The organism is Klenkia terrae (genome assembly GCF_037083865.1).
GTDB classification, from domain to species: domain Bacteria; phylum Actinomycetota; class Actinomycetes; order Mycobacteriales; family Geodermatophilaceae; genus Klenkia; species Klenkia terrae.
In genome coordinates this window covers 56,080-139,514 of sequence record NZ_JBAPLV010000012.1, presented here as the reverse complement: position 1 = coordinate 139,514, position 83,435 = coordinate 56,080, and the positions used below count along the sequence as shown (strand labels likewise).

At 75.0% G+C, this 83,435-nt stretch carries 80 protein-coding genes, 4 pseudogenes and 1 riboswitch (1 of these 85 running past the window's edge); of the genes and pseudogenes, 46 read left to right on the top strand and 38 right to left on the bottom strand.

Annotation, left to right across the window (positions count from 1 at the left end; genetic code table 11):
* Window positions 1-39: 39 nt before the first annotated feature.
* Together UXQ13_RS12615 and UXQ13_RS12610 are read left to right on the top strand one after the other, a co-directional pair.
* Window positions 40-1,305: an AAA family ATPase gene (locus UXQ13_RS12615; protein ID WP_336392408.1), complete on the top strand. Its 1,266-nt coding sequence runs from the start codon at window positions 40-42 to the stop codon at window positions 1,303-1,305.
* A 12-nt stretch (window positions 1,306-1,317) separates the two neighbouring features.
* Complete coding sequence (locus UXQ13_RS12610; RefSeq protein WP_225235666.1) at window positions 1,318-2,820, top strand: VWA domain-containing protein; 1,503 nt, start codon at window positions 1,318-1,320, stop codon at window positions 2,818-2,820.
* A 33-nt stretch (window positions 2,821-2,853) separates the two neighbouring features.
* On the opposite strand, the gene UXQ13_RS12605 is transcribed toward UXQ13_RS12610, so the two are convergent.
* The 5 genes and pseudogenes from UXQ13_RS12605 to UXQ13_RS12590 all read right to left on the bottom strand — a co-directional run bounded on the left by UXQ13_RS12605 (window position 2,854) and on the right by UXQ13_RS12590 (window position 7,361).
* Window positions 2,854-3,501 (bottom strand): MadR family response regulator transcription factor, encoded by a 648-nt coding sequence (locus UXQ13_RS12605; protein WP_225235665.1) that lies wholly within the window; start codon window positions 3,499-3,501, stop codon window positions 2,854-2,856.
* On the bottom strand, window positions 3,494-4,858 hold the full coding sequence (locus UXQ13_RS12600) for a GAF domain-containing sensor histidine kinase (RefSeq protein WP_225235664.1): 1,365 nt from the start codon (window positions 4,856-4,858) through the stop codon (window positions 3,494-3,496). Before UXQ13_RS12600 ends, UXQ13_RS12605 begins: the two co-directional genes overlap by 8 nt.
* A complete protein-coding gene (locus UXQ13_RS12595; protein ID WP_225235663.1) occupies window positions 4,855-6,066 on the bottom strand; it encodes an iron-containing alcohol dehydrogenase in 1,212 nt (403 codons plus the stop codon). The genes UXQ13_RS12600 and UXQ13_RS12595 overlap by 4 nt, the downstream gene beginning before the upstream one ends.
* Window positions 6,067-6,776: 710 nt before the next feature.
* Window positions 6,777-6,857 (bottom strand): annotated as a pseudogene (locus UXQ13_RS23670) (Lsr2 family DNA-binding protein); the annotation flags it as partial.
* A gap of 30 nt (window positions 6,858-6,887) precedes the next feature.
* A complete protein-coding gene (locus UXQ13_RS12590) occupies window positions 6,888-7,361 on the bottom strand; it encodes a hypothetical protein (protein WP_225235662.1) in 474 nt (157 codons plus the stop codon).
* Between the two features lie 109 nt (window positions 7,362-7,470).
* Here UXQ13_RS12590 and UXQ13_RS12585 point away from each other — a divergent pair, with 109 nt between their 5' ends.
* Entirely contained in the window at window positions 7,471-8,187 is a 717-nt protein-coding gene (locus UXQ13_RS12585; protein WP_225235661.1) for a polyamine aminopropyltransferase, read from the top strand.
* Window positions 8,188-8,312: 125 nt separating this feature from the next.
* Here the strand turns inward: UXQ13_RS12585 and UXQ13_RS12580 are convergent, their stop codons facing one another.
* Both UXQ13_RS12580 and UXQ13_RS12575 read right to left on the bottom strand, forming a co-directional pair.
* Window positions 8,313-9,158, bottom strand: coding sequence for an SDR family NAD(P)-dependent oxidoreductase (locus UXQ13_RS12580; protein WP_225235660.1), 846 nt, complete (start codon window positions 9,156-9,158; stop codon window positions 8,313-8,315).
* On the bottom strand, window positions 9,155-10,714 hold the full coding sequence (locus UXQ13_RS12575) for a flavin-containing monooxygenase (protein ID WP_225235659.1): 1,560 nt from the start codon (window positions 10,712-10,714) through the stop codon (window positions 9,155-9,157). The genes UXQ13_RS12580 and UXQ13_RS12575 overlap by 4 nt, the downstream gene beginning before the upstream one ends.
* An 83-nt stretch (window positions 10,715-10,797) precedes the next feature.
* On the opposite strand from UXQ13_RS12575, the gene UXQ13_RS12570 reads away from it, so the two are divergent.
* The 6 genes from UXQ13_RS12570 to recD all read left to right on the top strand — a co-directional run bounded on the left by UXQ13_RS12570 (window position 10,798) and on the right by recD (window position 22,413).
* On the top strand, window positions 10,798-12,021 hold the full coding sequence (locus UXQ13_RS12570) for a PucR family transcriptional regulator (RefSeq protein WP_225235658.1): 1,224 nt from the start codon (window positions 10,798-10,800) through the stop codon (window positions 12,019-12,021).
* Between the two features lie 71 nt (window positions 12,022-12,092).
* Window positions 12,093-13,115 carry an iron-siderophore ABC transporter substrate-binding protein gene (locus UXQ13_RS12565; RefSeq protein WP_225235657.1) on the top strand — a complete coding sequence of 341 codons (1,023 nt, stop codon included), beginning with the start codon at window positions 12,093-12,095 and terminating at the stop codon, window positions 13,113-13,115.
* Window positions 13,116-13,146: 31 nt separating this feature from the next.
* On the top strand, window positions 13,147-14,022 hold the full coding sequence (locus tag UXQ13_RS12560; protein WP_225235656.1) for a serine hydrolase domain-containing protein: 876 nt from the start codon (window positions 13,147-13,149) through the stop codon (window positions 14,020-14,022).
* A 44-nt stretch (window positions 14,023-14,066) separates the two neighbouring features.
* Complete coding sequence (gene recC / locus UXQ13_RS12555) at window positions 14,067-17,303, top strand: exodeoxyribonuclease V subunit gamma (protein WP_225235655.1); 3,237 nt, start codon at window positions 14,067-14,069, stop codon at window positions 17,301-17,303.
* On the top strand, window positions 17,300-20,593 hold the full coding sequence (locus UXQ13_RS12550) for a UvrD-helicase domain-containing protein (RefSeq protein ID WP_336392407.1): 3,294 nt from the start codon (window positions 17,300-17,302) through the stop codon (window positions 20,591-20,593). The genes recC and UXQ13_RS12550 overlap by 4 nt, the downstream gene beginning before the upstream one ends.
* Window positions 20,590-22,413: an exodeoxyribonuclease V subunit alpha gene (gene recD / locus UXQ13_RS12545; RefSeq protein ID WP_225235653.1), complete on the top strand. Its 1,824-nt coding sequence runs from the start codon at window positions 20,590-20,592 to the stop codon at window positions 22,411-22,413. Before UXQ13_RS12550 ends, recD begins: the two co-directional genes overlap by 4 nt.
* Window positions 22,414-22,429: 16 nt before the next feature.
* Here the strand turns inward: recD and UXQ13_RS12540 are convergent, their stop codons facing one another.
* Window positions 22,430-23,320, bottom strand: coding sequence for an NAD-dependent epimerase/dehydratase family protein (locus UXQ13_RS12540; protein ID WP_225235652.1), 891 nt, complete (start codon window positions 23,318-23,320; stop codon window positions 22,430-22,432).
* Between the two features lie 74 nt (window positions 23,321-23,394).
* On the opposite strand from UXQ13_RS12540, the gene UXQ13_RS12535 reads away from it, so the two are divergent.
* On the top strand, window positions 23,395-24,549 hold the full coding sequence (locus UXQ13_RS12535) for a lycopene cyclase family protein (RefSeq protein ID WP_225235651.1): 1,155 nt from the start codon (window positions 23,395-23,397) through the stop codon (window positions 24,547-24,549).
* On the opposite strand, the gene UXQ13_RS12530 is transcribed toward UXQ13_RS12535, so the two are convergent.
* From UXQ13_RS12530 to UXQ13_RS12520, 3 genes are all read right to left on the bottom strand, one after another.
* Complete coding sequence (locus tag UXQ13_RS12530) at window positions 24,531-25,001, bottom strand: group II truncated hemoglobin (protein ID WP_225235650.1); 471 nt, start codon at window positions 24,999-25,001, stop codon at window positions 24,531-24,533. The genes UXQ13_RS12535 and UXQ13_RS12530 overlap by 19 nt on opposite strands.
* Before the next feature lie 62 nt (window positions 25,002-25,063).
* Complete coding sequence (locus UXQ13_RS12525) at window positions 25,064-25,798, bottom strand: HpcH/HpaI aldolase family protein (RefSeq protein ID WP_225235649.1); 735 nt, start codon at window positions 25,796-25,798, stop codon at window positions 25,064-25,066.
* Between the two features lie 44 nt (window positions 25,799-25,842).
* Window positions 25,843-27,027 (bottom strand): NADP-dependent oxidoreductase, encoded by a 1,185-nt coding sequence (locus tag UXQ13_RS12520; RefSeq protein ID WP_225235648.1) that lies wholly within the window; start codon window positions 27,025-27,027, stop codon window positions 25,843-25,845.
* An 89-nt stretch (window positions 27,028-27,116) separates the two neighbouring features.
* On the opposite strand from UXQ13_RS12520, the gene UXQ13_RS12515 reads away from it, so the two are divergent.
* On the top strand, window positions 27,117-27,974 hold the full coding sequence (locus UXQ13_RS12515; RefSeq protein ID WP_225235647.1) for an alpha/beta fold hydrolase: 858 nt from the start codon (window positions 27,117-27,119) through the stop codon (window positions 27,972-27,974).
* A gap of 103 nt (window positions 27,975-28,077) precedes the next feature.
* The gene (locus UXQ13_RS12510; protein ID WP_225235646.1) at window positions 28,078-28,662 is read left to right on the top strand and encodes a TetR/AcrR family transcriptional regulator; all 585 of its coding nucleotides are present in this window, start codon (window positions 28,078-28,080) and stop codon (window positions 28,660-28,662) included.
* 24 nt (window positions 28,663-28,686) lie between these two features.
* On the opposite strand, the gene UXQ13_RS12505 is transcribed toward UXQ13_RS12510, so the two are convergent.
* From UXQ13_RS12505 to UXQ13_RS12485, 5 genes are read right to left on the bottom strand one after another with little or no spacing between them, the layout of a single operon-like run.
* Window positions 28,687-29,313, bottom strand: coding sequence for an isochorismatase family protein (locus UXQ13_RS12505; RefSeq protein ID WP_225235645.1), 627 nt, complete (start codon window positions 29,311-29,313; stop codon window positions 28,687-28,689).
* A 42-nt stretch (window positions 29,314-29,355) separates the two neighbouring features.
* On the bottom strand, window positions 29,356-30,138 hold the full coding sequence (locus tag UXQ13_RS12500) for a dienelactone hydrolase family protein (protein WP_336392406.1): 783 nt from the start codon (window positions 30,136-30,138) through the stop codon (window positions 29,356-29,358).
* A 58-nt stretch (window positions 30,139-30,196) separates the two neighbouring features.
* The gene (locus tag UXQ13_RS12495) at window positions 30,197-30,655 is read right to left on the bottom strand and encodes a universal stress protein (RefSeq protein ID WP_225235643.1); all 459 of its coding nucleotides are present in this window, start codon (window positions 30,653-30,655) and stop codon (window positions 30,197-30,199) included.
* Between the two features lie 2 nt (window positions 30,656-30,657).
* A complete protein-coding gene (locus tag UXQ13_RS12490; protein WP_225235642.1) occupies window positions 30,658-32,070 on the bottom strand; it encodes an APC family permease in 1,413 nt (470 codons plus the stop codon).
* Window positions 32,071-32,116: 46 nt separating this feature from the next.
* Complete coding sequence (locus UXQ13_RS12485; RefSeq protein ID WP_225235641.1) at window positions 32,117-32,725, bottom strand: TetR/AcrR family transcriptional regulator; 609 nt, start codon at window positions 32,723-32,725, stop codon at window positions 32,117-32,119.
* A gap of 54 nt (window positions 32,726-32,779) precedes the next feature.
* Between UXQ13_RS12485 and UXQ13_RS12480 the strand changes: the two genes are divergently transcribed.
* From UXQ13_RS12480 to UXQ13_RS12465, 4 genes are all read left to right on the top strand, one after another.
* Complete coding sequence (locus tag UXQ13_RS12480) at window positions 32,780-33,577, top strand: SDR family NAD(P)-dependent oxidoreductase (RefSeq protein WP_225235640.1); 798 nt, start codon at window positions 32,780-32,782, stop codon at window positions 33,575-33,577.
* Window positions 33,578-33,581: 4 nt separating this feature from the next.
* Window positions 33,582-34,616, top strand: a complete 1,035-nt coding sequence (locus tag UXQ13_RS12475) for an aldo/keto reductase (RefSeq protein ID WP_225235639.1) — start codon at window positions 33,582-33,584, stop codon at window positions 34,614-34,616.
* A 91-nt stretch (window positions 34,617-34,707) separates the two neighbouring features.
* Window positions 34,708-35,736 carry an aldo/keto reductase gene (locus tag UXQ13_RS12470; protein ID WP_318250048.1) on the top strand — a complete coding sequence of 343 codons (1,029 nt, stop codon included), beginning with the start codon at window positions 34,708-34,710 and terminating at the stop codon, window positions 35,734-35,736.
* 116 nt (window positions 35,737-35,852) lie between these two features.
* Window positions 35,853-37,067, top strand: coding sequence for an MFS transporter (locus UXQ13_RS12465; protein ID WP_225235638.1), 1,215 nt, complete (start codon window positions 35,853-35,855; stop codon window positions 37,065-37,067).
* On the opposite strand, the gene UXQ13_RS12460 is transcribed toward UXQ13_RS12465, so the two are convergent.
* From UXQ13_RS12460 to UXQ13_RS12445, 4 genes are all read right to left on the bottom strand, one after another.
* Window positions 37,024-38,265: an MFS transporter gene (locus tag UXQ13_RS12460; RefSeq protein WP_225235637.1), complete on the bottom strand. Its 1,242-nt coding sequence runs from the start codon at window positions 38,263-38,265 to the stop codon at window positions 37,024-37,026. The two genes, UXQ13_RS12465 and UXQ13_RS12460, sit on opposite strands and share 44 nt — an antisense overlap.
* A 95-nt stretch (window positions 38,266-38,360) precedes the next feature.
* Complete coding sequence (locus tag UXQ13_RS12455) at window positions 38,361-39,395, bottom strand: zinc-binding dehydrogenase (protein ID WP_225235636.1); 1,035 nt, start codon at window positions 39,393-39,395, stop codon at window positions 38,361-38,363.
* 38 nt (window positions 39,396-39,433) lie between these two features.
* Entirely contained in the window at window positions 39,434-39,820 is a 387-nt protein-coding gene (locus tag UXQ13_RS12450) for a (R)-mandelonitrile lyase (RefSeq protein WP_225235635.1), read from the bottom strand.
* Window positions 39,821-39,911: 91 nt separating this feature from the next.
* Window positions 39,912-40,796 (bottom strand): helix-turn-helix transcriptional regulator, encoded by an 885-nt coding sequence (locus tag UXQ13_RS12445; RefSeq protein ID WP_225235634.1) that lies wholly within the window; start codon window positions 40,794-40,796, stop codon window positions 39,912-39,914.
* Window positions 40,797-40,934: 138 nt separating this feature from the next.
* On the opposite strand from UXQ13_RS12445, the gene UXQ13_RS12440 reads away from it, so the two are divergent.
* The 3 genes from UXQ13_RS12440 to UXQ13_RS12430 all read left to right on the top strand — a co-directional run bounded on the left by UXQ13_RS12440 (window position 40,935) and on the right by UXQ13_RS12430 (window position 42,793).
* Window positions 40,935-41,285 (top strand): UBP-type zinc finger domain-containing protein, encoded by a 351-nt coding sequence (locus UXQ13_RS12440; protein WP_225235633.1) that lies wholly within the window; start codon window positions 40,935-40,937, stop codon window positions 41,283-41,285.
* A 519-nt stretch (window positions 41,286-41,804) separates the two neighbouring features.
* Window positions 41,805-42,056: an ANTAR domain-containing response regulator gene (locus UXQ13_RS12435; RefSeq protein ID WP_225235632.1), complete on the top strand. Its 252-nt coding sequence runs from the start codon at window positions 41,805-41,807 to the stop codon at window positions 42,054-42,056.
* Window positions 42,053-42,793 carry an ANTAR domain-containing protein gene (locus UXQ13_RS12430; RefSeq protein WP_225235631.1) on the top strand — a complete coding sequence of 247 codons (741 nt, stop codon included), beginning with the start codon at window positions 42,053-42,055 and terminating at the stop codon, window positions 42,791-42,793. The genes UXQ13_RS12435 and UXQ13_RS12430 overlap by 4 nt, the downstream gene beginning before the upstream one ends.
* Before the next feature lie 15 nt (window positions 42,794-42,808).
* Here UXQ13_RS12430 and UXQ13_RS12425 read toward each other — a convergent pair whose 3' ends face one another.
* The 6 genes and pseudogenes from UXQ13_RS12425 to UXQ13_RS12405 all read right to left on the bottom strand — a co-directional run bounded on the left by UXQ13_RS12425 (window position 42,809) and on the right by UXQ13_RS12405 (window position 47,094).
* Complete coding sequence (locus UXQ13_RS12425; protein ID WP_336392405.1) at window positions 42,809-44,587, bottom strand: GAF domain-containing SpoIIE family protein phosphatase; 1,779 nt, start codon at window positions 44,585-44,587, stop codon at window positions 42,809-42,811.
* Window positions 44,588-44,725: 138 nt separating this feature from the next.
* Entirely contained in the window at window positions 44,726-45,319 is a 594-nt protein-coding gene (locus tag UXQ13_RS12420; protein ID WP_263639406.1) for a chromate transporter, read from the bottom strand.
* Window positions 45,320-45,605: 286 nt separating this feature from the next.
* A pseudogene (locus tag UXQ13_RS12415) lies at window positions 45,606-46,121 on the bottom strand (chromate transporter); the annotation flags it as partial.
* 114 nt (window positions 46,122-46,235) lie between these two features.
* The gene (locus UXQ13_RS23665; RefSeq protein WP_404820980.1) at window positions 46,236-46,409 is read right to left on the bottom strand and encodes a chromate resistance protein ChrB domain-containing protein; all 174 of its coding nucleotides are present in this window, start codon (window positions 46,407-46,409) and stop codon (window positions 46,236-46,238) included.
* A 23-nt stretch (window positions 46,410-46,432) separates the two neighbouring features.
* Window positions 46,433-46,594: pseudogene (locus tag UXQ13_RS23660) on the bottom strand (chromate resistance protein ChrB domain-containing protein); the annotation flags it as partial.
* Window positions 46,591-47,094, bottom strand: a complete 504-nt coding sequence (locus UXQ13_RS12405; RefSeq protein ID WP_225235629.1) for a Chromate resistance protein ChrB — start codon at window positions 47,092-47,094, stop codon at window positions 46,591-46,593. The gene UXQ13_RS12405 and the pseudogene UXQ13_RS23660, both read right to left, overlap by 4 nt.
* Window positions 47,095-47,155: 61 nt before the next feature.
* Between UXQ13_RS12405 and UXQ13_RS12400 the strand changes: the two genes are divergently transcribed.
* Both UXQ13_RS12400 and UXQ13_RS12395 read left to right on the top strand, forming a co-directional pair.
* Window positions 47,156-47,551, top strand: coding sequence for an ArsR/SmtB family transcription factor (locus UXQ13_RS12400; protein ID WP_225235628.1), 396 nt, complete (start codon window positions 47,156-47,158; stop codon window positions 47,549-47,551).
* Window positions 47,548-48,624 carry a cation diffusion facilitator family transporter gene (locus tag UXQ13_RS12395; RefSeq protein WP_225235627.1) on the top strand — a complete coding sequence of 359 codons (1,077 nt, stop codon included), beginning with the start codon at window positions 47,548-47,550 and terminating at the stop codon, window positions 48,622-48,624. Before UXQ13_RS12400 ends, UXQ13_RS12395 begins: the two co-directional genes overlap by 4 nt.
* On the opposite strand, the gene UXQ13_RS12390 is transcribed toward UXQ13_RS12395, so the two are convergent.
* Window positions 48,621-49,136: a MarR family winged helix-turn-helix transcriptional regulator gene (locus UXQ13_RS12390; RefSeq protein WP_336392404.1), complete on the bottom strand. Its 516-nt coding sequence runs from the start codon at window positions 49,134-49,136 to the stop codon at window positions 48,621-48,623. The two genes, UXQ13_RS12395 and UXQ13_RS12390, sit on opposite strands and share 4 nt — an antisense overlap.
* Window positions 49,137-49,239: 103 nt before the next feature.
* Here UXQ13_RS12390 and UXQ13_RS12385 point away from each other — a divergent pair, with 103 nt between their 5' ends.
* The 8 genes from UXQ13_RS12385 (at window position 49,240) to UXQ13_RS12350 (ending at window position 55,952) form a co-directional block, all read left to right on the top strand.
* Window positions 49,240-49,605 (top strand): nuclear transport factor 2 family protein, encoded by a 366-nt coding sequence (locus UXQ13_RS12385; protein ID WP_225235625.1) that lies wholly within the window; start codon window positions 49,240-49,242, stop codon window positions 49,603-49,605.
* Window positions 49,606-49,727: 122 nt separating this feature from the next.
* Complete coding sequence (locus UXQ13_RS12380; protein WP_336392403.1) at window positions 49,728-50,708, top strand: cyclase family protein; 981 nt, start codon at window positions 49,728-49,730, stop codon at window positions 50,706-50,708.
* Window positions 50,709-50,719: 11 nt separating this feature from the next.
* The gene (locus UXQ13_RS12375; protein ID WP_225235623.1) at window positions 50,720-51,850 is read left to right on the top strand and encodes an FAD-dependent monooxygenase; all 1,131 of its coding nucleotides are present in this window, start codon (window positions 50,720-50,722) and stop codon (window positions 51,848-51,850) included.
* A gap of 26 nt (window positions 51,851-51,876) precedes the next feature.
* A complete protein-coding gene (locus UXQ13_RS12370) occupies window positions 51,877-52,827 on the top strand; it encodes a VOC family protein (RefSeq protein ID WP_225235622.1) in 951 nt (316 codons plus the stop codon).
* Entirely contained in the window at window positions 52,827-53,789 is a 963-nt protein-coding gene (locus UXQ13_RS12365; RefSeq protein WP_225235621.1) for a fumarylacetoacetate hydrolase family protein, read from the top strand. The genes UXQ13_RS12370 and UXQ13_RS12365 overlap by 1 nt, the downstream gene beginning before the upstream one ends.
* Window positions 53,790-53,818: 29 nt before the next feature.
* Window positions 53,819-55,000, top strand: a complete 1,182-nt coding sequence (locus tag UXQ13_RS12360; RefSeq protein WP_336392402.1) for an alpha/beta hydrolase family protein — start codon at window positions 53,819-53,821, stop codon at window positions 54,998-55,000.
* Entirely contained in the window at window positions 54,997-55,413 is a 417-nt protein-coding gene (locus UXQ13_RS12355) for a VOC family protein (RefSeq protein ID WP_336392401.1), read from the top strand. Before UXQ13_RS12360 ends, UXQ13_RS12355 begins: the two co-directional genes overlap by 4 nt.
* Before the next feature lie 98 nt (window positions 55,414-55,511).
* On the top strand, window positions 55,512-55,952 hold the full coding sequence (locus UXQ13_RS12350) for an ATP-binding protein (protein ID WP_225235618.1): 441 nt from the start codon (window positions 55,512-55,514) through the stop codon (window positions 55,950-55,952).
* Here the strand turns inward: UXQ13_RS12350 and UXQ13_RS12345 are convergent.
* The 5 genes from UXQ13_RS12345 to UXQ13_RS12325 all read right to left on the bottom strand — a co-directional run bounded on the left by UXQ13_RS12345 (window position 55,939) and on the right by UXQ13_RS12325 (window position 63,429).
* Window positions 55,939-58,122 (bottom strand): SpoIIE family protein phosphatase, encoded by a 2,184-nt coding sequence (locus UXQ13_RS12345; RefSeq protein WP_336392400.1) that lies wholly within the window; start codon window positions 58,120-58,122, stop codon window positions 55,939-55,941. The two genes, UXQ13_RS12350 and UXQ13_RS12345, sit on opposite strands and share 14 nt — an antisense overlap.
* Window positions 58,123-58,323: 201 nt before the next feature.
* The gene (locus UXQ13_RS12340; RefSeq protein ID WP_336392399.1) at window positions 58,324-60,192 is read right to left on the bottom strand and encodes a cation:proton antiporter domain-containing protein; all 1,869 of its coding nucleotides are present in this window, start codon (window positions 60,190-60,192) and stop codon (window positions 58,324-58,326) included.
* Window positions 60,193-60,254: 62 nt separating this feature from the next.
* Window positions 60,255-60,431 (bottom strand): STAS domain-containing protein, encoded by a 177-nt coding sequence (locus UXQ13_RS12335; protein WP_225235615.1) that lies wholly within the window; start codon window positions 60,429-60,431, stop codon window positions 60,255-60,257.
* A gap of 145 nt (window positions 60,432-60,576) precedes the next feature.
* Window positions 60,577-62,820 (bottom strand): diguanylate cyclase domain-containing protein, encoded by a 2,244-nt coding sequence (locus UXQ13_RS12330; RefSeq protein WP_225235614.1) that lies wholly within the window; start codon window positions 62,818-62,820, stop codon window positions 60,577-60,579.
* 153 nt (window positions 62,821-62,973) lie between these two features.
* On the bottom strand, window positions 62,974-63,429 hold the full coding sequence (locus tag UXQ13_RS12325; protein ID WP_225235613.1) for a DUF5313 family protein: 456 nt from the start codon (window positions 63,427-63,429) through the stop codon (window positions 62,974-62,976).
* A 47-nt stretch (window positions 63,430-63,476) separates the two neighbouring features.
* On the opposite strand from UXQ13_RS12325, the gene UXQ13_RS12320 reads away from it, so the two are divergent.
* From UXQ13_RS12320 to UXQ13_RS12305, 4 genes are all read left to right on the top strand, one after another.
* Window positions 63,477-63,854: a helix-turn-helix domain-containing protein gene (locus UXQ13_RS12320; RefSeq protein ID WP_225235612.1), complete on the top strand. Its 378-nt coding sequence runs from the start codon at window positions 63,477-63,479 to the stop codon at window positions 63,852-63,854.
* Entirely contained in the window at window positions 63,851-64,081 is a 231-nt protein-coding gene (locus tag UXQ13_RS12315) for a VOC family protein (RefSeq protein WP_263639404.1), read from the top strand. The genes UXQ13_RS12320 and UXQ13_RS12315 overlap by 4 nt, the downstream gene beginning before the upstream one ends.
* Window positions 64,078-64,341 (top strand): DUF1905 domain-containing protein, encoded by a 264-nt coding sequence (locus UXQ13_RS12310; protein ID WP_225235611.1) that lies wholly within the window; start codon window positions 64,078-64,080, stop codon window positions 64,339-64,341. The genes UXQ13_RS12315 and UXQ13_RS12310 overlap by 4 nt, the downstream gene beginning before the upstream one ends.
* Window positions 64,342-64,471: 130 nt before the next feature.
* Window positions 64,472-65,458 (top strand): IS481 family transposase, encoded by a 987-nt coding sequence (locus tag UXQ13_RS12305; protein ID WP_336392398.1) that lies wholly within the window; start codon window positions 64,472-64,474, stop codon window positions 65,456-65,458.
* Here the strand turns inward: UXQ13_RS12305 and UXQ13_RS12300 are convergent.
* Complete coding sequence (locus tag UXQ13_RS12300; RefSeq protein ID WP_225235610.1) at window positions 65,455-66,747, bottom strand: aspartate aminotransferase family protein; 1,293 nt, start codon at window positions 66,745-66,747, stop codon at window positions 65,455-65,457. The two genes, UXQ13_RS12305 and UXQ13_RS12300, sit on opposite strands and share 4 nt — an antisense overlap.
* An 80-nt stretch (window positions 66,748-66,827) precedes the next feature.
* Here UXQ13_RS12300 and UXQ13_RS12295 point away from each other — a divergent pair, with 80 nt between their 5' ends.
* The 7 genes and pseudogenes from UXQ13_RS12295 to UXQ13_RS12270 all read left to right on the top strand — a co-directional run bounded on the left by UXQ13_RS12295 (window position 66,828) and on the right by UXQ13_RS12270 (window position 71,968).
* Window positions 66,828-67,718 carry a LysR family transcriptional regulator gene (locus tag UXQ13_RS12295; protein ID WP_225235609.1) on the top strand — a complete coding sequence of 297 codons (891 nt, stop codon included), beginning with the start codon at window positions 66,828-66,830 and terminating at the stop codon, window positions 67,716-67,718.
* 93 nt (window positions 67,719-67,811) lie between these two features.
* A complete protein-coding gene (locus UXQ13_RS12290) occupies window positions 67,812-68,195 on the top strand; it encodes a DNA alkylation repair protein (RefSeq protein ID WP_336392397.1) in 384 nt (127 codons plus the stop codon).
* Window positions 68,141-68,473 (top strand): DNA alkylation repair protein, encoded by a 333-nt coding sequence (locus UXQ13_RS12285; RefSeq protein ID WP_336392396.1) that lies wholly within the window; start codon window positions 68,141-68,143, stop codon window positions 68,471-68,473. Before UXQ13_RS12290 ends, UXQ13_RS12285 begins: the two co-directional genes overlap by 55 nt.
* On the top strand, window positions 68,470-68,919 hold the full coding sequence (arr, locus tag UXQ13_RS12280) for an NAD(+)--rifampin ADP-ribosyltransferase (RefSeq protein WP_336392395.1): 450 nt from the start codon (window positions 68,470-68,472) through the stop codon (window positions 68,917-68,919). The genes UXQ13_RS12285 and arr overlap by 4 nt, the downstream gene beginning before the upstream one ends.
* 17 nt (window positions 68,920-68,936) lie before the next feature.
* Window positions 68,937-69,584 (top strand): annotated as a pseudogene (locus tag UXQ13_RS23655) (carboxylesterase family protein); the annotation flags it as partial.
* 163 nt (window positions 69,585-69,747) lie between these two features.
* Window positions 69,748-70,299 carry a hypothetical protein gene (locus UXQ13_RS12275; protein ID WP_336392394.1) on the top strand — a complete coding sequence of 184 codons (552 nt, stop codon included), beginning with the start codon at window positions 69,748-69,750 and terminating at the stop codon, window positions 70,297-70,299.
* Window positions 70,300-70,546: 247 nt separating this feature from the next.
* The gene (locus tag UXQ13_RS12270) at window positions 70,547-71,968 is read left to right on the top strand and encodes an HNH endonuclease signature motif containing protein (RefSeq protein WP_336392393.1); all 1,422 of its coding nucleotides are present in this window, start codon (window positions 70,547-70,549) and stop codon (window positions 71,966-71,968) included.
* A 60-nt stretch (window positions 71,969-72,028) separates the two neighbouring features.
* Here UXQ13_RS12270 and UXQ13_RS12265 read toward each other — a convergent pair whose 3' ends face one another.
* Both UXQ13_RS12265 and UXQ13_RS12260 read right to left on the bottom strand, forming a co-directional pair.
* Complete coding sequence (locus tag UXQ13_RS12265) at window positions 72,029-72,559, bottom strand: GNAT family N-acetyltransferase (RefSeq protein WP_336392392.1); 531 nt, start codon at window positions 72,557-72,559, stop codon at window positions 72,029-72,031.
* Window positions 72,560-72,644: 85 nt separating this feature from the next.
* Window positions 72,645-74,756 carry a DEAD/DEAH box helicase gene (locus UXQ13_RS12260; RefSeq protein ID WP_336392391.1) on the bottom strand — a complete coding sequence of 704 codons (2,112 nt, stop codon included), beginning with the start codon at window positions 74,754-74,756 and terminating at the stop codon, window positions 72,645-72,647.
* 312 nt (window positions 74,757-75,068) lie between these two features.
* Between UXQ13_RS12260 and UXQ13_RS12255 the strand changes: the two genes are divergently transcribed.
* Window positions 75,069-75,875: an alpha/beta hydrolase family protein gene (locus tag UXQ13_RS12255; RefSeq protein WP_336392390.1), complete on the top strand. Its 807-nt coding sequence runs from the start codon at window positions 75,069-75,071 to the stop codon at window positions 75,873-75,875.
* On the opposite strand, the gene UXQ13_RS12250 is transcribed toward UXQ13_RS12255, so the two are convergent.
* On the bottom strand, window positions 75,872-76,948 hold the full coding sequence (locus UXQ13_RS12250; RefSeq protein ID WP_336392389.1) for a DNA glycosylase AlkZ-like family protein: 1,077 nt from the start codon (window positions 76,946-76,948) through the stop codon (window positions 75,872-75,874). The genes UXQ13_RS12255 and UXQ13_RS12250 overlap by 4 nt on opposite strands.
* A 54-nt stretch (window positions 76,949-77,002) precedes the next feature.
* On the opposite strand from UXQ13_RS12250, the gene UXQ13_RS12245 reads away from it, so the two are divergent.
* Complete coding sequence (locus UXQ13_RS12245; RefSeq protein ID WP_336392388.1) at window positions 77,003-77,380, top strand: hypothetical protein; 378 nt, start codon at window positions 77,003-77,005, stop codon at window positions 77,378-77,380.
* Here the strand turns inward: UXQ13_RS12245 and UXQ13_RS12240 are convergent.
* Window positions 77,377-77,646, bottom strand: coding sequence for a YggT family protein (locus UXQ13_RS12240; RefSeq protein ID WP_336392387.1), 270 nt, complete (start codon window positions 77,644-77,646; stop codon window positions 77,377-77,379). The genes UXQ13_RS12245 and UXQ13_RS12240 overlap by 4 nt on opposite strands.
* Window positions 77,647-77,831: 185 nt before the next feature.
* On the opposite strand from UXQ13_RS12240, the gene UXQ13_RS12235 reads away from it, so the two are divergent.
* Window positions 77,832-79,034: a zinc-dependent alcohol dehydrogenase gene (locus tag UXQ13_RS12235; RefSeq protein WP_336392386.1), complete on the top strand. Its 1,203-nt coding sequence runs from the start codon at window positions 77,832-77,834 to the stop codon at window positions 79,032-79,034.
* Window positions 79,031-80,470, top strand: coding sequence for a protein adenylyltransferase SelO (locus UXQ13_RS12230; protein ID WP_336392385.1), 1,440 nt, complete (start codon window positions 79,031-79,033; stop codon window positions 80,468-80,470). The genes UXQ13_RS12235 and UXQ13_RS12230 overlap by 4 nt, the downstream gene beginning before the upstream one ends.
* A gap of 1 nt (window position 80,471) precedes the next feature.
* Here the strand turns inward: UXQ13_RS12230 and UXQ13_RS12225 are convergent, their stop codons facing one another.
* Window positions 80,472-81,203, bottom strand: coding sequence for a VldE C-terminal domain-containing protein (locus tag UXQ13_RS12225; RefSeq protein WP_336392384.1), 732 nt, complete (start codon window positions 81,201-81,203; stop codon window positions 80,472-80,474).
* Between the two features lie 71 nt (window positions 81,204-81,274).
* A riboswitch (cyclic di-AMP (ydaO/yuaA leader) is annotated at window positions 81,275-81,429 on the bottom strand.
* 101 nt (window positions 81,430-81,530) lie between these two features.
* Here UXQ13_RS12225 and UXQ13_RS12220 point away from each other — a divergent pair.
* Together UXQ13_RS12220 and UXQ13_RS12215 are read left to right on the top strand one after the other, a co-directional pair.
* Window positions 81,531-82,847, top strand: a complete 1,317-nt coding sequence (locus UXQ13_RS12220; RefSeq protein ID WP_336392383.1) for a M20/M25/M40 family metallo-hydrolase — start codon at window positions 81,531-81,533, stop codon at window positions 82,845-82,847.
* Window positions 82,844-83,435 carry the 5' portion of an MFS transporter gene (locus UXQ13_RS12215; protein ID WP_336392382.1) on the top strand. It continues 854 nt past the right edge of the window, so the window shows 592 of its 1,446 coding nt (coding positions 1-592); the start codon lies at window positions 82,844-82,846; its stop codon lies off the right edge, out of view. The genes UXQ13_RS12220 and UXQ13_RS12215 overlap by 4 nt, the downstream gene beginning before the upstream one ends.

Here is an 83,435-nt window from a genome sequence, read left to right as displayed (position 1 = left end):
CCCGCGGCCCCCCCCCCCGCCCCACCCGTGAGGACGACGATGACCTCCCCGGCCGGCTCCCCCGAGACCACCGCCACCCCCCGCCCCGACGACTTCACCGACGTCGACGACGTCGCCCGCGCCTTCGCCGAGCACGGCTACGTCACCGACCGCCGACTGGCGACCACGACGTTCGTGATGAGCCGGCTGGGCAAGCCGCTGCTGCTGGAGGGACCGGCCGGGGTCGGCAAGACCGAGCTCGCCAAGACCCTCGCCCGCGCCACCGGCCGCAGGCTGCTGCGGTTGCAGTGCTACGAGGGCCAGGACGAGACCAAGGCGCTCTACGAGTGGGACTACGGCAAGCAGCTGCTCTACACCCAGATCCTGCGGGACAAGGCGGCCGAGCTGCTCACCGACACCACCTCGATGGCCGAGGCCGTGGACCGGGTGGCCGAGCAGGACAGCGCCTTCTTCTCCGAGCGGTTCCTCGCCGCCCGCCCGCTGCTGGAGGCCGTCCGCTCCCCCGAGCCCGTCGTGCTGCTCATCGACGAGGTCGACCGGGCCGACGAGGCCCTGGAGGCGGTGCTGCTGGAGATGCTCGCCGAGTACCAGGTCTCCGTCCCCGAGATCGGCACCTTCGTCGCCGAGCACGCCCCCTACGTGATCCTGACCAGCAACAACACCCGGGACCTGTCCGCTGCGCTGAAGCGGCGCTGCCTGCACCTGTTCCTGGAGTACCCCGACGCCGAGCGCGAGCTGGAGATCCTGCGCTCGAAGAAGACCGGTCTGGACGACGCTGCCGCCAGCCAGCTCGTCGACATCGTGCGCGGGCTGCGCGGGCTGGACCTCCGGAAGTCCCCGTCGATCTCGGAGACGATCGACTGGGCGCGCGTCCTGGCCGTCCTGGGCGTCACCGACCTGGACGCGGCGATCCTCGCCGACACCGTCTCGGTGGTCGCCAAGTACGAGCGCGACGTCGAGCGCTCCCGGGCGGCCCTCCCCCGGCTGGTGGACCCCAACGCCACGGTCCCCCACCCGCACGACCACGACCACGGGCATGACCACGGGCACGTCCACGACCACGGGCCGGGCACCCACCGGCACGACGAGGACACCGGAGGCAAGCAGGTCCGTGCTGCCAAGGACGTGCCCGGCCGCCACGACGAGGAGTACTACGGCCAGCGGAGCAGCGGATCCGGGGAGGGCACCGCCGGCGGTGCGCGGGAGATCCCGGCGACCACCCGGTCGGTGACCGCAGCCCAGGGCGCCCGCTCCTTCGCCAACCGCGGCGGGCCCAAGAACTCCGCCCGCCGCCGTCCGGTCTGAGCGGGCCGGCCGATGGAGGGCGCACTGCACCGGTTCATCCGGCTGCTCCGGTTGCGCGGCATGCGGATCTCGACCGCCGAGGCCGTCGACGCCTTCGCCGCAGCCGCGGCGGTCCGGGTCGGTGACCGGGACGCCCTCCGGGCGGCGCTGGGGGCCGCGCTGCTCAAGGACCGGCGGGACATCGACGTCTTCACCGACACCTACACGAAGTTCTTCGGGCTGGTCGCGGTCACCCCGGAGGACCCCGAGCACGGGCACGCCCACGACGAGCTGGTCGACGAGGGCGAGCTGACGAAGATGACCTGGTCCCAGGAGCCCGGGGCCGAACCCGAGCAGGGTCACAGCCACGGCAAGCCGATGGACATCCGGGAGTTCTTCAGGCCCGAGGACCTCACCCAGCAGTACAACCTGCACCAGGAGGCCAACAAGGTCGACCTGGCCAGCCTGACCCAGCAGATCGTGCTGTCCAGCGAGCCGGTCGGGAACCCCGACGGCCAGGAGAACGTCCAGGTCGAGGTCGGCCGCCTGCACGACCCGGGGCTCCCCGGCGACCTGGTGCGCGCCGGTGGCACCCAGCTCGACGTGGAGCTGTCGGTGGCCCAGCAGCAGGCCCTGCGGGACTGGCTGGCCAACCCCGTCGACGACCTGGACCCCGAGGTCGCCGAGGCGCTGCGCCGGCAGCTGGCCGGGATGATCGACGACCTGCCCGAGCTGCTGCAGGCGCACCTGCAGAAGCTGGCGGAGATGACCGACCTGGCCATCGAGGAACGTGAGCTGCGCAGCGCCCCGGTGCAGCGGGTCACCGAGGCCGAGCGGGCCCGCATCGAGGAGTCCCTGCGGCGGCTGGCCACCTCCCTGCACGGCGGGCTGACCCACAAGAAGCAGCGCTCCAGCCGGGGGCGGATCAACGTCAGCCGCACCATGCGGTCCAACATGAGGTACGACGGCATCCCCTTCCGCCCGGTCACCACCCGGCTGGCCGAGGACAAGCCCCGGCTCGTCGTCGTCGCCGACGTCTCGCTGTCGGTGCGGACCACCGCGCGCTTCACCCTGCACGTGGTCCACGCCCTGCAGGACCTCTTCGCCCAGGTCCGCACCTTCGCCTTCGTCGACGACGTCGTGGAGATCACCGACCTCTTCGACGAGCACCCCCTCGAGCACGCACTGGGTCTGGTGTTCGGCGGCGACGTCATCGACGTGGACGCCACCAGCGACTACGGCACCGTGTTCGCGAAGCTGGCCGCCGACCACTCCGGCGCGTTCACCCGGCGCAGCACGCTGCTGGTCCTGGGCGACGGCCGGGGCAACGGCAATGCCCCCCGGGTCGACGTCTTCGGGGACCTGGCCCGCCGGGTGCGGGAGACGATCTGGCTGACCCCCGAGCCGCGGTACTCCTGGGCGCTGGGTGGCTGCGACCTACCTGCCTACGCCGACCACTGCGACCGGGTGGAGGTCATCAGGGACATGTCCGCCCTGGAGGGGTTCGCCACCGACGTCACCACCCGGGTCGTCTGAGACAGCGGGACCCGGACCGGCGCCGCAGCCGGCTCAGATGAGGCCGAGCTTGGAGCCGGCGTAGACGGCCTCGGCGCGCCGGGAGACCGACAGCTTGCGCATCAGGTTCCCGACGTGGAACTTGGCCGTGGTGGCCGAGATGTACAGCTCCCGGCCGATGGCCGCGTTCGACAGGCCCCGGGCCAGCAGCGTCAGCACCGCCTGCTCCCGGCTGGTCAGGCCCGGGCCCGGCGACGGCGCGGTGCCCCCGGCCAGGGACCGGACCACCATGGCGGCGCTGTGGCTGTCGAAGGCCGACTCACCGCCACGCACGGCCCGGATCGCGGCGACCAGGGCCACGGCGTCGACGTCCTTGAGCACGTAGCCCCGCGCCCCGGCCTGGATGGCGCTGAGCACCAGCTGCTCGTCCAGGAAGGTCGTCACGACCAGCACGCCCGGGGCCGCCGGCTGCCGGGTCAGCTCACCGCACAGCGCCAGCCCTGCCGTGTCGGACCCGGCCGACAGCTTGAGGTCCAGCAGCACGATGTGCGGGCGTTCGAGGGCGACCAGGTCCAGCGCCTGGGCCGCGGTGGCGGCCTCCCCGACCACCTGGATGTCGCTCTCCCGCTCGAGGATCGACCGCAGGCCCTGCCGGACGATCGCGTGGTCGTCGACGACGACCAACCGGATGGGCTCAGCCATCCTGCTGCCCCGGGGGCGCTGCACGCCGCGGGATCCCGGGGCCGGCCGGGTCCGCGGGCAACCTGACCTCGACGCGGACGCCGCCCATCCGGGCGCGGGTGAACCGCAGCACGGCACCCACCTCCTGCGCCCGGGACGCCATGTTGCCCAGGCCCCGGTGCGCACCCTCGCGGGCGCCGGCCCGCAACGAGCGGCGCAGCAGCTCGGGGTCCCCGGTGCCGTCGTCGGAGACCGACAGCCGCACGCCGTCCACGCGGTAGGCCAACCGGACCGTGCACCGGGAGGCACCCGCGTGCCGGGTCACGTTGAACAGGCACTCCGCGGCGATCTTCACCAGTGCTTCCTCGGCCTGGGCCGGCACGGGGGCGGGCCGGCCCTCGACCCGGACCGCGACGGTCAGGCCGGGGACCCGGTGCTGCTCGGGCAACCTGCCCAGCAGCTCGGGCAGCCTGGACGACGCCTCGTCCAGGTGGTCGCTGGACAGGGTGTGGATGGCGGCCCGCAGTCGCTCCACGGCTTCCCGGGTCAGCGCCTTGGCGTGGCCGAGGCGCTGGTGGACCTCGCCGTGGTGCTCGACCTCGGGGCGGCACCACTCGATGGCCATCCCGGCCGACAGCACGTGCTGGGCGACGCTGTCGTGCAGCTCCCGCGCGATCCGGTGACGCTCGAGGTCCACGGCCTCGCGCCGGGCGGCGTCGTCGAGTCGTCGCTCGGCGGCGGCCAGCTCGCGGTGCCGGTCGGCCAGGTCCCGGGCCCGCTGCTCGGCCTCGGCGTAGAGCTCCTCGGTGTGCTGGCGCAGCGCCTCGGAGCCGGCCAGCAGGGAGTCGCTGAGCAGCGCGACGGCGGACTGGTTGGCCACGATCCGCAGGATGGACAGGTCCCCCGCGGTGACCGCCGGCGACGGTCCGACCCAGGCCACCAGCGCCCCGGCCTGCTCGCCGTCGATGACCAACGGCACGACCACCGCGCCGTCGTCGTCGCGGCCAGGTTCGACCCTGGGGTGGGCCAGCGCGGCCGCGACCGAGCGGCGCACCCCTCCGGGCAGGTCGTCCAGGGTCCGCACCGGAGCCCCGGCCGGGCCGCGGGCGACCAGCCGCGGAGAGGCCAGGGGCAGCGCGTCCTCGGCGAGCACGAGCACCACCCAGGCGGCGGCCAGGTGCTCGGCGGTCGCGTCGACCACGGCCTGGCACAGCGCACCGGCTCCGCGGCCGGTGGCCGACAGCACCTGGGCGATGTGGTCCAGGGACCCCAGTGCGCGGGTCAGGCTGTCGGCGCTGTGCCGGTACTCGGCGTACCAGGTGGGTTTGGACGACCGCAGCCCGGTCAGCTCGTCCAGCCCGGGCGCGACGGCGCTCACATCGCGGCCCGGAAGAGGTCGGCCACCTCGGCCTGGCTGGCGTCGCGGGGGTTGGTCGACAGGCACGCGTCGGCCAGCGCGGTCACCGACAAGGTCTCCACGTCGCTGAGCCGGACACCCAGCTGGGCCAGCCCGGACGGGCAGCCGAGGTCGGCGGCGAGGTCGGTGACCGCGTCGGCGGCGGCCTCGGCGGCCGCCGAGGCGGTCATGCCCGTGGTGTCGATGCCGAGGGCACGGGCAACGGCGGCGAACCGGTCCGGGGCGGTGCGGGCGTTGAACCGGATGACGTGCGGGAGCAGGACCCCGTTCACCACGCCGTGCGGCAGGTCCAGCAGGCCCCCGACCTGGTGGCTCATCGCGTGGGTCGCACCCAGGATGGCGTTGGTGAACGCCAGCCCGGCCTCCAGGCTGGCCTGGGCCATGGCGGTGCGGGCGGCCGTGTCGTCGCGGTGGGTGAGGGTCCGTCGCAGGGAGCCGGCGATGAGCTCGACGGCGTGCAGGGCGTGCACGTCGGTCAACGGCCCGGAGGCCCGGGACACGTAGGCCTCGACCGCGTGGGTGAGGGCGTCCAGCCCGGTCGCGGCGGCCAGGTCGTCCGGCATCGTGGTGAGCAGGCGGGGGTCGGTGAGGGAGATGTCGGGCACCAGTGCCCGGCCGATGAGGGTGGCCTTGACCCGTCGGGCGGTGTCGGTGATGACCGCGAACTGGGACACGTCGGCGCCGGTGCCGGCCGTGGTCGGGCACATCACGGTCGGCGGGATGGCCGCGGTGACCCGGTCGACGCCCTCGTAGTCCAGGATCCGCCCCCCGTTGCTGGCGACCACGGCGATGGCCTTGGCGGCGTCGATCACCGAGCCGCCGCCCAGGCCGATGATGACGTCGCAGCCGCCGTGCAGGTAGGCCTCGACCCCCTCGGCCACCTCGTGATCCTTGGGGTTGGGGGTCATGTCCTGCCACCCGGTGGCCGTGAGACCGACACCGGCCAGGTGCTCGGTCAGCTCCCGTGCCCAGCCGGCCCGGGCCACGCCCTCGTCGGTCACCACGAAGGGCCGCCGTGCACCCAGCCGGCGGGCCGCGAACCCCGCCTCGGACAAGGCACCCCACCCGAAGACCACCTCGGGCACCAGGTACTTCGTGAACGCGCCCCGTGCCGACGCCGGCACCCCGCGCCCACCGACTGGTCCCCGGGCCCGCTCGGCATCGACCACCCCGGGAGCACCGCTCGCCGGGGACGCGGCTGGATCGACCACGATGCCGTGCACCCGTCACCTCCAGGCCGACGTCTGCGGAGCCCGACCGTAGCTGCCCGGACCGCCCCCGTGGTGATCGGCGTCACGATGGTGCAACGGTCCCGGTGACGCGCGGACCTCGCGGCTGTGCGTCGACGCCGACGGCGCGCGGACGACGCTCGAGCAGCTGTCGGCCCTCGTGGAGCGGTTCACCCCGGCCGACGCCGCCCTCGACGCTCGGGCGCTGTTCCGGCGTCCTCACCGCGACCTGGACGTCGGCGACCCGCCCGACGTGCCGCGGCCCGCACGGGACGGTTCGAGCTGGTCGACCACGAGAAGGCCGTCTGCTCGGAGCCCGCCATCGACATCGTCACCGGTCGCGGCATCGATGCCGCCGGTCGCTCGGTGCTCGTCCGGACGGACCCGCACGTCAGCACCGTGCTGCCGCCGGACGCGGTGGGCTGAGCTGCTGGCCGGTTGCCTCCGAGCTGCGACGGACGTCGAAGCCGCGCGCCTCCCTCACGAGGCACCATCAGGAGGGGCGGTTCGGGCTTCGCGGTGCCCGATCCCCGACCGGCCACAGACCGACCCCTGCGGTTCGCGAGCCGGGGTGTTGCTGCGACCGGCTCGTCAGGGACTCCCACAGGATCAGGGGGTGCGCCTGTTCGTCTGGGATGCGGAGTGGGCGCTCAGGCATGTTGCTGCAGGTAGGCGCGGAACACGTCTGCGGACAACCGCCCCCGATCGCTGACTTCCCATCCCTGGGTTCGAGCCCAGGTATCCCGCCGGTATCCCGCTGGTCAGCCCCTGCGGCCGGGCCCTTCAGCTCGTGCCGTGGCCCTGCCCGACAGCCACAGGCGGTCCAGGCGCCCGGTCGAACGGACGAGGTCGGCCAGGGCCTTCTCCAGCTCGGCCTTCTTCGGCTTCTCGGCCAGCAGGGTCTGCACGTCCTCGATCGAGCACCGCAGCTGGAACAGCCGGTCCTGCAAGCCATCCATCTCGGACTCGGTGACCAGGACGGTGCCCGGCGGCAGGTCCAGCTCCGCCGTGGTCGACCGGTGCTCGTAGGCGCTCTGCCGGCAGGACTGCCCGCAGTACAGCCTGGGCCGGCCGGCCGTGGTGTGCGGCGGGAGGACGGTGCGGCACCAGCCGCAGCGCCGTTCCTGCCCACCGACCCGGACCTGCTGCCGGGCGCGCTGGTCCCGGGCGCGAGCACCCCGCGCCCCGGACAGGTCCTCGGGTCCCATCCCGGGCACCGTCAGCTGGTCGGCCATCGCCTGGAACGTAGTCAGCGCGCGGCGGCCCCGCGGCGCCGGGTGGCGGTGAGGGTCAGGCCGCCAGCCGCGACCAGCAGCACCGACGTCCACGGAGGACAGTGCCCCCATGAGCGTGCGGTTCGAGGAGCTGGCCTGGAGTCCCACGCCGATCGGCGAGGTCTCCCTCCGGCGCCGCCGTGACCCGGCGACCGGGATCGACGTCTACGAGGTCAAGCTCGGCGACGAGTACCTGATGTCGTCGATGTTCACGGTGGCCGAGATCGAGGTGGCCCGGCTCGCGCTGGCCCGCGTCGACGGTCCGGCGCTCGACGTGGCGGTGGGCGGGCTGGGTCTGGGCTTCACCGCCCAGGCGGTGCTGGCCGACCAGCGGGTGCGGGAGCTGCTGGTCGTGGACCTGCTCGAGCCGGTCATCAGCTGGCACCAGCGCGGCCTGGTCCCGGTCGGGCCGGTGCTGACCGCCGATCCGCGCTGCCGGCTGGTGCACGGCGACTTCTTCGCGATGGCCGACGGCGCCGGCTTCGACCCAGACCGGCCTGGCCGCACCTACGACGCGGTGGTCGTCGACATCGACCACTCCCCCCGGCACGTGCTGGCCGACGACAACGCCTCCTTCTACGGTGCAGCCGGCGTCCAGTGGCTGGCCGCGCACCTGCGACCGGGCGGCGTCTTCTCGCTGTGGTCGAACGATCCCCCCGACGAGGCGTACCTGGCCGTCCTGTCGGGCGCCTTCGTCGACGTCGTCGCCGAGGTCGTCAGCTTCGCCAACCCGCTGCAGGACCGCCCGGCCACCAACACCGTCTACCTGGCCACCAACGCGACCTGACGCCCCGGGCCGACACCCGACCACCGGGCCTGGCGAGCGTCCGGCACGACCGCGGACGGCGCCGCTGACCCCGACGGCACGGTGCCGGCCCACCTGGAGCCGGGAGCCCCCTGCGGGTGACCGGGTCAGGGCTTGGCGTACCGCCCTGCGGCCCGGGCGACCAGCGCCGGGTAGCGCCCCGGCAGCAGCCGGACCAGCAGGTCCACGGCCTTGGCGTCCCGCCCGACCAGCATCCGCGACCGGTTGGCCTCCACGCCGTCCACGACGATGCGTGCTGCCTGCTCGGGCGGCATGCGCAGCAGCTTGTCGTTGTAGGCCCGGCGGGTGGCCTCCTCGGCCGGCGTGACCACAGCGCCCTGGGCCTGCGCGTGGTCGAACGCGGCGTTCGCGATGTTGGTCTTGACCCCGCCGGGGTGGACGACGGAGACCTGCACCGGGTGGCCACCGGTGATCATCTCGACCCGGAGGCTCTCGGTGAACCCGCGGACGGCGAACTTGCTGGCCGCGTAGGCGCTCATCCCGCCCTGCCCCATGAACCCGTTCAGGCTGGACAGGTTGACCACGTGGCCGTCGCCGGAGGCGATCAGGTGCGGCAGGAACGCCTTGGTGCCGTGGATGACGTCGAACAGGTTGATCCCCAGCACCCGGTCGTAGTCGACGAGGTCGTTGTCCAGCACGGCGCCGGACCCGGCCACCCCGGCGTTGTTGTACAGCTGGTGGACCACGCCGTGCTGCGCGACCACCTCGGCAGCGTAGGCCGCGACGGCGTCGCGGTCGGCGACGTCCAGCCGGGCGGTGTGCGCCTGCCCGCCGAGGGCCCGGACGCGCTCCGCGGTCTCCGCCAGCCCGGTCTCGGCGACGTCGGACAGGGCCAACCGGGCACCCCGCCCGGCAAGCTCGAGGGCCAGGGCGCGGCCGATGCCCGACCCCGCGCCGGTGACGACGGCGACCTTGCCGCGGACGTTGCTCATCGTGTCTCCTCCGTCGAGGTGGGGCCTGCACCACGGCCGGTGGAGGCGGTGACCAGGTCGTGCAGCGCGGCCGAGGACGTCAGCCGCAGCTCGGGGTCGGTGACGTCGGCGTCCCGCAGCAGCGCGACGTCGTCGGCGTAGTCCATCGACGTCAGCCACGGCTTGCGGTCGCCCTGGCGCGGGAGACCACCGATCGCGCGCTGCACGTAGCCCGCGCCGAAGTCCAGGAACGACCGGGTGGGCATGTCCGGGTCGGCCGGCACCGGGACGGCGGTGTCCTGGCCGGTGGCCTCCATGTGGGCCAGCAACCGGGTGAAGTGCTCGCAGAGCAGCCCGACCTTCAGCGTCCAGGAGGAGTTGGTGTAGCCGATCGCGTAGGCGAAGTTCGGCACCCCGGACAGCATCATGCCCTTGAACGCGAGGGTGTCGGACAGGTCCACCGGCTCGCCGTCGACGGTGATCGCGATGCCGCCGAAGACCAGCACGTTCAACCCGGTGGCGGTGACGACGACGTCGGCGTCCAGGTGCCGCCCGGACTCCAGCGCGATGCCCGTCGGGTCCACGGTGGCGATGCGGTCGGTGACCATCTCGACGTCCCCGGCGCGGATGGCGCGGAACAGGTCCCCGTTCGGGACGGCGCACAGCCGCTGGTCCCACGGGTCGTAGGGCGGGTTGAAGTGCGTGTCGACGTCGTAGCCCTCGGGCAGCTGCTTGACGTTGATCGAGCGGATCACCTTGCGGGCCCTGGCCGGGAACCGCTGGCAGAACGTGTAGATCAGGCGCTGCTGGGCGATGTTCTTGCGCCGGGTGAGGGCGTAGCCACGCTCGTCGCCGAACCAGCGCCTCAGCTTGGCACCCAGCGCGTCCTCCCGCGGCACCGGCAGCACGTAGGTGGGGGTGCGCTGCAGGATCGTCACGGAGGCTGCGTCGGCGGCGATCGAGGGCGCGATGGTGACGGCGGTGGCGCCGCTGCCGATGACGACCACCCGCTTGCCGGTGACGTCGAGGTCGGCCGGCCAGTGCTGGGGGTGCACGACCTGCCCGGCGAAGTCCACGAGGCCCGGCAGGTCGGGGGTGTAGCCGGCGTCGTAGCGGTAGTAGCCGCCGGCGCAGAAGACCCAGCCGGCGGTGAGCTGGTGGACCTCGCCGGTGTCGGTGTGCTCGACGTCGACGGTCCAGCGGGCATCCGCGCTGGACCAGGCGACGGCGACGACCTTGCGGCGGTACCGGATGTGCGCGTCCAGGCCGTTCTCGGTCGCCGTCTCCCGCAGGTAGGCCAGGATCTTCGGGGCGTCGGCGATGGACTGCCGGTCCCGCCACGGCTTGAACTCGTAGCCGAACGTCGACAGGTCCGAGTCCGAGCGGATGCCGGGGTACCGGAACAGGTCCCAGGTGCCCCCGGAGGCGTCCCGGGCCTCGAGGATCGCGAACGTCGTCCCGGGGCGCTCGGTGGTCAGGTACCGGCCGGCGCCGATCCCGGACAGGCCGGCGCCCAGGACCAGGACGTCGAGGTGCTCGAGGGGTGTGCCGGTCGCGTCGTCGCCGTCGGTGCTCACCGGTCCATCCTGCGGTGCCGCGCGACGCCGGGCACAGCGCAGCACGCACCACATCGGCGCCGGGGATGGTGCACGCTGCTGCGGTGACCACCCGGGAGACGTTGTCCGGACCGGCCCGCGAGCTGATGCGCCGGGCCGCCGAGCAGCTGCTGGACCCGGCGGCGACCTGGGCGGAGGACCTGCACGCCGCGGCCCTGTCCGGGGAGCTCATGCGCCCGATCACCGAGGACCCGGTGCTGGCCGCGGGCACCCGGCGGGCGAACCTGTCCAACCTCCGGCACTGGGCGGCCGCCACCGTCGCCGACCCGGGCGGCCGCGTGCCGCCCAACACCGGGGCCGAGATGCTGGAGACCAGCCGGGACATGGTGCGCCGCGGTCTGGACGCCCGCGGGCTGGATGCGTTCCGGCGCGGGCAGGACGTGGCCTGGCGCCGCTGGATGGACGTCTGCTTCGGCCTCACCGACGACCCGCAGCTGCTGCGCGAGGTGCTCGAGGTCTCCGCGGTGTCGGTGACCGCGTTCGTCGAGGACACCCTGGCCGCGGTGATGGCCCAGATGGCCCGCGAGCACGTCGAGCTCACCCACGGCGCCTCGGCCGACCGGCGGGCCACGGTCACGCTGCTGCTGGAGGGCGCGCCGATCCCGCTCGCCCGGGCCGAGGCACGGTTGGGCTACGGCCTGTCCGGGGCGCACACCGCGGCGGTGGTCTGGGCGGTCGGCGCCGACGCCCGACCCGCGCAGGTCGAGGCCGTCGCCGAGGCCGTCGCGCGGGCGGCGGGCGTTACCCGACGACTCACCGTCGTGGCCAGCGCCGCGTCCTCGTGGCTGTGGCTGCCGACCGACGTACTCCCCCGGGCCACCGACCTGGCCCCGGCGCTGGCGGCCGCCCCCGGCGTCCAGGTCGCCCTGGGCCGGCCGGGCCGCGGGGTCGAGGGCTTCCGGCGCAGCCATCTGGACGCCGCCACGACGCAGCGGATGCTGGCCCGGCCGGGCGTGGGGCAGCAGCTGGCCTCCTACGACGACGTCCAGCTCGCCGCCCTGCTCACCGGGGAGGGGGCGCAGGTCGAGGAATTCCTCACCGACACCCTGGGCGGGCTGCTGCACGCCGACGAGGACACCCAGGCCACCGTGCTGACCTACGTCCGCTCGCTGGGCAGCACGACCGCCACCGCCCACGCCCTGTTCACCCACCGCAACACCGTGCTGCGGCGGCTGTCCCGGGCCGACGAGCTGCTGCCCCGTCCCCTCGCCGAGCACGCGGTGGCCGTCGCGGCCGCGTTGGACCTGCTGCGCTGGCGCCGCCCCTGACCGGTGCGGGGGTGATCGCCGGCACATGGATAGTCTCCCAGAGTCAGGTAAGCCTTACCTCAGGAGATCCCGTGTCACCTTCGCCCCAGCGCGCCCTCGTGCTCGCCGCCGCCTCTGCCCTGGTGCTCGCCGGCTGCGGCGCCTCCGACGAGCCGGCCGCGACCGCGGGCTCGGACTCCTCGTCCGCGTCGTCCTTCCCGTTGACCATCGAGCACGCGCTCGGCGAGACCGTGATCGAGGAGGAGCCGACCCGGGTGGTCACCTGGGGCTTCAGCGACGCGGACGCCGTCCTGGCCCTCGGCGTGGTCCCGGTGGCCATGCCCACCGTCACCTACGGCGCGAACGCCGACGGGGTGCTGCCCTGGATCCAGGACGCCGTCGACGAAGCGGTGGCCGGTGGCGCCGAGCCGCCCGTGCTGCTGCCCGACAGCGCCGAGGTCCCCTTCGAGGCGATCGCCGCAGCAGCGCCGGACGTCATCCTGGCCACCTACTCCGGCCTCACGCAGGAGGAGTACGACACCCTCGCCGACATCGCCCCGACGGTCGCCTACGCCGACCAGCCGTGGACGACGCCGTGGCGCGACGTCGTCACCGGCGTGGGTGCGGCCCTGGGACGCGAGGAGCAGGCGGCCGAGCTGGTGGCCGACACCGACCAGCTGATCGCCGACGCCGCCGCCGCCCACCCCGAGCTGGCCGGCGCCACCGTGGCCGCCGTCTCGGACTTCGGCGGCACGTTCTACGTCTACGAGGGCGCCGACCCGCGGGTCGAGTTCCTCACCGACCTGGGCCTGCAGGTCGCCCCCAGCGTCGGGGAGCTGTCCACCGGCCAGTCCAGCTTCTACTACGAGCTCAGCTACGAGGCGCTGTCCGACCTGAGCAGCGACGTCCTGCTCACCTACTCCGAGGACCAGGCCGCGCTCGACACCTTCCTGTCCTCGCCCCAGGCCCAGACCATGGCCCAGGTCGTGGAGGGCCGGGTCGCTCCCGTGGTCGGGGCCGACAAGGTGTCCGCGGTCTCCCCGCCGACCGTCCTGTCCCTGACCTACAGCCTGGACGACACCGTCGCGGCGCTGTCCGCCGCGCTGGCTGCGTGACTTCCCCGGTGGCGGGCCACAGGTCCCGGCGGTGACCGACGCCCAGGACGTCCTGGACCAGCTGGTCCAGGACGTCCGGGACGACGGGTTCGGCGCCCACGCGGTGCACGTCCGCACCCGGACCGGCACGGCCGCGCACGCGTGGAGCCCCGACGTCCGCCGGGACGTGCACTCGATCGCCAAGGGCGTGTGCGTCCTGGCGGTCGGGATGGCGTGCGACGAGGGCCTGTTCGACGTCGACGCCCCCGTCGGCGACTTCCTGCCCGACGTGGCGCTGGGGTCAGGCGTCGACGCGGTGACCACCAGGCACCTGCTGACCATGACCAGCGGCATCGACCTGCCGTGGTCGGCGACCCTGCTGACGGACTGGCCCGACCTCGCCCGCGAGTTCCTCGGCCGGCCGACCGCCGGACGGGTCTTCCAGTACTCCAACGCCAGCACCTACACCTCCGTGCGCGCGCTGGCGGCGGTCGTCGGCGACGTCCACACCTGGCTGCAGCCGCGGCTCTTCGGGCCCCTGGGCATCCACGACGCCACCTGGGAACGCTGCCCCCTCGGCCACGTCGCCGGTGGCGGCGGCCTGCACCTGACCACCGCCGAGCTCGCCCGGGTCGGCCAGCTGATCGCCGACGGCGGCACCTGGGGTGGACGCACCCTGGTCTCGCGGCGGTGGACCGATGCGATGCACTCGGACTGGGTCCACCGGGACGCCGGCCCCGGGTACACCCGCTACGCCCTCGCCGGGTGGGGCGGACCCGGCGCCGCCTGGCGGCTGCACGGGGCCCACGGCCAGCTCCTGGTCTTCCACGACCGGGACGTCGTGACCGTCACCGCCGACGACCACGCCGGCGCCGACCGGATGGCCGCCCGCGCCGCCGCCGCCCTGGAGCGCCTGGGCAGCAGCTGAGCGGGCACCGCAGTTCTGTCGGTGGCCTCCGGTAGACAGACCACGTGCTGCATCTCCACCGTGCCGAGCGGACCTCGCAGCTCGCCGCGTCCCTCGCCGGCGTGCTGTCGACGCCGCTGGACGACCCGTTCGCCGAGGAGGTCGTGGCGGTGCCGGCCAAGGGCGTGGAGCGCTGGCTGGCCCAGCGGCTGTCCACCCTCCTGGGCACCGGGGGCCGGCAGGACGGCATCTGCTCCGGCGTCCGCTTCCCGTCGGCCGCGCGGCTGGTCGACGAGGCGGTCGCCGGCGCCTCCGGCACCGACCCCCGGGAGGACGCCTGGGCGCACCCCGTCTGGCCGTTGCTGCAGGTCGTGGACGGCGCGCTCGGCGAGCCGTGGCTGGCGGTGCTGGCCCGCCACCTGGGCCACGGCACCACCGGGGACGACGCCCGGCACGGCCGCCGCTGGGCGGCCGCCGCGCACCTGGCCGACCTGTACCGCTCCTACGCCGACCACCGGCCGACGATGCTCACCGACTGGGCAGCCGGCCGGGACACCGACGGCGAGCAGCCGTTGGCCGAGGACCTGCGGTGGCAGGCCGAGCTGTACCGCCGGCTGCGCGGCGAGCTGGGCCCCGGTCCCGCCGAGCGGCTCGCCGAGGCGTGCGCGGTCCTGCGCGGCGACCCGCGGTGCGTGGACCTCCCCGCGCGGGTCAACCTGTTCGGCCCCACCCGGCTGTCCACGCGGTCCCTCGCGGTCCTCGACGCGCTGGCCGAGCACCGCGACGTGCACCTGTGGCTGCCGCACCCCAGCCCGGCCCTCTGGTCCGAGCTGTCCGGCCGCTCCGCCACCCACCGCCGCAGCGACGACACCGCCACCGTGCCCACCCACCCGCTGCTGCGCAGCCTGGCCCGCGACGTCCGGGAGCTGCAGCTGCGGCTGCCCGCGCACACCGACCAGCACCACCCCGAGCCGGCCGGCGCCCCGGGCACGATGCTGGGCCGCCTGCAGGACGACCTCCGCGCCGACCGCCCGCCGGTCGCCTCCGGCGCCGTCGACGACTCCCTCCGGGTGCACGCCTGCCACGGCCCGGCCCGCCAGGTCGAGGTGCTCCGGGAGGTGCTGCTGCGGCTGTTCCAGGACGACCCGACCCTGGAGCCCCGCGACGTGCTCGTGCTCTGCCCCGACGTCGAGACCTTCGCCCCGCTGGTGTCGGCGACCTTCGGCCTGGGGCCGGACCTGCCGCACCCCGGGAACGCCCTGCGCGTGCGGCTGGCCGACCGCAGCCTGCGGGCCACCAACCCGCTGCTGGACACCGTCGCCGTCATGCTCCAGCTCGCGCACGGCCGGGTGACCGCCAGCCAGGTCCTCGACCTGGCCGCCAGCCCCGGGGTCCGGCGGCTGTTCGCCTTCACCGACGAGGACCTCGAGCGGGTCCGCGACTGGGTGGCCCGCTCCGGCGTCCGCTGGGGCCTGGACACCGGCACCCGCGCCGGGTACGGCCTGGGCGGGGTCCCGCAGAACACCTGGCAGGCCGGGCTGGACCGGGTGCTGCTGGGCGTCACGACGTCGGAGGACCAGCCGGTCTGGCTGGACCGGGCCCTCCCCCTCGACGACGTCGACAGCAGCGACGTGGACCTGACCGGCCGCCTGGCCGAGCTGGTCGACCGCCTGGACCAGGTGCTCGACTCCCTCAGCGGCGAGCACCCCGTGGCGCACTGGCTGAGCTCCCTGCTGGAGGCGCTGGAGCTGCTCACCGCCACCGACCCGGCCGACGCCTGGCAGCTGTCGCAGGCCCGCCGGGAGCTGGCCGAGGCCTTCGAGGGCGGGCACGGCCTGCTGCGCACCGCCGACGTGCGCGCCCTCCTGGCCGGCCGGCTCGCCGGTCGCCCCACCCGGGCCAACTTCCGGACCGGGAACCTCACCGTCTGCACGTTGGTGCCGATGCGGTCGGTGCCGCACCGGGTGGTCGTGCTGCTCGGCATGGACGACGGCGTGTTCCCGCGGGCCGGCGGCATCGACGGCGACGACGTGCTGGCCCGCGACCCCCGGATCGGCGAGCGGGACGTGCGCAGCGAGGACCGCCAGCTGCTGCTGGACGCGCTCTGCTCGGCGCAGGAGCGGGTGCTGGTGTTCTGCACCGGTGCCGACCCGGTGAGCGGCGCCGCCCGCCCACCGGCGGTCCCGGTCGGCGAGCTGCTCGACGTGCTCGGCGTGATGACCGGCGGCGACCGGGAGGAGCTGGTCGTCCGGCACCCGCTCCAGCCCTTCGACCCGCGCTCGTTCACCGGGCCGGTCCCGGCCAGCTTCGACCCCGTCGGCCTGGCCGGCGCTCGCCGGGCCGTGCGCGTCCGGGAGCCCGAACCACCCCGCACGCCCCTGCCCCCGCGGACAGGTCCGGTCGCGTTGGCCGACCTGGTGTCCTTCGTCGAGCACCCGGTCCGCGCCTACCTGCGGCAGCGTCTGCAGATCACCCTGCCCGGCGAGGACGACGAGGTCGACGACGCCCTCGCCGCCTCGCTCGACGCCCTCCAGGAGTGGGCCGTCGGCGACCGGCTGCTGCGGGCCGGGCTGGCCGGTCTGCCCGCGGCCGACGCCGAGCACAGCGAGTGGCTGCGCGGCACCCTCCCCCCGGGTGCGCTGGGCACCGCGGTGCTGACCAAGGTCGGCGGTCAGGTCGCCCCCGTGGTCCGGGCTGCCGGTCCGCTGCTGCAGGTGCCTGCCCGCACCGTCGACGTCCGGCTGTCGGTGGGCGGCCGCGAGCTGGCCGGCACCGTGAACGGCGTCCGCGACGGCGCCGTGGTGTCGGTGACCTACTCGAACCTGGCCGCCAAGCACCGCGCCCGGGCCTGGGTCCACGCCCTGGCGCTGGCCGCCGTCGAGGGCACCGGGCGGGCGGTGACCGTCGGCCGACGGCGGGCGGGGGTGCGGACCTCGCAGCTGACCGCACCGGCCGACCCCGTCGCCGTGCTCGCGGACCTGCTGGACCTCTACGACCTGGGCACCTGCGAGCCGCTGCCGCTGAGCCCCAAGGTGTCCGAGGGCTACGCCGCGCGCCGGGCCGTGGGCGAGGACGTCGATGCCGCGCTCGACGGCGTCGCCCGGGACTGGGACGGCGGGCAGTTCCCCGGGGAGGCCGCCGACCGCCACCACGTGCACGTGTGGGGCGACGCCGTCCCGTTCACCACCTGGAGCGCGGCACCGCCCGGCCCCGACGAGCGATGGCCCGGCGAGACGACCCGGTTCGGCGTCCTGGCCCGCCGCTTCTGGACCCCCCTGCTCAGCGCCGAGGTGATGTCGTGAGCACCGCCCCGTCCCCGTCCGCGGGGTTCGACGTCTGCGGCGACCTGCCCGCCGGGACGACCGTGCTGGAGGCCAGTGCCGGCACCGGCAAGACCTTCACCATCGCCGCGCTGACCACCAGGTTCGTCGCCGAGGGCCACGCCGACCTGTCCGAGATCATGTTGGTCACCTTCGGCAACGCGGCCTCCCGCGAGCTGCGCGACCGGGTCCGCGAACGCATGGTCTCCGCCGAGGCCGGTCTCCGGGACCCCGCCGCCGCACGTGCGTCCGAGGACTCCGTGCTCAGGCTGCTCGCGACCGGCCCCGCCGCCGAGGTCGCCCACCGCCGGGACCGGCTGGTGCGGGCCCTGGCCGGGTTCGACGCGGCCACCATCGCCACCACGCACTCGTTCTGCTCCCAGATGCTCGCCGGGCTCGGCATCGTCGCCGACGCGGACCCCTCGGCCACGTTCACCGAGGACATCGACGACCTGGTGCAGGAGGTCGCGGGCGACCTGTACGTCCGCGGTTTCGCCCCGGCCGGCCAGGGCGCACCGCCGTTCGTCGACCACGCGAAGTTCCTCGAGCTGGGGCGCAGCGCGGTCGGCAGCGACCGGCAGGCCCGGCTGGAACCCGCCGCCGACACCGGCGTCCCCGGCCGGCGACGGGCCGCCGCGCAGGCCGTGCGCGACGAGGTGGAGCGGCGCAAACGGCGGCTGGGCCTGGTCGACTACGACGACTGGCTGACCCTGCTGCGCGACGCCCTCGCCGATCCCGACCACGGGCCGGTCGCCTGCCGACGGGTGCGCGACCGCTACCGCGTGGTCATGGTCGACGAGTTCCAGGACACCGACCCCGTGCAGTGGGAGGTGCTCTCCCGCGCCTTCCACGGGCACACCACGCTGGTCCTCATCGGTGACCCGAAGCAGGCGGTCTACGGCTTCCGCGGCGGGGACGTGACCACCTACCTCACCGCGGCCGGGGTAGCGGACCGCCAGGAGACCCTCGACGTGAACTGGCGCAGCGACCAGCGCCTGGTGAGCGCCCTGGACCGGGTGCTGGGCGGGGTGGCGCTGGGCGACCCGCGGATCGTCGTCCGGCCGGTCGGCTCGGCGCACCCGGACGACCGGCTCACCGACGCCGGTGCCCCCCTGCGGCTGCGCCGCCTGCTGCGCCGGGGCCACGGGCCCACCTTCACGGGCGGGCTGCCCAAGCTCGACCGGCTGCGGACCGCGGTCGCCGCCGACGTCGCCGCCGACGTGGTCGGCATGCTCTCCGGCCCGGCCCGGCTGGAGGGGCGGCCGGTGGCGCCCGGTGACGTGGCGGTGCTCGTGCGCACCAACAAGCAGGGCCACCTGGTGCGGGAGGCCCTCGGGGCCGTCGGGGTGCCCGCGGTGATGGCCGGCGGCGGCAGCGTCTTCGGCACGGCCGCGGCCCGGGCCTGGCTGGTGCTGCTGGAGGCCCTCGAGCAGCCGCACCGCGCCGGCCGGGTGCGGGCCGCCGCGCTGACGGTGTTCCTGCCCGTCGACGAGGCCACCCTCGACGCCCGCGGCGACGCGCTCACCGACGAGCTCGGCCCCCGGCTGCGCCGCTGGGCCGACCTGCTCGCCGACCGGGGTGTGGCCGCGTTCGCCGAGGTGCTCACCGCCGAGCAGGGCCTGCCCGCCCGGGTGCTGGCCCGCCCGGACGGCGAGCGCGTGCTGACCGACCTCCGGCACGTCGGCCAGGTGCTGCACGCTGCAGCGCTGCGGGAGTCCCTCGGCCTGACCGCGCTGGTGGAGTGGCTGCGCCGGCGGATCGCCCGGGCCGACGTCGAGGGCACCGAGGAGCGCAGCCGCCGGCTGGAGTCCGACGCCGCCGCGGTGCAGGTGATGACCGTGCACGTCAGCAAGGGTCTGGAGTTCCCGGTCGTCTACGTCCCGTTCGGCTGGGACCGCTGGGTGCCCCGCTCGCCCGACGTGCTGCGGCTGCACGACGCCGCCGGCGCCCGGGTGCTGCACGTCGGCGGCCCGGCGTCGGCCGACCACGCGTCCGCGCGGGCACAGCACGACGACGAGGAGTTCGGCGAGGACCTCCGGCTGCTCTACGTCGCGCTCACCCGGGCGGCTTGCCAGGTCGTCGCGCACTGGGCACCCAGCGCGAACACCGGGTCCGCCCCGCTGCACCGCCTGCTGCTGGGGGGCGCGCCCGCCGGCGTCCAGCCCGCCACCACCGTCCCGGTGCCCCCCGACGACGTCGTCGCCTCGCGGCTGGACGCCCTCGCCCGGGAGTCCGCCGGTCTGGTGAGCGTCGCCGAGGTGGGCCGTGCGAGCTCGGAGGTCTGGTCGTCGGGCCCTGACCACACCGCCGAGCTGTCGGTCAGCACCTTCACCCGCACGCTGGACGAGGAGTGGCGGCGCACCTCCTACAGCTCGCTGACCCGGGACGCGCACGACGCCGCCCACGAGTCGCAGCTGGCCAGCGAGCCCGAGGTCACCGGCACCGACGACGAGCGCGACGACACCGCAGCGCTCCCGGTGGTCACCGTCCCCGACGGCCTGCCCTCCCCGCTGGGCGCGCTGCCCGGCGGGGCCGCCTTCGGCACGCTGGTGCACGCGGTGCTCGAGCAGCCCGACCACGTCGACCTCGAGCAGCGCTGCGCCGAGGCGGTGGCCCGGTTCCTGGTCCCGGGCGTCGCCGCCGGCCCGCTGGCCGAGGCGCTGCGCCCGGTGCTGGACACCCCGCTGGACGACGCCGGCACCGCCCTGGCCACCGTGCCCGCCGCCGACCGGCTGGCCGAGCTGGACTTCGAGCTGCCGCTGGCCGGCGGCGACCACGCCGTCCCGCACGCCACGCTGGCCGACGTGGTCGAGCTGCTGCGCCGGTACGACCTCGGCCCGGTCCAGGGCTACGCGGAGCTGCTGGCCACCCTGGAGCCGCAGTCGCTGCGCGGGTTCCTGACCGGCAGCATCGACGCCGTGCTCCGGCTGACCGGCCCGGACGGGCCGACGTACACGGTGGTGGACTACAAGACCAACCGGCTCGGCCCCGAACCGCTGACCACCGGGCACTACCGGGAGTCGGCGATGGCCGCGGAGATGCAGTCGACGCACTACGTCCTGCAGGCGTTGCTGTACTCCGCGGCGCTGCACCGCTTCCTGCGCTGGCGGCAGCGGGACTACGACCCCGCCCGCCACCTGGGCCCGGTGCTGTACCTCTTCGTCCGGGGCATGGCCGGGCCGCAGGCCGAGCCGGGCGCCGGCGTGTTCACCTGGCAGCCGCCGACCGCCCTCGTGACCGACCTGTCCGATCTGCTGGCAGGCCGGCCGTGATCCCGGTCCGCGCCACCGGCCTGCTGCACACGTTCGCCGAGGCGGGCGTGCTCGCCGCCGCCGACGTCCACGTCGCCCTGCGCCTGGCCCGCCTCGGCGGCGAGGCCGACGAGACCGTGCTGCTGGCCGCCGCGCTCGCCGTCCGCGGCGTGCGCACCGGATCGGTCTGCGTCGAGCTGGCCACGGTCGCCGACACCGTCGCGCCCGCCGACGACCTCGACGGCGCTCTCGACGGCGATCCCGCCGACGGCGAGCTGGACGGGGTCGGCACGGCCGTCGAGGTGACCGAGCTGCCGTGGCCCGCCGACTGGTCGGCCGTCGGGCGGAGCCCCGTCGTCGCCGTCGGCGTCGACGCGGCCTGGCGCCCGCTGCGGTGGGTCGACGGGCTGCTCTACCTGGACCGGTACTGGCAGCAGGAGCAGCTGGTCCGCCACGAGCTCGACGCGCGGGCAGCCCAGCCACCACCGGCCGTGGACCTGGCGCCGCTGGGCACGCTGTTCGCCGAGCCGGGCTCGGACCGGCAGCGGCTGGCCGCCGCGGTCGCCGCCGGCCGGTGGGTCAGCGTGATCACCGGCGGCCCGGGCACCGGCAAGACCCACACGGTGGCGCGGCTGCTCAAGCTGCTGGTGGACCAGCCCGGCCCTCCCCCGCGGATCGCCCTGGCCGCACCGACGGGCAAGGCCGCGGCCAGGCTGCAGGAGTCCGTCCGGGCCCAGGCCGCCGCCATCGGGCTCCCGGTCGACCTGACGGCCTCCACCCTGCACCGGCTGCTGGGCTGGCGACCGGACAGCCGCAGCCGGTTCCGGCACGACGCCGCCGACCGGCTCCCCTTCGACGTGGTCGTGGTCGACGAGTCCTCGATGGTGCCGCTGACGCTCATGGCCCGGTTGCTGGAGGCGGTACGGCCCAGCGCCCGCCTGGTTCTGGTCGGGGACCCCGACCAGCTCACCCCGGTGGAGGCCGGTGCCGTGCTCAGCGACCTGGTGCACCGCCCGCCGGCCGCCGTGCCGCCGGTGCCCGGGCTCCTGGACTCCAACGTCGACGACCTGGACGACGACGAGCGGCGCCAGCTGGCCAACGGCGTCGTCCGGCTGCGGGACTCGCACCGCTTCGGGGCGGGCATCGGTGCCCTGGCCGAGGCCATCCGCACCGGGGACGCCGACGAGACGGTCCGCCTGCTGGCCGCCGGCGGTGCCCTGGGTCGCGGTGAGGACACCGACGAGCTGGAGGCCGTGGTCCGCAGCAGCGGGGCCGAGATGTTCGCCGCGGCCGCTGACGGGGACCGGGTCACCGCGCTCGGCCTGCTCGGCGGGCACCGCCTGCTGTGCGCGCACCGCCAGGGCCCGTTCGGGGTCGCGGCGTGGAACGAGCAGCTCAGCCGCTGGACCCGGCCGGCCGGTGGCCCGGCATCCGGCGGCTGGTACCCCGGGCAGCCGCTGCTGATCACCGCCAACGACTACGACAACCAGCTCTTCAACGGCGACACCGGCGTCGTGGTGGTCGGCGAGGACGGGCTCGCCGCGGCGTTCGCGCGCGGCCCCTCCACCGAGGCGATCCCGCTGTCCCGGCTCTCGTCGGTCACGACCGCCCACGCGCTGACCGTGCACCGCAGCCAGGGCAGCCAGTACGAGGCGGTGACGGTGCTGCTGCCGCCGCCGTCCTCGCCGCTGCTGACCCGCGAGCTGCTCTACACAGCCGTGACGCGGGCCGTCCACCGCGTGCGCGTGGTGGGGAGCGAGGAGTCGGTGCGGGCAGCGGTCGGGCGGCAGGTCGTCCGGGCCAGCGGCCTGCGCCGACCGGTGGGCGCAGGCCCCGGGTGAGCGAGACCCGCCCGGGTCACCGTTGCGCGGTGAGGCCCTCCCGCAGCTCGGCCAGGGCCGCGTCGAGGCCGACCTGCGGCGTCCATCCCCAGCGTCGGGCCCGGTCGGTGCGCAGCTGCCCGGTCCACACCGGCTCGTCGGTCCACTCCGGCTCGATGCCGGTCGCCTGGCCCACCGCCCCGAGGTACTCGCCCCAGGTGGCCGGCTCACCGGCGACCAGCACCGGGGTGGTGCCGCCGGCGACGGGGCCCTGCTCGGGGTCCTCGCTGGTCGCGACCGCGCCCACGGCGAGATCGGCGAGGAACGCCGCCAGGTCGTCCACGTGCACCCAGGCCCAGCTCTTCGCCGGGTTCACGCTGCGGTCGCCGTCGCGGAAGCTCTGCGGGCGCAGCGTGTTCCAGGTCGACGTCTCGCCGGCCCCCGCGATCGCCGGCGGGCGGACCAGCACCGTCGTCAGGCCACCCACCTGCGCCAGCGCGGTGTCGGCGGCGTTCTTCGTGTCGGGGTAGTCGCCGCTGCCGTCGGGCAGCAGCGCGGCGTCCTCCGCCAGGTCGCCCAGGCCCGCGGAGCGGTCGTAGACCCCCGCGGTCGAGACGTGCACGAGCCGGGCGACGCTGGCGGCGGCCGCCGCCCGGGCCAGGGCCGCGGTGCCCTCGACGCCCACCTCGTGCTGCACCTCCCGGGAGGAGCCCATGGGGTGGACGGTGGTCACGACGGCGTCGGCACCCTCGAGCACGTCCGCGGCGTCCCCGACGTGCTCGGTGACGCCGTCGAGCGACGGCGCCGTGCCGGGACGGCGGACGACGGCGCGCACCGAGGCCGACCGCGCCGCGAGCGCCCGGCACACCGCCGCGCCGACGAGGCCGTTCGCACCGGTGACCACCACGACGGGAGAGGGAGAACTCATGCCCACCACCCTGCGCCGTGCCCGGCCGGTCCGCAGAAGAGGCCGACCGCGCGGCGGCCTGGTTGGCTCACGGCATGACGTCGTCCGCGCGCTGGGACGTCGTCGTCGCGGGGGCCGGGCCGGCCGGGCTCGCCGTCGCGGCCGCCTGCGCGGGCCGGGGACTGTCGGTGGTCGTGGTCGCCCCGGCGCTGCGGCCGTGGACGCAGACCTACGGGCTGTGGGCCGACGAGCTGGCCGAGGCGGAGACCGCGCTCCTCGGCGGCACCCCGGCCGGCACGCGCTACCCGACCACCCTGGTCCGCACCGGCGCCGGCGACCACGACGTCGGCCGGGCCTATGCGCGGCTGGACAACGCCCGGGTGCACGCGACGCTGCTGGACCGGGTGGGCGAGGTCCGCACCGGGACCGTCGAGGAGGTCCGGGCGGGGCGCACCGCCGTCCTCGCCGACGGCACCGAGCTGACCGGCGGGGTCGTCGTGGACGCCCGCGGGAGCGGACCGGGCACCGCCCAGCAGCGCGCCTGGGGGGTGCAGGTCGAGGGACCGGTGCCCGACGTCGTCCCCGGCGACGGCGCGCTGCTCATGGACTGGGCGGCGCTGCGCGACCCGGCCCGCCGACAGGCGCCGGCGTTCCTCTACGGCATGGGCCTGGACGACGGCACCGTGCTGCTGGAAGCCACCTCCCTGGCCGCCCGCCCGCCGGTGCCGCTCCCCCAGCTGCGTGACCGGCTGCACGCCTACCTGGCGCAGCGCGGTCTGCGGACCGTCGGCGACCCCGAGAAGGTGGCCATCGTGCTGGACGCCCCGGCCACCCGCTCCGGCGCGGCACCGGTCGGCGCCGCGGCCGGGCTGGTCCACCCGGCCACCGGCTACAGCGTCGCGACGTCGCTGCGGCTGGGCCCGGTGGTCGCCGACGCCGTCGTCCGCGGTGCGGGTCCGGCCGAGGTGCAGGCCCTGGTGCGCTCCCGTCGCCGCCGGGCCACCCTCGCGCTGCTCGGCCTGGGCCGCGAGGTGCTGCTCGGCCTCGACGAGGCGCAGACCGACGCCTTCTTCGCCGCGTTCTTCACCCTGCCGCAGCGGGCCTGGGCGGCCTACCTGGACGTCGGCAGCTCCCCCACCGCCGTGGCGGCCGCGATGCTCCGGGTCGCCGCCGCGCTGCCGCCGTCGGGCAGGCGCACGCTGCTGGCCGGGGTGGCCCGCTCGCTCCGCCGTCAGACGCCGGGCCGGTAGGGCGGCGCGACGCCCCAGCCCCAGCGGGGCACCGGGGCGTGCTCGACCACGGCGGCGTCCACGGCCGAGTTCTGCACCGCCAGCCGGGTGCCCCACTCGGCGTAGCCCATCAGCGCGGCCCGCAGCTCCGGGTCGTCGGGCAGCTCGGCGTCGGCGGCGCGGGAGAGCAGCGTGACGAACCGCAGCCGCTGCTCCGGGGAGATCTGCAGGCCGCGGTGGTGGGCGAGCATCCGCTCGTACCCGCCCAGGGCGGCGGTGTAGTCGCCCGGTCCGCCCATCACCTCGCACCACCAGGTGGTGACGTCGCGGCGGTGCTGCGCGGAGACCCGCCCGCCGAAGACCGGCGCCAGCAGGTCGTCGTCCTCGACCAGGTCGTAGAAGCGACCGAGCCAGCGCTCGAGGGCGGGACGGCCGCCCGCCCAGTCGTGGATCGTCGGCGGGTCCGTCGCCATGTGCGCACCTCCGGTCGGCGGGGCCGATCGTGGCCCTGCCGACCCCGCCGGTGCAACGGGGTTCAGCGCAGCGCCTGGGCCGCCCCGGTCGCGGTGACCCACAGGTCCGTCGCCACGGCGAGGCAGTCGATGCCGCGGGCGGCGAACCGGGCCGCGGTCGCCGGGTCCCCGCCGTACGCGCCGACGGGGACGCCGGCCGCCCGGCCGGCGGCGGTGATCCGGTCCAGCGCGGAGTCCGCCGTCCGGTCGTCCAGCAGGCCGTCGACCGTGCTGCCCAGGGTCAGCGCGAGGTCGTTGGGGCCGATGAACAGCAGCCCCACGCCCTCGACCGCGGCGATCTCCTCGACCCGGTCCAGGGCGGCGGCGGACTCGATCATCACCGCGCACACGACCTGGTCGTTCGTCGTCCCGAGGTCGGTGGCCGGCTCGCCCCAGGTCGGGGTCAACTGGCCCGCGCTGCGCCGGCCCAGCGGCGGGTAGCTCGCCGCCTCGACGGCCGCGCGGGCCTGCTCGGGGGAGTCGACCTGCGGCACGACGACGGCCGCCGCCCCGGCGTCCAGCGCCAGGCCGATCCCGGTGAACTCCGCCGAGGGCACCCGGACGACGAGGTCGGCCGGCGTCCCGTGCCACAGCCGAGCCACCTCGAGCAGCTCGGCGCGGCCGTAGGTGCCGTGCTGCATGTCCAAGCAGACCCAGTCGAAGCCGGCCTGGCCCAGCCGGCGGACGGTGCCGGGTGAGGCGTCGGAGCACCACACCCCGCGGCCGCCGGGTCCGAAGCCTGCCGGGGTGCTCGTCATGGTCGAACGCTAACGGTCGGAGGTGGGGTCCGGGGTGGCCTGGTTCACTCGCGGTCATGGACGACACCGTGCCCGGACCGCTGCTGGACCCCACCGAGCCCGTCCCCGACGACCCGGGCGAGCTGCTGCCCGACGCCCCGGAGCCGCTGCCCCCGGCGCCGGTCGAGCCGAGCCCCGAGGGCCCGGGCGGGGACCCCGACGGGGTCCCCGAACCCGCCTGACCCGGCGCGTGAGCGCACGCTGACGACCACCTTGCCCTTGGCCCGGCCGGTGGCCAGGTGCGCGTAGGCCTGGTCGGTCTCGGCGAACGGGTAGACCCGGTCGACCACCGGCCGCAGGACGCCGTCGTCCACGAGCGCGGCGATCTGCTCGAGCTGCGCGCCCGAGGAGTGCATGAAGAGAAACGAGTAGCGCACCCCGGCCTTCCTCGCGCGCCGGTTGGTGCGCAGCGAGAGCACGCCCATCACCGTCTGCAGGACCGGGCTGAGGCCGAGGGACTTGGCGAACGCCCGGTCGGGCGGGCCCTTGACGCCGACGACCTGCCCGCCGCGGCGCAGCACGCCGAACGACTTGTCCAGCACCTCCCCGCCCAGGCCGTCCAGGACCAGGTCCTGGTCGTGCACCAGCTCGGCGAAGTCCTGCGTGCGGTGGTCGACGACCTGGTCGGCGCCCAGCGCGCGGACCCACTCGACGTTCGACGTCCCGGTCGTGGTGGCGACGGTCGCGCCCAGGTGCTTGGCGATCTGGACGGCGACGCTGCCCAGCCCCCCGGAACCGGCGTGCACCAGCACCCGCTGGCCCGGCCGGACGTGCGCGCGCTCGACCAGCACCTGCCAGGCGGTGAGCGAGACCAGCGGCAGCGAGGCGGCCTCGACCATCGACAGGCCGGCCGGCGTGCGCGCCAGGTCGGACTCGGCGACGGCGACCCGCTCGGTCATCGTGCCGCCGGGCCGGGCGACGTCCAGGCAGCCGAACACCTCGTCGCCCACGGCGAACCGGGTGACGGCGGGGCCGACGGCGGTCACCACACCGGCCAGGTCCTGGCCGTAGGTCAGCGGCACGGGGGCCGGGAGGAAGGCCTTGAACTCGCCCCGGCCGACCATGAGGTCGGCGACGTTCAGGGCCGCGGCGTGCACCTCGACCAGCACGTCGTGCGGTTCGAGGACGGGCTCGGGGACGTCGGCCAGGTGCAGCGGGCCCCTGTACGCATCGATCTGCCAAGCCTTCACGGGAGTCCTCTCGGTGGCGGCGCCTTGCTCGTTCGCTGAGCGTACTCAACAATGAGTTCACTCAGTAACCGCAATCCTGGAGTGCCCGCATGAGCTCGACCCCGGACGTCGTCACCAGCTACGCCCTCGCCCCGCAGCGCACCGTCACCGCGGACGGCGTGACGTTCGCGTACCGCGAGCTGGGCCCGCGCGGCGGCGTCCCGGTCGTGTTCTTCGTGCACCTGGCCGCCACGCTGGACAACTGGGACCCGCGGATCGTCAATCCCGTCGCCGCCGGCCGGCACGTGATCACCTTCGACAACCGCGGCGTCGGCGGGTCCACCGGCAAGGTGCCCGGCACGGTCGAGGAGATGGCCGCCGACGCGCACACCTTCCTCCGCGCCCTGGGCCACGAGCAGGTCGACGTGTTCGCCTTCTCCCTGGGCGGCATGGTCGCCCAGGACCTCGTCGTCGCCCACCCCGAGCTGGTCCGCCGCCTGGTGCTGACCGGCACCGGCCCACGCGGGGGGAAGGACATGGACAAGGTCGCCCGGACGACGTTCTACGACATCGCCCGGGCCACGCTGACCCGCTCGGACCCCAAGGAGTTCCTCTTCTTCGAGCGCGACGCCGCCGGCAAGGCCGCCGCCAAGGCGTTCGTGCGCCGACTGCAGGAGCGCACCGTCGGCCGGGACGCCAACATCAAGCCACTGGCGTTCCTGACCCAGCTGCAGGCCATCAAGCGCTACGGCCGTTCGGCGCCCTCGAACCTCGCCGCATTCACGCAGCCGACGCTGATCGCCAACGGCGACCACGACCGGATGGTGCCCTCGGTGCTGTCGCAGGACCTGCACCGGCGCATCCCGGGCAGCGAGCTGGTCGTCTACCCCGGCTCCGGCCACGGCGGGATCTTCCAGTTCCACGAGCAGTTCGCGCCCGTCGCCGTCGAGTTCCTGGGCCGGGGCTGAGCCGCACCGGGGGGTGTGCAGACGCGGCACCCCGGGGGGCCACCATGGCCACGGGCGCCGGACCGCACGCGGCGTCCCGAGCAGAGAGGTGCGCGACCCGCCGATGACGACGCCGACAGGCCGCCGCGAGCGCAACAAGCAGGACAAGCTGGCCCGGATCACCGCCGCGGCCCGCGAGCTGTTCGAGGAGCACGGCGCCGACGAGGTCACCACGCAGCAGATCGCCGACCGCGCCGACGTCGCGATCGGCACGCTGTTCTTCCACGCGCGGACCAAGGCCGAGCTGCTGCTGCTGGTGCAGAACTCCCGCTACGTCGAGGCGCTGGAGCGCGGCCGGGCCGCCGCCGAGGCGGCCGCCACCCCGTTGGACGCCGTCATGGCGTTGGTCGGCGAGACGGTCGCCTGCAACCGGAAGCAGGTCGACAACGGCCGCACCTACCTGCGCGAGCTGGTGTTCGGCGACCCGGCGGAGCCACACCACCGGGCCGCGCTGGAGCTTGCCGGGCAGGCCGAGGTCGCGGTGGCCGAGGTGCTCACCCGGGCCGGCGAGGACCCGGACTCCGCTGCGGTCCGGGCCTCGGTCGTCACCGCTGTCCTGTTCCTCGGCATGGCGACGGCCGGCCCGGAGGACAGCACCGCCGACGTCCTCACCGGGATCCGGACCCGGCTGCAGCTGCTGGTCGGCTGACCGCCGCGGCCGGGCCCGACCCGGTCAGCGGGCCGCGCCCTGGGTGGCCGAGACCACCAGGTTCGACCCGGCCAGCGGGGCACCGGACCCCACGGCCTGCACCCAGCCGTCGGTGTCGGTGACCGCGGCCCAGTTCGAGTGCAGCAGCGCCATCAGCGTGGTGTGCAGCGTCCGCGCGTCGACCGAGCCGGCCTCGTTGCTCAGCGCGATCGCGCCGGTGGCGTCGGAGAGCACCTCGACGGCCAGCCCGTGCGTCTCGGCCTCGGCGGCCGAGACGAGCACGCAGTTGTTGGTCATGAAGCCGACCAGCGCGATCGTGTCGACGTCGCGCTCCCGCAGCCAGTCGCGCAGCCCGGTGCCGGCGAAGACGGTGCCGAACTGCTTCTCGGAGCGGAACGCCCCGGCCGGCACCCGCTGCTCGACCTCGGGGTGCAGCTGCCACTCCGGGGTGGTCGGGTCGAACACCGGGGCGCCCTCCCCCGAGGTGTGCTGCAGGACGGCGACCGGGACCCCGGCCGCCGTCGCGGCGTCGATCGCCGCGGCGATGCGCGGCAGCGACTCGGCGTGCGGCGGGTGCTGCACCTCCAGCGGGCCGCCGAAGTACTGCTGCTGGACGTCGATGACGACGAGGGCGCGACGGGGTGCGGGCACGGGGTACCTCCTGGGATCGGGTGGGCTCGGGTGGGCGGTGGGTCAGCCCAGGCGCTCGCGGAGGAAGTCCTGCAGGGCCACCCAGGAGCGCCGGTCGGCGGTCTCCTGGTAGGCCACGCCGTGCTCGGGAGCATCCGCGCCGGGGACGGCGAAGGCGTGCAGCGCGTCGCTGTAGCTGACCACCTGCCAGTCCGGGGCACCGGCGCCGCGCACCTCGTCCTGGAACTCCGCGACCGCGGAGACCGGCACCATCGGGTCGTCGGCCCCGGTGAGCACCAGCACGGACGCGGTCACGCTCCCCGCCTCGGCGGGCGCGCCGGTGCCCAGGCCGCCGTGGAAGGACACCACCCCGCGGACGTCGGCACCGGCCCGGGCGGCCTCCAATGCACCGCTGCCGCCGAAGCAGTAGCCCATGACGGCGATCCGCGCGGTGTCCACCCGCGGGTCGGCGCGCAGGGCGTCCAGGTTGGCCAGCACCCGGGCGCGGAAGAGCTCGACGTCGCCGTAGTACCGGCCGGCCAGGGCGGCCGACTCCTCGGGCGACGCGGGCTGCTCGTCGACGCCGAAGACGTCCCCGGCCAGCGCGACGTAGCCCAGCCGGGCCAGCATCTGCGCCCGCACCCGGACGTGGTCGGTCATCCCGGCCCAGTCGTGCAGCACCAGGACCGCCGGGCGCGGCCCCGCGGCGTCGGCCGGCGCGGCGAGGTAGCCCTCGAGCTCGGCGTCACCGCAGGAGTACCGGAGGGCGTCGGTCGCGACCGGGACAGCCGGGACCGAGTCCAGGATCCGCTCGAGCTCCGGCGTCAGGGTGGGTGCAGAGGTCATGCCCGGAAAGTACGCGCGAACCCGTCCTGCCCGTCCTCCTCGCCGGGCACACCGGCCGTCACCGTCCTCCGGACCCCGCCGTGGGCCGGCACACCAGCACCGGGCACGGCGCCGAGTGCTGGACGCGTGCGGCCGTCGTCCCCAGCAGGATCGTGGCGGTGAGGCCCCGGCTGCCCGAGGCCAGCGAGATCAGGCCGGCGTCGGTGTCCACGGCCGCGCGGATGATCTCGGCTGCCGGGGAGCCGCTGCGCACCTGCGTGTGGATCGTCGGGCCCCAGCCGTCGAAGACCGCGGCGACGTGGTCGACGGCCGCCGCGGCGTCGTCCTGGAAGCTGAAGTCGGTGGGTTCGGCGTTGCGCCGCTCGGTGAGCTCGTTGGCGAACGGCACGGCCGCGTAGGGGCTGACGACGGCCACCACGGTGACGTGGGTGATCTCCCTGGAGTCGGCTATCCACTGGAACTGCCGGGCCGCGGCCAGGGACGCCTGCGACCCGTCGGTGGCGACGATGACGTGCACGGTCAGTGCTCCTTCGGGGTGGACGGGGTGGTCGAGGACCGCTTCCTCGACGCGCGCTGGGCCAGGAGGAGGACCACGCCGAGCGCGAGCAGCCCGGCCACCCACAGCAGGGCACCCGGGTCGTCGTAGAGCGTGTAGACGAGCACGAGGAGGTTGCCGACGACGCCCAGCACGAGCAGGGGCGTGCTCGCCCGGTAGGTGTCCGCGGTCTCGTCGCTGCCACGCAGCTTGAGGCACGCGACGATGACCAGCGCGTAGATGAAGAGCAGGAAGACCACGGTGATCGTGGCCAACCGGTCGACGACGTCGAGGTCGGAGCCGCTGAGCTGCAGCACGGCGCCGATGACCAGCAGCGCGCCGACCACCGCGGCGCCGAACAGCAGCGCGACGTAGGGGCTGCGGCGGGTGGGGTGCACCTTCTCGAACACCGCCGGGACGACGTCCTCCCGGGCCATCCCGTACAGGATCCGGGACTGGGCCACGACGGTGACCAGTGCGGTGTTGCTGATCGCGACCATGGCGATCAGCCCGAACACCACCAGCATGACGCTCGCCGGGATCGGCAGCAGGTCCGCCCGGATCACCTCCAGCAGCGTGTTGCCGGCCAGCACGTCGACCGGCACCGCGAGGGCCGCGGCGATCGACACCAGGACGTAGACACCACCGGCGGTCACCATGCCGCCGATGAGCGCCCGCGGGAAGGACCGGGACGGGTCGATGGTCTCCTCGGCGACGTTGGCGGCGTTCTCGAACCCGGTCATGGCGAAGAAGGCGAGCGAGACCCCGGCGACCACCGCGATGGCCTTGCTGCCCTCGCCGCTGAACTCCACGAGCACCGCGGGGTCCCCGATGCCCTGGAACACCGCGATCACCCCGATGACCACGATGATCAGCAGCCCGCTGAGCTCGATGAACGTCATGACCACGTTGGCCACCACCGACTCGGTGATGCCGATCAGGTTCACCAGCGTGATCACGGCGACGAAGGCCAGCGCGATGAGCAGCGCCGGCACGACGGTGTCCTCGCTCATCCCGACCACCCCGGCGAAGTACCGGACGAAGCCCGCGGCCAGCGAGCCCACCGCGGCCATGTTGGCCGAGAGCATGCAGATCGTGATGAAGAAGGTCAGGACGGGCTTGCCGAAGGCCTTGTTCACGTAGAGCGATGCGCCCGCGGCCTGCGGGTACTTGGTGACCAGCTCGGCGTAGGCGAGGCCGGTCACGGTGGCCACCGTGACGCCGGCCAGGAACGCCATCCAGAACGCCCCGCCGACAGCCGCCGCGACCAGACCGATGAGCACGTAGATGCCCGAGCCGAGGACGTCGCCGACCACGTAGAAGTACAGCTGCTTGGCGGTGATCGAGCGCTTGAGCTCGCTGCGACCCGGGCTCTCCGCGACGTCGGGTGTGGTCATGGGGCGAAGCTAGGCGCGCACAGGTACCGCACAGGTGTCGGTCAGGTCACGATCCGGATCGGGCCGGTGCGTCCAGCGCGTGCAGCGCCTGGTCCAGCGCGGCCTCCAGCGGCCAGGGGTCGTGCAGCGGCTGGCTGAGCACCAGCCCACCCTGGATGGCCGACAGGATCGAGGCCGCGATCCGCCGGGGGTCGGCGTCGGCAGGGACCGAGCCGCCCTCCTGCATCCGCCGCACCCCCGCGGCCAGCAGGTCCGCCCAGGCGCCGAACGCGCCGGCCACGGTGGCCGCCAGCTCGGGGTCCCGCGCCGCGGCCTCGGTGGCCAGCGAGCCGATCGGGCAGGCCCACCGGCCCTGGCCGATGTAGTAGTCGACCAGCGCCGACCGCCAGGCCTCCCAGGAGGCGCGGGTGGACAGGTCGTGCACGTGCGGCTCCTGGGCGGCCAGCAGCTCGGCGCCCTCCCACTCGGCGACCGCCCGCACCAGCTCGGACTTGCCGCCGGGGAAGTAGTGGAACAGCTGGGACTTGCTGGTCAGCGTGGCGGCGCGGACGTCGTCCAGGCTGGTGCCGCCGATGCCCGCGGCCAGGATCTGCCGGCCGGTCTCCTCGACGATGCGCTGCCGGGTGCGCCGGCCCCGCTCGGTCAACTCCGCCATGCGCCCACCGTACCCCGCTGGACCGTTCGGTCCACTCCCTGCTACAACTGGACCATGCGGTCCAATCATGACGTCCTGTCCACCCTCCCCCGCGACGACCGGCTGGCCGGGCGCACCGCCTGGGTCACCGGCTCCACCAGCGGCATCGGCGAGGCCGTCGCCCACGTCCTCGCCGCCTCCGGCGCCACCGTGCTGGTCAGCGGGCGCGACGCCGCCCGCGCCGACGCCGTCACCGCCGCGATCGCCGCCGCCGGCGGCACCGCCCACACCCTCGTGGCCGACCTGGCCGCCCCGCCCGCGCAGCTGCGGGCCACCGCGGCCCGGGCGGTCGAGCTGGCCGGTGGCCGGCTCGACGTGCTGGTGAACAACGCCGGGGTCTACCCGGTCTCGGCCACCGAGGACCTCGCCGACGACGACCTCGAGTCGATGCTGGCGGTCAACGTCCGTGCCCCGCACGTGCTGGTCGGCGCGCTCGCCCCGGCCATGGCCGACCGCGGGGACGGCGTCGTGGTCGACATCGGCTCCTGGATGGCCCGGGTCGGCAGCCCGTTCGGCGCGATGTACACCGCCACCAAGGCGGCGCTGGAGCAGCTGACCCGGTCGTGGGCGGCCGAGTACGGCCCGCGCGGGGTCCGGGTGAACACCGTCGCCCCCGGCGTCACGGCCACCCCCGGCAACGCCGAGGCCGCCGCCGTGCTCGACCAGATGACCGCGTCCACCGTCGCCGGCCGCCCCGTGCGCCCGGTCGACGTCGCGCTCGCCGTCCGGTGGCTGGTCTCCGACGAGGCCGCGTTCGTGCACGGCACCACCGTGGACGTCGACGGCGGCATCTCCACCACCCGGCTGGGCTGACCCGGTGCGCACCCCGCTCCGCACCCTGGGCCGCTCCGGGCTGCTGGTCAGCCCGTTCACCCTCGGCGCCATGACGATCGGCAACGACGCCTGGGGCTCCGACGAGGCCACCTCCGGTGCGGTCCTGGACCGCTACCTGGACGCCGGCGGCACCGCCGTGGACACCGCCGACGTCTACTCCGGCGGCCGCAGCGAGGAGATCCTGGGCAGGTTGATCGCCGCCCGCGGGATCCGCGACCGGGTCGTGCTGGCCACCAAGTACGGCTTCAACACCGGCGGCGGCCCGCTGACCGGCGGCGCCGGCCGGAAGAACGCCGTCCGGTCGCTCGAGGGGTCGCTGCGCCGGCTGGGGACCGACTCGGTCGACCTGTTCTGGCTGCACGTCTGGGACGACGTCACCCCCGCCGAGGAGGTGCTGTCCACCATGGTCGACCTGGTCCGGGCCGGGAAGGTCGCGCACTGGGGCCTGTCCGACGTCCCCTCCTGGTTCGCCACCCAGGTGGCCACCCTGGCCGCCGCGCACGGCGCGCCCGGACCGGTCGCGCTCCAGCTGGAGTACTCCCTGGTGGCCCGGACGATCGAGGTCGAGCACGTCCGCGCGGCCCGGGAGCTCGGCCTGGGCATCGTGCCGTGGAGCCCGCTGGCCGGCGGGCTCCTGTCGGGCAAGTACCGGTCGGGCGCGGCCGGCGGGCGGCTGTCGGGACCGAACCCGTTCGGCAGCAGCAAGGACACCCCCGCCAACCGCGCCGTCGTCGAGGTGGTCCGCGAGGTCGCCGCCGACCTCGGCGCCGCACCGGCCCAGGTCGCCCTGGCCTGGGTGCTGGGCCGGCCCGGCGTCGACTCGGTGCTGGTCGGCGCCCGGACGCCGGAGCAGGTCACCGCCAACCTGGCGGCCGCCGACCTCGACCTGCCCGCCGACGCCCGCGCCCGCCTGGACCGGGCCGGCGCCCCCGACCTGGGACCGGCCGCGCTGTTCGAGCCCGCGACGATGGCGGCGGTGATCACCGGCGGCACGCCCTACGGTCGACGGGAGCGCTGAACCGGTGCAGGCCCGCCGTCCGCACCCGGGCGGTGGGCCTGCACCATCGACAGCCGACGCCCCCGCCGCACGTCCCGAGAGGACACCGCTCGTGATCACCGAGGACCGGACCGACTCCGGCTGGACCCCAGCCGCCGACCGCTACGCCACGACCGACTATCGCCGGGCCGGCCGCAGCGGACTGCTGCTGCCGCCCGTCTCGCTGGGCCTGTGGCAGAACTTCGGCGCCGACCGGCCGCTGGCCACCCCGCGGGCGATCCTGCGCCGGGCATTCGACCTCGGGGTCACCCACATCGACCTGGCCAACAACTACGGCCCGCCCTACGGCGCCGCCGAGACCACCTTCGGCCAGGTCCTGGCCAGCGACCTGCGCCCGTACCGCGACGAGCTGCTGATCTCCAGCAAGGCCGGCTACGACATGTGGCCGGGCCCCTACGGCGACGGCGGCTCCCGCAAGTACCTGGTCGCCAGCCTCGACCAGTCGCTGCGCCGCACCGGCCTGGACTACGTCGACGTCTTCTACTCCCACCGCCGGGACGTCGACACCCCGCTCGAGGAGACGATGGGCGCGCTGGACGCGATCGTCCGCAGCGGCAAGGCGCTCTACGTCGGCATCTCGAACTACTCCCCCGAGGACACCGCCCGGTCCGCCGAGCTGCTGGCCGACCTGGGCACCCCGCTGACGCTGCACCAGCCCCGGTACTCGATCTTCGACCGCAGCCCGGAGGGCGGTGTGCTGGAGGCGGCCGCGACGGCCGGGGCCGGTGTCGCGGTGTTCTCCCCGCTGGCCCAGGGCCGGCTGACCGACCGGTACCTCAACGGCGTCCCGGAGGGCTCGCGGGCCACCCGCAGCGCCTACCTGTCCGCCGACGACGTCACCGACGACCTGACCGCGCGCGCCCGGGCACTGAACGAGGTGGCGGCCGGCCGCGGGCAGACCCTCGCCCAGCTCGCGCTGCGCTGGGTGCTGCGCGACGAGCGGGTCACCACCGCGATCATCGGCGCGAGCTCGGTGGCGCAGTTGGAGGCCAACCTGCAGGCGCTGGCCGGCCCGGACCTGACCGCCGACGAGATCGCCGCGATCGAGCCGCACGCCGCCGCCGCGGGCAGCAGCCTCTGAGCAGAGGGGGGTTGCCGGTCCCCCCATGAACCGACCCTGCCGCCGGGTCGGTCGGGCGGGTTCCGTGGCCGGTGGGCACGTGGTGTGCCCACCGGCCACGAACCACCGGAGGACCCGTGCGCAGCCCGACCGCAGGACCCGTACCCACCGCCGCCCGACCGGGGGTGGACGCCGACCCGGACCACCTGCCCGTCGCCGCGCTGCTGGTGCTGGCCCTCACCGGCTTCCTGCTCATCGCCACCGAGACGATGCCCGCCGGGCTGCTGCCCCAGATCGCCGCGGGCCTGGACGTCGGCGAGGGCGTCGCCGGCCAGTTCGTCAGCGCCTACGCCGTGGGCACCGTCGTCGCGGCCATCCCCGCGGTCACGCTGACCCGCGGACTGCGCCGCAAGCCGTTGCTCCTCGCCGCCGTCCTGGTGTTCGCCCTGGCCACCGCGGTCACCACCGTGTCCGGCGACGTCGTCGTCTCCCTGGTCGCCCGCTTCGTCGCCGGCGCGGTCTCCGGGCTGGTCTGGGGCATGACGGCCGGCTACGCCCGCCGGATCAGCGGGTCCCGGCGGTCCGGCCGGGCGCTGGCGATCGCCTCGGTCGGCACCCCGGTCGGCCTGGCCCTGGGCACGCCGCTGGGCTCGTGGGTGGGCAGCACGCTGGACTGGCGCTGGTCGTTCGGGGCGCTCACCGCGCTGGCGGTGCTCACCGCGCTGCTGGCCCTGGTGCTCGTCCCGGACGCACCGGGCCAGGCGCCGGAGTCCCGGCTGCCGCTGTCCCGGGTGGTGCGGCTGCCGGGCATCGCGCCGGTGCTGGCCGTGATCGTGACCTGGATGCTGGCGCACAACGTCGTCTACACCTACGTCTCGGCCTACCTCCGCGCCGCCGGCTCCGCGCTGTCGGTGGACGTCGTGCTGGTCGTCTTCGGCGTCGCGGCGATCGGCGGCCTGGTCGTCACCGGCGTCCTGCTGGACCGGTGGTTGCGCCCGCTGGTGCTCGCCGGCACCGGGCTGTTCATCCTCGCCGGGGCCGTGCTGCTGGTCGGCCGGGGTTCCACCGCGGTGGTCCTCGTGGCGGTGGTGGTGTGGGGCGTGGCCTTCGGCGGCGCGGCCGCCCAGCTGCAGACGGCCATCGGGATCGCCGGCGGCGCGAACGCCGACGTGGCCAACACCCTGCTCGGGGTGGCCTTCAACGTCGCCATCGCGGCGGCCGGCGTGCTCGGTGCCGTGGTGGTCGGCGCCGCCGGCGGGCTCGCCCTGCCGGTCGTGATGTCCGGGCTCGCCGCCGCGGCGGTCGCGCTCACCCTCGCGGGACGGCGGACCGCGTTCCCGCTGCGGCCGTGAGCCCCGGCGGCGCGGGCACCGGGCGGACCAGGACGACGGCCACCACGACCCCGACCACGACGAGGACGGCGTACCCGCAGGCGATCTGGAAGAGGCTGAACGTGGTGGTCAGCCGGCCGGCGACCAGGCTGGGGACCGCCGCGCAGCTGTAGTTGAGCAGGAAGACCGTGGACAGCAGGCCGGCCCGCTCCCCCGGCGCCGTCCGGGCCAGCAGGGTCTGCATGCCCCCGGTCTGCGCCACCCCCTGGGTCACCCCGGCGACCAGGCTCACGACCAGGAACGCCGCGGTCGCCCCGGCGTGCAGGGCCCAGAGGACGCCGGCCATGCAGACCGCGTAGGCCAGCATCCCGGCCTGCAGCGCCCGGTGCGCCGGCACCCGCGCGGTCAGCGGGCCGCCCAGGAAGGCGAGCACGGTGAAGGAGGCGAACACCGCGCCGGCCGTCAGCGCCGCCGTCGAGCCCAGCTCCACCTCGGCGATCGAGGGGCCGAACGCCTGGTAGAAGCCGCCCACCGACCAGGTCGCCAGGATCAGCCCGGCCATCGCCAGCAGCGGCCGCCGCGCACCGGCGGGCACCAGCACCCGGGGCCGCAGCGACGCCGCGGCACCCCGGGCCCGGCCCGCCCCCGGCGGCACGGTCTCCGGCCCCAGCGCCAGCAGGACGGCGACCACGGCGAGCAGCACCCCGACCACGACGAACGTGAGCTGCCGGGGAGCCGGGCCGTGGTCGACCAGCGCCCCGGACAGCAGCGCCCCCAGCGGGATGCCCAGCATCGGCGACGCCCCGGTCACCACCGCCGGCAGCCACGGCCGCCGCGGCGGCGCGGTGTCCACCACGTAGGCACCCAGGGCACTGGAGGCCAGCCCGGTGGCCAGCCCCTGGAACGCGCGCCCGGCGGCGAGCTCGCCCACCCCGTCGACGTCCAGCAGGAGCACCAGGCCCACGGCCGAGGACACCAGCGCGGCCAGGCCGACCGCCCGCCGGCCCAGGTGGTCGGACAACCGGCCCAGCACCAGCAGGGACACCGCGGCCATCGACAGGTAGACCGCGGTCACCACCGACAGGTCGGCGTCGGTGAGCCCGTCCTGCGCGCGGTAGGTGTTGTAGAGCGGGATCGGCGACCCGGCCGAGACGAACACCAGCACGAGCGCCGCCGACGCGACGGCGAACCCGGCCGCACGGGGCAGGCGCATCGGCATCGGGCGGGACCTCTCGCAGGGTGGGCAGCGCGGAAGGGGCCCGGCCCCGGGGATCATCCCCCCGGGACCGGGCCCCCGCCGTCCGTGCCGGTGGCTCAGGGCCGGATCAGCACCTTCAGGGCCTGGCGCTGGTCCATCAGCCGGTAGCCCTCGGCGATGTCGGCCAGCGGCAGCTCCCGGTCGAACACCCGGCCCGGGTCGATGGTGCCGTCCAGGACCTGCGGCAGCACCGCCTCCAGGTAGGCGCGCACCGTGGCCGGCCCGCCGGTGAGGGTGGCGTTCTTGCCGAACAGGCTGGCGAAGCCGACCGGGGCGTCCTCGTACTGCGGGACGCCGACCCGGCTGATCGTGCCGCCGGGCCGGACGACGCCGTAGGCCTGCTCGTAGGCCGGCAGGTGGCCCACGGCCTCCAGCACCACGTGCGATCCCTCGCCGCCCGTGATCTCGAGGACCTCGGCGATGCCCTCCTCGCCCCGGGCTGCCACGACGTGGGTGGCGCCGAACTCCCGGCCCAGGTCGGTCCGGTCGGTGTGCCGGCCCATCAGGATGATCGTCTCCGCGCCGAGCTGGGCCGAGGCGAGGACGGCGGACAGGCCCACGGCGCCGTCCCCGATGACGGTGACGGTCTTCCCCGGACCCACCCCGCCCTGGTGCGCGGCGTGGTGGCCGGTCAGGTAGACGTCGGACAGGGTCAGCAGCGAGGGCATGAGCGCCTCGTCGGTGCCGGCCGGGACGACGACCGCGGTGCCGTCGGCCTGCGGCACGAGCAGCTTCTCGGCCTGCGTCGCCGACGGCGCACCGTCGAAGAACCCGCCGTGCACGCAGGAGGTGGTGATCCCGTCGCGGCAGAAGGCACAGGTGCCGTCGGACCAGGCGAACGGCACGATGACCGTGTCGCCGACGGACAGGGTGGTCACGGCGGAGCCGACCTCCTCCACGACGCCGATGGCCTCGTGGCCCATCCGCCGCCCCCCGGGGGTGTCCGGCAGGTCGTGGTACGGGTGCAGGTCGGAGCCGCAGACGCAGGCGTGGGTGACCCGGATGACCGCGTCGGTGGGTGCGGTGAGGACCGGGTCGGGGACCTCCTCGACCCGGACGTCGCCGGCTGCGTACATGACGGTGGCGCGCATGGTGGTCCGCTCTCTCTCGGTGTGGGTGGGTTCCCGGCTCAGGCCGGGTAGCCGTACTCGTCGTCGGTGACCTGGTCGCCCCAGGCCGTCTCGTCGCCCTCCCACAGCGCCTGGTGCGCCATGGCGTGGTCGGGGGCCGCGCCGTGCCAGTGCTCCTCGCCCGGCGGGGTCCAGACCACGTCGCCGGGGCGGACGACGGTCACCTCGCCGCCGCGGGCCTGGACCAGGCCGACGCCGTCGGTGACCACCAGGACCTGGCCGCGGGGGTGGGAGTGCCAGGCGGTGCGGGCGCAGGGCATGAACCGGACGAGGTTCATCCGGACGGCCGACGGCTCGGGGTTGCGCACGACGACGTCCATGTAGACGTCGCCGGTGAACCACTCGGCCGGGCCCTTCGCGGTCGGCTGCGGGCGGGAGATCTCCACGGTGCTGCTCCTCGGGGGTCGCTGGACGGGGGCGGCACGGAGGTGCCGCCCCTGGGGGGGGTGGTGGGAGGCCCGCCGGTGCGGGACGCGGTCAGGCGGGCGTGCTGCGGTGCTCGGCCGCCGTCCCGTCCCGGGTGGCCGCCCAGCTGGCCAGCACGGCCAGCGAGTCGGCGGTCGGCGAGCCCGGCGGCGCGGTGTAGGCGGTGAGGTTGAGCCCCCACAGGTCGTCGGAGGGCAGGTCGACGGCGTCGAAGGACAGCTCGAGCTCGCCGACGACCGGGTGCACGAAGGTCTTGACCCCGGCGTGGTGCAGCCGGACGTCGTGCCCGGCCCAGCGGGCGCCGAACTCCTCGCTCCGGGTGGCCAGCTCGCCGACCAGGTCGGTGATCGCCCGGTTGCCCGGGTCGCGCCCGGCGGCCGTGCGCATGATCGCGACGGTGGTGTCGGCGGCGGCCGCCCAGTCGGCGTGGAAGTCCCGCGCCCGCGGGTCCAGGAACTGGAAGCGGGCGATGTTCGCCGGGCCGCCGCGGGCGAACTCGTACACCGGTGAGTACAGCGCCCGGCCCAGGGCGTTGACCGCGACCAGGTCCATGCTGCCGCTGCGGACGATGGCCGGCGCCCCGGTCATCGCGTCGAGCATCCACTGCACGCTGGGCCGGACCTGCCGGCTGGCGCGGCGGCGGGGCACGCGGGTGGGCCGGGCGGCGCGGGCGAGGTCGTCCAGGTGGGAGCGCTCGGCGTCGTCCAGGCGCAGCGCCCGGGCGACGGCGGCCAGCACGTCCTCGGACACCTCGGCGATGTGGCCGCGCTCCAGCCGGATGTACCAGTCGGTGCTGACCCCGGCGAGGACGGCGACCTCCTCCCGGCGCAGCCCGGGGACGCGGCGCCGGCCGGAGGTGGGCAGGCCGACCTCCGCCGGGCTCAACCGCGCGCGGCGGGTGGCCAGGAAGTCTCTGATCTCGGCCCGGTTGTCCACGTCCCAGACGCTAGATCGCCCCCGGGCCGGTCGGTAGCCGGGACGGGGGCTGAGCTGCTCCCCCCATCCGCGCCCCCTGCCTGCGGTCCCGGCGTCCGGGGGGTGGGCCCGGGCTGCCCCGGCTGGCAGGCTGGGCCGGTGACCACACCGACCGGCATCGACCCCTCCGTCCCGCCCAGCGGCCCCGGCTGCGTCGAGTGCGAGGCCAGCTCGTCCTGGTGGTTCCACCTGCGCCGCTGCGCGCAGTGCGGCCACGTGGGCTGCTGCGACGACTCGCTCAACAAGCACGCGACCAAGCACGCCGAGGCCACCGGGCACCCGGTCATCCAGAGCTTCGAGCCGGGCGAGGACTGGTTCTACGACTACCGGACCCAGCAGGGGTACGACGGCCCGGAGCTGGCGGCGCCGTCCAGCCACCCGGAGGAGCAGTCCGTGCCCGGGCCCGCCGACCGCCTCCCCGCCGACTGGGTGCGCCAGCTCGGCGGCTGAGCACCCGCGCGGGGAGCGGCCCGCGACGGTAGGTTCGGCCGCAGCGGTCGAGATCGGGACGTCGAGGACCACGGCGTCCCCGGGGACGGTGGGTGCCCCGGCCGCAGGGGCCCTGCCGGGCCCCGGGAGACGAGCCACCATGACGTCCCAGCACACCGACCCCGGTGCGGGGCCCGACCAGGGCCCCGGCTCGCCGGCCATGGACCCCATGCAGACCCTGCTGATGAGCAGGGAGTCGATGCGGTCGGTGCTGACCAAGGTCGCCGGGGCCGCCAAGACGATGCTCGGCGCCGACGTCGAGGCCTCGGTCACCCTCGTCGAGCGGGGCCGGCCCTCGGCGGCCTCGTGGACCGGGCTGCTCGCCTTCGAGCTCGACGAGGTCCAGTTCGGCCTGGACCACGGCCCGTGCCTGGAGTCCGCGGTGTCCGGCGGGATCATCCTGGTCCCCGAGATGCGCTTCCCGACCGCTTCGGCCCGCCCGCCGTCGAGGTGGCGGTCGGGCTGGCCGGTCGCGCAGCCGTGGCGATCAGCAACAAGCACAGCTACGACGGCCTGGCCCGCACCGTCGAGCAGCTGCAGGAGGCCACCGCCCACCGCGCGGTCATCGAGCAGGCAAAGGGGCTGCTCATGGGCCGGCACGGCATCGACGCCGACCAGGCCTTCGCGCTGCTGTCGGCGATGTCCCAGCGGGAGAACAAGAAACTCCGCCTGCTGGCCGCCGAGATCATGGCCAGCGCCCGGCGGACCGACGACGACGCGGGCCGGCCATGACCGGGGCCGGGTCCACCGCGTCGATCGAGGAACGGTTCGCCGCCGCGCTGACCGCGCAGGAGCCGGACGGCGACGGCGGCGCGCAGGACCTGCCGGTCCGGCTGGCCCGCACGGCCGCGGCGGTGCTGGGGACCGCCGCCGCCGGGATCAGCCTGCTCACCGACGAGCCCCTGCGCCGGCTCCCGGTGGGCGCGTCGAACGCCGAGGCCGCGATGGCGGAGCAGCTGCAGTTCACCGCCGGCGAGGGCCCCTGCCTGGCCGTGCACCGCATCGGGCACCCCACCTTCAGCGACGACGTGGACATGGCACGACGCTGGCCGGGGTTCCACGACCTGCTGCGTCGGCGCACCTCCTACACCGCGGTCGCCTCGCTGCCGCTGCGGGACCGGGGTCGAGGCTTCGGCGCCCTGGACCTCTACCTCGCCGACGACGACGGTCTCCGCGGCCTGGACACCTTCACCGCCGTGGTCACGGGCGACCTGGTCGCCCAGCACCTGACCCTCGGCGCGATGCTCCGGCCGGTCGGGTCCGGGCAGGCGGGGAGTCCCTGGTTCCGGGGCGCCGCGGCTCCCCGCCTGGTCACCTGGCAGGCCATCGGCATGCTCATGGCCCGCCACCCCCTGGACGCCGACGAGGCCCTGCAGGTCATCCGCCGGCGCGCGGTGGACCTGGACACCACCACCGACGCCGTCGGCGCTGCGGTGGTCGCCGGCGACGTGGACGCCGCCGACCTCTGAGCTCCGGGCCAGCCGCTACGGGGTCGGGCGGTCCTCGGGGTGCAGGCGGACCGCGAGGACGACGACGTCGTCGTCCCCACCCTGGTCGGCGGTGGCGACCACCTCGTCCAGCAGCTCGTCCAGCGGCAGGTGGTGCAGGCGGCCCAGCTGGGCGGCGAGCGCGGCGATCGCGGCGTCCAGGTCCTCCCGGCGCCGCTCGACCAGCCCGTCGGTGTACAGCACCAGGGTCGAGCCCGGCGGCAGGGCGACGACGTGGTCGTGCCGCGCCGGTTCGGTGCCCAGGCCGAGCAGGGGGTCCGCGGCCCGCCAGAGCACCTCGGTGCGGCCGTCGTCGTGCACCAGCACGGGCGGGGGGTGCCCGGCGCTGGACCAGCGCAGCCGGCGCAGCCCGGCCCGCTCGTCGGAGTCGGTCTGCTCGACCCGGGCCAGCAGCACCGTGGCCAGCGTGTCGATCCGCAGCGCGGTCATGGCCCGGTCCAGCCGGCGCAGGGTCTGCGAGGGCACCTCGTCGCGGTCCACGCCGTAGCCGCGCAGGATCGAGCGGAGCTGGCCCATCGTCGCCGCGGCCACGATGTCGTGCCCGGTCACGTCCCCGATCGCCAGCTCGGTGGCGCCGTCGGGGGTCAGGAACGCGTCGTACCAGTCACCGCCGACCTGGTCGGACCCGCTGGCCGGCACGTACCGGGCGGCGACGTGCAGGTGGTCGGGCTCGGGCAGGTCGGTCATCATCGCCCGCTGCAGGGTGCGGGCCACCGACACCCGGTCGGCCAGCAGCAGCGCCCGGTCCAGGGCCTGCGCGGTGTACCGGGCCAGCGCCAGCTTGGCCGCCTTGTCCTGCGCGGTCCAGCGCCGCACGCGGTCGAAGACCAGGCTCAGCACGCCGATCTGCCGGCCACCGACCGACAGCGGCAGGTGCGCGGTCGCCTCGTAGGCCACCGGCCCGTCCTCGGGCGACCAGGTGCCCGGGTGCCGGGCCAGCAGCGCGGCGGCGTCCTCGAAGAAGATCGGCTCGCCGTGCACGCCGACCCACCCGGCGGGGTCGGCGTCCCCGAGCGGCACCGACTGCCACGCCGGGTCCTCGTCGCCGTCCCGACCGGGGACCGGGACGAAGCGGACGACCGGGGCGCGGCCGTCGAGCAGCCCGACGTAGGACCAGGGCACGCCCAGCGTCTCGGCCGCGGCGACGGAGACCTCGCGGGCGACGTCGGCCACGGTGGCGGTGTCGGCCAGCGCCTCGGACAGCCGCAGCAGCAGCTGGGCGTGGCCGGTGGCGTTCTCGGCCCGCCGCTGGGACACCGCGGACTCCGCACCCCGCTGGCGGGCGGCCAGCTCGGACGAGGCGAGCACGGCGAGCTGGGTCAGGGCGCGCACGTCCGCCGCGGTCCACGACCGCGGGGCGGTCTCCACCGCGCAGAGGACGCCGACCACCTCACCGGCGGCCCCGGTGAGCGGGACGCCGCAGTAGGCGCGGGTGTGCAGGTCGACGAGGGCGTCGCTGGGCACCGCGGCGTCGTCGGCCAGCTCCCGGGTGTCGGGCACCAGCAGCGGGGCGCCGGTGGCCACCACCTGCTGGCAGAAGACTGTGGGCGCCGTCCACACCGCGTGCGCCGGCAGGTCCTGGTCGACCGGTGCCGAGTCCGGGGCGGAGGCCAGCCACTGCAGGGTGTCCGCGCGCACGATGCTCACCAGCGCCGCGGCCGAGCCCAGCAGCTGGCGGGCCAGCGAGGTCAGCTCGTCCAGGACCGGCCGGACGACGTCGGGGGCGACCGCCGCTGGCCCGGGTGTCGGGGGCATCCCGGCCTCAGCCGGTCGGTGCGACCCGACGGGGCCGGGTGCGCGCGGGAGCCGGTGGTCGCATGACCGTCAACCTAGTGAGGCGCGGTGACGGGACCAAGGGGTCTGCAAGTCCCCGCGCGCCCCGCCCCGCCGTGCTCACGAGACCGGCAGCCCGGCGAGCCCGGCGGCCAGCCCCAGCCCGGCACAGATCCCCAGGGTCTTCAGCACGGGGAGCTTCAGCCGGAACAGCAGGACGGCCGCCACCACGGTCAGCACGACGGCGACCCAGCGCAGCGTGCCGACGTCGGGGACCTCCAGCGCGAACGAGCCCCAGGACGCCGCGCTGCTCTCCCGGAACAGGGTGTGCACGGCGAAGTAGACCCCCAGGTTGGCGATCACCCCGACCACGGCGGCGGTGATGCCGGTCAGCGCCGCCGAGAGGCTGCGGTTGCCGCGCAGCCGCTCCATGTACGGGGCGCCGAGCAGGACGAACAGGAAGCTCGGCACGAAGGTCACCCAGGTGACCAGCAGCGAGGCGAGCACCGCGGCCTCCCAGGGGTCCAGGTCGCCGGGCGCCCGGTACGCGCCCAGGAACGCCAGGAACTGCACGACAATGATCAAGGGCCCCGGAGTGGACTCGGCCAGCGCCAAGCCCCGGACCATCTCCCCGGGGCTGAGCCAGCCGTAGACGGCGACGGCTTGCTGCGCGACGTAGGCCAGCACGGCGTAGGCGCCGCCGAAGGTGACCACGGCGGCGCCGGAGAAGAACAGGCCCTGGTCGGTGAGCGTGCTGCCGGCCCACCGCGATCGGCACCCCCCAGGCCACCAGGCCGACCACCAGCACCCTCAGGGTGCGCCGCCACGAGGGCGCCTCGGTGTGCAGCACGTCGTCGGGGATCACCGGCGGGGGTCCGTCGTCGGCCTCGGCGGCCTTCGCCCGCTCGGCGAGCAGGCCCGGCCGGAACCGGCCCATCGCCCACCCGGCCGCCCCGGCCAGCTCCACCACCAGCGGGAACGGCACCTGCAGGAGCGTCAGCGCCAGGAAGGCACCGACCGCGATCGCGACCAGCGCGGGGCTGGTCAGCGCCCGCTTACCGACCCGGGTGACGGCCTGTGCGACGACGGGGAGCACCGCTGGCGCGAGCCCGGCGAAGACCGCGAGGACGGCGACCGTGGTGCCGAAGGCGACGTAGACCGCCGACAACCCCAGGAGGGCGAGCAGCCCCGGCAGCACGAAGAGCCCGCCGGCCACCAGTCCCCCGCGGGTGCCGTGCAGCAACCAGCCCACGTAGGTGGCCAGCTGCTGGGCCTCGGGGCCGGGCAGCAGCATGCAGTAGTTCATCGCGTGCAGGAATCGGCGCTGGCCGATCCACCGCTTCTCCTCGACCAGGCTGCGCTGCATCACCGCGATCTGGCCGGCGGGCCCGCCGAAGGTCTGCAGCGAGATGGCGAACCAGGCGCGCACGGCCGTGCCGAAGGGCACCGTCGACTGCCCGTCGAGGGAGCCGTCGGTCGGCGGCGTGCCCGCGGGGGCGGCGGGGTCCGGGTTCATCGGTCGTCGTCCTCGAGGTCTCGGGGGGGGGCAGGACGGTTGGCGGCCGCGGAGCAGCCGCTGGCGGTGGAACTCGTGCAGGGCGTCGAAGACCGCGTCGGGGACGGCGAGGGTCTACGGGTCGGTGCCGGTCATGGTCAGGCCGCGGACCACCGCGTCCACGCCGGGCGCCTCGGGTGCGTCGAACAGGTCGTCGTCGAGGTCGGCGGCGTGCACGACCTCCGCGATCCGCCACAGCACCGGGTCGGCCAGCTCGTGCAGCCGCAGCAGGGTCTCGAAGGTGCACAGTCCCGGCCGACGTGCCCGATCCCGGTGCCCGGCACGTCGAACAGGACCAGGTCGGCGGGCAGCGAGCCCGGGTCGGACCAGTCGTCGAGGAACACGAACTCCGCGGCCGGGTCGATGTGCCGGCGGATCAGCCAGGCGCACGCAGCCCGGTCGACGTGCACCCCGGCCCGGGTCGCCCACCTCACGACCGGTCGCCCGCCGGGGCGGTGACCTCGGCGGCCGAGGGCACGAGCTCGGCCAGGGCCCGCTCCGCCGCGTCGCGCTCGGGGCGCCCGGTGAAGTCGCGGCGCGCCACCGCGCGCAGCTCCCGGCGCAGGCGGCCCAGCTCCCGCCGCCGGCTGCCGGGATCCGGGCCCGCGGTGGCGGTCGCCGCCGCGGCGGCAACGGCGTCGTACTCGGCCGCACGCGCCGCCCCCATCTCGGCGAGCACCTGATGCTCGTGCTCGACGGTGAGCGCCCGGGCCGTCCAGACCCCGGCCCGCCCGCCGTGGGCGTGGACGTCGGCGGCCAGCCACTCGAACTCCTCGCGGGTACGGGCGTCCGCGGGCAGGCACACCACCCCGTCGCCCAGGGACCCCACGCCCAGCCGCTTCAACCGGCGCCACAACGTCGTCCGCGGACCGGACGGCTCCCGGGGCAGCCGGTAGCTCAGCACGACCCACTCCGCCCCGCTCGGCCCGACCACGGCGGCGAGGCAACCACAGTTGCATCTGCCGTGTCGAGCGAGCGTCCTCTATTGTCTGCATATGGATGCGGACAGCGGAGCACGCCGCGCGGTGCTGCCGGGCGAGCAGGTCGACCTGGCGGTCGAGGTGTTCCGGATGCTCTCCGACGCCACCCGCATCCAGCTGCTGTGGGCGCTGATCGACCGTGAGCTGTCGGTCAACGAGCTCGCCGACCACGTCGGGAAGACCCCGGCCTCGGTGTCCCAGCACCTGGCCAAGCTGCGGATGACCCGCCTGGTGCAGACCCGCCGGGAGGGCACGTCGGTCTACTACCGACTGGAGAACGACCACATCGCCCAGCTGGTCACCGACGCGGTCTACAACGCCGACCACGCCACCGCCGCCGTCCCGGACCACCACCGCCCGGACGCCGGCGTCAGCACCCTCCCGACCTCCCGGGGCGAGGTCTCGTCGTGACCGCGCCCCACGGGCACCACCACGGGGAGCACCCGCACGGGGAGCACGGCCACGACCACTCGACCGGGCTCAAGGGGTTCGTGCTGGGCGTCCTCCGCCCGCACAGCCACGACTCGGCCGACTCCATCGACACCGCCCTGGAGTCCAGCGCCGAGGGCATCCGCGCGCTCAAGATCAGCCTCGTCGTCCTGCTGGTGACGGCGATCGCCCAGTCCGTCGTCGTCTGGTTCACCGGGTCCATCGCCCTGCTCGCCGACACCGTGCACAACTTCTCCGACGCACTGACCGCCGTCCCGCTGTGGATCGCGTTCCGGCTCGGCCGCCGCGCCGCCTCCCGCCGCTACACCTACGGCTACGACCGCGCCGAGGACCTCGCCGGCGTCTTCATCGTCGCGATGATCGCCCTGTCGGCGGTGCTGGCCGGCTACGAATCCATCCACCGACTCCTCGATCCACAGCCCATCACGGACGTCGGGGTCGTCATCGCCGCCGGCCTCGTCGGCGCCGCCGGCAACGAACTCGTCGCCCTCTACCGAATCCGCGTCGGCCGCCGCATCGGCTCCGCAGCACTGGTCGCCGACGGCCTGCACGCCCGCACCGACGGCCTCACGTCCCTCGCCGTCGTCGTCGGCGCGCTCGGGGTGCTCGCCGGCTTCCCGCTCGCCGACCCCTTGGTCGGGCTGGCCATCACCGTGGCCATCCTGCTGGTGCTCAAGAGCGCAGCCCGCGACGTCTACCGGCGCCTCATGGACGCCGTCGAGCCCGAGGTGCTCGACACCGCCGAGGCCACCGTCCGATCCACCCCCGGCGTCCTGGACGTCGAGCGGCTCCGGGTGCGCTGGACCGGGCACCGCATCCGCGCCGAGGTGGCGGTCACGGTCGACCCGGCCCTGGGCGTCGTCGCCGGCCACGACATCGCCGTCGACGTCCACCACCGGCTGCTGCACGACGTCCCGAAGCTCGTCGACGCCACCGTGCACGTCAGCCCGGCCCGCACCGCCGAGGACCCGCACCACGCGCTGGCCCACCACGACCGCGCGCGCCGGGTGGACTCCGCGGCACCGGGCCGCTAGGGGTGGTCCGCGGGGCGGGGCAGCGTCCCCTGCTCGATGATCCGGTCGTAGACCTGCTCCAGTGTCCCGCTCAGCTCGTCCAGCGCGGCCGGCCCGAGGTCGTCCAGGAACATCGCCCGCACCAGCTCGACGTGCCGCGGGGCGGCGGCCAGCAGCGTGGCCCGGCCCTGGTCGGTCAGCGACACCTCGGTCACCCGCCGGTCGTCCGCGGCGGCGCCCAGGGACACCAGGCCCCGGGTCGCCATCCGCTTGGCGTGGTGGGAGGTCCGGCTGCGCTCGGTGCCGATCCGGGCGGCGAGGGCGGACATCGCCATCGTGCCGGCGGGGTCGCTGGTCAGCGCCACCAGCAGGTCGTAGTCGGCCAGCGAGATCCCGCTGTCGGCCTGCAGCTGCCGGTTCATCTCGTACCGCAGCCGCAGCTGCACCTTCATGAAGGCGAACCAGGCCCGGCGCTCCGCGGCGGTGAGCAGGGCGAACGGTGACTCGGGCGGCACCTCGACCTCGGCGGACACCGCCCCACGCTCCCACGCCCCCGGCCCGGCCATCGACCACCCATTGGGTGACATCTCATGTAACTTGCGGGAGCCCGTGCCGACCGAGTGGAGAGGGTCCCCCGTGACCGAGTCCGTACCGACCGCCGAGGAACTGCTGGGCCGGATGATCTCCGGCGTGTTCAACGAGCCGGACCCGCAGCGGCGGGGGTCGGTGATCGCCGAGGTGTTCACCGAGGACGTCGTCTTCAGCGACGCCGAGCGCACCGTCACCGGGCAGCGGGCGCTGGCCGACACCGTCTCCGGGCTGCTCGCGCAGGGCCCCGGCTTCGTCTTCGTGCCCGAGGGCCCGTACCGCGGCGTGGCCGACCTGGGCATGCGCGCCTGGCGGCTCGGCCCGCCCGGCGGCGACCCGGTCCTCGGCGGGCTGGACGTCGCGCAGGTGGTCGACGGCCGCATCGCGCACCTGTGGACCGTGCTCGACGGCTGACCGTCTGCCGGGCATCGGCTCCATCCACGGAGCTGATGACCTGCATCACCACTCCGGGCTTCCCTGATGCCCCGGCGGCGACGACAGTGCTCCTGGTCACCGTCGACGCAGGAGGTATCCCCGTGCTGGACCCGCAGGACCCCGAGGCCACGATCGCCGCCGCCGCGGCACGCGTCTCGAACTGGGGGCGGTGGGGCGAGGACGACGTCCTGGGCACCCTGAACCTGCTCACCCCCGAGAAGCGGGTGCAGGCCGCCGCCCTGGTGCGCAGCGGCGTCAGCTTCGACCTGACCCAGCACTTCAACACCGACGGCCCGCAGAAGGGCTGGCTGCGCCGGGTCAACCCCGTGCACGCCATGCTGGGCACCGGCCTGGACGCCGAGGCCGGCATCCCCGCCTTCCCGCACGGCATCGGCGGCGCCGACGACATGATCACCATGCCGCTGCAGGCCTCCACGCAGTGGGACGGCCTGGGCCACATCTTCGACCACGGCAAGGCCTACAACGGCCGCCGGGCCGGTGCGATCGTGACCAGCGAGGGCGACAACACCACCGGCATCGAGACCACCGCCGGCCGCTTCGTCGGCCGCGGCGTGCTGCTCGACGTCGCCCGCCACCTCGAGCCCGAGACCGCCGAGCTGCCCGACGGGTTCGCGATCACCCCCGAGCACCTGGACGCCACCGCGGCCGCCGCCGGCGTCGAGGTCACCAGCGGGGACCTGCTGCTGGTCCGCACCGGCCGGCTGTCCCGCGCCCGCCGCTCCATCGCCGCCGGCACCGGCTGGGGCGACTACGCCGGCGGGGAGTCCCCCGGCCTGTCCTTCACCTCCCTGGACTGGCTGCGCGCGCACGACGTCGCCGCCGTCGCCACCGACACCTGGGGGGTCGAGGTCCGGCCCAGCGAGTTCGCCGTCCCCACCTTCCAGCCCTTCCACCAGGTCGCCATCCCGCACCTGGGCCTGTTCCTCGGCGAGATGTGGGACCTGGAGGAGCTCGCCGCGGACTGCGCGTCCGACGGCGTCCACGAGTTCCTCCTCGCCGCCCCGCCGCTCCCCGTCACCGGAGCGGTCGGTGCCCCCGTGGCCCCGATCGCCGTCAAGTAGGAGATCCCCCCGTGAGCGCAGTGCAGGACGTCCTGGTCATCGGCGGAGGTCTGGCCGGTGCCGCCGTCGCGGTGCACCTGGCCCAGGCCGGGGTCGCGGTGGACCTGGTGGAGATCAAGCCCGACGCGGCCGCCCTCGGGTCCGGCATCACCCTGCAGGGCAACGCCCTGCGGGAGCTGGACCACCTGGGCGTCTGGGAGCAGGCCCGCGAGCGCGGCTACGCCTTCGACGTGACCGGCATCCGGGCGCCCGACCCGGCCGGCACGGTGCTCTTCGAGGTGCCCGACGCCAAGACCGGCGGCCCGGACTACCCGGCCGCGATGGGGATGACCCGCCCCGACCTGGCGGGCCTACTGCACGACCGGGCCCGCGAGGTCGGCGTCCAGCTGCGGTACGCGACCACCACCACCGAGCTGGTCCAGGACGACGACGGCGTCGACGTCACGTTCTCCGACGGCACCTCGCGCCGCTACGACCTGGTCATCGGCGCCGACGGCGTCCGGTCCTGGACCCGCCGGATGCTGGGCATCGGGCTGGAGACCCGGTCGATCGGCATGGGCATCTGGCGCGCGTTCGGCCCCCGGCCGGAGAGCGTCACCCGCACCGACCTCTTCTACGGCGGCCCGGCCTACATCGCCGGCTACTGCCCGACCGGCGAGGACTCGATCTACGCCTACATCGTCGAGGACGCCCAGGACCGCTCCACGCTGACCCCGCAGGAGCAGCTGGACACGATGCGCGGCCTGGCCGGGGCCTACCACGGGCCGTGGGACGAGATCCGCGAGACGCTGACCGACCCCGACCGGGTCAACTACACCTGGTTCGAGACCCACCTGCTGGCCGCGCCGTGGAACCGCGGCCGGGTCGTGGTGATCGGCGACGCCGCGCACACCTGCCCGCCCACCGTGGCCCAGGGCGGCGCGCAGGCCCTGGAGGACGCCGCCGTCCTCGGCGACCTCCTCACCACCCGCGAGGTCCTGGACCAGGACCTGTGGGACGCCTTCCACGACCGGCGGGTCGAGCGCGCCCGCACCGTCGTCGAGGCCTCCAACCAGCTCGCCCAGTGGCAGCTCGACCACGTCCAGGGCGACATCCCGGCGCTGATGCGCAGCGTCGCGATGCTCGTCAGCCAGCCCGCCTGAACCCCCCGCACCACGAGGAGCCACCCATGACCGCACCCGAGAAGACCCGCCTGATCACCCACCTGCGGCACATCGACCTGGCCGTGCCGGACCTGCGCACCCAGACCGACTTCTTCACCAACACCTGGGGCCTGAAGGAGGAGACGACCGACAGCGGCCTGTCCTTCCTGGCCGCCGAGGGCAGCCCGGAGCAGTACGTCGTCCGGCTCCGCGAGGCCGCCGACAAGCGGATCGACCTGATCTCCTTCGGTGCCGCGAACCGCGCCGACGTGGACACCCTGGCCGCCCGGATGGCCACCGCCGGCGTCCAGCTGGTGCACGAGCCGACCGAGCTGCAGACCCCCGGCGGCGGGTACGGCTTCCGGTTCTTCGACAACGAGGGCCGCACCGTCGAGGTCTCCGCCGACGTCGCCGTCCGCGAGCACCGCAAGATCGAGGAGGGCGAGTCGATCCCGGTGCGCCTGTCGCACGTGGTGATCAACTCCAGCGAGCCGGAGAAGACCGTCGCGTTCTACGAGCAGCACTTCGGCTTCGCGCTGTCGGACACCCTCATGCACCCGCGGATGGGCAACATGATGTATTTCCTCCGCACCAATGCCTGGCACCACAGCCTCGCCGTCGCCCGCGGGCCGCACCCCTCGCTGCACCACGCCTCCTTCGAGCTGCGCGGCATCGACGAGTACATGCGCGGCACCGGCCGGGCGCTGCGCGCGGGCGTGGAGAAGATCTGGGGCCCGGGCCGGCACATGGCCGGGAACAACACGTTCTCCTACTTCCTGGACCCGCACGGCAACACCGTGGAGTACACGACCGAGCTGGACCTGGTCGACGAGGACACCTGGCACCCCTCGCTGTACGACTTCTCCAACCCCGAGGTCAGCGACCAGTGGGGCACCGCGAACGCGATGAACGAGTTCGTGGCGCAGAAGTCGTTCAACGACCCGGACAAGGGCCTCTTCGTGGCCCCGCCCGTCTGATGCGGTTCGCCACCTACCTCCACGAGGGCGTGGTCAGCGCCGGCGTCGTCTCCGACGCCGGCGTGCACGCCCTGCCCGGCACCACCGTGCTGGACCTGGTCCGCTCCGGCCTGCCCACGGCGCTGGCCGCGGGCGAGCAGGCCCTCGAGGGCCCGGCGCTGCCGCTGGACGCCGTCCGGCTGCTGCCGCCGCTGCAGCCGCCGACGGTGCGCGACTTCGTCACCTTCGAGGAGCACGTCGAGGGCGTCCGCAAGAGCATCGACGGCGTCGGCGGGGTGCCCGAGCGCTGGTACGCCGCACCCACGTTCTACTTCACCCACCCCTTCGCCCTGGTCGGGGCGCACGACGACGTCGCCGTCCCGCCGGGGTCGCAGCGCTTCGACTTCGAGCTCGAGGTCGCCGCGGTGCTCGGCGCCGACCTCTCCTCCCCCACCCCGGAGCAGGCCCGCGAGGCGCTGTTCGGCTACACCGTGCTCAACGACTGGTCGGCCCGGGACCTGCAGGCCGCCGAGATGCAGGTCAGCCTCGGCCCGGCCAAGGGCAAGGACTCCGCCACGACGCTGGGCCCGTGGCTGGTCACCGCCGACGAGCTCGAGCAGTACCGCGACGCCGAGGGCTTCCTGGCCCTGGACATGCGGGTCACCGTCAACGGGCAGCTGATCGGGCAGGACCTGCTGTCCAACATGGGCTGGCCGTTCGAGGAGCTGGTCGTCTACGCCGGCCGCGGCACCCGGCTGCTGGCCGGGGACGTGCTCGGCTCGGGCACCTGCGGCAACGGCGGCTGCCTGGCCGAGCTGTGGGGCCGCGACGGGGACGCCGCACCGCCCCCGCTGCAGGTCGGCGATGTCGTCGAGATGACCGTCGAGGGCATCGGCACGATCCGCAACCAGGTGGTGGCCGGCCTCGACCTGCCGCCCACCCCGCGCGCGCGGCAGCGGTCCCGCGCCCGCACCCGCACCTGACCCCCACCCCGTCTGCGAGAGGCACCCCTGTGTTCGAGTACTTCCCCGGCAACTACGTGTGGAACCTGGGCGTCGTCGCGACGCTCAACTCCGGCGGTCTGATCGACGAGGTCGACCGGGCCTGCCGGCCGATCAAGGAGGCTGCGCAGCAGGGCGAGGACGCCGGCACGCAGGACTTCCTGCGCGCCTGGACGGCGTTGACCGACCAGCTGGTCGGCCAGGCCGAGGACGCGGAGAAGGCCGGCCACACCCGCACCGCGGGCCAGCTGTACTTCCGCGCCACCAACTACCTCTGCCAGGCCGAGCGGATGCTCTCCCACAAGAGCCCCGACCGGGTGCCCACCTACCGCCGGGTCACCGAGCTGGCCGAGAAGGCGTTCGCACTGCACAGCCCGCGGGTCAGCCGGGTCGAGATCCCCTACGAGGGGACGACCCTGCCGGCCTACTTCAGCGCCGCCCCGGCCACCGAGTCCGGCCCCGCCCCGGTGATCGTGCTGGTCAACGGGCTGGACTCCACCAAGGAGCACATGTACTCCTCGAACCACTGGCTGGAGCTCGCGGAGCGCGGCATCTCCTGCCTGATGCTCGACCAGCCCGGGACGGGTGAGTCCCTGCGCCTGCAGGGCATCACCGCCCGCATCGACACCGAGGTGTGGGCCGGTGCGGCGGTGGAGTGGCTGGAGACCCGGGACGACGTCGACAAGACGAAGATCGGCATCGTGGGCTGGTCGCTGGGCGGGTACTTCTCGCCCCGCGCCGCTGCCTTCGAGAAGCGCTTCGCGCTCTGCGTGGCGTGGGGCGCCAACCACAACTGGGGCGCCGTCCAGCGCCGCCGGGCCGAGCGCGAGGGCGAGCGGCCGGTCCCGCACTACTGGTCGCACGTGCTGTGGGTGTGGGGCATCGAGGGCGACGAGAACGACCTGGACGCCTTCCTCGACTTCGCCGACGGCGTGCACCTGGACGGGGTCGTGGAGAAGATCACCGTGCCGTTCCTGATCGCCCACGGGGAGAAGGACCGGCAGATCCCGCTGGAGTACGCGCACCGCTCCTACGACCAGGCGGTCAACTCCCCCAAGCGCGAGCTGCGGGTCTTCACCCCCGAGGAGGGGGCCACCGAGCACATCGGCCTGGACCACCTCCCCCACGTCAGCGTCTTCGTCGCCGACTGGGTGTCCGACACCTTCGCCGAGCTCGCAGCGGCCCCGGCGTGACCGGTCCGGGCATCGGGATGCTGTTCGTCAACCTGCCGGTGCGGGACCTGGAGGTGTCCCGGGCCTTCTACACCGGCCTGGGCCTGCGGGTGCACGAGCAGTTCTCCGACACCACCACGCTGGCCGTGGTGGTCAGCGACGAGGTCGCGCTGATGCTGCAGGTGGCCGGGCACTTCGCCGAGCAGTCGCCCGGTCCCGTCGGCGACCCGTCGACCGGGGTGACGTCGGTGCTGTGCCTGACCGTCGACAGCCGGGCCCGGGTCGACGAGCTGGTGGCCGCGGCGGTCTCCTCGGGCGGTCGCGCCGGTCTCGACGTCCGCAGCGACGACCTGCGCTACGTCGGGAGCTTCACCGACCCGGACGGCCACGCCTGGGAAGCCATGGTCATGGAGCAGACGCACGTCGTGAACTGAGCAGGCGCACGACCCGCCCGGGGTTCGGACCCCCCGGGCGGGGGCATCCCCGGGCGGAGCGTGTCGACGAGGCGCGGAACCGACCTGGAGGACCACCCGTGCCCGAGCGCCCGTGGCAACAGGCTCCCCCACCCACCGGCGACCACTGCTGGTCCTGGGCGCCGGACGGTCTCGAGGACCTGCCCCGGGTGCGCCGGGAGTTCCAGGCGCACCTGACCGGGCCGGAGCTGGGCGAGCTGGACACCGACCGGGTGCGGGAGTGCGTGCTCGCGCTGGACGAGCTGATGTCCAACGGGCTGCGCCACGGGCGGGCACCGGTCGAGGTCGAGGTGTGCAGCGTGCGCGGCGGGCTGCTGCTGATGGTCAGCGACCGCGCCGCCGACGAGCCACCCCGCCCGACGTCCACCCGGGACCCCGGCCAGGGCGGCATGGGCCTGGGCATGATCGCGTCGGCCTCGGTGGCCTGCGGCTGGGAGCCGACGACCGACCTGAAGACCGTCTGGGCGGTCATGCCCACCGACGAGGTCAGTGCAGCGTGACCCCGATGCAGGCGATGTCGTCCAGGCGGTTGTCCACCAGGTCCATCGCCGTCCGGCACAGCGGCTCGGGGTGCGCCACCGGGCCGACCGCGGCCAGCGCGGCGAGCAGTGCCCCGGTGCCGGCGTCGAGGTCCGCGCCGCGGTGCTCGACCAGCCCGTCGGTGTAGGCCACGACCGTGCTGCCGGCGGGCAGGTCGTAGCTGACGGTGGCCCGGGGCCGGCCGGCGTCGACGCCGATCATCAGCCCGCGCGGCTCGTCGAGCTGCACGACGGTGCCGTCGGGTCGGTGCCAGACCAGCGGTGGGTGCCCGGCGGTGGCCACGTGCAGCCGCCAGGACCCCGGCTCCCCGACGACCGGGACCGCGCAGGCGTAGGTCACGGTGGCCAGCGTGCCCAGGCCGAGGCCGATGACCAGCCGGTCCAGGCGGTCCAGCACACTGCCCGGGTCGGCGCTGCCGCCCTCGTACGCGCAGGCGCGCAGCAGCCCGCGCAGCTGCCCCATCTGGGCCGCGGCGTCGATGTCGTGCCCGGCGACGTCGCCGATGGCGATGGCCACCGCGCCGTCGGGCAGCGCGATGAGGTCGTAGAAGTCGCCGCCGACCGCGGCCGCGGCGGAGGCCGACTCGTAGTGGGCCACCGCGGTCACCCCGGCGATCTCGGGCAGCGCCGGGAGCAGCGAGCGCTGCAGGGCCACCGCGACGCTGAGCTCCTGCTGGTAGAGCCGGGCGTTGTCCACCGCCATCGCCGCGCGGCGGCCCAGGTCGGTGGCCACCTCGACGTCCCCGTCGGCGAAGTCGTCCTCACTCCGGGCCAGGGTGAGCACGCCGAGCGTGCGGCCGCGGGCGGTCAACGGGATGGTCAGCATCGAGCGGATGCCCAGGTCGGTCACCAGCCGCAGCCCGTCCGCCGTCCGGAAGAACGGCGCGAGCCGCTCCGGGGTCAGGTCCCGGTGCAGGGTGGCGACCCCGTCGGCGACGGCCGTCGCGGCCGGTGAGCCGGCGTGCGGGGCCCGGCCGAGGACCAGCTCGGTCAGCACGTCCAGCTCCGACCGGCTACCCCCGGAGTGCGCGGCGGCGGCCTGCGCGACCTGGCCGTGGTCGTCCAGGCCGACGACGAAGGACCACTCGGCCAGCTCGGGCACGCAGATGTGCGCCAGGCTGCGGAGCAGCTCGGCGGTGTCCAGGGTCGCCGACAGCAGGCCGGTGCCCTCGGCCATGAGCAGCAGCCGGCGCTGGGCCTGCTCGGCGGCCTCGCGGGCGGTGGTCTCGGCGCGGAACGCCCGGTCCCGCTCCGCGTCGGCGACCACGCGCTGGGAGACGTCGGACTGCACGCCGACGAAGCTGACCAGCTCGCCGCGGCCGTCGAAGACGGGGCTCACCGACAGCTGGTTCCAGAAGGCCGTGCCGTCCTTGCGGTGGTTGAGCAGCGTGACGGTGACCGGACGGCGCTGCACCATGCCCTCCCGCAGCTCCTGCAGCGCGGCCTGGTCGGTGGCCGGGCCCTGCAGGAACCGGCAGTTGCGGCCCACGACCTCGTCGAAGGGGTACCCGGTGACCCGGGTGAACGCGGGGTTGACCCACACCAGGGGGTCGTCGTCCTGCCGGGGGTCGCTGATCGTGAAGCAGATGTCGGTGGCCACCACCGCCCCGTCGCGCAGCCGCTGCAGGACGGCGTCGGCCCCGTCCGAGCTGACGTCGGCCACCGGCAGGAAGACCACCAGGGACAGCCCGGCGTCGACCTGGCCCTCGGCCGCGGTCATCGGGAACCCGGTCACCCACAGCAGCCGGTCGTCGGCGCTGTCGTGGCCGGCCGCGCGGTCCGGGTCGTCGCTGCGCCGCGGGGCCAGCCGCACCGGCTCGCCGGCCAGCGGGTTGCCGTCGGCGACCCGGGACAGCGGGGCCTCGGTGCCGGCCAGCGGGTGGCCGTCCAGGTCGGTGAGGCCGGCGGCCGCACCCCAGGCGTCGGTGCCGACCGGGAGCGCGATCTTCCCGGCCAGGTCCAGGGCGGCACCGTTGGCGAAGGTGACCTCGCCGGTGCCGCGGTCGATCAGCAGCACGGCCACCGGGACGTCGCCGAGGATGGCCGGCAGCGCACTGCTGGGCACCTGCGAGCCGGGGTCGGCGGCGACGGTCGCCGCGGCGACCACCTCGGCCTGGGCGTTCGCGGACATCGCCGAGGGCTGGGACGGCCCACCGGCCCTGGGGTCGCTCACGTCGCGCGCCGCGGGGCTGCCGGCCACGGGGAGACGACGGGGTCGACTCCCCCGGGACCACGGACCACCGAGGAGCGCGGCCCGTCGTCTCGAGGTCGCACGGGAGCACCGTAACAGCGACTTACGCCGTACCGCGGCTGTGGTCGCCCGGGTGCCGGGTCAGCCCAGCTCGTCGTCCACCCAGCACCAGCGCCAGGCCTCGTCCGGCTCGGCGCTGACCACCACCGGGTGGGCGCTGGTGCCGAAGTGCACCCGGGCGTGCCGGCGGGGTGAGGAGTCGCAGCAGGCCACGTGGCCGCAGGCCATGCAGGTGCGCAGGTGCACCCAGGTGGTGCCCTCGGCCAGGCAGTCGACGCAGGCCGACTCCGGGTGCGACACCCCCGGCGGGGCCGCCGCCAGGTGCGCGCAGGCCGCGGCCCGCGGCCGGGGGGCCAGCGCCTGGTCCCGGCTGCCGCCCTCGAGCTCCTCGTGCCGGTCCAGCAGCGACTCCTCGACGTCGATCGCCGAGAGCGCGGCCTCCAGCACCTCCCCCGGTGCCGTGCCCCCGTCCCGGGCCCGGACGACGACCTCGCGCTCGGCGTCCAGCATCTGCATCCGCAGCCGGGCGTAGACGCTGGACGGTGTGTCCTGGTCGGCCAGCGGGCGGCCCAGCCGCTCCCAGGCCGCGTGCGAGCGGGCGGTGGAGCGGTCCCGGAGCCGGTGGACGACGCCCTCGGGCTCGTCGCCGGTGGTCAGCTCGGCCAACCGGGCCAGCCCGGCGGCGTTGGCGGCGTCGCCGAGCTCGGCGGCCTGCAGCGCGTCCTCGGCGGGGTCGGGGGCGGGCAGGCCCACCCGGCGGACCAGCCAGGGCAGCGTCGAGCCCTGCACCAGCAGGCTGCCCACGACCACGGTGAACGCCGCCAGCAGCAGCACCTCGCGGTCGGGGACGTCGGCGGGCAGCACCTGGGCGGCGGCCAGGGTCACCACCCCGCGCATGCCGGCCCAGGACACCAGCCCGGCGACCGCGGGGCTCCAGGCCAGCCGCCGCATGCCCGGCGTCCCGACGGTCAGGAGGCCGGCCAGCCCGAACACGAAGACGAACCGGGCCACGACGGTGGCCACCAACACCCCGCCGCAGACCAGCGCGACCCGGCCCCAGCCCAGCCCGCTCTCCCCGGCGCCGGTGAGCAGACCGGGCAGCTGCAGCCCGATGAGCAGGAAGACGCCGTTCTCCAGCACGAAGGCGACGGTCCGCCAGGTGATCGCCTCGGTGACCCGGGCGGTGGCGGTCTGGATCCGCGGCGAGAGCTGGGCCAGCGCCAGGCCGGTGACGACGGTGGCCAGCACCCCGGAGGCGTGCACCTCCTCGGCGGCCAGGAACGCCAGGTAGGGCGCGACGAAGGAGACCAGGGTGTCCAGCACCGGGTCGCGCAGCCTGGCCCGCAGCAGCGCGAGCACCGCGGCGACCACCCCGCCGACCAGCACCGCGCCGACGACGGCCCAGACGAACTCCAGGGCGACCTCGGGCGCCGACGGCGAGGAGGTCAGCGCGGAGACCGCGACGCTCAGCGCGATCAGCGCCGCGGCGTCGTTGACCAGGCTCTCGTGCTCCAGCAGGGTGCCGACCCGGCGCGGCAGGCCCAGCCGGCGGCCGACCGCCGAGGCCGCGATGGCGTCCGGCGGGGCGACCACCGCGCCCAGCGCCAGCGCCGCCGCGACGGCCACGCCGGGCAGCAGGAACCAGGTGACCGCGCCGACGACCAGCGTGGAGAACACGACCAGCACCACCGACATCGCCACGATGCTGGCCTTGTTGTGCCGGAAGTCGAACAGCGACGTCCGGGCGGTGGTGGCGTACAGCAGCGGCGGCAGGACGGCGAACAGGACGACGTCGGGGTCCAGCTGCACCTCGGGCACGGCCGGCAGGAAGGACGCCGCCGCCCCGACGACGACCAGCACCAGCGGGGTGGGCAGGCCGAACCGGTCGCACAGCCCGGCGACCAGCCCGACCGCGATCACCAGGGCCACCAGCTCGGCGGTCAGCTCCACGTGGGCGTCTCCCGGTTGCGCACGGCACCGATCTTGTCAGGTCCGGGCGGGTGCGACGGTCCTCAGCTCGGTCGCAGGTCGAACAGGTCGGCCACCCCGGTGACCGCCATCGGGCGCAGCACGGCCCGCCCGCCGGCCCACAGCGGGACGACGCCTGCCCGGCCGTGCGCCACGCCGAACAGCAGCCCGAGACCGGCACAGCTGAGGAAGGTGACCCGGCGGGCGTCGACCGCCAGCACCTCCAGGTCGGCCGGGCGGGAGGTGGTCCAGTGCGCGCAGAGGTCGGCGTCGATCTCGCCGACCAGGCGCAGAGCACGCCGTCCTCGACGGTGATCGACCCCAGGGGCGACGCGGCGCCGTGCACCGGGTCGGGGCCCGGCGTCCTCAGCCCACCAGGTGCTTGGCCCGGTACATCCGCTGGTCGGCGGCGTGCAGCAGGCCGGCGAAGTCCACGCCGTCCACCGGGCCGGTCGCGCAGCCGATGCTGGCGCCCACGTGGACGGTCTCCCCGCACAGCTGCAGCGGGGCCCGCACCAGCTCGGCCAGCTGGGCCGCGACCGCGGCGGCCTCCTCCGGCGCCGAGCGCGGGTCCAGGCCGGGGAGCGCGACGAGGAACTCGTCCCCGCCGAGGCGGGCCAGCAGGTCGGTGCGCCGCAGGCCGCCGCGCAGCCGGCGGCTGACGGCGACCAGCAGCTGGTCGCCGGCCGCGTGGCCGAACCGGTCGTTGACCGCCTTGAACCCGTCTAGGTCGACGAACAGCAGCCCGGTGGCGGTCCCGGTCGTGGCCGCCTCGCCCAGGGCGAGCTCGACCTCCTCCTGCAGGCGCCGCCGGTTGGGCAGCTCGGTCAGCGGGTCGGTGTAGGCCAGCTGCTCGATCCGGGCCAGGTACTGCCGGGTGCGGTCCTGCTCGCGGGCCAGCCGCCGGCCGGCCTCGACCCGCACGGTGACGTCGTTCTGCACGCCGATGTACTGCACCACCCGCCCGGCGGGGTCGGTGACCGGGGCCAGGTGCAGCTCGTTCCACCACGGCGTCCGGTCGGGCCCGCGGTGGTTGAGCAGGGTCTCCCGGCACTCCAGGCCGGCGTCCACCGCCTCCCGGATCCGGGCGACCGCGGCCAGGTCGGAGTCCGGGCTCTGGAGGAACCGGCAGTTGCGGCCCAGCACCTCCTCCCGCGGGAACCCGGCCAGCTCCTCGAAGGCGTGGTTGACGTAGACCAGCGGCTGGTCCGGCGCGAGCAGATCGACGATGACCACCCCGCTGGCCGTGGCGGCCAGGGCGCGGTGCAGCAGGCCCTCCACGGCGGACCCGGGTGCGGCGCGGGCCGGCGTCCGCGGGGCCGTGGTCACCGGCCGCTGGGCGACCTCCGGCCGGGCGGGACTGTCGGCCCGGGGGGCGACCCGGGACACCAGCGCCCGCGCCGCGCGGACGACGGTCTCCCGGTCGTAGGTGACGGCGAACTCGAAGGTGCGCTCGAGGTCGGGGCCGTGGTCGCCGAGGTCCCGGGCCAGCAGCGCCGCGCTGAAGTGCGGGCTGAGCACCACGACGTCCCACTCGCCGCGGACGCCGTCGGTCGCGGCCAGGGTGGCGCCGCGGACGCCGGCCAGCGGCTCCGGGGGGAGCCCCGCGCCCAGCGCGCAGACGAACCCGGTGCGGTCGGCGAGCTCCCGGTAGCGCTCCACGGTGGCCGGGGTGAGGTGCCGGGCGTCCTGGAAGGTGGCCGCGACGACGGCGGTCTCCCCCAGCCGCATGGCCTGCCGCTCCAGCTGCTTGGACAGCTCGATCAGCAGCAGCTTGGGCGAGCGCCGGAGCACGGTCCCGACCGGCAGGCAGGCGAACGGCGACTCCTCCGCGCCGGGCGGCTCGACCGGGGCCGCGGGCAGCACCAGCTCGGCGGTCGGCAGGTGCTCGGCAGGCCCCGCCTGCGGCCGGCCGAACAGCCAGCCCTGCCCCAGGACGGCGCCCAGCGCCAGCGCCTGGACGACGTGCGCCTGCGTCTCGATGCCCTCGGCGAGCACCCGTGCGCCGGTGCGCTCGGCGTAGGCGTTGACCGCGTTCATGATCTCGGCGGCCTGCGGGCCCGGCCGGCCCTGCACCAGGCGCAGGTCGAGCTTGACCACGTCGGGCTGCAGCAGCGGCATGAACGCCAGCGACATCGCGTCCGCGCCGACGTCGTCCAGGGCCAGGCCCCAGCCGATCTCGCGGATGCGCTGCACGGTGCGCAGCAGCTCGGCGGGGCGGGCGGCGATCGCCCGCTCGGTGATCTCCACGACCACGCGCAGCTCGGCCGGGGCCTGCTCGGCGATGGCGAGCAGCTGGTCCAGCGGCGCGCTGTCGAGCACCTCGGGCTCGACGTTGACGAAGACCGTCAGCGGCGCCAGCAGGCCCTGGGTGACCGCGCCCCGGAACGCCGCGGCGCGGCAGGCCGCGTCGAGCTCGGCCAGCCGGCCGGCCGCGCGGGCCGCGGCGAACAGCGCGTCCGGGGTGTGCAGCGGTCCGACCGGGCCGCGGGCCAGCGCCTCGTAGGCGACGACCGCGCCGGTGTCGAGGTCGATGATGGGTTGGAACACGCTGTGCACCTGGTCGGCGCCCAGCACGTCGTCGATGCTGCGGTGGGTCGCTGCGGGCATGGTTCCCCGTCCGGCGTGCCACGTCGGGTCCCCAGCTCTTCGAGGATGCGGTGGCGGTCCCCGGAGGTCTCGGCAGATCGCGACGGGCCCTCCAGGCGGACAGGATCCTGCCACCCCTCCGGGGGGTGCCCGGCGTGTCGGCCGGGCCGGGGTTCAGCCGCCCGCGCGCCGGCGGTAGCGGTCTGCCCGCTTGGCCGCCGCGGCCCGCTTGCGCTCGCTCTCGCGCCGCTGGGCGGCCATCCCGGCCTGCTCGCGCAGGTGCACGGCCGTGCCGGGCCGGTAGCCGGCCTTGATCACCCGGTGCTCGGTGGTCTCGGCCATGTAGGCCAGGGAGAAGATCAGCCCCAGGAAGACGCCGCCGCCGACGACCGCCAGCCGCAGCGCCCACCCCGAGGGCACGAAGGCGAGCACCAGGGCGCTGGGGATGGCCATCTGCACCAGGCTGCGGGCCACGTGCCGCATGCCCCAGGTCCGGGTGGTGGTGTCGTGCAGCACCCAGCTGCGGTGCCGGGCGGGCAGGCCGCCGCCCAGGGCGTACCAGAGCCAGCGGTGCACCGGCGGCCGGACGCGGGACTCGGCGTCGACGTCCGCGTCGGTCGGGCTGGTCACCGGCCCAGCCTACGAGCCGGGGCGGTCGGCCGTGGTGGGATCCGCGGGTGGGCGCAGCGGCCCAGGAGGTCAACCGGGCGATGCTGCGGGCCGAGGACCTGATGGACCGGCACTTCGCCGAGCCCCTGGACGTCGCCGCGGTCGCCCGGGTGGCGCACGTGTCCACCGCGCACTTCGCCCGCACCTTCCGCCAGGTCTTCGGCGAGAGCCCGCACCGGTACCTGCAGCGCCGCCGGGTCGAGCGGGCGATGGTGCTGCTCCGGACGACCGACCGCAGCGTCACCGACATCTGCCTGGCGGTCGGATTCAGCAGCCTGGGCACCTTCAGCCGCACCATCTCCGCCGTCGTCGGCGAGTCGCCCACGCGGCACCGGGCGCGGGGTCCGCTCGGGGCCGTGCCGAGCTGCCCGCTCCCCCGTCCATGAGCGAGGCCACCGCCGAGACGGTCCGCGAGCTGGTCAGCAAGGGCTCGGCCGGCGGCCACCTGTTCTTCACCACCGACGACGCCGTCGCCGAGCACGCGCGGCTGAAGGCGGCCGGGGTGGACGTCGACCCGGAGCCCGTCGTCCAGCCCTACGGCACGGACTTCGGCCTGCGCGACCCGTTCGGCAACCACGTCCGGATCGCCCAGCCCGCCGGGGCCCCGGCGTGACGGTCTTCCGCACCGTGCTGGCGGCCACCGGCGGCAACAACGTGGGCATCGTGGTGCCGGAGGACGTCGTCCTGGCGTTCGGGCGGGGCAAGCGGGTGCCGGTGGTCGTCACCGTCGACGGCGGCTACACCTACCCGACCACGATCGGCGTGATGGGCGGCCGCTACCTGGTCTCGTTCAACGCCGAGACGCGGAAGCGGACCGGCCGCGGTGCCGGCGAGGAGGTCGAGGTGGAGCTGGTGGTCGACCCCGACCGCTGACGGGGCCTAGATGTACTGACCGGAGACGTTGGTCAAGCGGGTGTGACACCTCGATCTGAGGGATGACGTGGGAGGGCCTCCTGCGGTGGAGTGGAACTGCCTAGGTTCACACCGCTCACAGGAGGCCCTCGTGGTCCACGCTAACGCTGCCCTGACCCCCCGAGCTCGGCTCACCGTCGCCCGGCTGGTGGTCGATCAGAAGGTGCCCGTCGCCGAGGTCGCCGCCCGGTTCCAGTGCGCCTGGAAAACCGTGGACCGGTGGGCCCGCCGCTACGCTGCCGGCGAGCCAATGACCGACCGGTCCTCCCGCCCGCACTCCAGCCCCGCCAAGACCGATCTGGGCACGACCAAGAAGATCGTGTCGTTGCGGATGCGCAAGCGGCTGGGCCCAGTCCAGCTGGCCGCACTCACCGGGGTTGCGCCCTCCACCGCCCATCAGGTGCTGGTGCGCTGCGGGCTGAACCGCTTGTCCTACCTGGATCGGGCCACCGGGGAACCGGTGCGCCGCTACGAGCACCCCCACCCCGGGTCGATGCTGCACGTGGACGTGAAGAAGTTCGGCAACATCCCTGATGGCGGCGGATGGCGGTTCGTCGGCCGCGCCCAAGGCCGACGCAACCGTGCCGCGACCCCAGGCAAGGCCCGCAACGCCTACCGCAACCCCAAGATGGGCCACGCATTCGTGCACACCGTCATCGACGACCACTCCCGGGTCGCCTACGCCGAGATCCACGACGATGAGACAGCCGTGACCGCCACCGGCGTCCTCACCCGCGCCGTGGCCTGGTACTCCGCCCGTGGCATCACCACCGAACGCGTCCTGAGCGACAACGGCTCGCCCTACGTCTCCCACCTGTGGCGCGACACCTGCACCCAACTGGGCATCCGGCACTCCCGCACCCGACCCCGCCGCCCGCAGACCAACGGCAAGGTCGAACGCTTCCACCGCACCATGGCCGACGGCTGGGGCTACGCCCGCTGCTACACCTCAGAAGCCGCCCGCCGCGACGCCCTGGCAGGGTGGCTGCACGAGTACAACCACCACCGACCCCACACCGCCTGCGGGAACAAGCCACCCATCACCCGCTTGACCAACGTCTCCGGTCAGTACACCTAGAGCACTGCCTTGACCGCGTCGCGGAGGGCCTGGTCCAGGATCGCCAGGCCCTCGTCGACCTCCTCTCCACTCGCGGTCAGCGGCGGGGCGATCCGGAAGACCCCGGCCATGCCCGGCAGCTGGACGACGTTCATGTGCAGCCCCAGCTCCAGGCAGCGCCGGGTCACCGCGGCGCCGAGGACGTCGGAGCCCTCCTTGGTCACCCGGTCGACGACCAGCTCGAGGCCGACCAGCAGCCCGCGGCCGCGGACGTCGCCGATCACCTCGTGCTGCTCCGCCAGCCGGTGCAGCCCGTCCCGCAGGCGACCGCCGAGCTCGGTCGCCCGGACGTCGAGGGCATCGCGCTCCAGCACGTCGAGCACCGTCGTCCCGACGGCGGCGACCAGCGGGTCGGAGGTGTGCGTGGTGAGGAACAGGAAGCCCCGGTCGTGCGCGGCGGCCTCGATCTCCGCGCTGGTGACCACCGCCGCCAGCGGCAGCCCGGCGCCGAGGGTCTTGGACAGCGTCAGGATGTCCGGCACGACGCCGTCGCGCTCGAAGGCGTACCAGGTGCCGGTGCGGCACAGCCCGGTCTGCGCCTCGTCCAGGACCAGCAGCATGCCGCGCTCCCGGCACTTGCGCTGCAGCGCGGCCAGGTAGCCCGGCGGGGGCTCGATGATCCCGCCGGAGCTGAGGATCGGCTCCACCAGGCAGGCGGCCAGGTTGCCGGTGGACTGCGCGTCCACCATCGCGAACGCCAGGTCCAGCTGCCGGGGCCAGTCCAGCTCGCCGTCGGCGGTGACCACGTCGGGGCGGTAGGCGTTCGGGGTCGGGATGGCGAAGTTGCCCGGCGCCACCGGGCCGTAGCCCTTGCGCCCGGCGCTGTAGGTGGCGCCCGCCGCGGCGCCGGTCATCCCGTGCCAGGAGCCGGCGAACGAGACCACCTCGTGCCCGCCGGTGACCAGCTTGGCCAGCCGCAGCGCGGCCTCGTTGGACTCCGCGCCGGTGGTCAGCAGCTGCACCTTCTCCAGCGGGTCGGGCAGCGAGGCGGCCAGCCGCTCCGCCAGCTCCAGGACCGGGCGGCTGAGCATGCCGCTGAACAGGTGGTCCAGCCGGCCGACCTGGTCGCGGACCGTGGCGACGACGTCGGGGTGGGAGTGGCCGAGGATGGCGCTCATCTGGCCGGAGGTGAAGTCCAGCACCCGCCGGCCGGACTCGGTGACCACGTAGCTGCCAGCGGCCGAGGCGATCAGCTCCGGGGTGAAGGCGCCCGTGCCGAGGTAGCGGATGAGGTTGCGCTCGATGTCCACCCGGCCAGCCTGGCGACGGGGACTGCGCAGGTCCAGCACCGATTCCCACCGCTGCTGTGCAGCTCTGCTTCACTGCCGGGGTGCTCAACCCGTGGCGGCTGCAGCTGCTGGTCGACCTGCAGGAGCACGGCACGGTCCGGGCGGTGGCCCAGCGGGCGGTCCTGAGCCCGTCGGCGGTGTCCCAGCAGCTCGCGGTCCTGGAGCGGGAGACCGGCACCGACCTGGTCGAGCGGTCCGGGCGGCGGGTGCGGCTGACCGCGGCCGGCGAGCTGCTGGCCGACCGGGCCCGCGACGTGCTGGCCCGGATGCACCAGGTGGAGGCCGAGCTGCGCGGGCTGGGCGACCGGCCCAGCGGCACCGTACGGCTGGCGGTGTTCCAGAGCGCGGTGCACGCCCTCGCCGTCCCCGCGGCGGAGGCGGTGGCCGCGAGGCACCCCGGGGTCGAGGTCGTCGTCCTGGAGCTGGAGCCGCACGAGAGCATGCCGGCGCTGCGCCGCGGCGAGGTCGAGGTCATCGTGACCACCACCGACCTGGCCGGCACCGAGCTGGGGCCGGCGGTCGACCTGCTGCCGCTGGGCACCGACGAGGTGGTGGCGGTGCTGCCGGTCGGGCACCCGGCCGCCGCGGCGCAGCGGCTGGACCTGGCGGCGTGCGCGCAGGAGCGCTGGACGCTGGACCTGCCCGGCTCCTACATGTCCGACCTGACCACCCGCCGGTGCCGGGACGCCGGGTTCGAGCCGCACGTGGTCTGCCGGCTGTCGAACTACCTGATCGCGCTGCAGCACGTGGAGGCCGGCCGGTCGGTGGCCCTGCTGCCCTCGCTGGCGGTGGACGCCCGGTTCGACGTCGTCACCCGGCCGCTGGACCCGCCGTCGGTGCGGCGCATCGTGGCGGCGGTGCGCCGGCCCGCGGCGACCCAGCCGGCGGTCCGGGCGGTGCTGGACGAGCTGCGGGCCGCCGCGCTGGGGTGATGGCGCGCTGGTGATGGCGCTGTGTCGGTGGGGTGTGCTGCGATGTCCCGCGAGACCCAGGAGGCAGGCATGGCACGCACCGCGGCACCCGAGGTGACGCTGGACGAGGTGGTGGCCGAGCTGGCCACCCTGGTCGACCCCCGGATGCGGGAGGTGAACCGCCGGCACGGCGACGACCACGGGGTGAACCTCACCGCGCTGCGCGCGCTGGCCAAGCGGCTGCGCACCCAGCCCGAGCTGGCCCGCGAGCTGTGGGCCACCGGCGACGCCGACGCCCGACTGCTGGCGGTCCTGGTGTGCCGGCCCAAGCAGTTCGAGGTCGACGAGCTCGACGCGATGCTGCGGGCGGCCCGGCTGCCCAAGTGCACGGCTGGCTGGTCGACCAGGTGCTGGCGAAGAGCGCGCACACCGAGGAGCTGCGGGTGCGCTGGCTGGCCGATCCCGACCCGGTCGTGGCCAGCGCCGGCTGGTCGCTGACCACGACCCGGGTGGCCACGGCGCCCGAGGGCCTGGACCTGCCCGGGCTGCTGGACACGATCGAGGCGCAGATGGCGGCCGCGCCCGACCGGCTGCAGTGGGCGATGAACCACTGCCTGGCCCAGATCGGCATCGAGCACCCCGAGCTGCGCGCCCGGGCGCTCGACATCGGCGAGCGGCTGCAGGTGCTGGCGGACTACCCGACCTCGCCGGGCTGCACCTCGCCGTTCGCGCCGATCTGGATCGCCGAGATCGTCCGCCGCCGGGAGACGGCGTGACCGACCGCGTCCCGGTGACCTTCGACCGGTGCGACCACGTGCCCGGCCCGTTCCTGCACGGCACGAAGGCGGAGCTGGCGGTCGGCGACGAGCTGGTGGCCGGGCGGGAATCCAACTTCCGGGCCGGCCGGGTGATGAACCACGTCTACCTGACCACCCAGGTGCCCACCGCGGCCTGGGGCGCCCAGCTCGCGGCGGCGCTGGCCGGCCTCGACGGGCCGGGGCACGTCTACGTCGTGGAGCCCACCGGCCCGTTCGAGGACGACCCGAACGTCACCGACAAGAAGTTCCCCGGCAACCCCACCGGCTCCTACCGGACCCGACACCCGCTCCGCGTGGTCGCCGAGCTCGCCGACTGGACGCCGCACCCGCCCGAGGCGGTGCAGGGCATGCTCGCCGGCCTGGCCCAGCTCCGCGAGCAGGGGCGGGACGTCATCGAGGACTGACCGGACCCGTCGGTAGCGTGCGGCCGGTGGGTGCGGACCGGCTCGAGGACCTGGTGGACGTCGAGACCGGAGCCGGTGTGTTCACCGCGCGCCGCGAGGGCGACCTGGTGCGCGCGACGGGCATCCGGTACGCCCGTGCCGAGCGCTTCCGCCTGCCGGTGGCCGAGCCGATCGCCAGCGAGCCGGTACCGGCGACCAGCCTGTCCCCCGCCTGCCCGCAGAACCCGACCCCGCTGCTGGACGACCTGCTCGTCGACGCGATGGGCGAGCTCACCGTCGACGAGGACTGCCTGCGGCTGTCGGTCACCGCGCCGGCCGACGCCGACGGGCTCCCGGTGATGGTGTTCCTGCACGGCGGCTCCTACCGCGCCGGCGCCGGGGACTCCCCCGTCTTCGACCCCGGCGCCCTGGTGCGCGAGCAACGCGTCGTCGTGGTGGCGGTGACCTATCGGCTGGGGCTGCTCGGCTACCTGGGCGGCACCGCCCGGACGGCGAACCTGGGCCTGCTGGACCAGATCGAGGCGCTGCGCTGGGTGCAGCGGGCGATCGCCGGCTTCGGCGGCGACCCGGGCTGCGTCACCGTGTTCGGCCACTCCGCCGGCGGCGACGCGGTCGCCCACCTGATGATCGCCGACGGCGCCCGCGGACTGTTCTCCAGAGCGATCGTGCAGAGCGCCCCGCTGGGCATCAGCCGCGGCCGGGCCCGGATGTCCGCGGCGATGGACGCCGCGGCCGGTGACCTGGACGCCCGGACGCCGCTGCCCGAGCTGCTCGCCGCCGAGGCCCGCGTCGAGGCCGCGGCCGCCCCCGTTCGGTCTGGTCGCCGCGATGCCGTTCGGCACCCGGTACGGCGTCGCCCCGCTCCCGGCCGAGGACGACCTGGACGCCGCCTGGGCCGACGCCGCCCCGCAGGTCGACCTGCTGATCGGCAGCACGCCGCGGGAGGTGGCGCTGTTCCTGCCCGGGCTGGCCGCCACCCCGGCCGCCCCGCTCGCCCGGGTGCTGGCGCTGCCCGTCGTCGGACCGCTGCTCAGCCGCGGCGCGGTGGCCGTCGCCAGCTGGAAGGTCTACGGCGGCGCCGTCCGGTCCTTCGCCCGCCGGCACGCCGCCGCCGGTGGCCGGGCCTCGACCTACCGGCTGGACTGGGGCGCGCCGGGCAGCCCGTACCGGGCCGCGCACTGCGTGGACCTCCCGCTGCTGTTCACCGACGAGGCCGCCTGGCGTGGTGCCCCGCTGATCGCCGGCGCCGACTGGTCCGACGTCGAGCGGCGGGGTCGGCAGCTCCGCCAGGTGTGGGCGGACTTCGCCAGGACGGGCGAGGTCACGCCGCGGGACGTCCCCGGCTTCCTCCGCACCCACCGCGTATCCGCTCGCCGCTGATCTCTGTGGGTGGCCGGCCATGGTGTCGGCTTTCCCCCGGTCTCGGTGCCGGCCGGCTCGCCACCGGTGCGCGCGGACAGGAGGACACCGCCCCGCCCTCCCCCGCCCGGACCACCGCCACCCAGTCTCAGCCACAACTCCCTGCAGTTGACGCGCTACCCATCTGACCTGCCCGTTTGCCTCGCCGGGTCAAGAGCGAGGCGGTATTCTTCGATCAGGTGTTCGAAGCGCGACGGGGGGTCGGTAAGTGGGTCTGGACTCCGGCACACCGCCGCGCACCACGCCCTCGGGGTGGGTGCCCCAGGCGTTGCCGCCCGGTGCGCTCGGGGCCGACCGAGCACCGGCCAGCTCCTCCGTGGCGGCAGCCCGGCGACTGCCCGAACCCCCACCGGGCGACGTCGCCGGGGTCATCGCCGCACTGCTGACAGCCGTCGATGCCGAGCTGGGCAGCGCGACGTCAGCGCAGCTGCTGGACCGTGCCCGCGGACTGGCCAGGGCGCAGAACCTGATCACCACCGAGCTCGCACGGGTCGTCGTCCACGCCGAGACCCACGAAGCCGCCTCCGCAGACGGCCTGACCGGCATGCGGCCCTGGCTGCGCGGGCACGTCGGAGCCACCGGACCCGAGGCCGCGGCGGTGCTCGCCGCCGGGCGGGTGCTCCAGCGTATGCCGGTCCTGGCCGCTGCAGCCGCCGAGGGCGCAGTCAGCCACGGCCAGCTCGGCGTCATCGGACGCATCCTCACCGCCGACATCTGGTCCACCGGAGAAGCCGCCGGCCAGGACATGACCGCCGCCGACCACGCCGTCACCGACACGATCACCGGCGACCACCCCCGCACCCTCCCGCAGGTGTGCCAGCGGATCGCCGACCTCATCGACCCCGACGGCCCCGCACCGGTCGACCCCACCGCCGGACGTCACCTGCGCATCACCCGCCGCGCCGACGGCTCGCGCATCCTGCGCGGATCCCTCGACGCCGCAGGTGGCGAGAAGGTCGAAGCCGCACTCGAAGCCATCTCGGCCGCTGGTCGCTGCGAGGGCGACCTCCGCCTCCCGGAGCAACGCGCCGCCGACGCCCTAGTCCAGCTCGCGGACCTGCACCTGGCGGCCGGTGACCTTCCGGTGCTGCGCACGGTCAAGCCCCAGCTCACCGCCCTCATCCAGCTCGAGGACCTCGCTGACCCCACCGGCGTCGCCGCCGCGACCAAGCTCGGCTCAGGAGCGACGGCCTCCAGCCTGGTCGCCCGCCAGGCCGCCTGCGACGCCGACATCGCCCGCATCGTCCTGGGCCCCGACAGCCTGCCCCTCAACGTCGGCCGCGCCAAGCGACTCGTCCCCGCCCATATCCGGCGGGCCGCCGAGGTTCGCGACGGCGGCTGCGTGTTCACCGGCTGCCATGCCCCCGCCTGGTGGTGCGACGCCCACCACCTCGTCCACTGGATCGACGGCGGCGACACCAGCCTCGACAACACCGCCCTGCTCTGCGAACGCCACCACACCCAGGTCCACCACGGCTTCGCACTCACCTGGGACCCCGACCAACACCGGTGGCGGACACACCGCCCAGACGGCACCGAGATCCTGATCGGACCACTCACCGACACCCGCGGCGACCCGCTCCCCGACCTGCACACCGACGACCCACCCCTGTTCCCGGCCGGCCGGTAAGCCTCTCGGCGAACCTGCGCTGCCTGGGGGAACCTGCCGTGAGCCATCTCGGCAGGGCCGTCAGCGCGCCACCCGGGCGTAGAGGTAGGCGTCCCTTCGCCGGCCCCCGATGGGGGCGAAGGACTTCATGAGTCCCTCGCGCTCGTACCCGGCCCGCTCCGCGACCCGGATGGAACCGGTGTTCCACGGCTCGATGTATGCCTCCAGGCGGGCAACGCCTGCGTCGACCAGCAGCCAGTCCGATGCCGTCGTGACCGCATCGGACATCAGCCCACGCCGCCGCCCGCCGGCGGCCGTCCAGTAGCCCACCGAGGCACGGCCGGCCGGCTCCGCCACCCACAGAGCCCCGACGTAGCCGACCACCTCACCGCCTCCACACGGGACCACTGCCCACGCCCAGCCGAGGCCTTCCTCGGACCGCTCGATCTGGGCTGCCACGAACGCGAGTGCTCCCGCGGTGTCCCGTTCAGCGGGCACCTGACTGATCAGCGGGATGAGTGGGTCGTCCGTGACGCCGAGGACGACGTCGAGATCGGTCTCCCGCCAAGGACGCAGCTGCGTCTTCTCCCCGTGCAGTTCCGGTGTGGTCACCGCAGAGACACTCCTGCATGCGGCAGGGGAACGCCGCCTGGTCGGTGGGAGGGCGCGGCGGCCTCGGACTCGGCGGCGCCGGTCCTCAGGCAGCCAGCGCGTCGACCAGCAGGGAGACCAGGGCCTCCAGCTGGACGTCGCCGGTGGCGACGACCTCCTCGTCGGAGCCGTCCAGCGCCCGGGCCGCCAGGCCCGCCTTGCTGCCGATCAGCTCCGCGATCCGGGAGTCGATGGTCTGCGCGGCGATGATCCGCCACGCGGTGACCGGCTCGGTCTGCCCGATGCGGTGGCTGCGGTCGATGGCCTGGGTCTGCTCGGCGTCGGTCCACGACAGCTCGGCCAGCACGACGTTGGAGGCCACCTGCAGGTTCAGCCCCACCCCGGCCGCGGTCAGCGAGCAGACCGCGACCGACACCTCGGGGTCGTTGACGAACGCGTCGACCTGCTTCTGCCGGGCCGACGGCGTCTGGTCGCCCCGGATCGAGGAGAACCGCACCCCGGCCTTCTCGAACGAGGCCTCGGCGATGTCCATCACCGCGATGTGCTTGGCGAAGAAGACGACCTTGCCGGCGCTGCGGGCCAGCTGCGCGGCGTAGTCCGCGGCCAGCTCGGCCTTGGCCTCGCCGATCCGCCGCATCATCGAGAAGACGTTCTCCCCGTTCTGCTTGGTCATCGCGTCCTTGAGCTCCGACTTGGCCACCCGGCGCACCAGGTCCATGTCCAGCTCGTCGTCGGTGACGTCCCGGTAGGCCATCGCCTGCCGGTACTGCGCCACCATCCGCGCCGCCAGCTCGCGCTCGGCGGCCCGGATCGAGCGGCCAGCCGCGCCGTCCAGCTCCACCGGCAGGTCGGCGATGCGCCGGGCCGGGATGTCGGCGGCGACGTCGACCTTGCGGCGGCGCACGATGCCCATGTCGATCACGCAGCGCCGCGCGGAGTCGTAGAACTCCCGGTCGGCCGGCACCAGCCCGGTGCCCTCCAGGCACTCCGTCAGCTCCGCCAGCGGCTTGCTGTCGTCGACCCACCCGAGGAACCGCCAGATGGCCCGGAAGTCGTCCACGTCGTTGATCAGCGGCGTCCCGGTCAGCGCCATGAGCAGCGGCTTCGCCGTCCGCAGCCGGAGGCCGTCGGACAGCCCGAGCACGTGCTGCGAGCGCTGGGACGACGTGTTCTTGATGAAGTGCGCCTCGTCGACGACCATCCCGCGGAACCCGAAGTCGCCGAGCCAGCCGCGGTGCCGGTCGAGCACCTCGTAGTTGACGATCACGATGTCGGCGAACCCGTCGACGTTGTCCCCGTCGCCCTGCACCACCGTCGCCGGGCGGTGCGGCGTCCACACCGCGGCCTCGCGGGCCCAGTTGGTCTTGACCACGTTGGGCACGACCACCAGCAGCGGGTAGGCCATCGCGGCCTCGGCGGCCAGCAGCGCCTGCGCGGTCTTGCCCAGGCCCGGCTCGTCGGCGAGCAGGAAGCTGCGGTGCCCCTCGGCGACCGAGGCGACCAGCTGGCCCTGGTGCGGCATGAGCTCCAGCCCCGCCGGGGTGAACCGCTGGGTCGGGAACGGCAGCGGCATGCACGCCGGCGCTCCCCCGCTGGCCCGCTCGAAGGAGGCCAGCAGCGGCCCCATCAGCTCCCAGCCCGCCAGCCGACCGGCCCGCGGGCCGCGCTGGGTGGCCGCGGCGTCGTAGTCCGGCGCCAGGAAGGGGTTGGCCAGCTGCCGGGACACCACCGACTGCGGCACGACCCGTCGCGGCGCCTCCACCGGTGCGGTGGCCACCGGCTCCGGCTCCTCCTCCGGCTCGGGCTCCACGCCCAGCGCGGCCTTGATCTCCCGGGCCGTCCGACGGGCGGCGTCGGACACCACGGCGTCCTCGCCCAGCAGCGCCAGCAGCCCGGAGTCGCGGACGGCGGTGGTCGCCAGGATCGTCGCGATGCCCTCCAGCCGCTTGAGCTGGTCGCCGCGCTGGCTGTCGCTCATCGCCGCCGCCCGGACGCGGGCCCGCTCCTCACGCAGCAGCAGCGCCACCGCCTGGAACGTCGCCCGCACGGACGGCGTGACCCGGCCGCGCTTGGCCGCTGCCTCGACGTCGCGCACCGCGCGGGCGAGCTCGCCGACGAGGTCGGTGGTGCGGGCACGCTGCCCGTGCCGCCCGGCGGTGCGCCGTGCACCGTCCCGGCGCTGGCCTGTTCGAGCCACGTGCTCCTCCTCCGACGTACGGGTCGCTGCCCGCGGTGCGCCGCGCTCGTGCGCGGTCCCGGCGGCCCGGCGTGCTGCGCACGTCGGCCGCCCGTGGTCCCCGGCGGGCGGCGTCGCACCGCTGACCCGCCGTCGCGGCGGGGAACGGTGGAGCGCCACCGGTGACCGGCAGTTCCGTCCACTGGGCGGACCGTCCACCGGGCGGACCGCTGCCGCCGGTCCCGTCCGGGCCCAGGTGCACAAGACTACCGACCCGCGCACAGGTCGGCTCCGGGGCACGTCCGCGCGCGGGCCACGGCGCGAACGCAGGGCGTGCTGACCCTCGGACGACGCGCCCTGCTGCACCTCGCCGCCTGGGGCACACTCGGCGCGGTGACCGCCGGCTGCTCCTCGCCCCCGCCCGCCGCCCCCGGGGGCACCACCCGCATCCGCTACGGCGACGACCCCAGCCAGTGGGCGGACCTGCACCGGCCCGAGGGCACCCCGCGCGGGGTCGTCGTGGTGGTGCACGGCGGCTTCTGGCGGTCGCAGTACGACGCCACGCTGGGCACGCCGCTGGCGGACTCGCTGGCCGCCGAGGGCTGGGCCGCCTGGAACCTGGAGTACCGCCGGGTGGGCGACGGGGGCGGGGTCCCCGCCACGCTGGACGACGTCGCGGCCGGCATCGACGCCCTCGCCGGCACCGGCCTGGACCTGACCACCGTGCTCGGCCTGGGCCACTCGGCGGGCGGCCACCTGGCCGTCTGGGCGGCCGGCCGGCAGGGTGCCGCCGTCCCGCTGACCGGGGTGGTGTCGCAGGCCGGCGTGCTGGACCTGCGGACGGCGGCGGCCGACCGGCTCGGCGCCGGCGCCGTCCAGGACTTCGTGGGCGGCCCGCCGGACGCGTCGGTCGACCCGCTGCAGCAGATCCCGCTCGCCGTCCCGGTGCGGTGCGTGCACGGCCGGGACGACGGCAACGTGCCGCTGTCCCAGTCCGTGGCCTACGTCGACGCGGCCCAGGCAGCCGGTGCGGACGCCACCCTGACCGAGGTCGAGGGCGACCACTTCGTGCTCATCGACCCGTCGTCCCCGGTCTGGCAGACCCAGCTCGACATCCTGGCCGACCTCGCGACGCGCTAGCGGCGCAGCTCCAGACCGAGCCAGCCGGCGAGCGCGGCCAGCTCGGCGTCCACGGCGTCGGCGACGTCGGGGGTGAACGGCACGTCCTCGTGGACGGCGGCCACCGTGAACGTCCCGGCCTTGCGGTCGGCGGCCGCGTCGACCTTGCCGACCAACCGGTCCCCGTGCAGCACCGGCAGCGCGAAGTAGCCCCACCGTCGCTTCGCCGCGGGCTTGTACATCTCCAGCGTGTACTCGAAGCCGAAGAGCTCCAGGGCTCGGCGGCGGTCGTGCACCAGCCGGTCGAACGGCGACAGCACCGCCGTCCGACCGGTCCAGGGCCGGTCGAGCTGGGCGGGGTCCACCCGCCACTCCCCCGGCACGCCGTCGACCACCGCCGGCTCCCCGGCCTCGCCCACGTCGTTGGCCTCGACCGAGGACTGGTCGGTCTTCGCCCGCGCGATGCCCAGTGCCCGCAGCCGGCGCCGGTCCCGCTCGCGCTCGGCCTCGTCGAACGCCAGCACCTCCACGTCCGCCGGGTACACCCGCTCGGCCAGGTCCCACAGCCGCTGCTTCTCGCGCCGGCCGCTGATCGCGACCTGGCCGCGACCGCACAGCACCTCGAGCATCTGGGTCACGTTGCGGGCGCCGGTCCACCCGGTCGACGCCCAGGGCACCTCGGCCGTGTCGGCGATCTCCTTGGACAGCAGCGGTCCGTCGTCCCGTAGCCGGGCCAGCACGTCGGCGGCGAAGGACTGGTTGGCGGCCAGCCACTCCCGGGGCTGCCGGTAGGCCGGCGCCCGCTCCATCCGCGCACGGAACAGCCGCAGGTCGGCCATCGGCCGCACGGTGGCGTGCATCTCGAACAGGGTGCGGTCGACGTCCAGCGCCTGCTGCAGGTCCGCCGGGTCGTAGGCCGCGCCGAGCCGGGTCCACAGCACCAGGTCGGCGCTCGGTGCCACCGCGGCGGTCGGGTCGAGCTGCAGGAGGGCCAGCCGGTCGACGACGTCCAGCAGCCCGGGCGGTCGGTCGGCGTCCAGCAGCTGGGCGCGGACGGCGACCTGCCGGGCCTCCTCGACCGTCAACCGGTGCACGGACGGGACGCTAGCGCGCCCGGGACTGTCGGTGCACCCGGTCAGACTGCCGTCGTGCCTGCCTTCTTCCTGCCCCGCGCCGCCGACCCCGACCAGGCCGAGCGGCTCTACGAGGCGCTCGCCGAGTTCGCCGCGGTCGAGCCGGCCCCGCCCGGCCGACGGGTCGCCGCCGTGACCTTCGAGCTGGACGGCGCCCGCTGGGTGGCCGCGGTCGGCGAGGAGCTGACCGGCACCAGGACGACGAGCCGCATGCGCCGCGGCGAACTGCTCGAGCTCACCGAGGAGCTCACGTCGCCGACCCGGGTGCTGGCCATCTACCCGGGCCCGCCCTGCACCGTCGTCACCGACGCCGCACCGATCACCGGCGCGACCTCGGACTGGGCGAACCCCTTCACCGTGACCCCGGACGAGGTCACGCCCTTCACCGCCTAGAGCGAGAGCAGCACGGACCGCAGGACGACGACACCCAGGAAGACGACGGTGAAGGCAAGGTCGATGCCCATCCCGCCGATCCGCAGGGGCGGGAGCACCCGCCGCACCGGGGCGATCACCGGCTCGGTCACCCGGTGCACCAATCGGCGGGCACCGCCGAGGCGGGCGCCGCTGGCCGGGGCGAGCACGCCCACCCAGTCCACGACGACGCGGGCGATCAGCACGAGCTGGAACAGCAGCAGCACGAAGGCGAGCAGGGCGAGCATCAGGTCTCCTCGGGTCAGGGCACCACCGTCCCCGGCCTGGCCCAGCGTGGGCTGTGCGTGACCTGGGAGTTGCCCGCATGCGCACGGGACCGTTTCGGCCCCCCTCCGCGCTGGGGAGGACGCCGTGGTCACTCCGGCCTGGAGACCACGGGTGCGGTGCGCGCACGACCCGAGAGGAACCAGCGATGAAGGCAGTGACCTGGCACGGCAAGGGCGACATCCGGGTGGACGAGGTCCCCGACCCCACCATCCAGCAGCCCACGGACGCGGTCATCCGCGTGACGACGACGAACATCTGCGGCTCGGACCTGCACCTGGTCGAGCCCCTGGCGGCGTTCATGAACGTGGGCGACGTGATGGGGCACGAGACCATGGGCGAGGTGGTCGAGGTCGGCGGCGAGACCGGCGACCTGCGGGTCGGCGACCGGGTCTCCATCCCGTTCCAGATCTCCTGCGGGCACTGCTGGATGTGCAACCAGGGGCTGTACACCCAGTGCGAGACCACCCAGGTGCGCGACCAGGGCTCGGGCGCCGCGCTGTTCGGCTACTCGTCGATGTACGGCTCCGTCCCCGGCGGGCAGGCCGAGTTCCTGCGGGTGCCGCAGGCGCAGTTCACCCACATCAAGCTGCCCGAGGGCCCGTCCGACGACCGGTTCGCCTACCTGTCGGACATCCTGCCCACCGCCTGGCAGGCCGTGGAGTACGCCAAGGTGCCCGACGGCGGCACCCTGGTCGTGCTGGGCCTGGGCCCGGTGGGCGACTTCGCGGCCCGGATCGGCAAGCACAAGGGCTACCGGGTGATCGGCGTCGACCTGGTGCCCGACCGGCTGGCCCGGGTGCGGGCCCGCGGCATCGAGGTGGTCGACCTGCGCGAGCACGAGGACGACCTGGGCGACGCCATCCGGGACATGACCGACGGCCGCGGCCCGGACTCCGTCGTGGACGCCGTCGGCATGGAGGCGCACGGCTCCCCGGCGACCACCTTCGTGCAGAAGGCGGCCGGGCTGCTGCCCTCCGCGCTGGCCGCCCCGATCCAGAAGGCCGCCGGCGTCGACCGGCTCGCCGCGCTGTACTCGGCGATCGACATCTGCCGCCGCGGCGGCACCATCTCGCTGTCGGGCGTCTACGGCGGTGCGGCCGACCCGATCCCGATGCTCACCCTCTTCGACAAGCAGCTCGGCCTGCACATGGGCCAGTGCAACGTGAAGCGGTGGGTGCCCGAGATCATGCCGCTGCTCACCGACGACGACCCGCTGGGCGTGGACACCTTCGCCTCCCACCGCCTGCCCATCAGCCAGGCGCCGGAGGCCTACGCCAAGTTCCGGGCCAAGGAGGAGGGCTGGCAGAAGGTGCAGCTGAAGCCGGGCCTCGTACCGTCGGAGGGGTGAGCAGCACGCAGACCACCGTCCAGCTCGGCCACCGGTTCGCCGACGCCCTCCCGGAGCTGTCCGTCCCCTGGCAGGCCGACGAGGCGCCGGACCCGCGGTTGCTGGCCCTCGACGAGGGCGTCGCCGCGGGCCTGGGGCTGGACCCGGCGTGGCTGCGGTCGCCGTCCGGCCTCGCGTTCCTCACCGGGACGCAGGTGCCGGACGGCGCCCGGCCGGTCGCGCAGGGGTACGCCGGCCACCAGTTCGGCAACTACAGCCCGCGGCTGGGCGACGGCCGGGCGCTGCTGCTCGGCGACCTCGCCGGGCTGGACCTGCACCTCAAGGGGTCCGGGCGCACCCCGTGGTCGCGGGGCGGTGACGGGCTCGCGGTGGTCGGCCCGATGCTGCGCGAGTTCGTGGTCAGCACCGCCATGCACGCGCTGGGCATCCCCACCACCCGCTCGCTGGCCGTGGTGGCCACCGGGCGGACGGTGCAGCGGGAGACGCCGCAGCCCGGCGCCGTGCTGGCCCGCACCGCCTCGAGCCACCTGCGGGTGGGGTCCTTCCAGCTGGTGCGGGCCACCGAGGACGTCGATCTGCTGCGCCGGCTGGCCGACCACGCGATCGCCGCGCACGTGCCGGCCGCCGCCGACGCCGACAACCCGGCGCTGGCGCTCTACGAGCACGTCGTCGCCGTCCAGGCCGACCTGCTCGCCCGGTGGATGCTGGTCGGGTTCGTGCACGGGGTGATGAACACCGACAACATGACGATCTCCGGCGAGACGATCGACTACGGCCCGTGCGCCTTCCTGGACGCCCACGACGCCGACACCGTGTTCAGCTCGATCGACTCCGGTGGCCGGTACCGCTACGGCAACCAGCCGCTGGCCGCGCAGTGGAACCTGGCCCGGCTGGCCGAGGCCCTGCTGCCGTTGATCCACGAGGACCCGGAGCAGGCCATCCCGACCGCGGTGGCGGTGCTGGAGACGTTCCTGCCCCGCTACGAGGTGGCGTGGGCCGCCGGGATGCGGGCCAAGCTCGGGCTCGGCCCGGACGTCGACACCGACGCCGACCCGGCGCTGGTGACCGACCTGCAGGCGCTGCTGGACGCGAACCACCCCGACCACACCGGGTTCTTCCGGGCGCTGGGCGCGGCGGCCCGCGGGGACGCCGAGCCGGCCCGCCGGCTGGTGCTGGACCTGGCCGGGTTCGACGCCTGGGCCGCGCGCTGGCTGGCCGCCGGCCCCGACGCGGACGCCATGGACCGGGTCAACCCGGTGTACGTGCCGCGCAACCACCTGGTCGAGGAGGCGCTGGACGCCGCCACCGCCGGCGACCTCGGCCCGGTCGAGCGGCTGGTCGAGGTGCTCCGCCGTCCCTTCGACGAGCGCCCCGACCTCGCCCGCTACGCCGAGCCGGGCCCGGCCGGCGGGTTCGTCACCTACTGCGGGACGTGAGTCAGCGGTAGTTCACGTGCACGTGGTCCTCGTGGTTGGCGGTGACCCCGCCCCGGTCCTCCATCGCCACCCAGGACCCACCGGGTGAGGACAGGATCCGACGCTGGTAGATGAGGTACTCGACCCCGAGTTCCGACCAGTTGGCGATCTGGTAGTCGATGAGGGCGTTCCCCAGGTCCTCGTCGCCGAGCACCATGTAGTCCAGCGCGAGACCGGACGGGTGACCTCCCGGGTCGGTGGCGCTGGCCCGGGTACCGCCGATGGTGATGGCCCCGGCACCCGGGACGTTGCTCACCACGGCGTCGGCCGCGGCCTGGGTCACCGGGCGGACCGGGCCCGCGGAGTTCGTGATCTGCGCAACGCCTGCGACGGCGGCCGTCGACACCGATGCTTCGGCCGCCGACTCCGCTGCCTGGGCTGCGGCTGCGGCCGTGGCGGCCTCGGCGGCAGCGGCCACCGCGGCGGCGGCCTCGGCCGCGGCGGCGGCCTGCTGGTCGAGCACGGCCTGGTCGGTGGCAGCCTGCGCGGCGGCGGCGGCGACCTGCTGGTCCTCACGCGTGCTGCGGCTGGCGGCCAGGTCGGCCAGCTGGCCGAGGTCCGGGGAGGTCTGGGCGGTCAGGCCCAGCTCCGCGGCGACGCTGGCCGGCTCGGCCACGGCGACGGGGGCCGCGGGGGCAGCACCGACCAGCACGTTGGCCAGGACGGCGCCGGCGGCGGTGACGCCGAGGTACATCGCCGGGCGGTGCCGACGGGAGGGAGCGCGGTGGTGCCGCGCACGGGGGGACGCCATCCGGCGGAACTCCGATGTCTTCCAGTGGCCGCCTACCGAGTTAGCTGACGGGTTCGGGCGGGAAGTCGCCCTACCCCCTGCCGGTCACGTTCGACCAGCAGCGGGATGCACCCCAGAACTGCGATGGGTCCCCGGCTCGCCCTCGCGGGCGACTCGACGGCGTCACCCCTGCGGGGCGACGGCACCACGGTAACCACCTGCACAGCTCCGACCAAGGAATCACGGGCGATTCGTCACGTGATGTCGCCCGCGCGTGACAGCATCCCGCGCGTGAGCGAGCACCCCGCCGTCCGAGCGCTGCAGGACCTCGTCCGCCAGCCCACCGTCGCCGAGCGCGACCCGGCCCGCACCGACCCGGCGCCGTTCGTCGCGCTGCGGGCGGCGCTGGCCGAGCACTTCCCGCGGCTGCACGAGCTGGAGCGGATCGAGATCGAGCCGCACGCGGTGCTGGTCCGCTGGCCCGGCCGGACCGATGCCGGTCCCGTCGTCCTGATGGCGCACCTGGACGTCGTCCCGGTCGAGGGCGCCTGGACGCACCCCGCCTTCGGCGCGGAGATCCACGACGGCATGGTGTGGGGCCGCGGCACGCTGGACGACAAGGGCGCCGTGGTGGGCATCTGCGCCGCGGTCGAGCAGCTGCTGGAGCGCGGCTTCGTCCCCGCCCGCGACGTGTGGCTGTCCTTCGGTTCGACCGAGGAGGTGTCCGGCACCACCGCCACCGACGCGGTCGACGAGCTGCGCCGGCGCGGCGTCGCGCCCTGGTTCGTGCTCGACGAGGGCGGCGCGGTCGCCGCCGACGCCTTCCCGCTGGTGCGGGCCCCGCTGGCCGTCGTCGGGGTGACCGAGAAGGGCGTCACGTCGGTCGAGCTGGTCGCCGAGGGCGCCGGGGGCCACGCCTCCACCCCCGCCCGCGGCGGGCCGACCGCCCGGCTGGCCGCGGCGATCACCGCGCTGGAGAAGGCGCCGCTGCCGCTGCGCGCCCCCGCCCCGACGCTGGAGCTGCTCCGCCGGCTCGCCCCGCACCTGCCCGCGCCGCTGCGCCCGGTGCTCGGCCGGGCCGACCGGCTGGCCCCCGTGCTCACCCGGGTGCTGCGGGCCGCCGGCGCCGAGGCCGCCGCCATGGTCCGGACGACGGTCGCGGTCACCACGCTGTCCGGCTCCCCCGCCCTCAACGTGATCGCCTCCACCGCCCGAGCCGGGGTGAACATGCGGGTGATGGTCGGCGACACCGTGGACGGCGTGCTGGACCACGTGCGCCGCACCGTCGGGCCCGGCATCCGCGTCGAGGTCGTGGAGCGCAACGAGCCCAGCCCGGTCTCGCCCTGGGACGACGGCGCGTTCGCGCTGCTGGAGCGGATCACCGGCGAGCTGTTCCCGGACGCCGTCCCCACGCCCTACGTGATGATGGCCGCCACCGACGCCCGCTTCTTCACCGGCCTGTGCGACCGGGTCTACCGGTTCACCCCGTTCCGGATGACGAAGGACCAGCGGGCGACCATCCACGCCGCCGACGAGCGGATCGGCGTCGCCGATCTGCTGGCCGGGGTCGACTGGTACCGCCGCCTGGTCGAGGAGCTGCCGGCATGAGCACCGTGACCCGCCCGGGCGCGCAGACCCTGTTCGCGATCGTCGGCGCCCTCTCGGTGGTCGAGGTGGCCAGCGGCGTGCTGCAGGGCTTCTACACGCCGGTCTTCACCGACGTCGCCCGCGCGCTGGGCATCGGCGACGGCGACGTGAACTGGTTCGAGGCCGCCCAACTGGTGGCCTCGGCGCTGCTGGTCCCGGTGCTGGCTCGGCTGGCCGACCTGCACGGCCACCGGCGGGTGCTGCTGGTGTCCACCGCGGTCACCGCCCTCGGCACGTGGGTGATGGCGCTGGCCCCGACCACCGGCGCGGCCGGGTTCGGCGTGTTCGTCGTGGGCTCGGCGCTGCAGGGCGCCTACGTGGTCTGGCTGCCGCTGGAGGTGGCGGTCGTGCACCGCCGCGCGGCCGCCGACGACCGGCGCACCCGTCGGGCGGCGGGCACGCTGGTCGCCTTCCTGCAGGTGGGTGTGCTGGTCGGCGCGCTGAGCAGCGGGGCGCTGGTGACCGTGCTGCCGGTCCCGGTGCTGCTGGCCCTGCCGGCCGTCGTCGTCACCCTGTGCCTGGCCGTGGTGCGGTTCGGCATCGAACCGG

Coding starts and splice junctions, on each gene's coding strand:
- UXQ13_RS12535 (WP_225235651.1), top strand. CDS start 23,395: ATGACGTCGTCCGCGCGCTGGGACGTCGTCGTCGCGGGGGCCGGGCCG.
- UXQ13_RS12515 (WP_225235647.1), top strand. CDS start 27,117: ATGAGCTCGACCCCGGACGTCGTCACCAGCTACGCCCTCGCCCCGCAG.
- UXQ13_RS12580 (WP_225235660.1), bottom strand. CDS start 9,158: ATGAGCAACGTCCGCGGCAAGGTCGCCGTCGTCACCGGCGCGGGGTCG.
- UXQ13_RS12490 (WP_225235642.1), bottom strand. CDS start 32,070: ATGACCACACCCGACGTCGCGGAGAGCCCGGGTCGCAGCGAGCTCAAG.
- UXQ13_RS12605 (WP_225235665.1), bottom strand. CDS start 3,501: ATGGCTGAGCCCATCCGGTTGGTCGTCGTCGACGACCACGCGATCGTC.
- UXQ13_RS12315 (WP_263639404.1), top strand. CDS start 63,851: ATGAGCGAGGCCACCGCCGAGACGGTCCGCGAGCTGGTCAGCAAGGGC.
- UXQ13_RS12365 (WP_225235621.1), top strand. CDS start 52,827: ATGCGGTTCGCCACCTACCTCCACGAGGGCGTGGTCAGCGCCGGCGTC.
- UXQ13_RS12585 (WP_225235661.1), top strand. CDS start 7,471: ATGAGCGTGCGGTTCGAGGAGCTGGCCTGGAGTCCCACGCCGATCGGC.
- UXQ13_RS12485 (WP_225235641.1), bottom strand. CDS start 32,725: ATGGCGGAGTTGACCGAGCGGGGCCGGCGCACCCGGCAGCGCATCGTC.
- UXQ13_RS12370 (WP_225235622.1), top strand. CDS start 51,877: ATGACCGCACCCGAGAAGACCCGCCTGATCACCCACCTGCGGCACATC.
- UXQ13_RS12480 (WP_225235640.1), top strand. CDS start 32,780: ATGCGGTCCAATCATGACGTCCTGTCCACCCTCCCCCGCGACGACCGG.
- UXQ13_RS12540 (WP_225235652.1), bottom strand. CDS start 23,320: ATGAGTTCTCCCTCTCCCGTCGTGGTGGTCACCGGTGCGAACGGCCTC.
- UXQ13_RS12610 (WP_225235666.1), top strand. CDS start 1,318: ATGGAGGGCGCACTGCACCGGTTCATCCGGCTGCTCCGGTTGCGCGGC.
- UXQ13_RS12225 (WP_336392384.1), bottom strand. CDS start 81,203: ATGTACCTCGGCGTCACCGCCGCCGGCGCCGTCCTGGCCAACGTGCTG.
- UXQ13_RS12400 (WP_225235628.1), top strand. CDS start 47,156: ATGGATGCGGACAGCGGAGCACGCCGCGCGGTGCTGCCGGGCGAGCAG.
- UXQ13_RS12430 (WP_225235631.1), top strand. CDS start 42,053: ATGACCGGGGCCGGGTCCACCGCGTCGATCGAGGAACGGTTCGCCGCC.
- UXQ13_RS12525 (WP_225235649.1), bottom strand. CDS start 25,798: ATGACGAGCACCCCGGCAGGCTTCGGACCCGGCGGCCGCGGGGTGTGG.
- UXQ13_RS12345 (WP_336392400.1), bottom strand. CDS start 58,122: ATGTCCGCGAACGCCCAGGCCGAGGTGGTCGCCGCGGCGACCGTCGCC.
- UXQ13_RS12275 (WP_336392394.1), top strand. CDS start 69,748: ATGCCGTTCGGCACCCGGTACGGCGTCGCCCCGCTCCCGGCCGAGGAC.
- UXQ13_RS12330 (WP_225235614.1), bottom strand. CDS start 62,820: ATGCCCGCAGCGACCCACCGCAGCATCGACGACGTGCTGGGCGCCGAC.
- UXQ13_RS12455 (WP_225235636.1), bottom strand. CDS start 39,395: ATGCGCGCCACCGTCATGTACGCAGCCGGCGACGTCCGGGTCGAGGAG.
- UXQ13_RS12510 (WP_225235646.1), top strand. CDS start 28,078: ATGACGACGCCGACAGGCCGCCGCGAGCGCAACAAGCAGGACAAGCTG.
- UXQ13_RS12615 (WP_336392408.1), top strand. CDS start 40: ATGACCTCCCCGGCCGGCTCCCCCGAGACCACCGCCACCCCCCGCCCC.
- UXQ13_RS12590 (WP_225235662.1), bottom strand. CDS start 7,361: ATGGCCGACCAGCTGACGGTGCCCGGGATGGGACCCGAGGACCTGTCC.
- UXQ13_RS12235 (WP_336392386.1), top strand. CDS start 77,832: ATGAAGGCAGTGACCTGGCACGGCAAGGGCGACATCCGGGTGGACGAG.
- UXQ13_RS12530 (WP_225235650.1), bottom strand. CDS start 25,001: ATGGCGACGGACCCGCCGACGATCCACGACTGGGCGGGCGGCCGTCCC.
- UXQ13_RS12425 (WP_336392405.1), bottom strand. CDS start 44,587: ATGCCCCCGACACCCGGGCCAGCGGCGGTCGCCCCCGACGTCGTCCGG.
- UXQ13_RS12500 (WP_336392406.1), bottom strand. CDS start 30,138: ATGACCTCTGCACCCACCCTGACGCCGGAGCTCGAGCGGATCCTGGAC.
- UXQ13_RS12240 (WP_336392387.1), bottom strand. CDS start 77,646: ATGCTCGCCCTGCTCGCCTTCGTGCTGCTGCTGTTCCAGCTCGTGCTG.
- UXQ13_RS12460 (WP_225235637.1), bottom strand. CDS start 38,265: ATGCCGATGCGCCTGCCCCGTGCGGCCGGGTTCGCCGTCGCGTCGGCG.